The sequence below is a fragment of the Mesorhizobium sp. M0664 genome, from assembly GCF_040320565.1.
Classification (GTDB): Bacteria; Pseudomonadota; Alphaproteobacteria; order Rhizobiales; family Rhizobiaceae; genus Mesorhizobium.
Genome location: NZ_JAMYPW010000012.1, coordinates 1 through 113,533, shown reverse-complemented (window position 1 = coordinate 113,533; position 113,533 = coordinate 1). Strand labels below are relative to the sequence as shown.

The following is a 113,533-nucleotide window of genomic DNA, read 5'->3' as shown; positions in this document are numbered from 1 at the left end:
TGCAAAAGCATCGCCCGCAGCCGCTTCTCCGGCGGGATTGATGGCCGTCCGATCGGCGAATATAGCGCTGCGAACTCACGCTCCAGCCTCGACAGGGCTTCAGTCACGATCGTCCGGATCGCCCGCAATGGGTGATTGCGCCGAACCCGGACCTAAAGGTCCACGTAGCTGAAAAGTTCGCCAGTTCGATCGTCGCCGCCACGCACTCGTCACCTCCGAATCCAGTGAATCATCGCTGCGGTCCGGTGGCGAGGGCCTTTTTCAACAGCCTGCTAGGTCGCGCCGGTCAATGCCAACCGAGTGTTTGTGTACACGGCCGAAGAGCCGGTCGTCGGCACCGATGCCATCCATCGTTGCCGCCTTCGTGCCGCGAGACATTTCGGACGCACTCGGTGAGGCTGAGCCGCTGCTCGACGAGACGCAATTATTAAACGCTGTCGCCCAAGCCAGCGCTGACCAGGCATCCGCCAGCACCGGGAGTTCCGGGCATTTTCCCGGCGGGCTGCTGCATCGATCGGTGTTGGAGTCGTCGCGGCCGGCACCATGCCCCGGCGGCGCAAACGGCGCCTTTGATGTTGCCTCAGCGGCGGCACCCGCTCGGGTGCCGCAGGCCGCTTCGAGATGGGAGGTGTGTTGCTGACCCAGATTCTGAGTAACGCGCCGGTTCGTATGCTGTTGCCCCGACCTCGGCTTCGCTGCGTCGGCAGGGCTGGCAGGCGCTGCCGCCGCAGCGATCCTCGGCAAGAACGTCGATGTCGGCGAGTATTTCTGGACCGAAGTCTCCTCAGGTGTGCGTGGGAGCTGCAGCGTCGCGTTCGTCATGCGCTGGACGGGGCCGGATGACTGTGGCACGATCCAATGAACATAGACAAATTGGATGGATTTTATGGCCGGCGCTGACAGCATTATTGCGATGTATGACAATTACTACGCCGATGGCAAAGTAGATGTTAAGCGCGAAATTTCATCAAAACAATCTGTTAGCCACCTTACTGCAATGGTGGGCGCCGAAACGTTCAACAGGATTTTGGATATAGGGGCCGGTGAAGGGGCCGTCCTGGATAAGCTCAACAAACTTAAGATCGGAAGAACACTTGGCGCGGTTGAGATTTCCAATTCGGGTTTAACGGCGATCAAGGCCAGGAACATCCCCAACCTCGAACATCTCGATGTCTTTGACGGCTATCACATCCCCCACCCAGATGGGTCTTTTGATTTAGGGTTGGCGTTGCATGTCCTGGAGCACGTCGAGCATGAGCGACAATTTCTGGCGGAAGCCGCACGGGTCTGTAAGAAACTGTATGTAGAGGTGCCTTTGGAGCACACACGGCATCTGGATCGAGCTATCCGGATTTCAGAGCAATACGGCCACATCAATTTCTACACCCCATTATTGCTGGAAAACCTGCTTAAGACCTCCGGGCTCAAGGTCGAGCGTCTCATGGTGTTTGCCAACGATCTCGCCTACGAGCAACTTTCGGGCGGGCGAGCAAAAGGGTGGCTCAAGCACAAAATCCGAACGGGATTCTTGAGATTTGCTCCAAATACGGCGGTGCGCAACTTTGCCTATATTGGCGGTGCGCTCTGCTCGGCCGCTAAATAAGGCGCTGACGGATCGGCTTAGCAGGGTTTCCGGCGACGACTGCGAAAGGTGCCACATCCTTGGTTACGACAGCGCCTGCGCCGACGACCGATCCTTCGCCGAGGGTAACACCCTTGAGAATTGTTGCGTTGAATCCGATCCAGACCCTGTTTTCAATCTTCACTGGAGCGATGGGGATCCCTGTCCAATCCTTTTCGCCACGATGCCATTTTTTCACGTCGTCCCCACGCAACCTCCAATCGACGGAATGGGAATTGTGATCGACTACCGTGATACCCCACGACATGATCACGTCGTCGCCAATTTCGATGCGTCCCGCAGAAACCAAATGACTTCTGCCAATGAAACATCGCTTTCCCACGGTGATTTGCGCATCCGGGCGATCGAAGGAGAAAACGCAGTGAATAATGCTTTCTTCCCCGATTACATGATTTCCGCGACGTGCGCTGCGAACCGTCCGGTAGCTGAGCTTGGAGCCGGCGCCGGCCTGCACACCAGCCAAACGCGCGACGAAGTAAGGTGCGAAACGCATGGTCGGCTTGTCCCTTGGGCGACTTCATCCACTTTGATGTTAGCGTTCAATAAACGTTGCAGTTCCGAATAGTCAACGCGAAGGAACTTGCGAACCAGCAAGAGGACCGAAAGCTGACTCCTCACAACCGCCTGCTTCGCTTATCGATCGAAGACTGCCTGCGGCACTTTGTCGGGCCGGTTCGACAGCCAGACGAAATACAACGAGCCCAACTTCATCATCGGCACCCGCCGGTCGGGCTTCCGGCCGCCTAGCAGCGTAATAGGTACCGTCATCGGTCTAAATTCAGTTGTGCAGCGCAGCATGATGTGCAATGCGGCAATAGAACGTGCGGTGCACATCAACCCGCGACAGGAAAAGGACTGCTTACCCTCTCCGAGAGACGGCCGACAGCTCATTCCAGGGACATGGTGCCCTACTGCACCGTTCTCGGTATAAACCGTAATCCATGTGTCGAGAATGGTCCTGGATGTGCGGCCTGAGACATAGGTGACGTTTTGTACCGGACACATGGGTAACACTTTTGGCTTTTGGCCGGAGGTGTTGATGCCGTGGAGAGAGTGTTCGGTGATGGAGGAACGTCTACGTTTCGTTGCCCGCCTTCTCGCGGGAGAAGGCATGAGCGATGTGTGCCGGGATTTCGGGATTTCGCGCAAGACTGGCTACAAGATCTTCAACCGCTATAGGGAGGAAGGGCTGGAGGCGCTTTGCGACCGCTCGCGGCGGCCGGTGAGGTACGCCAACCAGTTGCCCGAGCAGATCGAGCGGCTGATCGTCGAGACCAAGCGCGAGAAGCCGCATTGGGGCGCTCGCAAGATCAGGGAGTTGCTGGTCAGGAAGCTCGCCGGTGATGTGCGTATCCCGGCCAAAAGCACCGTGCATGCCGTGCTCGACCGTCACGGCCTTGTGAGCCAGGCCCGCAAGAGGAACCGGGCGAGCAAGGCCGTGGGCACGCCATTGTCGCAAGCCGCCGCCCCTAACGATCTGTGGTGCACCGACTTCAAGGGGGAGTTCAGGCTCGGCAACGGTAGCTACTGTTACCCCCTGACGGTCACCGACCAGATCTCGCGCTATGTGCTCGCCTGCGAAGCGCTTGAATCGACAAAGGAGACGCCGGTCATCGAGGCCTTCGTGCGGCTGTTCAGGGAGCGCGGCCTGCCCGCCGCCATCCGCTCCGACAACGGGCTCCCTTTCGCTTCGCCTAACGGCCTCTACAATCTCTCGCGCCTGTCGGTGTTCTGGCTCAGGCTCGGCATCGTCATCGAGCGCATCCAGCCGGGCAACCCGCAACAGAACGGCCGCCACGAGCGCATGCATCTGACCTTAAAGAAAGAGACGACCAGGCCGCCCGGCATGAACATTCTCCAGCAGCAGGCGAGGTTCGACGCTTTCATCAGCGAATTCAATGAGGAAAGGCCACACGAGGCGCTCGCCATGCGCACCCCGGCCGAGCTCTACACGCCGTCCTCAAGAGCCTATGACGGCCTGCCGGAACTGGAATACCCCTTCCACGACCGCGACATCCTGGTTACCGCTTGCGGCCGCATCTGCATGCACAGGAAGAAGATCAGCGTCTCGACCGTGCTCGCCGGTCAGAGGCTGGGAATCAAGGAGATCGACGACGGCATTTGGCTCGTCAGCTTCATGCATTACGATCTCGGGTATATCGACTTGGAACAGAGGACCTTGCAGACCATCGACAACCCGTTCGGCACGAGGTTGTCACCCATGTCTTAAGTACAATCTGTTACCCATGTCTCCGGGTTGGACAGAGATTTAACTGGCGGAGAGAGCGGGATTCGAACCCGCGTTACGGTTTCCCGTAAACACACTTTCCAGGCGTGCGCCTTCAACCACTCGGCCACCTCTCCGTCTTTTTAGCATTTTCGACGCGGCCGGTTTCGCCGCGCGGGTTGGGGAGATGCATCTCCTTTGGGATTCCGGTGCCGGAATTCCGGCCGTGGGCGCCGTCAACCAGCGGATACCCTTTCCCCGCACCTGAGCCGTCAAAGCAACAGGCGCGGGGCTCATCTAGTCGATCCGGTGCCGAATGCCAAGACATAACGGCAGTCTATTCGCTTTGCCGGATACGGATGCTCAGCCCATGCCGCTGGGGCACCCGTTGGGAGCCTATCGAAAGGAGCGGCGGAGGTGTGCTTGCCGTCCCCGGCGCGCCACCGGTCCCGGCGAACCGGCGGCCGCAGGTTCAACTTCGCGTGTCGCGATTGCGGATAAAGCACGCAGATCCTATTTAACAGTCCACACGACATTCTGATAAACTCCTGGGGAGGAAGGGTCCGGATGTTCCGCTTTATCTTCCGTCTTGCCGCAATGATCGCGCTTTCGGTTTCGGTCATCATGGCCGTGCTCGATGCGACCCGCTCGGTGGCGGCTTCGGCGCTGGTGATGACTCCGCTCAACACCAGCTGGCTCGCGGTTTCGCCGGATACGCGCAGCGCCTTCGAAAGCTTCGTCCGCGACAAGGTCAACCCGCTGCTGTGGGACGGTGCCATCGCCTGGGTGCTCAGCCAGCCCGGCTTTGCCGTGTTCGCGGTGCTGGCGTTCATTCTTTATGCAATCGGTTACAGGCGGCAGCGCCCCAGCGGGCGGTTCGCCGCAACCTGACATTTCCAGCCTGACCCGGTGATCCCGTACCCGGAAGGCTCAACCAAGAAGAAAAGGAAGCCACACATGTTTCTCAGCGACATGCTGAACAAGAAGCTCAACCTGCCGAAACCCTCCGAGGCGTTGCCCGGCCGCGACCGGCCGATCCCGACGGCATCGAAGCACTTTGTCTCGAACAGGCCGCTCAAGGGTCCTTATCCCGAAGGGATGGAAACGGCGATGTTCGGGCTGGGCTGCTTCTGGGGCGCCGAGCGCCTGTTCTGGCAAGTCGAGGGCGTATGGGTCACGGCGGCCGGCTATGCCGGCGGCGTCACGCCCAACCCGACCTATCAGGAAACCTGCACGGGCCTGACAGGCCATGCCGAAGTCGTGCTTGTCGTCTACGATCCCAAGATCGTGTCCTATGCCGAGCTCTTGAAGCTGTTCTGGGAAAGCCACGACCCGACGCAAGGCATGCGCCAGGGCAATGATGTCGGCACCACCTACCGTTCGGCGATCTATACGTTCAACGACGCGCAGTACCAGGCGGCGCTCGCCTCGCGCGATGCCTACGAGGCTTCGCTGCGCGGTGCCGGACGCGGCAAGATCACCACCGAGATCGCGCCGGCGCCGGAATTCTACTTCGCCGAGGAAGACCACCAGCAATATCTGGCGAAGAACCCTTACGGCTATTGCGGCCTGCAGGGAACCGGCGTCACCTGCGCCATTCCGGCCGCCGTCTCCGCCTGATTTTATGCCCCTGACGCAAGGAATATGCTGTGGCGCCGCGATGCGGCGCCATGCTTTTCCAAAGGGTCAAAATTCCACGTGAATTTTGTTTCGGGCCGTGCCAGATTGACCCGAAGCGGGAGGAAGACACTCCTGCCCGACACCGTATGCCTGCCGGAGAACCGGGCCGGCATGCGGTGCATAATGGACAAATAACCGACAGGGGTGTGGATCACATGAAACGTATCGTTCTCGGCCTCATGGCCGCAGCTGCAATGGTTCTTCCGGCCTTCGCCGCGGACATTCAACCCGCGATCCTCTATGATCTCGGCGGCAAGTTTGACAAGTCGTTCAACGAGGCATCCTTCCACGGCGCTGAAAAGTTCAAGACCGAGACCGGCATCCCCTATGTGGAATTCGAGGTCAGCAACGCCACCCAGCGCGAGCAGGCGCTGCGCCGTTTCGCCGAGGACGGCCGCAACCCGATCGTCATGGCGGGCTTCTCGTGGGCTGACGCGCTTGACAAGATCGCAACCGAGTTCCCCGACACCAAATTCGCCATCATCGACATGGTCGTCGACAAGCCCAATGTCCGCTCCCTGGTCTATAAGGAGCAGGAAGGCTCGTACCTCGTCGGCGTGATGGCGGCGATGGCTTCCAAGACCAAGAAGGTCGGCTTCGTCGGCGGCATGGATATTCCGCTGATCCGCAGGTTCGGCTGCGGCTATGTCGGCGGCGCCAAGGCGGCCGGGGCCACCGACGTCATCCAGAACATGACCGGCGATACGCCGGCAGCCTGGAACGATCCGGCCAAGGGCGGCGAGATCGCCAAGACGCAAATCGACCAGGGCGCCGACGTAATCTACGCAGCGGCGGGCGGCACCGGTGTCGGTGTGCTGCAGGCAGCGGCCGACGCCGGCAAGCTCGGCATCGGCGTTGATTCCAACCAGAACGGCCTGCAGCCCGGCAAGGTGCTGACCTCGATGGTCAAGCGCGTCGACGTTGCCGTCTACAACACCTTCATGGATGCCAAGAACGACAAGTTCACGGCGGGCGTCAACGATCTCGGCCTCAAGGAAGGCGGGGTCGACTACGCCATGGACGACAACAACAAGGCGCTTGTCGACGATGCGATGAAGGCGGCGGTCGAAAAAGCCAAGGCCGACATCATAGCCGGCACCATCAAGGTGCACGACTACATGTCGGACAATGCCTGCCCGTATTGATCGATTGCTGTTATTGATCGACTGGCACTGCTGAAGTGACGAGCCGCCGGGTGAAAGCCCGGCGGTTTTGTCTTGTCGGCCCGCTCACCAGTGCGGCGGCTTGGTCACCGGCACGTCGGGCGCGGCCTGTTCCTCCAGCGCCAGGAAGCGCTCGGCCAGCGCGTCCAGCTTGCGCTGCATGCGCTCGATCACCTTCCACTGCTCGGCGATCTGGCCGGACAGTTCCTCGATGATCTTCTCCTGCTCGGCGGCGCGGATTTCCAGCGTCGTCAGCCGGTCCTCGGGCATGGTCATTTGAAATCCTCGATCAGGCGATTGTGCAGGGTGCGGCCACGTTGGAAATTGACAAGCATGGCGGGATTTGTCGAGAGTGAACCCTGCTCCGGCCAATTGGTAGGGACCCAATTGGCACAGACTGGGCGTCATGCTAGGCGTTTGACCAAGCGGTAAAAAAATAACAGTGGGAACAGGCTGCATGGCGCAAGCCGCAATCGAGCTGATCGGCATCGACAAGAGCTTTGGCGCCGTGCGCGCCAACCGCGACATCAATCTGGAGATTATGCGCGGCACTATCCATGGCATCGTCGGCGAAAACGGCGCCGGCAAGTCGACGCTGATGTCGATCCTCTATGGTTTCTACCAGGCCGATTCCGGCGAGATCCGTGTCGGCGGCCAGCCGGCATCGATCAAGACGCCAAACGATGCGATCGCGCTCGGCATCGGCATGGTGCATCAGCATTTCATGCTGGTCGACAATTTCTCGGTGCTGGAAAACGTCATTCTCGGCGCCGAAAGCGATGCGCTGCTGAAGAAGAGCATTGCCAAGGCGCGTTCCGAGCTGGAGCGGCTCGAGCGCGAATACGGGCTCGAAGTCGATCCCGACGCCATCATCGAGGAGTTGCCGGTCGGCCTGCAGCAACGCGTCGAAATCCTCAAGGCGCTCTATCGCGGCGCCGAGATCCTGATCCTCGACGAGCCGACAGGCGTGCTGACGCCGGCCGAGGCCGACCATCTGTTCCGCATCCTCAGGCAGCTGAAGGAGCAGGGCAAGACGATCGTGCTGATCACCCACAAGCTGCGCGAGATCATGGCGATCACCGACACGGTCTCGGTGATGCGCCAGGGCACCATGGTGGCGACACGCGAAACCAGGAAGACCACGGTCGAGGAGCTGGCCGAGCTGATGGTCGGCCGGCGCGTGCTGCTGCGCGTCGAAAAGGGCGAGGCGAAGGCCGGCGGCGTCAAGCTCGCGGTCAAGAACCTGACGGTCAAGGATTCCCGCGGCGTCACCATGGTCGACGACGTCTCCTTCGACGTCCATGCCGGCGAGATCGTCGGCATTGCCGGCGTCGCCGGCAACGGGCAGTCCGAATTGCTCGAGGCGATTTCCGGCATCAGGCATGCCGTTTCGGGCTCGGTCATGCTCGACGGCAAGCCGATCGACCTCACCGGCGCCGCCGACCCTGGCGAGCTGCGCGAGCGCGGCCTCGCCCATGTGCCGGAGGACCGCCATCATGTCGGGCTCGTGCTGGCCTTCGAGGAAAACGAGAATTCGATCCTCGGCTACCAGGACGACGCGCGCTATCTGAAGGGGCCGTTTCTCGACATCGACGCCATCCGTAACGATGCCAGGGACAAGATCGTCAAATATGACATCCGCCCGGCGGACTGCCGCCTCAAGACCGCCAATTTCTCCGGCGGCAACCAGCAGAAGATCGTGCTGGCGCGGGAAATGGAACAAGATCCCGGCGTGTTGATCGTCGGCCAGCCGACACGCGGCGTCGATGTCGGCGCCATCGAATTCATCCACAAGCGCCTCATCGCCATGCGCGACCAAGGCAAGGCGGTGCTGGTGGTTTCGGTCGAGCTCGACGAGATCCGCTCGCTGTCCGACCGCATCCTGGTGATGTTTGCCGGCCGCATCGTCGGCGAACGCGGCCCCGACGCGACCGAGGGCGAGCTCGGCCTGCTGATGGCCGGCGTCGAGCAGCGCGAGGCGGCGGAATGAGCACTCCCTATGCCAAGCTGCCGGCCTGGGCCGACTACGTGCTGATCCCGCTGATCAACCTGTTCGTCGCCTTCGTCGTTGCCGGCTTCGTCGTCATATTGGTTGGCGAGAACCCACTGCGCGCAGCCGTCGTCCTGGTCGAGGGTGCCTTCGGCCGCGGCCAAGGCATCGCGTTCACGCTTTTCTATGCCACCACCTTCATCTTCAGCGGGCTTTCGGTGGCGGTTGCGGCGCATTGCGGCCTGTTCAACATCGGTGGCGAGGGCCAGGGCTATATCGCCGGTCTCGGCATCGGCATTGTTTGTCTGGCCTTCGACAGCTTCCTGCCTTGGTGGCTGACCTTCCCGATCGCCATTATCGCCGCCGCGGCGATGGGCGCGCTGTGGGCGCTGATCCCGGCCTATCTGCAGGCCAAGCGCGGCTCGCATATCGTCATCACCACCATCATGTTCAACTTCATCGCTGCCAGCGTCATGGTCTATGCGCTGGTGGGGATGCTGAAGCCGCCCGGCTCGATGGCGCCGCAGACGCGCACCTTCCTCGAAGGCGCGCAATTGCCGAAGCTCAACTGGGTCATCGAATTGTTCGGCGCCAAAATCCGTTCGGCGCCATTCAACGTCAGTTCCCTGCTGGCGCTAGCCATGGCCTTTCTGGTGTGGGTGCTGATCTGGCGCACGAAGCTCGGCTACGAGATGCGCACCTATGGCCACAGCCCGAAAGCGGCGCGTTATGCCGGCATTTCGGAGATCCGCATCATCATCATTGCGATGATGATCTCGGGCGCGCTGGCCGGCATGATGGCGCTCAACCCGACGATGGGCGACCAGCACAATGTCGCGCTCGAATTCGTTTCGGGCGCCGGTTTCGTCGGCATCGCGGTGGCACTGATGGGACGCCTGCACCCGGTCGGCATCGTGCTGGCGGCGATCCTGTTCGGCATGCTCTACCAGGGCGGCGCCGAGCTCGCCTTCGAGATGCCGGTGATCAGCCGCGACATGATCGTCATCATCCAGGGCCTCGTGATCCTGTTCGCCGGCGCGCTCGAGCATATGTTCCGGCCCTACGTCCAGGCGTTGTTCGCCTCGCTCAGCCCGAAATCGGTCGGCATGGAAGCGGTCAAGGGGAAGGGCGCCTGAGATGGATTTCTTCAACGCTATCGTGCAGGTCCTGGACTCGACCATCCGCCTGTCTGTGCCCTTGCTGCTCGCCTGTCTCGCCGGCCTCTATTCGGAGCGGGCCGGCGTCTTCGACATCGGGCTCGAGGGCAAGATGCTTGTCGGCGCCTTCGCCGGTGCGGCCGCCGCCTCGGTCTTCCACTCGGCCTATCTCGGCCTCGGCATGGCCATCCTCATCTCGGTTGCCTTCGCGCTGATCCACGGCTTTGCCTCGATCACCCATCGCGGCAACCAGATCGTTTCCGGCGTCGCGATCAATTTCATTGCCGCCGGATCGACGATCATGCTCGGCCAGGCCTGGTTCCAGCAAGGCGGGCGCACGCCGGCGCTGGCCGCCGGCGAGCGCTTCGAGGCAATCATCTGGCCGGGCGCAGAGGCGCTCAGGAGCGTTCCGATTCTCGGGCCGATCTATTCGGAACTCATCTCCGGCCATTCCGTGCTGGTCTATCTCGCCTTCCTGGCCGTGCCGTTCACCTGGTGGGTGCTGTTTCGCACCCGCTTCGGCTTGCGCCTGCGCGCCGTCGGCGAGAACCCGGCCGCGGTCGACACCGCCGGCATATCAGTCGCCTGGCTGCGCTATCGGGCGCTGATCTGCACCGGCGTGCTCACCGGCATTGCCGGAGCCTATCTGTCGATGGTGCAGAATGGCGGCTTCGTGAAGGACATGACCGCCGGCAAGGGCTATATCGCGCTGGCCGCGCTGATCTTCGCTAAATGGAAACCGGTCAACGCCATGTTCGCCTGCCTGCTGTTCGGCTTCCTCGACGCCGCGTCGATCCGCCTGCAAGGCACGCCGCTGCCGCTGATCGGCAAGGTGCCGGTGCAATTCATGCAGGCGCTGCCCTATGTGCTGACCGTCATCCTGCTTGCCGGCTTCATCGGCAAGGCAATCCCGCCGCGCGCCGGCGGCGTGCCTTATGTCAAGGAACGCTGATCTATTATGGCTCATGATCTGTTCGAAGCGGCGAAAGCCGCCATGGCCAAGGCCTATGCGCCCTATTCGAAATTTCCGGTCGGCGCGGCGTTGCGCACCGAGGACGGCCGTGTCTTCACCGGCGCCAATGTCGAGATCGCGTCCTATCCGGAGGGCTGGTGCGCCGAAACCACCGCACTTGCCAACTACATCATGGGCGGCGGCGGCAAAATCACGGAAATCGCCGTGATCGCCGAACGCGTGGCAAAATGCTCGCCCTGCGGCGGCTGCCGGCAGCGGCTGGCGGAATTCTGCCGGCCGGAGACGAAGTTCTATCTCTGCGATGATAGCGGCGTGGTCGAAACCGTGACCATGGGCGAGTTGCTGCCATACGGGTTTGAAGGCGATGTGCTGAAATGAAGGAAGCGCTCGATCACCTCGTCGAAAGGCTGGACGGGCTGGCGCCGACTACCGCCTTGGTGCTGGGGTCAGGGCTTGGCGGGCTTGTCGACCAAGTCGAGGATGCGGTGCGCATCTCCTACGCCGACTTGCCGGGGTTTCCCCGAAGCGGAGTCAGCGGCCATGCCGGCGAGGTGGTGGCGGGGCTCTTTGCCGGCACGCCGGTGCTGATGCTGTCCGGCCGGGCGCATTATTACGAGCACGGCAACGCGGCGGCGATGCGGCCGGCACTCGAGGTGCTCGCCGGCCTCGGCATCTCCAGGCTGATCCTCACCAACGCCGCCGGTTCGGTCGATCCCGGGATGGGCCCGGGCTCGGTGATGCTGATCACCGACCACATCAATTTCTCGGGCTCCAACCCGCTGATCGGCGAACCGAGCGACCGCCGTTTCGTCGGCCTGACCGAAGCCTATGACGCCGGTCTCCGCTCCGCCATCGAGCAGGCGGCGAAGGCCACCGGTACCACGCTGCACAAGGGCGTCTATATGTGGTTCTCCGGCCCATGCTTCGAGACGCCCGCCGAGATCCGCATGGCGCGCGTCATGGGCGCCAACGCGGTCGGCATGTCGACGGTGCCGGAGGTCATTCTCGCCCGCTTCCTTGGGCTGCGCGTCGCCGCCTGTTCGGTCGTGACCAACCTTGCTGCCGGCATGACCGGGGCCGAGCTGTCGCACCAGGAGACCAAGGACATGGCGCCGGTTGGCGGTGCGCGGCTGGCGACCATTCTGCAGCGTGTTTTTCAGGACGGGCTTCCGGAGCACAGGGTCGACGCCTGATGCTTCCCCAGGAAATCATCCGCCGCAAGCGCGACGGCCAGAAGCTCTCGGCTGAGGAGACAGCGTTCTTCATCGAGGGTCTGACCGCCGGCACAGTCACCGACGCGCAGGTCGGCGCCTTTGCCATGGCGGTGTTCTTCAACGGCATGAGCCGCGACGAGGCGGTGGCGCTGACTATGGCGATGCGCGATTCCGGCGATGTGCTCGACTGGTCGGATCTGCCCGGCCCGGTCACCGACAAGCATTCGACCGGCGGCGTCGGCGACAATGTCTCCTTGATGCTGGCGCCGATCGTCGCTGCCTGCGGCGCCTATGTGCCGATGATTTCCGGCAGGGGTCTGGGCCATACCGGCGGCACGCTGGACAAGATGGATGCCATCCCCGGCTATATCAGCCAGCCGGATGTTGCGCGCTTCCGCAAGACGGTGCTCGAAACCGGCTGCGCCATCATCGGCCAGACCGCCGATCTCGCACCCGCCGACGCCAGGCTCTACGCCATCCGCGATGTGACGGGAACGGTCGAATCGGTGCCGCTGATCACTGCTTCGATCCTGTCGAAGAAGCTGGCCGCCGGCCTCAATTCGCTGGTGCTTGACGTCAAGGTCGGCAACGGGGCCTTCATGGAGAAATCGCGCGACGCAACCGCACTGGCCAACAGCCTGGTCGACGTCGCCAATGGCGCCGGCCTTAAGGCCTCGGCGCTGGTCACCGGCATGAACGAGCCCCTGGCGTCCGCCGCCGGCAATGCGGTCGAGGTGCGCAACGCCGTCGATTTTCTCACCGGCCGCTTTCGCGACCGGCGGCTGGAGGACGTGACGCTGGCGCTGGCCGCCGAGATGCTGCAATCGGCAGGCCTGGTGTCGTCCAACCAGGGCGGCCTGCGCCGCGCCGCCGAAACGCTGGCCGGCGGCCGCGCCGCTTCCATCTTCGCGCGCATGGTGGCGGCACTGGGTGGTCCCGTCGACTTTGTCGACAATCCGGAAAAATATCTGCCGAAAGCGGCAACGGAATTCGCGGTCAAGGCGAGCGCGAACGGCTTTGTCACCGGCATCGCGACCCGCGAGATCGGGCTTGCCGTGGTCGGGCTTGGCGGCGGGCGGACGCGGCCCGACGACAGGATCGATCACGCCGTCGGCATCACCAGGCTGTTGCCGGTCGGCGCTGAAGTGCGGGCCGGCGAAGCGCTGGCGCTGGTCCATGCCCGCAATACCGGGGATGCCGAAGCGGCCGCGGCCGCGGTGCTTTCGGCCTATACCATCGGCACTTCCAAACCGGCCACGGAGAAAACCGTCATCCGGCGGATCCTGCCGCGCGGGTAATCACTGAACCAGCAGCAGCTTGCCGTCTTCGACCTGGTATTTGTCGAGCCGCTGCAGAAAGCTCATGCCGATCAGGTTGGTGTGCAGCGCCCTGTCGTCGAGCACGACGGCCTCGACGCCCTCGACGGTGATCTTGCCGATCTGCAGGCGGTCAATCGTCACCACGGCGGCCTTGATCGCACCATTGGCGGTGTTGACCTGATGGCTGAAGTCCGTCGAATTGAGCGAGATGCCGATCCTGCGCGCGGTCGAGGTGTTGATGGCGACGAGCGTCGCACCGGTATCGATCATGCCGTCGACCTGGCGACCGTTCAACTTGAAGACCGACATGAAATGCCCGCGCGCGTCCGCGGTGACGACGACCTTGCGGCCGAGCGGCTGCGGCGTTGCCGGCCTGTCCGGGACGGCGGCGAGATTCAGGTTGGTTTGAGTGTCGGCCGGCCTGGCTCCGATGGCGGATTTCAACAGCCGCTCGATTACCTGTGAATTGGACTGATACACGATCGGCAGCGATGCCGACGTTCCGGCAAACACGCCAAGGATGAGGAGCTTGCGCAGCATGGACCGGCCTTTGTGGTTGCCGATCCTTAGTCCGACATGGTGATTGCCGCTTTAACGAGTGCGGAAACCAGCCGTTTGCGTAAACAATCGGTAAACGGATCTATTTGGTGCCGTACATGCGGTCGCCGGCATCGCCGAGACCCGGCATGATGTAGCCCTTTTCGTTGAGTTGGCGGTCGATGGAAGCGGTGAAGACCGGAACATCGGGATGCGCCTGGGTAAAACGCTCGAGGCCCTCTGGTGCCGCCAGCAGGCAGAGGAAGCGGATGTTGGTGGCACCGCGGCCTTTCAGCTTGTCGATCGCCGCGATCGCCGAATTGGCGGTCGCCAGCATCGGGTCGACGACGATCACCAGTCGGTCGGCGAGGTCGCCCGGCGCCTTGAAGAAATACTCGACCGCTTCCAGCGTCTCATGGTCGCGATAGAGGCCGATATGGGCGACACGCGCCGCCGGCACCAGATCGAGCAGGCCTTCGAGCAAGCCGTTGCCGGCGCGCAGCACCGAGGCGAAGACCAGTTTCTTGCCCTCCAGCGTCGGCGCCTCCATCGTTTCGATCGGCGTCTCGATGGTCGTCGTCGTCAGTTCCAGGTTGCGGGTGACCTCGTAGCCGAGCAGCAGCGAGATCTCGCGCAGCAGCCGCCGGAAGCCGGCCGTCGAGGTTTCCTTCTTGCGCATGATGGTCAGCTTGTGCTGGACAAGCGGATGGTCGACGACGGTGACGCCCTTCATGGTGTTCTCCAACTGCGCAAGTGAATGGTGAATGGTGAATAGTGAATAGTGAACTGGTTTGCGAGTCCTTGGTTGCGCGGAAAAACTCGCGGCTGACGGACCGAAGCGCCGGGTGAACCATTCACCATTCACCTGCCCTTGGCGCCGAGCCTGCCCAGCAGCACCGCCCTGGTCTTCCTGTCGACGAAGGCTGCCTCGATGGCCGTCCTGGTGACGGCGGTGAGCGCCTTGTCGTCCATCGCAAAATGCTCGGCAGCGATGTCGTATTCGCGTTTCAGCGAGGTCCAGAAGTAGGGCGGGTCATCGGAGTTGAGCGTCACCTTGCAGCCCGCTGCCCGCAAGGCGGGGAAGGGATGGTCGGCGAAGCTGTCGAAGATTTTCAGGGCGATGTTGGAGCCAGGGCAGCATTCGAGCACGACGCCTTCGTCGGCGATGCGCCGCACAAGCTCGGGGTTCTCGATGGCGCGCACGCCATGGCCGATGCGAGACGGGCGGATGTGGTCGAGTGCCGCCTCGACGCTCTCCCAGCCCATCAATTCGCCGGCATGGACGGTGATGCCGAGGCCGGCCTCGCGGGCGATCTCGAAGGCCCTAACATAATCTTCCAGGTCGCCTATCCGCTCGTCGCCGGCGACGCCGAAACCGGTGACCAGCGGATGCCCGCAGCGCGCGGCGAAACGCGCCGCCCGCTCGATCGATTCGACACCGAAATTGCGCACGCCGGTGACGATCATGCGGCCTTCGATGCCGGTCTTCGCCTTGGCGCGGGCCATGCCTTCGCCGAGCGCGTCGGTATAGGCCTTCGGCGACAGCCCGGCCTTGCTGGCATGGTCGGGCGAGGTGAAAACCTCGGAATAGATGGCGCCGTCGCGGGCGAGGCTGGTCAGGTAATGATCGGCCAGCCGCGCATAGTCTTCTTCGGTGCGGAACAGGTCCGACGAGAAGTCGTAGGCGGCGAGGAAAGAGGTGAAGTCGCGCCAGACGAAGGAGCCGTCCTGGATGTAGGGCGAGGCATCCTTGCCGTATTTCTCAGCTTGGCGGAGGACGAGTTCAGGCGCCGCTGCCCCTTCGATGTGGCAGTGCAGTTCTGCTTTCAAAGGCATTCAATTATCCCGTCAGGCTTTTTCTTATGACGCAAGTTCCTGTCGGAAAACCGTGTGACACTTTTCCGGAACCTGCTTCGAAGCGCGGCCGAACACCGCGCCTTAAACAATAGCGCCCGCACCATCGATCGGCTATGGTCCCGCCGATTTTATGGCGGATCAAAACGATGTCGGTTGAAAGAACCACTGCTGCGGGCGGCATGGAAACCTCTTATGGTTTCAAGCGGGTAGGGCCAGGCGACAAGCAGTCCCTGGTCAATGATGTTTTCCACAAGGTGGCGAACCGCTACGACCTGATGAACGATCTGATGTCGGCCGGCTTGCATCGATTGTGGAAGGACGCCATGGTCGCCTGGCTCAATCCACCGAAGCGGCCGGGCTGGAGCGTTCTCGACGTTGCCGGCGGCACCGGCGATGTCGCCTTCCGCATCGTCGAGGCGAGCGGCAGGCACGCTCATGCAACGGTTCTCGATATCAACGGCTCGATGCTCGCCGTCGGCCGCGACCGGGCCGAGAAAAAAGGCCTGTCGGCAAATACCGATTTCGTCGAAGCCAATGCCGAGGAACTGCCTTTTGCCGACGCTACTTTCGACGCCTACACCATCGCTTTCGGCATCCGCAACGTGCCGCGCATCGATGTGGCGCTTGCCGAAGCCTATCGCGTGCTGAAGCCTGGCGGGCGCTTTCTCTGCCTTGAATTCTCCGAGGTCGAGATGCCGCTGCTCGACAAGGTCTATAAAGCATGGTCGTTCAACGCCATTCCGCGGATCGGCAAGGTGGTGACCGGCGATGACGAGCCCTATTCCTATCTGGTCGAATCGATCCGCAAGTTTCCCAATCAGCAGAATTTCGCGGCGATGATTTCGCGCGCGGGCTTCGAGCGCGCCTCGTTCCGCAATTATTCCGGCGGCATTGCCGCGCTTCATTCGGGCTGGAAGCTTTGAGGCTGGCCCGCATTTTCCGACCTGCCTTGCGCCAGTTCAGGAAACCGGCAGGGCAAAGCCAGCCATGAGCAGCATCGGCGCTGGTTTCAGGCTCGTGCGGGCCGGCTGGGTGCTTGTGCGCGAGGGCGTCATCGCGGCTTTGCCCGGTGACGAGCTCTTCGGCTTGCCGAAATTCGGCTGGCGCATGGCCCGGCTATTCACCCGCCGTCGGGCGCTTGCCTATGAGCGCGGCGACAGGTTGGCCAAGGCGGTCGTGCGGCTCGGCCCATCCTACGTCAAGCTCGGCCAGTTCCTGGCGACACGGCCGGATGTCGTCGGCAACGATATCGCGCTTGATCTTGCCATGCTGCAGGACAAGATGCAGACCTTTCCCAAGGCCGAGGCCATAGCGGCGATAGAAGCATCGCTCGGACGCAAGGTCGGTGAGCTCTATGCCAGTTTTGGCGAGGCCGTCGCCGCCGCCTCGATCGCCCAGGTCCATACCGCTGAAACCCTGCAGGACGGCGTCGTTAGGCGAGTGGCGGTGAAGGTCATCCGGCCGGGCGTGCGCCGCCGCTTCTTTCGCGATCTCGAAAGCTATTTCCTCGCCGCCCGGCTGCAGGAAAAGTACATCCCGTCGTCGCGCCGGCTGCGGCCGGTCGAGGTGACGGAGACGCTGGCCCAGACTACCAAGATCGAAATGGATTTGAGGCTGGAGGCAGCGGCTTTTTCGGAGCTCGGCGAGAATACCAAGGACGATCCCGGCTTCCGTGTGCCGTCGGTCGACTGGGAGCGCACCGGTCGTGACGTGCTGACCATGGAATGGGTCGACGGCATCAAGATGAACGATATTGCCGGCCTGACCGCCGCCGGCCACGACCTGAAGGCGATTGCCGCCAACCTCGTTCAGTCGTTTCTGCGCCATACGCTGCGTGACGGTTTCTTCCACGCCGACATGCACCCGGGCAACCTGTTTATAGAAGCCGATGGCACCATCGTCGCCGTCGATCTCGGCATTGCCGGCCGGCTCGGCAAAAAGGAGCGCCGCTTCCTCGCCGAAATCCTCTACGGGTTCATCACGCGCGATTACCAGCGCGTCGCCGAGGTGCATTTCGAGGCCGGCTACGTGCCGCGCCAGCACAATGTCGCCGCCTTCGCCCAGGCGATCCGGGCGATCGGCGAACCGATCCACGGCCAGCCTGCCGAGACCATCTCGATGGCCAAGCTGCTGACGCTGCTGTTCGAAGTGACCGACCTCTTCGACATGGCGACGCGGTCCGAGCTGGTGCTGCTGCAGAAGACCATGGTCGTCGTCGAAGGCGTCGCCCGCACCCTCGACCCGGCCTTCAACATGTGGAAGACGTCGGAGCCGGTGGTGAGCGGCTGGATTGCCCGCAACCTCGGCCCGCGCGCCCTGCTGGCCGATGCGCGCGACGGTGCCAACGCGCTGCTGGCGCTGGCCCGCCAGGCACCGGACCTCGCCGCCCGCACCGAGCGGCTGTCGCGTGAGATCGACCTGATGGCCGAACACGGCCTGCGCTTCGACGAAAGGACCGCACGCGCGATCGGCAAGGCCGAGGCGCGCTACACCCGCTCCGGCCGGCTGGCGCTGTGGGTGATCGCATTGACGCTCGTGTATATCGCCGGGCGTATTTTCTAGCGCTTGTTGCAAAGTGATTGCATTGCTATCATTGCACTCAGCAATTCCGGGCAAGGTGCAATCAGATGGCCAGCATCACGATCCGCAACCTTGATGACGAGGTCAAGGACCTGCTGCGCCGACTGGCGGCGGAGAATGGCCGGTCGATGGAAGACCAGGCGCGGGTGATGATCCGCGCAGCGGTCGAAGGTCAGTTCGGTTCGGCCGGTCGCATCGACCAGATCGAGAAAACACTGCGCGAACTGACGAGTTCGCAGAGTCCAGCAGCGCCGGTGGTCGCCGTCTCCAGCCCGCGAGGCATCCTCTCCGGCAAGCGCATCCTGCTGATCATCGGCGGCGGCATCGCCGCCTACAAGGCGCTCGACCTGATCCGCCGGCTGCGCGAGCGCGGCGCGGCAGTGCGGGTGGTGATGACCGCGGCGGCGCAGGAGTTCGTCACTACGCTGTCGGCCGGGGCGCTGTCGGCCGACCATGTTTTCACCGAATTGTTCGACCGGCAGGACGAGCACGACATCGGCCATATCAGGCTGTCGCGCGAGGCCGACCTTTTGGTCGTGGCGCCGGCCACCGCCGACCTGATGGCAAAGCTCGCCAATGGCCATGCCAACGACCTTGCCTCGACCGTGCTCATCGCCACCGACAAGCGAGTTTTGATGGCGCCGGCGATGAACCCGAAAATGTGGGCGCATCCGGCGGCCCGCCGCAACCGCGCGACGCTGAGCAAGGACGGCGTCGCATTCGTCGGCCCGGCGAAGGGCGAGATGGCCGAGAGCAACGAGGTGGGCGAGGGCCGCATGGCCGAGCCGCTGGAGATCGTCGCCGCGATCGAGGCGCTGCTCGACAGCCGGCCAAAGCCGCTGGCGGGCAGGAAGATCATTGTCACCTCCGGGCCGACGCATGAACCGATCGACCCGGTCCGCTACATCGCCAACCGGTCGTCGGGCAAGCAGGGCCACGCCATTGCGGCGGCGCTGGCCAGGCTCGGTGCCGACGTGCGTCTCGTCTCCGGCCCGGTCGGCATTGCCGATCCGGCCGGCGTCGCCACGCTGCACGTCGAAACGGCCGTCGAGATGAAGGACGCCGTCGAGCAGCTGCTGCCGGCCGACGCGGCAGTGTTCGTCGCGGCTGTCGCCGACTGGCGCACTCAAAGTTCGGCCGGGGAAAAGATCAAGAAGGTGGCGGGCGAGGGGCCACCGGCGCTGCAGATGGTGGAAAATCCCGATATTCTCGCCGGTGTCGGGCATCACAAAAAGCGGCCGATGCTGGTGGTCGGTTTCGCCGCGGAGACGCAGGACCTGGTCAGGAATGCCGAGGCCAAGCTTGCAAAAAAGGGTGCCGATCTTATCGTTGCCAATGATGTCTCCCATGAAGATGGTTCCCCGGGCGTGATGGGCGGCGACCGCAACAAGGTGCGGATCGTCTCGAAGGCCGGCGTCGAGGAATGGCCGGAGATGAGCAAGGACGAGGTGGCGACGCGGCTCGCGGCGCTGATCGCCGACCGGATGAAGACGGTCGTTGTCTAGTCAATCTCCCCCACGGAGATTGACAGCTTCGCCGGCTCCGTGTCGGTCGCCCCCGAAATCCGCAAGGCGGCAAGGCATCCCAGGATTCCGAGCGGGATAAACGCCAGGAACAGCCAGGCGGCGACACTTGCCGCGGCCTCACGGTTCAGGCCTTCGGAAAAGCCGCTGGCGTTGGCGACGATGCCGGTCAGTGCCGCACCCACGGCATAACCGATGCGCTGCATGGTCGGCACAGCGGCCGAGGCGATCGTCTGCTCGCCTTCCTTGGCCGATGCCACGATGACACGCGTGACGAACGGCCAGGCGATGCCGAAACCGCCGCCTTGCAGCAAGGCACAAAGCAGGATCAACGGGATAGAGCCGGCCGGCACCGTATAGGCGAAACCGGCGACGCCCGTGGCGATCATCAGCGCCCCGCCGACGATGATCAGCCGCTCGCGTTCCGGCGGCGCATTGGCGACGAGGATCGACAGGATCGACCAGGCGATCGATTCGGCGGCGATGATGTAGCCGGTGGTCAGGATCGGAATGCCGTGCAGGCTGGTCAGAAGCAGCGGACCGTAGACGGTAAAGGAGCAGGTCGCCACCGAGAACGCGGCGACCATGGTCATGCCCGCGCCAACCGGCGAGCGCCATGAGAACAGCCGTGACGGGAACAGGCGCGAGCGCGGCTTCAGTGCGTCGATATAGATAAACAGCGCCAGGCCGACCAGGCCGAGGGTGAGCAGCAGCGACGAGCGCAGCAGGGCAATGTCGACGCCGGCGGTGGCAATCAGCACGACGCTGACGGCGAGGCAGCCAAGTGCCGCAAAGGGAAAGGGCGGCGCCGAGCCGCCCGTCGCCTGCGGCCTTGTTGCTTCCGGTGTGTCGAGCACGATGAAGCTTGCCAGCGCCATCGCCGTGCCGCCGAGGGTAAAGACACCGAAGGCCCAGCGCCAGGACGAGAATTCGGTCATGACCGCGCCGAGCACGGGGCCGCTGAAGGCGGCGACGCCCCAGATCGCCGACATGACGCCGAAAAGCTGCGGCCAGATCGCGCGGGCAAACAGCCGCTCGACCGAGACGAAGGCCAGCGACACCAGCGCGCCGCCACCGAGCCCCTCGATCAGGCGGCCGCAGAGGAACAGCGGCATCGAAGGCGCGGTGGCGCAGACCAGCGCGCCGGCGGCATAGAGCATTGCGGCGACCATCATGTTGGTACGCAGCGCGACATAGCTCACCAGCCGTCCGGCGGCCGCACCGGCAACGATGGCGCCGAGCTCGTAGATCGCCAGCGACCAGCCGACCAGTTGCACGCCGGCGAGTTCGCCGACCATGGCCGGCATGACCGTTGCCACCATGGTTTCGTTGGTGGCGTGCAGCAGGATGCCGAGGCTGATGAAGCAGAAGCGCGCCAGGTCGCCGCTCGCCCACAGCGCGCGCCAGTCGACCCTGTTTGTGCTTGTCTTGGTCATCCGGTCCCCCAGGCTTTCTCAGACGCTGGTCTGAAGTATTGGAGCGTTCTTCACGTCCAAATGAGTACATGCCGCAGTATGGGAGGACTTCTAGAACCTCAACCGTAGTTGAGATCAAGCGGTCTTGATCGCCGTTGACGTGGCGGATTTCAAAATTGTGCGATGGGGGACGATCACGAGGCGTTGAGATTCTGGTCAGACCGAAGACAAGCAATATTGGATCGCCGCAATCTTCGGTGACGGTAACGGCATGAACACAATTGCCATGCCGTGATCTTCGAGCGCCGCAACTTTGAACATCAGGGCGGCCCGTCCTCTGCGGAGTGGGCCTGCCGGAATCTATGAGCCTTCGGCAGCTATTCGCAGGCCGACACCTACGCTCCTCGCCGCTCGGGAGCCATGCTGCGCCGTTATTTGAACGAGTGGATCAGGTCGAGCGAGGTGACGGCGACCGCCAGGTTGACGCCGGTCTGTGCCTGGACACTGAGCGGCTGCAGCGAAAAGGCGCTGTCGAGGCCGCCGACCAGGAGATTGGCGCCGCCACCGGTGACCACGCTGGCCTCGGCGTTCACGCCATAGTAGCTGCCGGCAAGGTCGCCTTCATCGTGGTTGCGGGTCGCCGCCAGAACCGCCCATACCAGCTGGCCCTGATGCGTCCGGCCGACATCGACGCCGAGCTTGGAAATCACCCCGGTATAGACTTCAGAGGGGCCGCCACGATGCGGACGAAAGACACAGGAAACACCCTTGTTGGAAGTGACGAGATAGGCCGTGCCGCCGTCGATGGTGCAGTCGAGCACGCCGAGCTGGAGTTTGCTGGCGCTGGCGGGAGCGGCAACGACGGTCGTGGCGAGAACAGCGGCACAAGCGAGTTTCTTGATCATGGCAGGGTCCTTTCGAAATTGCCTTGTACAAACGGCTGAGCACGCCGAGCGTTCCGCCGAAAACTTGGCGCCAGCAAGGCGAAGCTAAACGCAGGGTTGTCGGAGTGCGGAAACGGAGGCCCGATTAACCGGCCGCTCAGCCAGCACTGGTGCGGGCCAGGCCGTCCTTGGCCGGCTGGTAGGTCGGATTGAGGTGCACGGCCTCGCGGTAGGATTTCGCGGCCCTGACCTTGTCGCCGCGCCGCTCGTAGATCAACGCCTGGTTGGACCAGGCCTCAGCATTCTTGCCGTCGAGCTTGATGGCCATGTTGAAGTCGGCGAAGGCATTGTCCTCGTCGTTCATGGCAAGGTAGGAGAGGCCGCGCCCGTTGTAAGGCTCGGAGGCGTCCGGCGCCAACGAAATGGCGGTCGAGAAATCCTCGATGGCAAAGGCGTGCTGGCCCTGGCTCTGGTAGATCAGGCCGCGATTGTGATAGGCGCGCGCATCGGTCGTGTCGAGCTGGATGGCTTTCTGGAAATCGTTGAAGGCTTCCTGGACCCGGCCCGCCCTGCGGTAGAGATTGCCGCGGCCGATATAGGCGGCGTCATAGTTGGAATTGATCTGGATCGAGCGATTGTAGTCGGCGAGCGCGCTCGCCTGATCGCCGAGGAAGCGCTGGATGAGCGCACGGTTCGAATAGGCCTGGTAAAAATTCGGATTGAGCTGGATGGCAGTGTTGAAGTCCTTCAGCGCCGCCTGGTACTGGCCGCCGCGGCCATAGGCCGAGCCGCGCACATTGTAGGCTTCCGGATCCTGGGGGTTGCGCTGGATCACCGCCGACAGCGAGGAGATGTTCTCGCTCGAGCCTTGCGCCTTGTCGATGTTGTTGAACTCGCCGGTCGGAACGCTCTGGCAGCTGGCAAGCACCATCCCGGAAAGCAGGGCTGCCGTCAGGGCGAGGCCGCGCCACGCGGTTCTGCGCTCTACGGTGATTGCGTCCATATCTGCCCTGTCCTTACTGCGCCGTCTGGTCCGTTCCCCCTCCGAACCGGCATCTCTCCCAACCGGTCCTCTCGGACCGGGTCGAACTCACAACAAAAAGGTGGCGGCGATTCCGCATCGCGCCACCTTGGATATCCTTGGAAAAGGACGAAAAATTGACGTCAGAACCGCGGCGGACGCGGAGCACCGGCACCGGCAGCACCGGCCGCGACCGGACGCGGCGTCATCGGCAGCAGGCCTTCGCGCTGGGCGCGCTTGCGGGCCAGCTTGCGGGCACGACGCACGGCTTCCGCCTTTTCACGGGCGCGCTTCTCGGAGGGCTTTTCGTAATGTCCGCGCATCTTCATTTCGCGGAAGATGCCTTCGCGCTGCATCTTTTTCTTGAGCGCGCGAAGCGCCTGATCAACATTGTTGTCGCGGACGAGTACCTGCACGTGCAATCCTGTCTTTCGGGTTTGAAATCAACAGGCAAGCGGCCATAGCCGCAAGCCTCCGCGGCGCGTTACACCACGAATTGGGGCGGCTGATAGCAGAATCAAGGGGCTCTGTCCACAGCCGATTGAGAGGCGGTGCCGATCCCGAAACGAAAAACCCGCCTCGGGGGCGGGTCCTTGGTGTGAATCAGCACCATATCAAGATTAGTAGCATAGCTGACGGCACAAAGCAAGAACAAAATTCGCCTTGGGCCAGATAGGCGCCGCTACGCCGTGGCCAGGTGGAGCTGCTCGAAACCCTCGAAGAACTCGCCGTAGTCGCAGGTTATTTCCTCGCCGGCGGCGATGTCGCGGGTCGCGGTGGCCCCGCCATATTGCGAAAAGTCGGTGTTCGGCTTGTCGGCGTGGTTCATGAAGCGGCCATTGTCGACCTCATAGACCATGAAGCCCGGCCGGTCCGGACTCGGATAGGCATATCTGTCGAGCAATTCCTTGAGGTGCGGCGGCGCCGTCTCGTATCTTTCCATCGGGATCAGCCGGTCGAAGTCCGGATCGAGCCGCCAGATCTGCGCCCCTTTCCGGATCGGCTCGGCGGCGAACACGCCGACGCCTTCGATTGCGCTTGCAGCGATATAGGTCCTGATCAGCAGCATGTTTCCAACCCGTTTTCGAGGAGAAGACGGAATCGTCAAATCGCCGGGAAAAGCAAGACCGGTTTTTCCGGCATTGCGGCTGGCGGGCCGACATTGCGGCTGGCGGGCCGACGCCAACCGCGAAACGCTTTACGTGCGGGTGATCGAGACACCGCCGTCGGCGAACAGTGCCGTGCCGGTGGTGAAGCTCGATGCATCGGAAGCCAGGTAAAGCGCCGAGCGGGCGATCTCCTCTGGCTCGGCGACGCGCTTCAAGGCATGCAGGTTTTCGACGAACGCCCGCGATTCAGGTGTGTTGAATGTCGCCGAAGGCGTGTCGGTGCCGCCCGGCAGCAGCGCGTTGACTCGAATCCCCTTGGCGCCAAATTCGGCGGCCAGCACCTGCGTCAATCCGATCAGTCCGGCCTTGCTCGCGGCATAGCTGGTCATGCCGGGCATGCCGACCGTGTAGCCGACGAAGGTTGAGGTGAAGATCAACGAGCCGCCGCCGCGTTCGACCATCGCCGGCACCTGGTATTTCGCGCCGAGAAAGGCGCTGGTCAGATTGGTATCGAGCGTCTCGCGCCAGCCCTCCAGCGACAGCTCAGAGACCGGCCCCATCCTGCCGACCGAGCCGGCATTGTTGAAGGCGATGTCGAGCCCGCCGAATTTCTCGACCGCCAGGTCGACCAGGACTTTCGCGTAGGCCTCGTCACGGACATCGCCGGCAAGAGCGATAGCCGTGCCGTCGGCGTCTTCGATTTCGGCAACCAGCGCATCGAGTTCCGCCTGGCGGCGGGCGGCGACGACGAGCCTGGCGCCTTCCTCGGCAAAGAGCTTTGCCGTGGCGCGGCCGATGCCGGAACTGGCGCCAGTGACGATGGCGACCTTGTTGGCGAGTGCGAACATTTTCTGCATCCTTTTTTGGCGCCGGCTCTTGCCGGCAATCGGATGCTTGGTCGCAGATAGAGGCGGTGCGAGCCACCCGATACCTGCGCTGTGGCCGACAGCGCTTCTTGACGTCCGCTGGCCACCAGGCTACGGGTCGTCATCCAAACTTGCGGGTGGACGCGCCACCCATTTGCAATGACCCCCCAAGACATGATGAGCAAGTTGCTGGAGCCCGGCTACGAGGGCGACAGCGAGTTGACGTGGGCTCTTCGTTCGGAATTTGGCAAAGGCTTTCCGATCGAAAACCTCCGGCCGCTGCTGGTCTCCAGCAATGGCCAGACACAAGCTGCAGCGGTGTTCATAGCGGTCGAAATGGGTTCCAGGCTCAGCTACAAGCTAAATTGTGTTGTCGCCGAGATAGCCGATCTGCTCGATAGCAAAGCTTCTCATCTCCGCTTCGACGCAATCGAGGCGCTTCTGGGATGCACCCCGCCGGCCGATGCCGCCATTCTCGGCCGCGTGATGCTGCGGCTGGATGACGAACATGCCGGCGTTCGGTGGAGAGTCGTCCAGTTCATCTGCCTTGCACAGCGCTGGCAGCTAGGGCTTGCGGTGGAAAATGCCGCCGCGCTTCGCCCGGACTCGGCTTTCACGACACTGGTCGACGCCTATGGTCATTATGTCATGCCGAGTTCCAAGGACCTGCCACGGTTACTCGAACATCCGGATGCGGTTTTGCGGCGCTTTGCGGCGGCCGTGGCTATCAGGCCGCGCGAGGTGATCGTCGAGCGCTTCGTGGCCATGGCGGAGCAGTCGGACGATGCGGAAATTCGTCAAATCGCTGCCGATTGCCACAAAGGTTATTTGCGGGCGACCTATGCGATTGGGCCGTCCATCCTGAAGCGTGCTCCGGCTGACCCCTCAAAAGGCGAAGCTCAGAAGAGCGACCAGTGAAAGCACGGCGCAAAACGGCAAGCGCCGTCGCAAACGGTGCAAGGCGACTATTGCCTAAGCAGCCAGCCGAGCCGATCGAGCGAAAATGCGTAGCTGACGGCGATCAGCAGGGCGACGGCAATGCCGGCTGTCGTGTAACCGGCCAGGTGGAATCCGGCAGCGCCGCCGAACAGGATGACGAGCTCGAGCACCAGCCGCACACCGCCCGGCACCGGAATCGGCGCCCGCCCCGACCGGCTCGGATCGTTCGGCACCGCGAAGATTCCCCAGAGCGCGGCGGCAACGAACGGCAATGACATGGCAAGGATCCAGCGCCACATGCCCGCTGAGAGGCTCCAGCCCGCCATGCCGAGGCCGAGCAAAGCGGCGAGCTCCAGCAAGAAGCGCAATGTCAGATTCCACCAGACGTTACCCACCGCCATAATCCTCCGATCGTCAGGCGACGGATAGCGGTGGAAGGCAATTGCATCAACCTGCCGGATGCGGCTTTTTCACCACGGCGCAAAACGGCAAGCGCCGTCGCAAACAGTGCAAGGCTGGCAGCACGGTTTCGCTAGTGATACAAGCTCGCGCGCCGGGGTTCGAGTGGATGCCCGGCCGTCATTTGCGAGGCCTGCGACGTTGAAGAAATACTCGGTATTCGCCATCGCCCGCGAGGCCATGCGCGGTCACAAGGGCTGGGAGGAACAATGGTCCTCGCCGGAGCCGAAGAAGGAATACGACGTCATCATCGTCGGCGCCGGCGGCCACGGCCTGGCCACCGCCTATTATCTCGCCACCGTGCACGGCATCACCAACGTCGCGGTATTGGAAAAAGGCTGGCTGGGCGGCGGCAATACCGGGCGCAACACCACCATCATCCGCTCGAACTATCTCTACGACGAGAGCGCCGGCATCTACGACCATGCGCTGAAGCTGTGGGACGGGCTCAGCCAGGAGCTCAACTACAACGTCATGTATTCGCCGCGCGGCGTCATGATGCTCGCCCATAACATCCACGACATCCAGGTCCTGAAGCGGCACGTCCATGCCAACCGGCTGAACGGCATCGACAATGAATGGCTGACGCCGGAGCAGGCCAAGGAATTCTGCCCGCCGCTCAACATTTCGCGCAATGCGCGCTATCCGGTGATGGGCGCCTCCCTGCAGCGCCGCGGCGGCACGGCGCGGCACGATGCCGTCGCCTGGGGCTATGCGCGCGGCGCCTCGGCGCGCGGCGTCCACATCATCCAGAATTGCGAGGTCACCGGCGTCAAACGGGCGCCGAACGGCGCGGTCACCGGTGTCGAGACGACGCGCGGCTTCATCGGTGCCAGGAAGGTCGGCGTGGTTGCCGCCGGGCACTCATCGGTGATCATGAACATGGCTGGCGTGCGCATGCCGCTGGAAAGCTATCCGCTGCAGGCGCTGGTGTCGGAGCCGGTCAAGCCGGTGGTGCCTTGCGTGGTGATGTCGAACACCGTGCATGCCTATATCTCGCAGTCCGACAAGGGCGAACTGGTCATCGGCGCCGGCACCGACCAATATGTCTCCTATTCGCAGACCGGCGGGCTGCACATTTTGCAGCATACGCTGGACGCCATCTGCGAGATGTTCCCGATCTTCACGCGCATGAAGATGCTGCGCTCATGGGGCGGCATCGTCGATGTGACGCCGGACCGTTCGCCGATCCTGGCCAAGACGCCGGTGCCCGGCCTCTATGTCAATTGCGGCTGGGGCACAGGCGGCTTCAAGGCGACGCCGGGTTCGGGCCATGTCTTTGCCCATACGATCGCCAGGGACGATCCGCACCCGATCAACGCGCCCTTCACCATCGAGCGCTTCCGCACCGGCCGCCTCATCGACGAGGCGGCGGCGGCAGCGGTGGCGCACTGAAGCCGAAATGACTCGCAAGACTCACACCATGCTTTTCGGATTGGCCCTCGTGGGCGTCACGGTGCTCTTCATGCTGTTGGTGGTCAGGGAGATTTTGGTTCGAATAGTCGGGTATGAGGCTAACGGGGTCGATCCGGTCATGTTGGCCATGTTTGTAGTTGTGGGCGTACTTACTTTTTTCTGCGTGTGGGCGTTTGCCATACCGAAAATACTCAAAAACGCGTTTCTGAATATCGGTTCCCCAAGAACCTTCTCTGGACCACGAACGCAAGCTGATGTCGATCGAGCCAAAGTGAATTTGCGCGCGGTAGGATTGCTCGTCGAAGACCGCCCTGCCGAAGAAAATGTTGTGACCAATCGTGGCAGACATGACGGCTCTGCACATGATGGGTCGACCAAATCCAAGAAAGTCGATTGATGCTTCTCATCCGCTGCCCCTATTGCGAGGAAGAGCGTCCGGAGCTCGAATTCCGCAACGCCGGCGAGGCGCATATCGCGCGTTCCCCAAACATCGCCAGCGAGAGCGACGACGATTTTGAAAAGTTCTTCTTCATCCGCTCAAACCCCAAGGGGATCATCTATGAGCGCTGGCGGCACATGCATGGCTGCGCGCGGTTCTTCAACGCCGTGCGCGACACCGTCAGCGACAGGTTCCTGATGACCTACAAGGCCGGCGAGCCGAAGCCCGTAAAGCTGCCGGGAGCCGCCAAATGAGCGCCACGTTCCGCATTGCCGGCGCCGGGCGGCTCAAACAGGCAAAGATAGCTGGCTTCAGCTTCGACGGCCGCCCCTATACCGGCATCGAGGGCGATACGTTGGCCTCGGCGCTGCTTGCAAACGGCGTCCATCTCGTCGGCCGCTCGTTCAAGTACCACCGGCCGCGCGGCTTGCTGTCGGCCGGCGCCGAAGAGCCGAACGCGCTGGTCGAGATCAAGCGCGACGCGGCACGCAAGACGCCGAACGTCCGAGCTACGGTGCAGGAGCTCTATGACGGACTGACCGCACAGTCACAGAACCGCTGGCCATCGCTCGCTTTCGACATCGGTGCGGTCAGCAGCATCGCCTCGCCGATGCTTTCGGCCGGCTTCTACTACAAGACCTTCATGTGGCCGAAGGCCGCGTGGAAAAACCTCTACGAGCCCAAGATCCGCGCCGCTGCCGGTCTCGGCGTCGCTCCTGACCAGCCGGATCCCGACCACTATTCGGCGCGCTTCGCCCATTGCGAGGTGCTGGTGCTTGGCGGCGGTGCCGCGGGCATCGCCGCAGCATTGGCCGCGGCCGAGACCGGCGCGCGCGTTATCCTTGCCGACGAGCAGGCGGAATTCGGCGGCAGCCTGCGCTTCGAGAGCGGCGCGAAGATCGAAGGCCAGGACGGCTTTTCCTGGGCGCAATCGGCTCTCGCCAAGTTGAGCGCGATGGACAATGTCCGCGTGCTGCCGCGTACCACGGCCTTCGGCTATTACGCGCAGAATTTCGTCGGGCTGGTCGAGCGCGTCAGCGACCATCTGCAGAACCCCGGCCGCGACCTGCCGCGCGAGCGGCTGTGGCAGGTTCGCGCTAAACGCGTGGTACTGGCGACCGGCGCCATCGAGCGCCACATGGTGTTTGCCGACAACGACCGGCCGGGCATCATGCTGGCGTCGGCGGCGCGCACCTATCTCAACCATTACGGCGTCGCCGTCGGCAGGAATATCGGCGTCTATACGGCGAACGATTCCGCCTATGCGGCGGCGATCGACCTGAAAAAGGCCGGCATCAACGTGGCGGCGATCGTCGACCTGCGCGACAACCCGACCGGGCCGGCGATCGACGAGGCGAGGGCGCTCGGCATCGAGGTCAATTTCGGCCGCGCGGTGATCCGCGCCGGCGGCAAATTGCGGGTGTCGTCGATGACCGTGCAGCCGAAGAATGGCGGCGGCGAGCGCACCATCCCGGTTGACGCGATTCTGATGTCGGCCGGCTGGACGCCATCGGTGCATCTGTTCTCGCAATCGCGCGGCAAGGTCGCCTTCAATGACGAGACCAAGCGCTTCGTGCCCGGAATTTATGCGCAGGACTGCGTCTCGGTCGGCGCCTGCAACGGTACCGACGGGCTGTCGGCGACGATCGACGAGGCCTATGCAGCGGGCGCCAAGGCGGCCAAGGACGCCGGCAGCAGGCCGGCCAAGGGCTCCAAGCCGAAGGTCGACGCCGGCGAGAGCTGGTCGCGCGGCATGCTGGGTGCAGCACCCGGTGCCGGATCGGATACGACGGTCAAGGCCTTTGTCGACTTCCAGAACGACGTCACCGCCAAGGACATCCGCCAGGCAGTGCATGAGGGCATGCGCTCGATCGAGCACGTCAAGCGCTTCACCACCAATGGCATGGCGACCGACCAGGGCAAGACCTCCAACATGCACGGCCTGGCGATTGCCGCCGAGACGTTGGGCAAGCCGATCCCGCAGGTCGGGCTGACGACGTTCCGCGCGCCCTATACGCCGGTGACATTCGGCTCGATCGTCGGCCACGCGCGGGGTCCCCTGTTCGACCCGACCCGCAAGACGGCGATCCATCCCTGGGCCGAGCGCCAGGGCGCTGTATTCGAGGATGTCGGCCAGTGGAAGCGCGCCTGGTATTTCCCGAAGCCGGGCGAGGACATACATGCCGCCGTCGACCGCGAATGCGTGACGGTGCGCAAGACGGCCGGCCTGTTTGACGCCTCGACGCTGGGCAAGATCGAGGTGGTCGGGCCGGATGCGGCCAAATTCATGGAACTGCTCTACACCAATCCATGGGAGAAGCTCGAGCCCGGCCGCTGCCGGTACGGCATCATGCTGCGCGAGGACGGCTTCATCTATGACGACGGTGTCGTCGGCAGGCTTGCACCCGACCGTTTCCATGTGACGACGACGACGGGCGGCGCGCCGCGGGTCATGAACCATATGGAAGACTATCTCCAGACCGAGTTCCCGCATCTCAACGTCTGGCTGACCTCGATCACCGAGCAGTGGGCGGTGATTGCCGTGCAGGGACCGAAGTCTCGCGACATCATTGCGCCGCTGGTCGAGGGCATCGACATGTCGGATGAGGCGCTGCCGCATATGTCGGTGCGCGAAGGCAGGATCTGCGGCGTGCCGACAAGGCTGTTTCGCATGTCGTTCAGCGGTGAGCGCGGCTTCGAGGTCAACGTGCCGGCCGATTATGGCGAGGCGGTCTGGGAAGCGCTATGGGCCGAGGGCCAGAAGCACGGAGCCTGTGCCTACGGCACCGAGTCGATGCATGTGCTGCGCGCCGAAAAGGGCTACATCATCGTCGGCCAGGATACCGACGGGACGGTGACGCCGAACGATGCCGGGCTCGACTGGGCCGTCGGCAAGAAGAAGACCGATTTCGTCGGCATTCGCGGCATGGCGCGGCCGGACCTGGTCGCCAAGGGCCGCAAGCAGCTTGTCGGCCTGAAGACCAGGGATCCCAAGGTGGTGCTGGAGGAGGGCGCGCAGATCGTCGCGGACCCGAAGCAGGCAATCCCGATGAAGATGATTGGCCATGTCACCTCGAGCTATTGGTCGCAAAATTGCGGCCGCTCGATCGCGCTGGGGCTGGTCGCCGGCGGCCGCGATCGCACGGGCGAGACGCTCTATGTGCCGATGCCGGACGGGATGATCGAGGTGGAGGTCACCGGCATGGTGTTCTTCGACGAGAAGGGGGAGCGCCTCAATGGCTAAAGCCGCTTTGAAAACCGACGCCGCCGGACCCTCAGTCGAACGCCGTCCAGCTCTCGCCGGCCAGTCGCTTTCCGCCGCCGGCGTTACACTTGCCGTGCTGCCGCCGGCCGAGCGCATATCGCTGCGCGCGCCGGAAGCCTCGATTGCGGCACTTTCGAAAGCGCTCGGCGTCGTCCTGCCGCAAAGGCCGAAAACCTCGGCGGCAAAGGCCGGACGCACGGCCTTGTGGCTCGGGCCGGACGAATGGCTGGTCATCGACGAGAGCGGAAAAGATCCGCTCGCCGACTGCGCCAGCATTTCCGTACTGCATTCGGCGGTCGGCATCTCGCACCGCAACGTCGCCATATCGGTTACCGGTCCGGCTGCCGCGGCGACGATCAATGCCGGCTGCCCGCAGGATCTGTCGCTCGACGTCTTTCCGGTCGGGGCGGCGTCGCGTACCATTCTCGGCAAGGTCGAAATCGTGCTGTTGCGCACGGCGGCCGACGCGTTCCGCGTCGAATGCTGGCGTTCCTTTTCCGATTATGTCTTTACTTTTCTGTCGGAGGCGGCGCGCGACGCGGCAGCATAGGCATGTTCGCCGCGCCCGCCCGTTCTGCGACAGCGAGCCGAGGGAGAACGCAAATGCCGCCGAACTCCGCGCCGAAGTCGCCGGTCAAGACGCCGGCCGTGCGCTCTTTCGAAGACGAGCAGCGCACTGGGACGGATATCGAAGAGGAACTCGAGGAAGGCCTCGAGGATACATTCCCGGCCAGCGATCCGGTATCGATCACCGGAACGGCCATTCCCGGCGCACCGGCAAGACCCGGCAAGCCCAAAAGCGTGGTGGGACAGAAGCGCAAGAAGTGATCTGCGCGGGGTGACAAAAAGCAGGGCTGAGGCAGCACGATGGGCGGCCGGTAATTGCTGCCGCCCTTTCGGTTCATCACCGCGTGTTGTCGCCCGTCGGCTCAGAAGCTGCTTGGCACGATCCACGGGTCGATGCCGATGCCGAGCCTCGGGCCCTTGCTGCCGGCCTTGTGGGCCGCGGCGTCCGCCTTTTCAAGCGATCCGGTCGGCGCGCAATCGAGCTTCACATCAGCCTTGGTGTCGATGCAGGCCGCTTCTTGCTTGCCTGTCTGACTGCTGCCGGCAAATGCGGCGCTAGAGAGCGCCAGCAGGGCGGCGAGCGTGAGGATTGCCTTCTTCATCGTCGGTCTCCGGTTCAGCTATTGAATTTCTCGTACTTGTACGGTATTGCGTACAGATACGCCCTGGACTCCCGATGTTCAAGCAGAATCGTACGCGTACGGAGAATTGCCGAACGCTCGGCGCTGTGGCGCGGATCGTTCGGAGAAGATCCTGCAGATCGGGAGGAGCGCCGCTCTTCAGCAGTTGACGGGCGGCGTGAGCGGCGCAATCTCGTGCGCGGCGATGGCTTCGAGCATGATGTCGCCGATCCGTGTGATGAACGTCGTCTGGTCGCCGAACGGGTAGAACGGGGAGGTGATCAGCAGCGAGATGGCGCCGTGGCCGACCGCCCACAGCATGGTGGCGATGGCGCGTGGATCGCCTTTGAGCCTGCCGGCGGCAACGCAGGCTTCGACCCTCTCGATCAGCACTTTCATCGCCGGGTTGCCGCCTTCCATCTCGGCAAAGGTCTTGCCGGTCGGCGGCTTGACTTTTTCGGTCATGAAGACGGTGCGGTACTCGTTGGGATTTTCCAGCCCGAAGGCGGCGTATTCGACAAGCACCGCCTTGAGCGCCTCGATCGGGTCGTCGGCCGTATGATTTGCGATGCGCCTGGCCAGGGTCTCGAAGGCATCCTCGGCCAGCGCGAACAGGATGTCCTGCTTGTCGGCGAAATAGGAATAGACCGACATCGGCGCATAGCCGACGCGCTTGGCGAGCTTGCGGATGGTGAGGCCGTCATAGCCTTCTTCCTGGACAAGCTTGCGCGCGGCGTCGACAAGTTCGGAACGCAGTTCGGCCTTTTGTTTTTCGCGGCGCTCCTGGACGCTTAGCTGCAACTTTCTACTGCCTTATGACTGATGCTGGATGCAGCATATATACGCTGTACGGCGTCGGGCAAGGGCGGTGTGAAGCAGAGGCTTGACCTCACAAAACGATGTAACCAGGCAATAAAGCCGGCAACATCGGACTGTTACAGACAAAGACTAATTCGCGGCTCTGCAAAAATTTCGTTTCGGGAGGCCGTTATGACCGGAACTGAGCTTTCGTCCGGCGTGCCGGACGTGGACCCGCTTTCTCATCGCGCCAGGATGGCGCTCAGGCGCGTCGTCATGGTCGCATGGCTGGCGATCGCGCTCGGCTTCGCCATGGAAGCTCTCATTCTGACCGTCAGATTTGCGGCAGGTGCCTACCCGGCGACGACGCAGGTTCTGATCGAACTGGCGCAAGGCGTGACCTGGTCGTTCTTCGTCTGCGCGGGCGTCAGCCTCGGCACGGCGCTCACCAAGGTGCGAGCCTCGCTCGGTGGCCTGATCGGTGCGATTTCGGCGCCACTGGCGATGGGCATCGCCAAAGGGACGCAAAAGGTTATGGTCAGCGCGCTGGACGCGGCGGCAAAGCCGGCCATCCTGTCGCTCACGACGCTCGGTGTGCTGCGGGCGATCGAATACGGGCTGCTCGGCTGGGCACTGGCGTCGCTGGCATCGAAGGAAGAACCGCGTCCGCTCCATTTCGCGCTGGCAGGCGCCCTGATAGGCGCGGTATTCGGCGGCGGCATCACGGTGCTGACCATCGAGACGGCCGCGGCGAACGACGCTGCTCTCGCAATGCCGCAGGCGATCGCAACCGGCCTCAACGAGATCGTGTTCCCAATCGGTTGTTCACTGGTCGTCTACATTGCGCTGCAGGTCAGCCGCCACATGAAGTACGTCGCGGCCGAAGCCAAATAGATTTGGCACAGATAGATTCGGGCTTCTCAGCCCGACGAGAGTCAGACCGCTTCCGGCTGGCGTTCGATCAGCGTCAGCGTCAGCCAGCGCGCGGTCAGCGCCGGTTTCTTCGAGCCCTCGATCTCGATCGTCACGTCGTGCGCCGTCTGCACCCACCCCGACGGCCTGACCTTGACGTCGGCCAGCACGAAACGGGTGCGGATGCGCGAGCCGGTCTTCACCGGCGCCAGGAAGCGCAGCGAATCGAAGCCATGATTGACGCCCATCTTGCTGTTTTCCAGCGGCGGCATGGTTTCGAAGGTCATCGCCGACAACAGCGAAAGCGACAGGAAGCCATGCGCGATGGTGCCGCCGAACGGTGTTTCGCGGCTGGCGCGTTCCGGATCGCAATGGATGAACTGATGGTCGTCGGTGGCATCGGCGAACTGGTCGATCATGCGCTGGGTGACGACCCGCCATGGCGACACGCCGACTTCCTTGCCGACGTTGGCCAGAAGCACATCGAGACTGATCGGTTCCACGCTGATGTCCTCCATCTTCACCCCCGGCATTTCGTTGCCGGATGGCGTGCGTCTCATTCCTTGAACAATGTCAGCCCGTGTTGCACCGACTGCCCGCCATCGATCGGCAGGATGGCGCCGGTGACATAGCTGCCGGCCCGGCTGCACAAATAGAGCGTTGCGCCGGCAATGTCATCCGGTGCGCCGATGCGGCCGATCGGAACGTGGTTGCCGATGTGTCTTGCCTGGTCCTCGGTGCCGGTGGCGAAGGCCGTCATCCGGCTCTGGAAAGGGCCAGGCGCAAAGGCGTTGACGGTGATGCGGCGGGCGGCGAACTCGATTGCCAGGATGCGCGTCAGGTGGTGAACCGCGGCCTTCGAGGCCGAGTAGGAGTAGGCATCTTCGGCCAACGGCTGCGTGCCCATCACCGATCCGAGGTTGATCACCCGGGCCGGGTCGGCATCGCCGGCGGCCGCCTCGAGCAGAGGCAGCAATTCGCGCGTCAGGTGGAAGACCGCGCTGACGTTGACGCCGAACACCTTGGCCCAGGCATGGTAGGGAAAGCTTTCCAGCGGCGCGCCCCAGGAGATGCCGGCATTGTTGACCAGGATATGCAGCCGCTCGGTCCGCGCCCTGACCTCGGCCACAAGCGCCGCAATGCCGGCCTCGCTGGAGACGTCGCCGGCAAAACCTTCCGCCCGGCCGGATGCGCCAAGTCCGTTCAACTCGCCGGCAACCTTGGCGCAGTCCTCGCCCTTGCGCGAGGCAATCATCACCGAGGCGCCGGCCATGACCAGAGCGGTCGCCGCCATGCGGCCGATGCCGGTCGCGGCGCCGGTGACCAGCGCCGTCTTGCCGGCGACTGAGAACAGCTCGTCCAGATAGCTCATCGAATTCCTCCGCGCAGTTCACCGCGCTTTGGTTCAAGGAAGCGGCTTCACGTCGACAAGGTTAGCCGGACTTCGATCATGCTTGCCATGGGTAAAGTAGCTGGAGTGGGGCACGCTTAGCGGCTGAATGGTTAAGCCCGAAATGCAAGGTGGTCATTCGGCCGTGACATGGGTCGGATGAATGATGCGGCCGTGCCCGTTAGCGAGCACCTTGGTAAGCGGTTCATTTCGCACGTGAACCAGTCGTCATTACTCCTCCGCCCAAGCCGCAGGCGGGTCTTGAGGAGTTGGGAGGTGGCCGAGCAGTGGGGCGGGACTGATATTCGCAGTCGTGGACGGGGACTATGCTGTCGGGGGGGAAGCCATGGGTAAGAAACAACGCACCGTCCTGCTGGCAGCGGTGGTTGCGACTGTCTTTGGCGTCCTTTTGCTGATCCTGATCCTGCAGATGATCAGTTTTCTAGTGGACTAGACCGAAGCGAAAGGCGTGCCTTTCCGGAGGAGCTCTACCGCAGGCTTTCCAGTTCGCGGATGCGTTTGGCGCCGTCGGCTTCGAGCTGCCTTGTGACCGCGCCGATCAGGGCTTCGGCAACGACAAAAAGCGCGGCGGATGAGTCCCAGGCCGAAGGCACGGCGGTGCGCCCGGCGATGACATGGCGGGCGAAGCGGGCGATCGGCGACAGCCACTGGTCGGTAAACAGCACGATCTGCACGCCGCGCTGGTTGGCCGTCTCGGCGAAACGGACCAAGCTGTCCTGGTAGCGCCTGATGTCGAAGATCACCAGCACGTCGCGCTTGCCCATGTCGATCAGTCGGTCGCGCCAGACGCTTTCCTGCCCGCCGAGGTGAAAAACGTTGGGCTGGATGATGGCGAGGTGGGCGGCCATGTAGCGCGCCAGCGGGTCGGTGAAGCGGCCGCCGATCAGGAATGTCTTGCCGCGCCGGTCGGCTAGCTTGGCGACGATGTCGGCAAGCTGTTTGTCCGAGAGATGCCGGAATGTCTCGCGCATGTTGTCGAGCGTCGCCTCCAGCATTGGCGAGACGGCGCTGGCGCCCTGCGATGGCGGATTGAGGGTGCGCGAAGCCGGCGACTGCAATTGCGCCGCCAGTTCGTCTTGCAGCGCCGACTGGAATTCCGGATAGTTCTGGAAGCCGAGCCGGGCGACGAAACGCAGGATCGTCGGCGATGATACGCCGGCCGTAGCCGAGAATTCGGCGACTGTCTTCAGCCCGATCAGCGGATAGCTGGCGATCAGCGCTTGCGCTGCGCGCCGCTCGCCGGCCGGCATGGTGCCGATACGGTCGGAGATCAGTTCGGCAATGCTCGAAACCATGCTTTTTCCCCACCCTGGCCGTGCCGTTAGCGCATTATCGAAATCGCGTTTGACAAAGCCGGCCAAACTGTATGAAATCATCCGCAGGGACGCAATGAGGCAAAATACGTAACATACGATACAGCGCTCCCCGGGGACAGCAGACAATGGAGACAGCACGGCCCGCCAGCCTTGCATCGCCTGAAACCGTAAGGGTGACGAACCCCGGCGGATCAAGCCCTTTCGTGCTGACCTGCGACCACGCCTCCAATTTCCTTCCACCGGAATTCGGAACGCTCGGCCTTGCCGCCGAGGAACTTTCCCGCCACATCGCCTGGGATCCCGGCGCCTTGCCGGTGGCGCGCCGCATGGCCGAGGCGCTCGATGCGACGCTGGTCGAGACCTGCATCTCGCGGCTCGTCATCGACTGCAACCGGCCGCTCGACGCGCCGGACCTGATAGTGACGGTCAGCGCCAGCGAAAAAACCGTGGTCCCGGCCAACCAGGGACTTTCGGCCGACCAGCGGGAGGCGCGCATCGCGCTGGCGTGGCGACCGTTTCACGAGCGGATCGCAACGGTCATCGACGAGCGCCTGGCGGCCGGGCGGGAGACCAGGCTGGTCTCGATCCATTCCTTCACGCCGCTCTACAAAGGCAAAAGCCGGCCCTGGCACATCGGCATCATCCACGACGAGGATCGCCGGCTGGCGGCGCCGCTGATCGCGACACTGAAGCGGCTTGCCGGCGTCAGCGTCGGCGTCAACGAACCCTATTCGCCGGCCGACCGGGTCTATTTCACGCTGGAACGCCATGCGCGCTCGCGCGGGCTGCCCTGCGCAATGATTGAAATCCGCAACGACGAGATCGCCGGCGCGGCCGGGCAGCGGAAATGGGCGGATCTGCTCACCGGTATTTTTCTCAATCTGGAGCCCGAAGCGGCCAAGGACTCCAGACCAAGCGCAGTCGGAAAGTCAGTTCAATCGGCCAGCTAAGAAACCAAAAGGGGACTTTAAAATGGTAGCACCGGGTTACAGCGAAGTTGACAAGAAGGAGGACCTGAAAGTTCTCCACGGAATGGGCTATGCTCAGGAACTGTCGCGAAGCATGAGCCGCTTCTCGAATTTCGCGATCTCGTTCTCGATCATCTGCATCCTCTCAGGCGGCATCAATTCCTTCGCGCAAGCGACGTCGTCCATCGGTGGCGCCGGCGCTGGCATCGGCTGGATCGTCGGGTGCATGGTTTCGGGATTTTTCGCGCTCGCCATGGCCCAGATCGCCTCTGCATTTCCGACCGCCGGCGGCCTCTATCACTGGGCATCCATCCTAGGGAACCGTTTCACTGGCTGGCTCACCGCATGGCTCAATCTGCTCGGCCTGATCACCGTGCTCGGCGCCATCAACATCGGTACTGCTTTCTTCTTCGTCGGCACTTTCGGCGGAGCCTTCGGCATGACTGGCACGCCTGGTGAGATCGTCGGGTTTGTCGCCTTCATCACCGTGTTGCAGGCGCTGCTCAATCATTTCGGCATCAAATTGACGGCTATGTTGACGGACGCCTCCGGCTTCCTGATCCTGGCAACGACAGCCGTGCTGATCGTCGCCTGCCTGATGTTTGCTCCAGCGATCGACATCACGCGGCTGTGGACGTTCACGAACTATTCGGGCGACGCGGGCGGCGGTGTTTTCCCGCAGTCCGATTCCATGACGTATCTCTTCCTGCTCTGCCTGCTGCTGCCGGTTTACACCATCACTGGCTATGACGCGTCGGCGCATACTTCGGAAGAAACGTTGAGGGCGGCGCACTCGGTTCCGCGGGCAATCGTTTCGTCCGTAGTCTGGTCGTCGCTGATCGGCTGGGTGATGCTGTGCGCGATCGTACTGGCGATTCCGGATCTGGCGGCCGGCGCCAAGCAGGGCTGGAGCGTGTTCTTCGCCACGATGGACGCGATCTTGCCGGCGTGGCTGAAGACACTGCTCTATCTGGGCATCCTGATCGCGCAGTTCCTCTGCGGTCTGGCAACGGTCACCTCTGCCTCGCGCATGCTTTTCGCCTTCTCGCGTGACGGCGGCATGCCGGTCGGCTCGGCCTCGCTAGCCAAGGTCAGCCCGACCTGGCGCACGCCGGTCAATGCGATTTGGACGGCTGCTGTGCTCGAGGTAATCTATGTCTTTCTTGCCCAGTTCATCTCGGTCGGCGGCACGAACATCTATACCATCGTCGTCAATTCGACATTGGTGTTCCTGTTTCTGTCCTTCATCATTCCGATCGTGCTCGGCATGATGGCTTTCGGAACGGAAAAATGGCCGAACCCCGGCCCATGGAACCTCGGCGCCGGCCTGTTCAAGCTGTTTTGCATCCTGTCGGTCATCGGCATGGCGATCATCTTCTACATCGCCATCCAGCCGCCGAACGACAAAGTGCTCTATATCACCTTGGGCTTCATTGTGCTGACCGCCGTGCTTTGGTTCGGTTTCGAGAACCGCCGCTTCCAGGGTCCGCCCATCGGCGACCAGATCGCAAAGCGCCAGGCGGCGATCAAGGCAGCCGAGATAGCTGTCGGCGAGGCCGGCGCCTGACGCTCTCTGATGAGCATGGCCGGCATCGTGCCGGCCATGGGTTTCCGTTTCCTTTTCAAAGTGACAAGCCCGAAACGACAAGCGCTGGAGTGCCAAAGGAATGGCCGGAAATTTCTCGTTCGATCAGTTGAAGCAAGCGGTCTCCGGCGGCGAGGTCGACACGGTGCTGGCCTGCATCGTCGACATGCAGGGGCGGCTCGCGGGAAAGCGGTTCCTGGCCCGCTATTTCGTCGATTCCGCGCATGACGAGACGCATGGCTGCAACTATCTCTTGGCCGCAGACATCGATATGGAACCGGTGCCCGGCTACAAGGCGGCGAGCTGGTCGAAGGGTTATGGCGATTTCGTCATGAAGCCGGACCTTGCGACGCTGCGGCGCGTTCCGTGGCTGGAGAAGACGGCGCTGGTGATCTGCGACGTGCTCGACCACCATACCCATGATGACCTGGCGCATTCGCCGCGCGCCATGCTGAAGAAGCAGGTCAAGCGGCTGCAGGATCGCGGCTATATCGGCTATTTCGCTTCCGATCTCGAATTCTATCTGTTCAGCGAAACCTACGATTCCGCCCGCAAGAAGCACTGGCAGGGCCTCGAGACGGCATCGCCCTATATCGGCGACTACCAGATCGGCATCACCACCAAGGAAGAAGGCGTGATGCGCCGGCTGCGCAACGAGATGGAGGCGGCCGGCATCCCGATCGAGAATTCGAAGGGCGAGTGGGGGCCAGGCCAGGAGGAGATCAATGTCCGCTACGCCGAGGCGCTCGACATGGCCGACCGCCACGTCATCCTGAAGAACGGCGCCAAGGAAATCGCCGAGTCCGAAGGCAAGGCGATCTCGTTCATGGCCAAGTACAATTACGGGCTCGCCGGCAATTCCAGCCACATCCATAATTCGCTGTGGAGCGCCGACGGGAAGACGCCGTTGTTCTACGACAAAAATGCCGAGTGGACGCTGTCGACGCTCGGCCAGCAATGGGCGGCCGGGCAGCTCAAATATGCCAAGGAATTCACCTGGTTCCTCGCGCCCTACATCAACTCTTACAAGCGCTTCCAGGCCGGCACCTTTGCGCCGACCAAGATCATGTGGAGCGAGGACAACCGCACCGCCGGTTTCCGTCTTTGCGGCGAGGGCACCAAGGGCATCCGCATGGAATGCCGCATCGGCGGCGCCGATTTGAACCCCTATCTGGCTTTCGCCGCGCTGATCGCGGCCGGGCTTGCCGGCATCGATGAAAAGCTTGAACTGCAGAAGCCCTTCGTCGGTGATGCCTACCAGGCCTCGCAGCTGCCTGAAATTCCAAAGACATTGCGCGACGCCACCGCGACGCTGGCGGAATCGAAAATGCTGAGGCAAGCGCTCGGCGACGATGTGCTGGAACATTACGTCCACACGGCACACTGGGAACAGTTCGAGTACGACCGCCGGATTACGGACTGGGAACTGCACAGGGGGTTCGAGCGGTATTGAATAATCTGGCAACGTTGGCGCCGCTCCTCACCCTCAGCCTCTCCCGTGAAGAACGGGGGAGAGGCGGCCCGGCGCTGAGCTTGTCCCTTCTCCCCGTCAGTATACGGGAAAAGGTGCCGGCAGGCGGATGAGGGGCGGCGCTAACCAACGACATTATTGTAGAATGCGAGGACCCAAGGCATGACCGAAACGGTCAAGATGAAATCCCCCGTCGACGGTTCGATCTATGCCGAACGGCCTCTTGCCACCGACCAGGCGATCGGTGCCGCGGTCGAACGTGCCAAGGCGGCGCAGGAGAAGTGGGCTGAGACGCCGGTCATCGAGCGCGGCAAATACATGCTTGCCATGCTGGAAGCGCTGGTCGCCATGACCGACGAGATCGTGCCGGAGATCGCCTGGCAGATGGGCCGGCCGGTGCGCTATGGCGGCGAGTTCGGCGGCGTCAGGGAACGCGTCAGCTACATGGTCGAGATCGCCGAGGCGGCCCTGAAGCCGGTCATGGCCTCCAATCCGAAGGACGGCTTTCGCCGCTATGTGAAGAAGGTGCCACTCGGCGTCGTCATGGTGATCGCGCCGTGGAACTATCCCTATCTCACCGCCGTCAACACCATCGTGCCGGCGCTGATGGCGGGCAGCGCTGTCATCCTCAAGCATGCGGCACAGACATTGTTGGTCGGCGAGCGGTTTCAGCAGGCGTTTGATAAGGCCGGCCTGCCCAAGGGCCTGTTCCAGAACCTCGTCCTGAACCACGCGCAGACCGAAAGGCTGCTCGGCTCCGGCAAGATCGACCATGTCAACTTCACCGGCTCGGTCGCCGGCGGCCGCGCCATCGAGAAGGCGGCGGCGGGCACCTTCATGACGCTCGGCCTCGAACTCGGCGGCAAGGATCCGGCCTATGTGCTGCCGGACGCAAAGATGGACCATGCCGTTGCCAATCTGGTCGACGGCGCTTTCTACAATTCCGGCCAGTGCTGCTGCGGCATCGAGCGCGTCTATGTGCATGAGACGGTCTACGATGAATTCGTCGAGGGCTTCATTGCCGAGACCAGGAACTACGTCGTCGGCAATCCGCTCGACCAGGCGACCACCATGGGGCCGATGGCGCAGGCGCGCTTCGCCGACCTGATCCGCGAGCAGAAGGCCGAGGCGTTGCGCAAGGGCGCCAAGGCGCACATCGATATGAAGGTGGCCAACGACAGGCAAGGTTCGCCCTATCTGGCGCCGGAAGTGCTGACCCAGGTCGACCACCAGATGAGCGTCATGCGCGAGGAAAGCTTTGGCCCGATCGTCGGCATCATGAAGGTGCGCAACGACGAGGAGGCGATCGCGCTGATGAACGACAGCCCCTATGGGCTGACGGCCTCGATCTGGACGCGCGACATTGAGCATGCGGCGGCGATCGGCGATCGTGTCGAGACCGGCACCGTGTTCATGAACCGCTGCGACTATCTCGACCCGGCGCTGGTCTGGACCGGCGTCAAGGACACCGGCAAGGGCGCGGCACTGTCGGCCATCGGCTACGACAATCTGACCAGGCCGAAATCATACCATCTGCGCGAGGTGATCTAAGGTGGCGATCGACAGGCATGCGATCGCTGTTGAGGGGGAGTAATGGCGGATACACAACAATCGGCGCTGCCAGATGGTGAGGGTCCCGAGGGTATCGGCGGATGGCTTGTCCTGCCGATGCTCGGGTTGATGCTCACGCCGATACTGGGGTTGGTACAACTGCACAATACCGACTATCTCGGCTTCGACTGGCAGGCCTTCAGTTTTTCTCAAGGTGCGCTGCTCGTTGCCGAACTGGTGACAGCAGGCGTTCTAAGCCTTACAGCCCCGGTCCTGTTATTGTTCTTCATGTTCAAGCGCTGGGAGATATTCCCGGGCTGGTACATGATTTGGGCAGTCGCGATGCCGGTATATGCCATCCTCGACCCATGGGCCGCGCATCTGGTTTTTCGCGAGAGCTTTCCAACCTTGGCTGATGCGTTCGACAGCGAAACGATGCGCGGAATTTACCGTTCCGTCTGGGCCGCAGCCATCTGGATTCCGTACATGATGCGGTCAGACCGTGTGGCCAATACCTTTGTGAATTGACGACATCCGAGAGCACGAAAGCAGTCAAGAAGGTCGAAATGACAAAACTCGTTTCCAAATGGAATTACCCGACGACCGTCCGCTTCGGCGCCGGACGCATCAAGGAGCTGCCGGAGGTGCTGGCGGCGACCGGCATCAAGCGGCCGCTGTTCGTCACCGATCCGGGACTGGCCAGGCTGCCGGTGGTGGCCTCGACGCTGAAGATCCTCGACGACGCCACGGTGCCCTATGGCGTATTTTCCGAGGTCAAGCCGAACCCGGTGGATTCCAACCTGACCGCCGGCATTGCCGTGTTCAAGAAGGGCAAGCATGACGGCGTCATTGCCTTTGGCGGCGGCTCGGCGCTCGACCTCGGCAAGCTGATCGCCTTCCAGGCCGGGCAGACACGGCCGGTCTGGGATTTCGAGGACGTCGGCGACTGGTGGACACGCGCCGATGCCGATGCGATCGCGCCGATCATCGCCGTGCCGACCACCGCCGGCACCGGCTCGGAAGTCGGCCGCGCCGGCGTCATCACCAATGAAGCGACCCATACCAAGAAGGTCATCTTCCATCCAAAGCTCTTGCCGGCGATCGTCATTGCCGATCCGGAGCTGTCGGTCGGGATGCCGGGCTTCATCACCGCCGGCACCGGCATGGATGCGCTCGCTCACTGTCTCGAAGCCTATTGCGCGCCGGGCTATCACCCAATGGCCGACGGCATCGCCGTGGAAGGCATAAGGCTGGTCTTCGAAAACCTGCCGAAAGCCTATGCCAACGGCAAGGATCTGGTCGCCCGCGCCAACATGATGAGCGCCGCTGCCATGGGAGCGGCCGCCTTCCAGAAAGGGCTTGGAGCGATTCATTCGCTGTCGCATCCGATCGGCGCGCTCTACGATAGCCACCACGGCATGACCAACGCCGTGTTCATGCCCTACGTGCTGGCCTTCAACCGCGAGGCGATCGAGCCGCGCATCGCCCGGCTTGCCGCCTATTGCGGCATCAAGGGCGGCTTCGACGGTTTTGCCAAGGCGATCATCAAGCTGCGCAAGGAGCTCAAGGTGCCGCATGCGCTGCCCGGCCTGATCAAGGGGCTCGACATGGACAAGAAGCGTAAGGGCCTGATTGCCGACATGGCGGTGGTCGATCCGACCGCCGGCGGCAACCCGGTCAAGCTGACCAAGAAGGCGGCGCTGACGCTGCTCGAAAACGCCATCGCCGGCACCGTCTGAGACAATTTTCGCATCGGAAATCGACTTGAGAAAAGAGGCAAAGGAAAGGGGGAAAGATGAAAGGCAAGATCGAAACTAGTTAGCCGGAAAAAGAATCGCGAAGCGATTGCTACAGCCGGTTAAAAAGAGTTTACTTTTTCATACTGCGGGGCATCGCTTTCACAAAGCTTTCATCTGGCTGTCACACGAAAACGATACCGCATCGCAGGCGTCCAACGGCGTCAGTTCAACGGAGAGAACACATGTTCAAATTCACGGGAAAACTGCTTTCCCTTTCGGCCGTCGCCCTGATGGCGACCTCTGCCATCTCGTCGGCCCAGTCCATGGATGAACTGGTCGCCGCAGCCAAAGCTGAAGGCCAGCTCACCACCATCGCGCTGCCGCATGACTGGTGCGGCTACGGCGCGGTCATCGACGGCTTCAAGGCAAAATATCCGGGGATCACCGTCAACGAGCTCAACCCCGATGCCGGCTCCGGCGACGAGGTCGAGGCGATCAAGGCCAACAAGGACAACAAGGGCCCGCAAGCGCCCGACGTCATCGACGTCGGCCTGAGCTTCGGCCCGACCGCCAAGAAGGATGGCCTGATCCAGGCTTATAAAGTATCAACCTGGGACTCGATCCCGGACAGCGCCAAGGATGCCGAAGGCTTTTGGACCGGCGACTATTACGGCGTGCTTTCGTTTCTGGTGAACAAGGACCTGGTCAAGGAAGCGCCGGCCGACTGGGCCGACTTGCTGAAGCCGGAATTCGCCAATACCGTGGCGCTCGCCGGCGACCCGCGTGCTTCGAACCAGGCCATCCAGGCAGTCTATGCCGCCGGGCTTTCCGGCGGTGCGGCTGCCGGCGAAGCCGCCGGCACGGCTGGTCTCGACTTCTTCAAGAAGCTCAACGCCGCCGGCAATTTCGTGCCGGTCATCGGCAAGCCCGCGACGCTTGCTCAAGGCCAGACGCCAATCCTGGTAACCTGGGATTACAACGCGCTTGCCGGCCGTGATACGCTGAAGGGCAATCCGCCGGTCGACGTCGTCGTGCCGAAGACCGGTGTCGTCGCCGGCGTCTATGTTCAGGCGATCAGCGCCTATGCGCCGCACCCGAATGCTGCCAAGCTGTGGCTGGAATATCTCTATTCCGACGAAGGCCAGGTCGGCTGGCTGAAGGGCTATTGTCACCCGATCCGCTTCAACGACCTCGCCAAGAATGGCAAGCTCCCGGCTGACGTGATGGCCAAGCTGCCGCCGGCCGAGTCCTATGCAGCCGCGGTGTTCCCGACGCTCGACGAGCAGGGCAAGGCCAAGGAAGCCATCACCAAGAACTGGGATGCCGTCGTCGGCGCCAACGTCAAGTAAGACTTGAGATCAGCCGGGCGGCTTAGATGGCCGCCCGGCATACCTCCAGGACGGTAGCCGGCGCATGACCGATATCTCGTTGTCCGATCACGCTGTTGCCGGGAAGACCGCGCCTCCTGCCGACGCCCGCAGCATGCGGCTGCCGACGGAATGGCTTGGCGTTGCGCCTTTCTTCATCTTCGCCATCATGTTCCTGATCCTGCCGACGCTCTATCTGATGCTGGGCGCATTCCGGAACGATGCCGGCGAATTCACTTTCGAAAACATAGCGGCCTTGGCGCAGCCGTCGATCGTTGCCGCCTACTGGATCTCAATCAAGGTCAGCCTCGCCTCGTCGCTGATCGGTGCTTTCGCGGGACTTGCCATTGCCATCGCCATCGTGCGCGGCGGGCTGCCGGAGTGGATACGCTCGGCGACACTGACCTTTTCCGGCGTGGCCTCCAATTTTGCCGGCGTGCCGCTGGCCTTCGCCTTTCTCGCGACGCTCGGCCGGCTCGGGCTCGCCACGGTGCTGCTCAACGTCTTGGTCGGCTTCAACATTTATGCCCATGGTTTCAACATCCTGTCGTTCTGGGGCCTGACGCTGACCTATGTCTATTTCCAGATCCCGCTGATGGTGGTGATCATCGTGCCGGCGATCGATGGGCTGAAGAAGGAATGGGGCGAAGCGGCGGCAACGCTTGGCGCGACCCAGGCGCAGTTCTGGCGCATGGTCGTCATTCCGGTGATCTGGCCAAGTTTCCTCGGCACCGTCATCCTCTTGTTCGCCAACGCCTTCGGTGCCATCGCCACCGCTTACGCTCTGACCGGCTCCTCGCTTAACATCGTCCCTATCCTGCTCTACGCGCAGATCCGCGGTGACGTGCTGCACAATGCCCATCTCGGCTACGCCATCGCCTTTGGCATGATCGTCATCACTGGGCTGGCCAATGTCTTCTACATCTGGTTCCGGACGCGCTCTGAGAGGTGGCTCAAATGAAGTCCGGCAGATTCTGGGCCTGGATCGTCTTCGCGCTGGGCGCGGCCTATTTCTTCATTCCGCTGATCGCGACCGTGGAATTCTCCATGCGCATGCGGCGCGGCGCGTATTCCTTCGATGCCTATCAGGTCGTGCTCGGCGATCCCCGCTTCCAGGCGACCTTCATCTATTCGGTGGTCGCCGCCATCTTCACCATCGTCCTTGGCGTGCTGGTGGTGGTGCCGGCGGCGTACTGGATTCGTCTGCGGCTGCCGCAGATCAGGCCCGTCGTCGAGTTCATCACGCTGCTGCCGCTGGTCATTCCGGCCATCGTTATCGTCTTCGGCTACATCAGAATGTACGGGTCGAACTCACCGCTGCCGTTCCTGGCCAGCGAGACAGGAGCCAATGCCTTGCTGGTCATCGGTTATGCGACACTGGCGCTGCCCTATATGTATCGTGCCGTCGACACCGGGCTTCGCACAATCGACGTACGGACACTGACCGAGGCGGCGCAGATCCTCGGCGCCGGCTGGGGCACGATCATCACTCGGGTCATCCTGCCCAACGTGCTGATCGCGGTGCTGTCGGGCGCCTTCCTGACCTTCGCCATCGTCATCGGCGAATTCACCATGGCCAGCCTGCTCAACCGGCCTGCTTTCGGACCCTATCTGCAGAACGTCGGCGCCAATCGCGCCTATGAGCCGGCGGCGCTTGCCATCATCGCCTTTGCCATTACCTGGGGCTGCATGTCGCTGATCCAGATCCTGTCGCGCTTCGCTCCGCGATCGGCGAACAGCCCGAACTGATCGAAAAGCCGAAAGAAAAAGCCATGGCCGAGCCATTCCTCTCAATCCAGCAGGTGCGAAAATCCTTCGGCGCCGCCATTGTGGTGCAGGATTTCAACCTCGACGTCGAGCCGGGCGAATTCGTCTCCTTCCTTGGCCCGTCGGGCTGCGGCAAGACGACGGTGCTGCGCATGGTCGCCGGTTTCGAGGAGCCATCCGCCGGCAAGATTGTCGTGGCCGGCAAGGACGTCACCCGGCTCAAGCCCAACCAGCGCAACATCGGCATGGTGTTCCAGGCCTATGCGCTGTTTCCGAACCTCACCGTGGCGCAGAATATCGGCTTCGGGCTGAAGGTCGCCGGTATGCCGAAGGCCGATGCCGACAGGCGCGTTGCCGAGATGCTCGACATCATCAAGCTGCCGCAGATGGGCGACCGCTATCCCTACCAACTGTCCGGCGGCCAGCAGCAGCGCATCGCGCTGGCGCGGGCGATTGCGCCCAAGCCGAAACTGCTGCTGCTCGACGAGCCGCTGTCGGCGCTCGATGCCAAGGTGCGCGTGTCGCTGCGCGAGGAAATCCGCTCGATCCAGAAGAAGCTCGGCATCACCACCATCTTCGTCACCCACGACCAGGAAGAGGCGCTGTCGATCTCCGACCGCATCGCCGTCATGTATGGCGGCAAGGCCGAGCAGGTCGGCACGCCGTTCGAGATCTACAACCGGCCGGCAACCAAATTCGTCGCCAATTTCGTCGGCACGCTGAACGTGCTCGAAGGCACGGTCACCGACGCCGCTTCGGGCAAGGTGCGCGTCAACTCGCAAGAGGTCTCGCTCAAGGGCAAGCTCAACGGCTCGAAATCCGGCGACACGCTGTCGCTGGCGTTGCGGCCCGAGGCGATCTCGCTCGGCCGACACCCCGGTCGCGATTCCAGCCTTTGGGGCGAAATCGCCGAGGTGCATTTCCTCGGCTCGGTCATCCGGGTTCGCGTCGGCATCGGCGGCAGCACGGTCTCGCTCGACACGTTCAACAGTCCGGCCACACCGCCGCCGGCCGTCGGCGAAAAGGCCGAGATTTCGTTCTCGTCGGGCGACATGCTGGTGCTGCATTAGGAGAAGAGTGAATAGTGAACAGTGAATAGTAAGAATGCGCTTTACGCGCCGAAATTCCTCTGCACGCAGCCATTCACCATTCACCATTCACCATTCACCATTCACCATTCACCAGCAGCCAAAGCCGTCGTCGTTTTTGCAGTGCCAATCGCCCGGCTTCACCGCTACGATAAGGCATGGCGCTTTTTGAACTCACCCTTGTCCTGCTTCTCATCGCGGTCGCCCTGACCGCGTTGTCGCGGCGTCTGCAGATTCCCTATCCGTCATTGCTGGCGCTGGCCGGCGCCGGCATCGCCTTCCTGCCGTTTGCCCCGACCATCGAGATCGACCCGGGGCTGGCGCTCGCTCTGTTCATCGCGCCGGTTCTGCTCGACGCGGCCTATGACACGTCGCTGCGCGATCTCAACCGCTACAAGGTTTCGCTCATCCTGCTGGCGCTTGGCGCCGTCATCTTCACCACCGTGACGGTCGCGCTGGTCGGCTGGACGATGGCAGGCTTGCCCATCGCCGCCGCCATAGCGCTCGGCGCGATCGTAGCGCCGCCCGATGCGGTGGCGGCGGCGGCCGTGCTCGGACAGTTCAAGGTGCCGCACCGCATCACCGCCATCCTGGAAGGCGAGAGCCTTCTCAACGACGCCACGGCGCTGCTGATCTACAGGATGTCGGTTTCCGCAGCCGCCGGCACCATCCTGTTGAGCAGTGCCGTTCCAATGATCCTGCTGTCGACGGTCGGCAGCCTTGCCGCAGGCTATGTGCTCGGCCGGTTGTCTCTCGCCATACTCGGCCGCATCGACGACCCGGCGAGCGGCACCGTGGTGCAATTCGCCTCAACCTTCGGCGTCTGGATCCTGGCCGACAGGATAGGGCTTTCCGCCATCATCACGATCGTCGTCTACGCCATGACGATCGCACGTACATCGCCGCGCCGCATGCCGGCAAGGAATCGTGTCAGTTCCTACTCGGTCTGGGAGACGGCGGTGTTCGTGCTCAACGTGCTGGCCTTCGTTCTGATGGGCCTGCAAGCGCGGTCCATCGTCGGCCGACTTGCCGAGCAAGGACAAAGCGAGGCGTTCGTCTTTGCCCTGGCTGTGCTGGCCGTCGTCATCGTATCGCGGCTCGTCTGGGTTCTGGGCTGCGGCGCGATCCTCAGAGCGCTGGCACGTCTGGGCGACGAGGACAGGCGGAAGGACGCACCGACATTCCGCGGCGGCGTGCTCATCGGCTGGTGCGGCATGCGCGGCCTGGTGACGCTTGCGGCAGCCTTCGCCTTGCCGGCCGACTTTCCGGGCCGTGATCCGATCGTGCTCGCCGCTTTCACGGTCGTGCTCGGCACATTGGTGCTGCAAGGCGTCAGCCTGAAACCGTTGCTGCTTCTGCTCAATCTCGACCTCGACCGGACGGTCGACCGGGAGGTGGCGCAGGCGCGCGTCGCCATCATGCAGGCGGCGCTGGACGTGCTCAGCGGCAAGACATCGAGCGCGGCCGGGGCGGTGCGAGAGCAATATGCCGCCCAGCGCGCCATCGCCGAAAACCCCGAGGATGCCCAGGCGGCGACCGAGTATGACAGATTGCGTCTCTACGCCATCAAGAGCCAGCGCGATGCGCTGGAGCGTTTGCGCATCGACGGAACGATCGGCGACGAAGCCTACCACCGCCTTGAGGAAGAAATCGACTGGTCGGAACTGGCAGCATCCCCGCCCGGTCGGTTCCAGCCGCTGACCACTTAGCATCTGGCCCAAGCTCCCTCCGCCCGGCTGCACATTGCAAGGCTGTCAGCGAACGGCTACTGCCAGCAGGAAACTGAGCCGGATAAGCAATGAAGCTGGTCAGCTATAACATCCAGTACGGCTTCGGCAGCGATGGCCGCTACGACCTGGCGCGTTGTGCCAAGGTCGTGGCCGGCGCCGACATCATCGCCTTGCAGGAGGTGGAACGGCACTGGTTGCGCAGCAACGAGGACGACCAGCCGGAACTTCTTTCGCAATTTCTGCCCGACTACCATTGGGTCTACGGGCCGGCCTTCGACATGGATGCCAGCCACCGGCGTGAAGGCCGCATCGTCAACCGGCGGCGGCAATTCGGCACCATGGTTCTGTCGAAGCTTCCGATCGTCTGGTCGCGGCTGCATACGCTGCCGCTCAGGCGCACGCTGCGGCCGCTCAACACCCGCAATGCCGCACTCGAATGCATGATCCGCACCCCTGCCGGTCCGGTGCGGGTGCTGTCGTTGCATCTGGCGCATATCGCGGCCGAGGAGCGGCTGGAGCAGATCGACTATTTGCTCGCCGAGCATCGCCGCGCGCCGTCCGAGGGCGGCCCATGGAGCGGCGCCGACGACGAGCCGGCGCGCAACTGGAGCAATGGCGAACAGGAGCCAGAAAACCCCGTAGCGGCGATCTGGTTGGGCGACTTCAACATGGAGCCGGATAGCGCCGAGTACCGGCGCATTGTCGGCAGCGCGCCCTATCATCGCGGTGCCGCCTATCTCGACGGTTTTGTCGATGTCGCCGCCGTCGCAATGGAACCGACAGCGGATTTCCACACCCATGTGAAGACTATCGATGGCAGGCTGGCAAAGCGCCGGCTCGACCATTGCTTCGTCGGCGGCATGTTTGCCGGGCGCGTGCGCTCGGTCAGCGCCGATATCGGCCAAATCGCTTCCGACCATTTTCCGCTCTGGGTCGATATCGACCTGGAGACGCCGATCGTCATCGGGACGGGCGGCGGATGAACCGCCGATGAGCCTGTTTGTCTTTTTCGCGGTGCTCGCCGCCGCTTCCATGCATGCGATCTGGAACGCGCTGGTCAAGGTCCACCTCGACCGTTTCCTGTCGATCACACTGATGACGCTCGGCATGGGTGCCGCTGCGCTGGTGACGTTGCCTTTCGTCGAGGTGCCGAAGCCGGAAGTGTGGCCATACATCCTCGCCTCGGTTGTCTTCCACATGGGCTACAGGACGTTCCTGATCGGCGCCTACAAGGCCGGCGATTTCGCCCAGACCTATCCGCTGGCGCGCGGCACCGCGCCATTGCTGGCCGCTTTGGGGGGCGTTGTGGTGGTTGCCGAGATGCCGGCGCCGCTCGCCATTCTCGGCATCCTCTTGTTGTCGGCGGGCACGCTGGTGCTGTCGTTTCGCGGCGGCGCGCATCTGGAGAAATTGAACCTGCGCGCCGTCGGTTTCGCGTTGGGCACATCGATCTTCATCGCCAGCTACACGCTGTCGGACGGCAGCGGCGCGCGGCTGGCCGCCACCGCGTCGAGTTATGCCGCCTGGCTGTTCGTCTGCGATGCGCTGTGGGCGCTGGTGCTATGCGTCGTCTCTCGCGGCCCACAGGCGCTGCCGGTGCTGGCGCGCGACTGGAAGGCCGGAATCTATACCGGCGTGCTCAGCGGCGGCGCCTACTGGATCGTGATGTGGGCGATGACCAAGGCGCCGATCGCCTCGGTGGCGTCGCTGCGCGAAACATCGATCCTGTTCGCCATGATGATCTCGGTGTTCGCGCTCGGCGAGAAGATGACGGCATGGCGAGGTGCCGCGGTGCTTAGCATCGTTGCCGGCGTCGTTGCGCTGAGAATGGGATAGTCACGCGATCTCCAGATCAAACACCATCAGCCCGTCGGTGCCGCCTTCGAGCGCCGCGACCAGTTTTGCGCCGGCTCGCTGATGCGCTTCATGCTCCAGATAGGCATCGCGTGCCGCAGCGTCGCGAAAGTCGATGGTGAAGCCGTGCGTGAAGCCGCGGGCGAAGGGTTCCGGGCTGGTATTGGCGCTGAATTCGACCTTGCCCATGCCGTCGATCACGGCCCGCAACACTTCGAGATCGGCATGGATTGCCGCGCGCTCGGCGTCGGCGGCATCGTTGCGAAATCTGACGAAGACACAGTGCCTGATCATTCTTTGTCCCTCATGCCGCTCGGTTGGTGGAAAACACCGCCGGCGGCAGCGGCTCGCGGCCAAGGATCAGATCGGCGCCTTTTTCGCCAACCATGATCGTCGGGGCATTGGTGTTGGAGGAGGGGATGCGCGGCATCACCGAGGCGTCGCAGACGCGCAGGCCCTCGATACCGCGCAGCCTGAGATCTGGCGTTACCACGCTCATCGCATCGTGGCCCATGCGGCAGGTGCCGACCGGGTGGTGGTCGGTCTTGGAACTGCGGCAGGCGTAGTCGAACAGCTCGTCGCCGCTCTGCAGGTCGGGTCCCGGCAGTACCTCGCGCAGTACATAGGGCTGCAGCGCCTTCTGCCGCATGATCTCGCGCGCCAGCCTCAGCCCCTTGATCGACATGTCGCGGTCATAGGGATCGGACCAATAGTTCGGATCGATCAGCGGGCGGTCGGCCGGGTCGGCACTGTTCAGCCGCACGGTGCCGCGCGAGCGCGGGCGCAGGAAGGCCGAGTTCAATGTCACGCCCGGATTGTTCAGCTTCTCGACGCCGGCCTCGATGCCGGAGCCGAGGCCGAGATGCAGCTGGATATCGGGAGAGGCGGCGGTCGGATCGGCGTACCAGAAGCCGCCGGTCTCGAACAGGCTGGAGGCTACCGGGCCTTTCTTCAGGAGCAGATACTGCAGGCCGGCCCAAGCCGTCCAGTGCAGCTTGGCGTAGTTGTCGTAGGTGTGATCGCCGGTGCATTCGGCGATGACGAACAGGTCGAGATGATCCTGGAGATTGGAGCCGACGCCGGGCAGATCGTGCACCGGTGTCACGCCGACCGCCTCCAGATGGTCGGCCGGGCCGATGCCCGACTGCAGCAAAAGCTTCGGCGAGCCGATGGCGCCGGACGAGACGATCACCTCGCGCTCGGCGCGCAGGATCGTTGGCTGGCCGCCCGGCCTGTCGACGATCTCGACGCCAACGGCGCGGCCCTTGTCGACGACGATGCGTGTCACCAGAACGCCGGTCCTGACGGTGAGATTCTTTCGCTCGCGGATCGGCCGGAGATAGGCGACAGAGGCGGAGGAGCGCTTCGCGTCCTTCTGCGTCAGCTGATAGTAACCGACGCCCTCCTGGGCTACCCCGTTGAAGTCGGGATTGAAGGGGATGCCCATCTCCTGTCCGGCACGGAAATAGGCCTCGCAGATCGGCAGCGGCGCGATCGGGTTCGACACGCCGAGCGGGCCTTGGTCGCCGTGGAAATCGTTGGCATAACGTTGATTGTTCTCGGCGCGCTTGAAATAGGGCAGTACGTCGCGATAGCCCCAGCCAGCAAGGCCTTCTTCCTTCTCCCAGGCGTCGTAGTCGCGGGCGTTGCCGCGCGTGTAGATCTGGGCGTTGATCGAAGAGCCGCCACCGATCACCTTGGCCTGAGTGTATCGGAAGACGCGGTCTTTCATATGCTTTTGCGGCACTGTCGACCAGCCCCAGGCGGCGATGCCCTTGGTCATCTTGGCAAAACCGGCCGGCATGTGGATCAGCGGATGCCAGTCCTTGCCGCCGGCTTCGAGCAGCAGCACCTGATGCGACGGATCTTCGCTCAACCGGTTGGCGAGTACGCACCCGGCCGGGCCGGCGCCGACGATTATGTAGTCGGTCATGGCGTCACCTGTTCATAGCCTCGGCACCGACAGCGCACCGTCGACATTGATGACCGAGCCGGTCGAAAAGCCGAACTTGCCGCCGGCGAGCGCCGCCACGGCGGCACCGATATCTTCGCTCTCGCCCCAGCGCATCGCCGGCACCAGCCCGCCGTCGATCAGCCCGTCATATTTGGCGGTCACACCGGCGGTCATGTTGGTGCGGATGATGCCCGGGCGCACCTCGAACACGGCGATATTTTCGGCGGCGAGCCGCAGTGCCAGGTTCTTCACCCACATCGAAAGCCCAGCCTTGGAGATGCAGTAATCGGAACGTTCCGGCGAGGCCATGGCGGCGCTGACCGAAGTGATGGTGATGATCGATCTCGCACCATCGCTTGGCAGGCCGAGCATCGCTTTGGCGACGGCCTGGCTGAGGAATACGGTGCCGCGCAGATTGATGCCGAGCACCCGGTCGAAATTTTCCGGCTTGAGCTCGAGCAGATCGCCGCGCAGGACAGTGCCGATGCCGGCATTGTTGACCAGGCAGTCGATGCGGCCGAAGGCGCTTGTCGCGGCATCAATCAGCGCTGCGTGGCCGTCGAGGTCGGCGATGTCGCAGCTGACATAGGCGAATTTCGCGCCGCGCCCGGTGATGTCGGCGGCGAGCCCGTCTGCGGCTTCGTCAGCAAGGTCGGCGACGAGGATGTCGAAGCCTGCGCCGGCCAGCGCCTCGGCACAGGCAAGGCCGATGCCGCGCGCGCCGCCGGTGACGATCGCTGCCGGGCGGCTCATGTTGCAAGCTCCGTCTTGCGGATATGATCGGCGACGCGCAGCGCCTGTGCGGCGATCGACAGCGCCGGATTGACGGCGGCCGAATTCGGCAGGAAGCCAGCATCGACGACGAACAAATTGCTGTGGTCGAAGGAGCGGCAGAACGGATCCAGCGGCGAGGTCGCTGGATCGTTGCCCATCTTCACCGTGCCGCACTGATGTGAGGGCGTGCGCTTGTCAAACGGACGTGACAGGACGATCGGATAGCCGCAGGCGCGGAAATTCTCGCGCATCACCTTGGTCAGTCCGTCGAGCGACTGCATGTTGGAGCGCCGCCACTGCATGACGATGTCCTTGCCGTTGACCATGATGCGGCTGTCGGGATCGGGCAGGTCCTCGCACATCAGATACCAGTCGACGGCGTGGCCGGCCATGAAATCCAGCGCGAATTTGGGCGCGCGCCTGACATTGGCCTTGAGGATGTTGCCGTCGACTTTGCCTAGAAGCTGGACGTTGCCGAGCGGTTTGCCGCCCTTGCCGTCGGACAGATAATAATCGTTCAGCATCAGCGTCTTCTGGTAGACGGACTTGTTCCTGCGGCGCGGATCGATCGCCAGCATGGCGCTCGAATTGTGGTTCATGAAGTTGCGGCCGACCTGGTCGGAACGGTTGGCCAGGCCTTTGCCACCTCCCTTGCCCTTGGAAGAAGGGGAAGGCGAACGCAGCAGGACGGCGGCTGAATTGACCGCGCCGGCCGACAGGATCACCAGCTTCGGCGCGACTTTCTTCAGCGCACCGTTCTGGCGGTAATGGACGGTCTCGATCGTCCTGGCGTCCGGCGATGCCTCGAGATATTCGACATGGGCGCCGGTCTCAAGCCGGATATTCTGATCGGCAAGGGCTGCTGCCAACGGCCCGGATTGCGCGTCGATCTTGCCGGTCCCGGTGTTGGGAAACGCGTCCCACGGCGTGCTGCCATCTTTCAGCCAGGCTTCGATGTCGACGCCGAGCGGCAGCGATGCCGGATGCAGGCCTAGGCTCTTCAACTCGGCGCGCGCACGCGCGATCGGCGGCTCGTCTGGTACCGGCCCGAAAGGGTAGGGCGTAGAGTGGAACGGCTCGGTCGGGTCTTCGCCGAGTGCACCGCGCACGCGAAAAAGCTGCTCGGCCCTGGAATACCAGGGTTCGAATTCCTCATAGGAAAACGGCCAGGCCGGCGAGATGCCGCCATAGTGCTCCATCTCCGAAAAGTCTTCCCTGCGGTAGCGGATCAGCACAGCGCCGTAGAATTTCGAATTGCCGCCGACATAGTAGTAATTGCCCGGGTTGAAAGGCGCTCCGCCGGCCTCGAGCCACATCTCCTTCGGCCGATAATGACCATCGACGAAGATCGCGCGGGTGTCGCGTGTGTGCGGCGTTGCCGGCAGGGCTTCGCCGCGCTCCAGCATCAGGATCGAGGCGCCACTGCCGGCAAGGCCGGAGGCGATCGTGGCGCCGCCTATGCCGGAGCCGATGATGACGATGTCGGGATTTGTCATGGCCGTTAGACGATGCGTTTCTCGGTCGCCGGATCGAAGAACACCGCCTTGGTCAGGTTGAAGGCGAGCGGCGTGACCGTGCCGGGCTGGATTTTGGCATCGGCGCGCAGCCGCGCCACCACCGCCTTGCCGCCGAGATTGGTGACCGCGAACGTATCCGAGCCGGCCGGCTCGATGACCTCGATGTGACAGTCGGCGCGGGCGATGTTCGAGGCGTTGCGTTCGGCACCCTCGGGATCGGTCAGTGCTTCCGGGCGGACGCCGAAGATGATCGGTTTTCCCTGGAATGCCGACAGGCCGGCCGGCGCATTGCCCAGCGGCAGCGAGATCGGCTGGCGCGCCTCGCGCTCCATGACGACGGAGAAGCCGCTGCCGTTGCTGCCGATCGTCGCCGGGATCAGGTTCATCGCCGGCGAGCCCATGAAGTCGGCAACAAACAGGTTGACCGGATTGTTATAGATTTCGGCTGGCGTGCCGAACTGCTGCACCTCGCCGTCGCGCATCACCGCGATCTTGGTGGCCAGCGTCATCGCCTCGATCTGGTCGTGGGTGACGTAGACGATGGTGGTGCCGGTGGTGGCGTGCAGGCGCTTGATCTCGATGCGCATGTCGACACGCAGCTTGGCGTCGAGATTGGACAAAGGCTCGTCGAACAGGAACAGCTTTGGATCGCGCACCAGCGCCCGGCCCATGGCGACGCGCTGGCGCTGGCCGCCGGAGAGCTGGCTTGGCTTGCGCTTCAGCAAATGGCCGATCTGCAGGACCTTCGCCACCTTGTCGATCGCCTTCTGGCGCTCGCCGGCCGGCACGCCGCGCATCTCCATGCCGAAGGCGATATTGCCGGCAACCGTCATGTTCGGATAGAGCGCGTAGCTCTGGAAGACCATGGCGATGTCGCGCTTGGAGGGGTGGAGATCGTTGATCGTGCGTCCGTCGACGCGGATTTCCCCTTCGGTGATGGTTTCCAGGCCGGCAATAGTGTTGAGCAGCGTGGACTTGCCGCAACCGGAAGGCCCGACCAGCACGAGGAAGCCGCCCTTTTCCAGGTCGAGGTCGATGCCTTTCAGGATCTCGACCGCTCCGAAACGCTTCTTCAGCCCGTCAATTTCCAGAAAAGCCATGCGATTATCCTTTGACGGCGCCGGCCATCAGGCCGCGCACGAAATAGCGGCCGGCGAGCACGTATACGAGGAGCGTCGGCAGCGCGGCGATCATCGCCGCCGCCATGTTGACGTTGTATTCGACGACGCCGGTCGAGGTGTTGACGACATTGTTCAGCGCCACCGTCATCGGCATCACGTCGCCTGAGCCGGCATAGGCGGAAGCGAAGAGGAAGTCGTTCCAGATGTTGGTGAACTGGTAGATCACCGTCACCACGATGATCGGCAGCGAGTTGGGCAGCATGATGCGCCGGAAGATCTGGAAGAAGCTGGCGCCGTCGATCTGCGCCGCCTTCACCAGCTCGTTCGGAAACGCTTCGTAATAATTGCGGAAGAACAGGGTGGTGAAGCCGATGCCGTAGACGACGTGAACGAACACCAGGTTCACGGTCGGATTGCCGAAGCCGAAGGTGAGGCCGGTCGCGTTCTGCAGCTTGACGCCGAACCGGCCGAGGCTGCCGAGGATCGTTGCCATCGGCAAGAGGACGGACTGGAACGGAATGAAGCAGGCAAACAGCATCAGCCCGAACACCAGCGTCGCCCCGCGAAAGCGCCACTTCGTCAGCACATAGCCGTTGAGCGCGCCGAGCAGGGTCGAGATGATGACGGCCGGAACCACCATCTTGATCGAGTTCCAGAAATAACCCTTCATGCCGACGCAGGTGAGACCCGAGCAAACCTCGCTCCACGCCCTTATCCAAGGTGCGAAGGTCGGCTCCTGCGGCAGCGCCAGCATGTTGCCGTTCTGGATTTCGTCCATGGTCTTGAACGAGGTCACAAGCATGACGAACAGCGGCATCAGATAGAACAGCGCGAACAGCGCCAGCAGCCCGTAGATGACAATACGGTTGACCGTCCTGGCGCTGATACCGCCAGTGCTCTGGCGAGCAGGAGTGGCCACGGCGCTCATCGCGGCTTCTCCCGAAGCTCGGAATAGAGATAGGGAACGATGATCGCGGTGATGGTCATCAGCATGATCACGGCGCTGGCCGAGCCGACGGCCATCTCGTTGCGCTTGAAGGTGTACTCATACATGAAGTTGGACGGCAGCCAGGCCGAACCGCCCGGCCCGCCGCTGGTCAGCGCGACCACCAGATCGTAGGATTTGATGGCGAGATGCGCGAGGACGATCAAGGCGGACAGGAAGATCGGCCGCAGCAGCGGGATGACGATGCGACGGTAGAGCTGGAAGGTGGTGGCGCCGTCGATCTGCGCCGCCTTCAGGATCTCGCCGTCGATGCCGCGCAGGCCGGCCAGGAACATCGCCATGATGAAGCCCGACGCCTGCCAGACGCCGGCGATGACCACCGTGTAGATGACGAAATCCTTGTTCTTGATCCAGTCGAAATGGAAGCTCGTCCAGCCCCATTGGTGCAGTGTCTGCTCGAGGCCGAGGCCGGGGTCCAGAAACCATTTCCAGGCAACGCCGGTGACGATGAACGACAGTGCCATCGGGTAGAGGTAGATCGGCCGCAGCACACCTTCGCCGCGGATCTTCTGGTCGAGCAGGATCGCCAGGAACAGGCCGAGCGCCAGGCAGATGGAAATGTAGAGGAAGCCGAAAATCCCCATATTGGTGATCGACGTGTACCAGGAGGACGGCGGATCGCTTTCGAAAGTCCAGCGCCATAGCCGCTGATAGGCGCGTGGCCCGGTGATCGCATAGGAGGGAAAGGTCTTGGAATTGGTGAAGGACAGATAGATCGTCCACAGGATGAAGCCGTAGACGAAGACGATTGTGGCGGCGAAGCTCGGCGCCAGCACGAGCTTCGGCAGCGCATTCTGAAGGCGCGAGCGCACCGTGGCGCCCGGACGGGCATCGTGCTCCGGCGTCAGCGTGATACTGGTTTCAGCAACTGTGCTCATCTGTCCATTCCGTATGGCGGGTCCGGAATTCTGCTGTCTCGGGCTCTGCGGCACGAAAGCGTGCCGGTCGGCGCAACCGCAAAACCTCGCCGCAGGGGATCTCCCCGGCTTGCGCCGGGGAGATCATTCACATGGGCGGGTGCCTTACTTGGCGTCTTCGATCGCGCTGACCAGTTGGGTCACGGCCTCGTCCGAGGTCTTGATCTGGCCGTGCACGAATTTCGAGACGACATCCTTGTAGGCGTTGGCAACCGCGGGAGGCGCGCCATAGCCCTGCGCCAGCGAACCGAACAGCGTGCCGCCTTCATTGGCGGCCTTCAGGTCGGCCATGCCCTTCTTGCCGCAAGCGTCGAAATCGGTGTCCGGCACGTCGGTGCGGGCCGGAACAGAGCCCTTGACGACGTTGAAGGCCGACTGGAAGCTCTTCGACAGCGTGGCGGTGGCCAGGGCGATCTGGGCGGCCTTGCGGTCCTCCGGAACGTTGAACATGCCGAACATGTCGGAGTTGTAGACGACGCTGCCGTCGGTGCCCGGGAAGCGGTAGCACAGGAAGTCGGTGCCCGGGACCTTCTTGGCGGCGTTGAATTCGCCCTTGGCCCAGTCACCCATCACCTGCACCAGCGCATCGCCCTTGATGACCATGGCGGTGGCGAGGTTCCAGTCCCGGCCCGAGAAGTTCGGGTCGACATAGGTGACGAGCTTGGCGAGATTGTCGAACGACTTCTTCATCGTGTCGGACTTCAGCGACTCCTCGTCGAGGTCGTTGAAGGCCTTCTTGTAGAACTCAGGCCCGCCGGTCGACAGCACGACTGAGTCGAACATTGTCGCTTCCTGCCAGTTCTGGCCGCCCAGCGCGAGCGGGATGACGCCCGCCGCCTTGGCTTTGTCCAGCAACGCAATGAAGTCGTCGAAGGTCTTGGGCTCGGTGCCGCCGATCTTGTCCATCACCGCCTTGTTGATCCATAGCCAGTTGACCGAGTGGACGTTGACCGGAGCCGCGACCCACTTGCCGTCATAGACGGAGAATTTCTGCAGGGCCGCGGGAACGGACTTGTCCCAGCCTTCCTTTATCGCCGTCTCGGTCAGGTCGCCCATAACGCCGGCTGCGGCGTAATCGAGCACGGTATAGCCAAGCATCTGCGAGGCGGTCGGGTAGTTGCCCGCTGCCACCATCGCCTTCAGCGCGGTCATGGCGGCGTCGCCGCCGCCGCCGGCCACCGGCACGTCCTTCCAGGCAAAGCCTTCCTTGGCCAGATCCTGCTTGAGCACGTTCAGAGCGGCAGCTTCGCCGCCCGACGTCCACCAATGCAGCATCTGGACTTCCTTGACGTCCTCGGCATGGGCCGCGAACGCAACGCCCGATGCGAGAGCCGTCCCGATAAGCAGTTTGCGCAACATGTACTTCCTCCCTTGTTGAACTTACACGACCGGCGGATGCCCGCCGGGTTCTTCCCAACTCAGCCGACCCACCATCCGGTGCGCTGGCCGCGATGAAACTGGATTGTCTTTTCCTCGGTATAATCCTCGACGGCGCGCTTGCCGAGTTCGCGTCCGAGACCGGACTGCTTGTAGCCGCCGAAAGGCAGCTCGGGGTAACCCTCCATGAACGTGTTCACCCAAACGGTTCCCGAACGCACATTCCGCGCCACCGACATGCAGGTATCGATGCTGGCGCTCCACACGCCCGCCGACAGACCATAGGGCGTGTTGTTGGCGATGTGCAACGCCCTTTCAATCGATTCAAAAGTCAGCACCGAGAGCACCGGACCGAACACTTCCTCGCGTGCAATGGCCATGTCTTCGGTGACATCGCGAACGATGGTCGGATCAAGATACTGGCCGGCGCTCGAAGCAAGCTGATTGCCGCCGCTACAGATCCGGCCGCCGCCGTTTTCCGCTGCCGTCACGTAGCCGGTGACCTTGGCCATATGGTCGGCGGAGATCATCGCGCCGACCTTGGTGCGGTCGTCGAGCGGGTCGCCGACAATCACCTTGGCGGTGAGGGCATTGACGGCGCCGAGGAACTCGTCGGCGATCGCCTCATGGACGATCAGCCGGCTGCCGGCATTGCAGCATTCGCCGGCATTGAAAAAGCCGCCGAACACCGCTGCGTCGGCGGCGGCCTCGAGGTCGGCATCGGGAAAGACGATCTGGCCGTTCTTGCCGCCGAGCTCCATCGCGAGTTTCTTCAGCGAGTTGGCGGCAGACGCCATGGTCATCTTGCCGACGCGGGTGGAGCCGGTGAACGACACCATCTCGACCAGCGGATGGCTGACCATCGGTGCGCCGACATCGGCGCCCAACCCGGCAAGGATGTTGACGACGCCATCCGGCAGGCCGGCCTGCATCAGGATCTCGCCGAGCACAAAGGTCGAGGCCGAGGTCATCTCGCTCGGCTTGACCACCGCCGTGCAGCCGGCGGCGAGCGCGAAGGGTAGTTTCTGGCTGACGATAAGGAACGGGAAATTCCACGGCGTGATGATGGAGACGACGCCGATCGGTTCGCGCAACACGACGCCGAGCATGGCATCGCCGAGATTGGCGTAGCTTTCGCCGTGAAGCGTGCGGGCAAGTGCCGCGGCATAACGCCAGATATCGACGGCGCCGCCGATCTCGCCGCGCGCCTGCGCAATCGGCTTGCCGGATTCCAGTGCGTCGAGCCGGGCAATCTCGTCCAGCCGCGCCTCGATCAGGTCAGCAGCCTTGAGCAGGATCGCGGCGCGCTCGGCGGCCTTCATGCGCGGCCACGGGCCGGTCTCGAAGGCCCTGTGCGCGGCCTGTACCGCAGCCTCCACGTCCGCCGCGCCGGCTTGTGCATAGCGCGAGACGGTGAAGCCGTGGCCAGGGCTGCTGCGCTCCAGCGTGCGGCCGTCCTGGGCGTCGACGAACCTGCCGCCGATCAGCAGCCGGTAGTTTTTCGGCGCTGCGGCTGCCTCGGCGGGCATGGCGATGTTGAGAGGTGCGTTCATGTGAGTTTCAGGTTCCTAAGATCTTGAGAAGGCCGGCTTCTGCTTGGCCTTGAAAGCCTCGACGCCGGCCCTGAGATCGTTTGTCTGCGCGATGAAGCTGCTGGCCAGCGCTTCGGTCGCGGCAGCACTCTCCTCGCTTTCCGCAATGGCAATCATCAGCTTGGCGGCCTCGGTTGCCAGTGGCCCGCGCTCGGCGATCTTGCCGGCCCAGGCCTTGGCTTCGGCGAACGCCTTGCCGGTGTCGACCACCCGGTCGACAATCCCCAGAGCAAGAGCCTCGGTCGCCAGAAACACCTCGCCGCCGAGCGCCATCCGCCGCACTGCCTGCGCGCCGAAGCGGCGCACGGCGCGCTGTGTGCCGGACCAGCCGGGAACGACGCCGATCGAGGTTTCGGGGAACCCCAACTTCACCTGCGTTTCCGCCACGCGAAAGTCGCAAGCCGCCGCCAGTTCCAGCCCGCCGCCCAGCGCATGGCCGGCAAGAACGGCGATCGTGGGCTGCCGCAGCCGCGCCAGCCGGTCGAAGACGCGGTGGCCGTAGCGCACCCATTGCACCTGGAAATCGGCAGCGCTCATTTCTGCCCAAGCCTCGACGTCGCCGCCGGCGCAAAAGCCCTTGCCTTCGCCGCAGACCAGCACGACGCGGACGCCGGTTGCTGTCTCGGCCTCGTCGAGTGCCGCTTCCAGCGCCCGCAGCATCGGAATATCGAGCGCGTTGAATTTCTCCGGCCGGCGCAGCGTGACAATGCCGATGGCGCCGTCGGTTTCAAAGGTTACCAGACGCTCAGCCATGTGCGCCTCCAAGCGACGCGCCGCCATTGAGCGACAGGCCGATCGGCCGGTCCCGGTAGAGCGCATCCGGCGTCACTTTCAGGTCGTTGGCGACGGCGAGCGGGATCTCGGCCTGCGCCAGCACATCGCGCTCGAGGTCGATGCCCGGCGCCAACTCGGTCACCATCAGCCCCGCAGGCGTCAGCTTCATCACGCAGCGCTCGGTGACATAGGTGATATCCTGTCCCTGCGCGACGGCACGCTTGCCCGAGAAGGAGATATGCTCGACCTCACCGACGACTTTCTTGACCTTGCCCTCCTGGTCGATGCGGATGCCGCCACCGGCAAGCGACAACTTGGCGCCGGCATTGAAGAAACCGGAAAAGACGATCTTCTTCGCCCGCGCGGTGATGTCGACGAAGCCGCCGGCGCCGGCGGTGACGTGGGGCCGCGCCGAAAGCTTCGAGACATTGACGGAGCCGTGCCGGTCGATCTGCAGGAAGGACAGCAGCGAGGCGTCGAAGCCGCCGGCCTGGAAATAGATGAACTGGTGCGGCGAGGGCATGAAGGCGTCGGCGTTCGACGAGCAGCCGAACTTGAAGTCGAGCAGCGGCACGCCGCCGACCGCACCCTGTTCGATGACCCAGGTGACCTTGCCGTGCTGGCCTTCCTCGAGCAGGATGCGCGGCACATTGGCCGAGATGCCGAAGCCGATATTGACCGCCATGCCGTCGGCAAGCTCCATGGCGACGCGGCGCGCAATGACCTTCTGGACGTTCATCTCGGCGTTGCGAAAGCTCGACAGCGGCCGGAAAATCTCGCCGGAGATGGCCGGATCGTAGGGCGTCAGCGTCGTCTGCAACTGGTCGGGCGCCACCACGATATGGTCGACCAGCACGCCGGGCACGCGCACATCGTGCGGCTTCAGCGTGCCGTTCTCGACGACGCGCTTGACCTGCGCGATGACGATGCCGCCATTGTTGCGGGCGGCCAGCGCCTGTTCGAGGCCGCCGAGATAGGCACCTTCATGCTCATAGGTAAGGTTGCCGCGCTCGTCGGCCGTGGTGGCGCGGATGATCGCGACCTGCGGTACGATCGAGCGGAAATAGAGCCATTCCTCGCCGTCGAACTGCTGCACCGAAACGATCGGCTCGCTGGCGGCAGCATTCATGGCGCAGCCCTGGTGGCGCGGGTCGGCAAAGGTGTCGAGCCCGACCTTGGTCAGCACGCCGGGGCGCTTGGCGGCGGCCTCACGATGCATGTCGAACAGGATACCGGACGGCACGTTGTAGGCGGCAACCGTATTGTTGCCGATCATCTTCCAGATCTGCGGCGGTTCGGAAGATGACGGGCCGGACGGATAGGAACCGCACAAAGTGCGCTTCAACAGGCCGGGCTTGGCTACATGGTCGATGCCCTTGATGCCGTACATGTCACCAGCGGCGATCGGGTGCAGCGTCGTAATGTCCCTGGGATGGCCGTCGGCGTCGAAGCGCTCGCCGATCGCGGCAAGCACCGCATCCGGGCAGCCGAGGCCGCTCGACGACGACACGGAAACGACCACGCCATCCCTAATCAGGCCGGCAGCCTCAGCCGCGGAAACGAGCTTGCTCACGCTGCGCTCCCGAGCTTCGGGTCGATGGCAACGGCCTTGCCGGACCTGGCCGATTGCAATGCCGCTTCGGCTGATGTCAGCGACCAGACGCCGTCCTCGCCGGTGGCGGACGGCTGGCCCTCGCCGCGGATCGCCGCGTGGAATTGGCGCAGCGAACGGGCATAGAGGTCTTCGCGGTCGAAGCTCAATTCCTCCTCACCCTGTGCCGTGCGAAGCAACACAGAGCCGAGCGGCTTCTGCGTCATCACGTCCTTGGCGATCAGCGAGCCTTCGCTGCCATGCACCTCGAAGCCGCTGCCGGCGAATTTGGTGGTAAAGCCCTCGTGCGACTGGGCGATGACGCCCGATGCGAAGCGCCAGAGGCACATGGCGCCGTCTTCCAGCCCGCCGGCGGCCATGCCGGCCGATTGCGTGAATGCCGAGATCTCGACCGGATCGTCGCCGAGCACGAAGCGCAGCGTGTCGGCATCGTGGACGGTGATGTCGAGCACCACGCCGCCGCCGGCGTCCGGCCTGGTGATGCGCCAGCCCTGCAGGTTTTCCGGCAGATAGACGGAGTGGAAGACGCGCGCGGCGATCGGCCTGCCGATGCGGCCGCCAGCGATCGCTTCGCGCATCGCCCGATGCGAGCCGGCATTGCGCAGATGGTGATTGGTGCCGAGCACGACGCCGGCGGCCCTGGCCGCCGCGACCATCTTGCGCGCGTCGGCGCTGGTCAGCGCCAGTGGTTTTTCGCAAAGCACATGCTTTCCCGCCTCGATGGCGGCGAGTGCCTGTTCGAGATGCAATTCGTTGGTGGTCGAGATGTAGACGGCGTCGATGTCGGAGCCGAGCAATTCATCAATCGTCGCGACCGCCGCCGGAATGCGGTTTTCCAGAGCATAGGCGGTAGCCCGCTCCGGGCTGGAGCTCATCACTGCGGCGATCTCGCCGTCCGGCTGCGCGCGGATGGCGCCGATCATGAACTGTCTTGCGATCGTGCTGGCGCCGATCAGCCCCCAACTGACGGTCATGCCGCGTCTCCCATTCCTGCGCAGCCATGCTCCTTGCGATCGGGGCCGCAGCTTTCCCTGACCACGAGGTTGACGGCGCCGATATGATCCTCGGCGCGCGTGGTGCGCGATTGGATCATCTTCAGCACGACATGGGCGGCGCGCTCGCCGAGGCCGGCGGTGTTCACCGCGACGCTGGTCAGCGCCGGCATATAGTGCTCGGCCTCGGGGACGTCGTCGAAGCCGACGACGGCAAAGTCCGCGCCGGGTTCCAGGCCGCGCTTGCGCAGCGCCAGCAAGACGCCGAAGGCGACCGCATCGTTGAAGCAAAGGGCCGCGGTCGGCGGCGCGGCCATGGCAAGTGCGGTTTCCAGGCAGGCAATACCGCCCTTGCGGCTGGTTTCGCCCTCGAAGACCAGTCTGTCGGCCGGATCGATGCCGAGCGCTTCACAGGCCTCGCGAAAGCCCCCCAGGCGTTCGTGATAGACGACAAGGTCGGACGAGCCGCCGAAGAAGGCCAGCCGGCTGTGGCCCTTGCCGATCAGATGGGCGGTGGCAAGATAAGCGCCGCGATGATTGTCGGGCGTGATCACCGGGATACGGCTTTCGGGGAGGCGGCGCATGACGAAGACGACCGGAACGCCTGCGGTCTCAAGGCGGCGGAACGCGCCAGGCGTGGTGCCGCGCGCCGGCGACACGACGAGCCCGGCGACACCCTGCTCCATCAGCGATTTCAGAACCTCTTCCTGGCGCACCGGGTTTTCGGCCGTATTGGCGATGAAAGGCACGACGCCGGCCGACTGGAAGACGCGCTCCATGCCGACCGCGAGCTCGGCGAAAAACGGATTGGTGAGATCGTTGATGACCATGCCGATGACGTTGGAATGGGCCTTGCGCAGATTGGCGGCGCCGCGGTTGTAGACATAGCCGACGTCCTCGATCGCCTTGCGCACCTTGAGCGCGGTTTCGGGCCGGATCAGCCCGCTGCCTTGCAGCACCAGCGATACCGTCGATTTGGACACGCCCGCCTCACGGGCGATGTCGAGTATCGTTGCCTTGGCCCGGCTGGCCATCCAGATCTGTCCTCCCGGTGGTTTCTTGTGCGATTTTATTGGAACGATCTAATCCATGCGGCGCATTTAAGTCAATCGCGTTTGTGCGAAGCCGGGAAAAAATGCGGCTCGGCGGCGCAATCCTCCAGCAAGCAGGGCTTTCGGCTACTGCGATGCAGCAATTTTCGCTGCACGAGGCAGGCGGCAAAATATTCTTGATTTGTTGGAACGTTCCATTTAATAGGCGTTGGTAAGGGAGAGAGCCATGGACATCACCTTGCCCGGGGAAGGCGCCGGCCGTGTCCGCTACCGGCTTGTCGGCCAGCCGGTGCAGCCTGTGGCCGGCGCTCGCTTCTCGCGCATCGCCTACGCCGCCGCCCATGTAGTTGCCGATCCCCTCGCCATGACCGATCCGTGGTCGAGGCCCGCGGTCGACTGGGACAAGACGATGGCGTTTCGCCGTCACCTCTGGCGGCTTGGCTTCCGTGTCGCCGAAGCGATGGACACCTCTCAGCGCGGCATGGGTTTCGACTGGGCGAATGCCAAGGAATTGATCCGCCGCTCGATCGCCGAGGCGCGCAGCGTCGAAGGCGCCGATCTTGCGTCGGGCGCCGGCACCGACCATCTGGCGCCGGGGGGCGCCAGCAGGCTAGACGATGTCATCGCGGCCTATGAAGAACAGCTCGGCTTCATCGAAGGGCTTGGCGGCAAGGCGATCATGATGGCCAGCCGGGCGCTGGCGGCGGTCGCCAAAGGCCCCGACGACTATATCGGCGTCTACGACCGCATCCTGTCCCAGGCCTCCGGCAAGGTCATCCTGCACTGGCTGGGCGACATGTTCGACCCGGCGCTGAAAGGCTACTGGGGCAGCAGCGACCTCGAAACTGCGCTGGAGACGGTGGTCGCGATCATCGAATGCCATGCCGGCAAGGTCGAAGGCATAAAGATATCGCTGCTCGATGCCGGCAAGGAGATTGCGCTCAGGGATCGGCTGCCCGAGGGCGTGCTGATGTTCACCGGCGACGATTTCAATTACCCCGAGCTGATCGCCGGCGACGGCGACAGACATTCGCACGCGCTGCTCGGCATTTTCGATGCCATCGCGCCGGTCGCCAATGCGGCGCTGGCAAAGCTGGCCGACGGCGACCGCGCGGGCTACGACGCGCTGATGGCCCCGACAGTGCCGCTGTCGCGCAAGATCTTCGAGGCGCCGACCGAATACTACAAGGCCGGCATCGTCTTCATGGCATGGCTGAACGGCCATCAGGAGCATTTTTCGATGGTCGGCGGCATGCAATCGGCGCGCGGCGTCCGTCACTATGCCGATGTCTTTCGCCTTGCCGACCAGGCAGGGTTGCTGGCCGACCCCGGGCTTGCCATTGCCAGAATGACAAGCCTGTGCGCGGTAGCGGGCGTCTGATCGCGAGCGCTACAGCGTCCGATCCAAAGGTTGCTTCGGGTGGCTTTGCGATTTGCCTTGTCTGGGCAAATCTGTATGCGGTATGCGTCCGGCAACAGAGAAGCCGATCCGGCGCTCCGCCGGCCAACTGGCATAGCTGCCGTTCTGCATTGGGGTAAGCTGATGACCTTCGACCTTCAGGGTAAGCGCGTTTTCGTGGCCGGACATCGCGGCATGGTCGGCTCGGCCATCCTGCGCCGATTGGCCGACGAGGATTGCGAGGTCCTGACCGCCTCGCGCGCCGAGATCGATCTTCTCGACCAGGCCGGCGTGCGGCGCTGGATGGCCGACCGCAAGCCGGATGCAGTGGTGATGGCGGCGGCCAAGGTTGGCGGTATCCTGGCCAACAACAGGCTTCCGGTCGATTTTCTGCAGGACAATCTCGTCATGCAGAACAATGTCATCGACAGCGCCTTCCGCAACGAGGTGCAGAAGCTGCTGTTTCTCGGTTCATCCTGCATCTATCCCAAATTCGCGGCGCAGCCGATCTCCGAGGACGCCTTGCTGACCGGGCCGCTCGAACCCACTAACGAATGGTATGCGATCGCCAAGATCGCCGGGCTGAAACTGTGCCAGGCCTATCGGCGCCAGTACGGCGTCGACTACATCTCGGCGATGCCGACCAATCTCTACGGTCCGGGCGACAATTTCGACCTCAATTCCAGCCATGTCGTGCCCGCTCTGATGCGCAAGGCGCACGAGGCCAGACGCGCCGGCCGCAAGAGCCTGGAGGTGTGGGGATCAGGCACGCCGATGCGCGAATTCCTGCATGTCGACGACGCCGCCGACGCGCTGGTCTGGTTGCTGAAGAATTATTCGGGCGACAGCCACATCAATGTCGGCTCGGGGGAAGACATCACCATTGCCGATCTTGCCCGCACCATCGTGTCGGTCGCCGGCGCCGATGCCGCAATAACATTCGATGCGACGAAGCCGGACGGCACGCCGCGCAAGCTGATGGACGTGTCGCGTCTGTTCGCCACCGGCTGGCGCCCGCGTTACTCGCTGCGCAGCGGGTTGGAACAGACCTATGCCTGGTTTCTGGAGCACGTCGAGACCGGCGATCTGCGCCTCGGTGCGGCCTGAGGCCGGTATTGGCCGGGAACATCAGTCGACGAAAAATACCGACGGCCAATTGAGGGATTATTTGGATGGTGGGCGTGACAGGGATTGAACCTGTGACCCCTGCAATGTCAATGCAGTGCTCTCCCGCTGAGCTACACGCCCATCCGAAGCCGCGCATACACCATTTTTGGTTCGGCACGTCAATAGCGGGAAAAGGGAAAGAACGCCTGGCTTGCGGCGTCGGTCAAGACGCGACAAAAAGCGCGTCAGGCGGCCTGCAGCATCTTTTCGACCTCGTTGACGAGGTCGCGCAGGTGGAACGGCTTCGATAGCACCTTGGCGTCTTTCGGCGCCTTGGAATCAGGGTTCAGCGCGACGGCGGCGAAGCCGGTGATGAACATCACCTTGAGGTCGGGATCGATCTCCGTGGCGCGTCGGGCGAGCTCGATGCCATCCATCTCGGGCATGACGATGTCGGTCAAAAGCAGCGAAAAAGGTTCCTCGCGCAGCCGCTCATAGGCGCTGGCGCCATTGTCGAAATCGCTGACCTGATAACCGGCGCGCTCCAGCGCCTTGACGAGGAACCGGCGCATGTCGTCGTCGTCTTCCGCCAGCAGAATGCGTGCCATGTTGTCCCGTCCGAATCACCCAACCGACAATGCCGTGCGGCAAGCCCGTTAACCATGCTGTATATGAGGAGGTGACGGTAAACATCAAGTGAACGTTGGCCGCACAATCCTGATTTGGCTGGCGCTTCGGCGGCTGGACATGCGGGCGGCGAGGTGGCACTTTCCCATCATGATGCATTGGTATTCCCGGGTTCGTCCAAATTGAAAACGGCAGCCGAGGATTTTTCGGTCGTTCCACCCTTCGAAATCCGATCGGGCGCCGAACAGCGCGTTCCCTTCCTCTTCAACTCGCCGCATAGCGGCCGCTACTATCCGGACCGGTTCATGGCTATGGCCAAGCTGGACCGCAACGCCATCCGCCGCTCCGAGGACTGCTATGTCGAGGAATTGTTCGGCGGCGCCGTCGCGCTCGGAGCGCCGATGCTGGCGGCAAACTTCCCGCGCGCCTATCTCGACGTCAATCGGGAGCCGTGGGAACTCGACCCGCGCATGTTCGCCGAACCGGTGCCGTCATTCTGCAACATCCGCTCGGCGCGGGTGGCCGGCGGGCTCGGCACCGTGCCCAAGCTGGTCGGCGAGGGGCTCGACATCTATTCCGGCCGCTTGCCGCTGGCGGAAGCCGTGGCGCGCATCGAAGCGGTCTACAAGCCCTATCACGAGACGCTGAAACGGCTTTTGACCAGAACCCATGCGCGCTTCGGCTACGCCGTGCTGATTGACTGCCACTCGATGCCGGCAAGCATAAGGGTCGGCGACAGCGGATTGCGGCCGGATTTCATCGTCGGCGACCGTTTCGGCATCTCGGCCGCGGCGGCGTTGACCGAGACGGCGATCGGCCTGCTCACCGGCATGGGCTACAGCGTCGCCCACAACAAGCCCTATGCCGGAGGCTTCATTACCGAGCACTATGGCCGCCCCGTGCGCCATCTGCATGCGCTGCAGATCGAGGTCAATCGCGGGCTCTACATGAATGAGCGGACGTTCCAGAGATCGGCTGGTTTCGACGCACTGGCCGACGATCTGGCGCGGTTTTCGGCCGAACTGATGGCGATGCCCGATCACAATTTCATGGATCTGCCGCTGGCCGCCGAATAGCCGCGGAATCGCGGTACCGCCGCTCATGCGGCAGCGTAAAAAAAGACCGCATCGTTTGCACGACACGGTCGAAGTCTAGGGAGGAAACGCCCAAGGAGGGCATGGACAGGAACCCCTGTCCGAGAACAAACGTATTGTGCGCTGCACAAATGTCAAGGCGCGTTCCGGCTTTTTTAATTCACTGTGAAGTGGAAACTGCATTTCCATGACGGCGGCGTTGCATTCGAGCAACAGTTGGCACCATGCGAAAGGCTCCGAACGCCCTTGTTTCGGCATAAATCCGTAGGCAAACGGGTATCTCCAAACATGCTGGAGCGGGAGAATCAGTTGGACATCAACATCGAGTTCATGCGGCGCATTGCGCGTGCCGCCGCAGCCGAGACCTTGCCGCGCTTCCGCAACCAGGGCGCGGTCACCAACAAGGAGCGCGGCAGCTTCGACCCGGTCACCGAGGCCGACCGCGAGGCCGAGCGCGCCATCCGGGCGCTGATATCAGCGCAATACCCCGATCACGGCATTCTCGGCGAGGAACATGGCAGCGAAAACATCTCCAGCCGGCATGTCTGGGTGATCGATCCGATCGATGGAACGCGCGCCTTCATTTCCGGCCTGCCGGTATGGGGCACGCTGGTCGGGCTGACGGTCGACGGCGATGCCGTCGCCGGCATGATGTCGCAGCCCTTCACCGGCGAGTTGTTCTACGCCAATGCCTCCGGCTCGCATTATGAAGGTCCCGGTGGCTCCCGAAAACTCGCTACGCGCAAGACGACGAATCTCGCCGAGGCGACGCTGTTCACCACCACGCCGGCGCTGTTCAAGGGAGACGCGCGCCTGCGCTACGACCTGTTCGAGCAACAGGTCCAGCTCGCCCGTTACGGCACCGACTGCTATGCCTTCGCGATGGTGGCGGCGGGCAGCGTCGATATCGTTGCCGATCCCGGATTGAAACCGTACGACATCGTCGCGCTGATCCCGATCATCGAGAAGGCAGGCGGCGTTGTCACCACCTTCGAAGGCGGGCCGGCGGAAAACGGCGGCGACATCCTGGCGGCGGCGACACCGGAGCTGCACGCAGCCGCGATGGCGGCGCTGCGCGGCTGAGCATCCGGTGCACCCACGCGTCTGTTTTGCGCAAATCCGACGGAAACCGCGGTACGGTCCTAAAGCAAAGCGCGTCGCGTTTGAGTGAACTCATGTGACGCGCTTGTTTTATGCATGTTATCGCAAAACCGCTGCGCGACATGCATTAGCTGTCGGCAGGCCAAGCGTCCGAGAGACGCAGGCCCCACAAAATGAGCACGAAAGAGATGAGGCCGGTCGGCGCGGACGAATACGCCACACCTTTGATCACAGCTTCCTGAAAGGCACTTCCGTGGAAGGCTCCGGCCGCCAACGGCATAGTCTCGTTGCCGGCCGCCCAGGCGCTGGCGATCACGTAGGCGGCCAGGATCGCCAAAGCCGAATAGATCAGCAGCCAGAAAGCAATCCGCGACGTCGCCGCGCCGAGATTGAGCCTAGACCATGTGAGGCCTAGAGCCAGCAAGAGAACGCCCTCCAGGGCGCTGAGCGTGTGCGCGGACAGTCCGAGCCGCGGTGCGGCGAGATACGGTATTGCAAACCCTTCGAATGACGAAAACAGCAGCAGCGCGACGCCAATCTGCAGTAGCCGATGCCCCTGACGTGACAGCGTATTCGATGCGTTCATGGTCGTTTTTCTCCCGGCGAATGGCCTCCATTCTCTTTGGCAGCAACCTAGCGCTCGATGCCTTAACGGGAATAAGGGGCTGCGCCGGACAAGCGACCCGTGCGGGCTTTGTTGGCGGGCGCCGGCGAAGCGGTCAAACAGCGTCGCCGGTTCCGGGGATGAAGGCATCGAATGCCGCAAACAACTGCTCGCGATAGAGGTCGGCTTCCTGGAGGATCTCATGGCGGGCGCCGTCGATCATCACTAGCGAGCCGACGCGCAGACGTCTCGCATAGGCTTCGACTGCCCTGGTCGAGACGACCTGGTCGGCGCCGGCGGCGATCATCAGCAAGGGCACCTGGATCTTGGCCATGAAATCCGGGTCGCTGACGATCAAGGATGCCTCGGTGGCCGCCTTCAGCCAGCGGATCGTCGGTCCGCCGAGCGCCAGCTGCGGATAGGTTTCGTAGATCAGCGTGTTGCGCCGATAGCGTTCCGGGTCGCTGGTCAGCTTGTTTATGGCGAAGGGCACCGATTCCTTGGGCCGCGGCCCCCATGCGGCATAGAGCCGGCCAAGGCCGAGAAGGCAGAACAGCGAACAGAGGCGGCGGACGGTTTTTACTGAAACCGGCAGGTCCGGCACGGTGAAGAACGGTGCGATCAGCACCATGCGGCGCACGCGGTTCGCCATCGAGGGCGCGGCGAGCAGCGCAATCACCGCGCCGGCCGAGTGGGCCAGTATGTAGTAGGGTCCTCGGCAATCGGGCAGCACGATCTCCTCGAAGAACTGCTCCAGATCGCCGGTGTAGTCGAAGAAGCTCCGGACGAAGCCGCGCTGTCGGTCGCCGATCAGCCGGTCGGAAGCGCCCTGTCCGCGCCAGTCGAGGGTTGCCACGCCAAAGCCCCGGTCGGCAAGGTTGCGAATGGTCTCGAAATACTTCTCGATGCACTCGTTGCGGCCGGTCAGGACGACGACGGTGCCCTTCATTGGGCGGGCAACCGCGGCAAACAGCCCATAGCGGATCTTCTTGCCGTCGCGCGTGGTGAAGAAGCCGCCGGCCGCGTTTTCCGGCAGCGGATTGCCCGGACTTTCCTGGAAGAGAGGGGGCTGGTGGAGAAGATCGGTCATGCGGTTTTTGGTTGGTGTCGGTGCCGGCGTGGGCGCAAGTCAGGCATAAACGCCCATGCGCCAAAAGCAAAGGAATTTGGGACGCCGGGGAGCTCGACCGCCAGGCAGCGAACAAAGTAAGGCCGGAAGCAGCCTTGGCGTGCTTCCGGCCTCTGTCGACCGGGAGGAAGGGACGTTACACCCGGTTCGGCCTCGTCGTGTCGCCTTTTTCGCGACCTGTTCGTTATCTCGAGAACAGTTTTAATGCCGCCTGGCTGAACGCTCGCCGAAGCCACGGTTCATCTGCCGTTCATCGGCATCGGGACGTGGGCCGGGACCGGTCCCGTTCGGACGCGGGAAAATCTTGAAATGCCGTCGCCGGCTTCCCAAATTTGTCATGCGGTCGCCAATGTCGGGGCCGCTGGCCCATCCGGAACGCCGTCACGGGTTTCGCACCGGCCATACGCAACCTTGTTGCTCAACAGGAGAACACACCATGCGTCACGTTGATTTTTCCCCGCTCTACCGTTCGACCGTCGGTTTTGACCGGTTGTTCACCATGCTCGATTCGCTTGCGCAGCCGGAAGGGCAGACGTATCCGCCTTACAACATCGAGCGCACGGGCGAGGATGCCTATCGCATCTCGATGGCTGTGGCCGGCTTCTCGGAAGATGAGATTTCGATCGAAGCTCACCGCAATGTGCTGACCGTCAAGGGTGAGCGCAAGGAGGAAGGCAATGGCGAAGGCTCCGAACTGCTCTATCGCGGTATCGCCAGCCGAGCCTTCGAGCGCCGCTTCCAGCTTGCCGATCACGTCGAGGTTGTCGGCGCCGCGCTGAAGAACGGCCTGCTCTTCGTCGACCTCAAGCGCAACATCCCCGAAGAGCTGAAGCCGCGCAAGATCGCGATCACCTCGGCTCCGGCCAAGGCCAAGCAGATCGAGGCCAAGACTGCGGCCTAAGCCAGGCAGCTAAACTCCGGGACGCCAACTCCCCGGGAAGAAAGGGCGGTGCAGCAATGCGCCGCTCTTTTTGCTGGTGGGCAAGGCTTGCTATCCGGCGAGCAGGTAGCCGAAACGGTCGACCTCGTCGGGCGTGGTCGCGAAGCTGGTGACAAAGCGATAGAGCGCTTCGTCTTCGCCGATGTAGCCGTCGTAGCCGAGCGGCCTGTGCCAGTCGTGGAAGGCCGCCCCTGCCGCTTGCATTCTTTCGGCCTCGGCCTTTTTCATGACCGCGAAGACCTCGTTCGCCTGCGGCAGCCAGGCCAGCCGGGCGGAAGGGGAATCTTCTATCGCCGCGGCAAGCCGTGCCGCCATCGCATTGGCGTGCCGTGCTGTGTCGAGCCACAGCCCACCCCTGAAATAAGCATCGAATTGCGCGGCGATGAAGCGCGATTTCGAGAACAGCTGGGCCGCGCGCTTACGCAAAAAGGCCAATTCCTTGGCTCGCTCGAGGTCGAACAGCACGATCGCCTCGGCGCACCAACAGCCATTCTTGGTGCCGCCGAAGGAGAGGATGTCAACGCCATGCTTCCAGGTCATTTCGGCCGGCGTCGTTTCCAGCGCGACGAGCGCATTGGCAAAGCGGGCCCCATCCATGTGCAGCGGCAGTCCATGCTGCTTTGCGATCGCCGAAATCCTGGCGATTTCGTTCAGCGTGTAGACGGTGCCGACTTCGGTCGACTGGGTGATCGAAACGGCAACCGGCCGCCCGGAATGGACGTTTTCGGGTGCGAAACGGTCCACCGCCCGTTCCAGATTGCCGGCATCGATCCTGCCGAGTGCGCCTTCGACTGTACAAAGCCGCGAACCGCCGGTGAAATATTCCGGTGCACCGCATTCGTCCTCGATGATGTGCGATTCGCGATGGCAGAAGGAAATGCCGCCTGGCTTGTTATAGGTAGTCAGCGACAGCGAATTGGCAGCGGTGCCGGTGGCGACGAAAAACACCGCGACCTCGCATTCGAAGATCTCATTGAAGCGCTGGTAAACGGTCTTGTCGAGGGCACCGTCGCCATAGGCGGTGGAGAAGCCGTCGGCATGGGCCGACAGGCCGGCAGCGATACGGGGATGGGCGCCTGCCCAATTGTCGGAAGCGAAAATCATGCGTCTGCCTATGCTGGGGAAATCGGTGCGAGCTTGGCCGCTTTCGCATGCCGGTCGCAAGGGGCAGATACCGAAAATCCGCTAAAGCCAGTGAAACGCATGAGCGTAGATGCAGCGACGGAAGGTTACGCTGACACGGCGTTCCGCGCAATTTTCTGTCGCGAAAGCTTCAAGAAATTTGTGAATCGGTCTTGTGTGCATCCAAAATTTCTGTCATAAAAATTTAGGACAGTAGTGCTGTCTTATTTTGTCGCACAAAACTGGCCGCATTGGCATATGATTGCGCCTCTGCGGCCATTGCCGCGAGCGACAGCTAGACAGTCTGGCTCCGGCCTGTACGAATACCATATGCGAACCATGCGGAAAGCCGCACGGTCGGCAAGAATTTCGCAAGACGTGCCGCAGATTGAAAGGGGAGCCACGCGCTTCCCGACGGAAACCAGCGCCCGAAGGGGACGGAACGGAGGACAGGACGATGACGGACATGACGCCATCTGCGACGAAGGCCGCGCAGACGACAGCGGCAGCCGTCAAAAATCCGTCCCTGACCAATATTCGGCGAACCAGCACCGGCTATGCTGCGCACGGCCTCTATGATCCGCGCAACGAGCATGATGCCTGCGGCGTCGGCTTCATCGTCAACATGAAGGGCGTGAAGTCGCACCAGATCGTCGAGGACGGCCTTGCCGTGCTCGAAAACCTGACGCATCGCGGCGCGGTCGGCGCCGATCCGCTGATGGGTGACGGCGCCGGCGTGCTGGTGCAGCTGCCGGACCGCTTCTTCCGCGAGGAGATGGCCAAGCAAGGGGTCGAACTGCCGAAGCCCGGCCACTACGCCGTCGGCCACGTGTTCATGCCGCGCGACCCGGAGCTGCAGGCGCATATCGAAGGCATCATCGCCGAGGTGGCGCAGCTCGAGGGCCAGCCGCTGCTCGGCTTTCGCGACGTGCCGGTCGACAATTCGTCGCTGTCGAAGGCGCCCGACATAGCCGCTTCCGAGCCGGTGCACCGGCAGGTGTTCCTGGGCCGCGGCGCCGAGATCGAGAACGACGACGATTACGAGCGGCGGCTCTACATCCTGCGCAAGGTCATTTCCGGCCGTATCCACGAAGAGACCAAAGGCGTCGACAACGGCTTCTATGTCGTCTCGATGTCGTCGCGGACCATCGTCTACAAGGGCATGTTCCTGGCCTATCAGGTCGGCGCCTACTACAAGGATCTCACCGACCCGCGTTTCGAGACGGCGCTGATCCTGGTTCACCAGCGCTTCTCGACCAACACGTTCCCGTCGTGGAAGCTGGCGCATCCCTACCGCATGGTCGCCCACAATGGCGAGATCAACACCCTGCGCGGCAACGTCAACTGGATGGCGGCGCGGCAGGCTTCGGTCGATTCCGAACTGTTCGGCAACGACATCTCGAAGCTGTGGCCGATCTCCTATGAAGGGCAGTCCGACACCGCCTGCTTCGACAATGCGCTCGAATTCCTGACGCAGGGCGGCTATTCGCTCGCCCACGCCATGATGATGCTGATCCCGGAAGCCTGGGCCGGCAACAAGCTGATGGGTCAGGACCGCAAGGCCTTCTACGAGTATCACGCAGCGCTGATGGAGCCGTGGGACGGGCCAGCGGCGGTTGCCTTCACCGACGGCCGCCAGATCGGTGCCACGCTCGACCGCAACGGGCTGCGGCCGGCGCGCTACATCGTCACCGATGACGACCGCGTCATCATGGCTTCGGAAGCCGGCGTGCTGCCAGTGCCGGAGGAAAGGATCGTCAAGAAGTGGCGGCTGCAGCCCGGCCGCATGCTGCTGATCGACCTGGACAAGGGCCGCATCGTTTCCGACGAGGAAATCAAGTCGGAGATCGCGACCAGGCATCCCTACAAGAGCTGGCTCGCCAACACACAGCTCATCCTCGAGGATCTGAACCCGGTCGAGCCGCGCGCCCTGCGCAGGGATGTCTCACTGCTCGACCGCCAGCAGGCGTTTGGCTACACCCAGGAGGACACCAAGCTGTTGATGTCGCCGATGGCGACCACCGGCCAGGAAGCCGTCGGGTCGATGGGTACCGACACGCCGATTTCGGCAATGTCGGACAGATCGAAGCTGCTCTACACCTATTTCAAGCAGAATTTCGCACAGGTCACCAATCCGCCGATCGACCCGATCCGCGAGGAGCTGGTGATGAGCCTGGTGTCCTTCATCGGGCCGCGGCCCAACATCTTCGATCTTGTCGGCAATTCGCGCCGCAAGCGGCTCGAAGTGCGCCAACCGATCCTGACGAACGGCGATCTGGAGAAGCTGCGCTCCGTCGGCCACACCGAAGACCGTTTCGACACCAAGACGATCGACATCACTTACGGTTCGAATGAAGGCGCGGCCGGCATGCAGGGCGCCATCGACCGGCTGTGCGAGCGCGCCGAGGCGGCGGTCGCAGGCGGCTACAACATCATCATCCTTTCGGACCGTCAGCTCGGGCCGGATCGCATTGCCATTCCGGCGCTGCTGGCAACGGCGGCCGTGCACCATCATTTGATCCGCAAGGGATTGCGCACCTCGGTTGGGCTCGTCGTGGAATCCGGCGAGCCGCGCGAGGTGCATCATTTCTGCTGTCTCGCCGGCTACGGCGCCGAGGCGATCAATCCCTATCTCGCTTTCGACACGCTGCTCGACATGCACAAGCGTGGCGAATTGCCAGCGGAGGTCGATGCCTACGAGGTCGTCTCCCGCTACATCAAGTCGATCGGCAAGGGCATCCTCAAGGTGATGTCCAAGATGGGCATCTCGACCTACCAGTCCTATTGCGGCGCGCAGATCTTCGACGCCATCGGGCTCAAGTCGGATTTCGTGCAGAAGTACTTCACCGGCACGGCGACGCTGATCGAAGGCGTCGGGCTGGACGAGATCGCCGCCGAAACGGTCAGCCGCCACACCGACGGCTTCGGCAACGACCCGGTGCTGCGCAACAGCCTCGAGGTCGGCGGCGAATACATGTTCCGCATGCGCGGCGAGGCCCATATCTGGTCGCCCGACGCAGTGGCGACCTTGCAGCACGCCGTGCGCCAAGGCTCGTGGGAGACGTTCAAGGACTATTCCGCCCAGATCGACAGCGAGACGGCGCAGGCGCAGACCATTCGCGGCCTGTTCAAGATCAAGCTTGCGCAAGAGACCGGGCGCAAGAAGGTCAAGCTCGACGAGGTGATGCCGGCGGCCGATATCGTCAAGCGCTTCTCGACCGGGGCGATGTCCTTCGGCTCGATCTCAAGGGAAGCGCACACGACGCTGGCGCGCGCCATGAACGCCATCGGCGGCAAGTCGAACACCGGCGAGGGCGGCGAAGAGGCCGATCGCTATCTGCCACTGCCGGGCGGCGGCAAGAACCCCGAACGCTCGGCGATCAAGCAGGTCGCCTCGGGACGCTTTGGCGTCACGGCGGAGTATCTTGTCAATTCCGACATGATGCAGATCAAGGTCGCGCAAGGGGCGAAGCCAGGCGAGGGCGGCCAGCTGCCGGGTCACAAGGTCGATGCGACCATAGCAAAGGTCAGGCACTCGACGCCGGGCGTCGGCCTGATCTCGCCGCCGCCGCATCACGACATCTATTCGATCGAGGATCTGGCGCAGCTCATCTACGACCTGAAGAACGTCAATCCGGCGGCCGACGTATCGGTCAAGCTGGTCTCGGAAGTCGGCGTCGGCACGGTTGCGGCCGGCGTCGCCAAGGCGCGTGCCGACCACATCACCATATCAGGCTATGACGGCGGCACCGGTGCCTCGCCGCTGACCTCGCTCAAGCATGCCGGCAGCCCGTGGGAGATGGGCCTTGCCGAGACGCACCAGACGCTGGTGCTCAACGGCCTCAGGTCGCGCGTCGCGCTGCAGGTCGATGGCGGCCTGCGCACCGGGCGTGACGTCATTATCGGCGCACTGCTCGGCGCCGACGAGTTCGGCTTTTCGACCGCGCCGTTGATCGCGGCCGGCTGCATCATGATGCGCAAGTGCCATCTCAACACCTGCCCCGTCGGCGTCGCGACACAGGACCCGGTGCTGCGCAAGCGCTTCAAGGGCACGCCCGAGCACGTCATCAACTTCTTCTTCTATGTGGCGGAAGAGGTGCGGGCGCTGCTTGCCGAGATGGGCTACACCCATCTCGACCAGATCATCGGCGACACCGACCTTCTGGAAAAGCGCGAGCTGATCCAGCACTGGAAGGCACGCGGGCTCGACTTCAGCAAGATGTTCTACAAGCCCGATGCGCCGCACGAGGCGGTGCACTGGACCGAGCGGCAGAAGCATCCGATCGACGACGTGCTCGACCGCAAGCTGATCGACCTCGCAAAGCCGGCGCTCGAAGCCAGGCAGCCGGTCAGTATCGAACTGCCGATCCGCAACGTCGACCGTTCGACCGGCGCCATGCTGTCGGGCGAGGTGGCAAAGCGCTTCAAGCACAAGGGCCTGCGCGAGGACACGATCTCGGTCAAGCTCACCGGCACGGCCGGCCAGTCCTTTGGCGCCTTCCTGGCGCGCGGTGTCTCGTTCGAACTGGTGGGCGCCGCCAACGACTATGTCGGCAAGGGCCTGTCGGGTGGCCGCATCGTCATCCGCCCGCCGGAGAACACGAAAATCGTTGCTGCCGAGTCCATTATTGTCGGCAATACCGTGCTCTACGGCGCAACCGAGGGCGAGGCCTATTTCTGCGGCGTTGCCGGCGAGCGTTTTGCCGTGCGCAATTCGGGTGTCGCCGCCGTCGTTGAAGGCGTCGGCGACCATGGTTGCGAATACATGACTGGCGGTATCGTCGTCGTCATCGGCCAGACCGGCCGCAACTTCGCCGCCGGCATGTCGGGCGGCGTCGCCTATGTGCTCGACGAGGCGGGTGATTTCGCCGAACGCTGCAACATGGCGATGGTCGAGCTGGAGCCGGTTCCGGAAGAGGACGACCTGATGGAAAAGCTGCTCCACCATGGCGGCGATCTCGACCATAAGGGCCGTGTCGACGTATCCGGCGATATGACCAGCCATGACGAGGAGCGGCTCTACCAGCTGATCTCCAACCACGTCCACTACACCGGCTCGGTACGAGGTCGCGAAATCCTCGACGACTGGGCGACTTTCCGGCCGAAATTCCGGAAGATCATGCCGGTCGAATACCGCCGCGCGCTGATCGAGATGGAGCGGATGCGCATGAACGTGGCGGCGGAATAGATTTGGAAATTGCCGGGAGGCCATGCGTCCCGGCAACCATCTTCATCAACAATCCTGACCTCGGACTGAAGGTTGCCACAGCTGCCTTATGAGGTTAACGGGTGCGTCGCCAGGCGTGCCTTCCGGACAGCAGGGACTGGACTATGGGCAAGGTAACAGGGTTTCTCGAGATCGACCGGCAGGTGCACAAGTACCAGCCGGCTTCCGACCGCATCCGGCATTTCCGCGAGTTCACGCTGCCGATGTCGGACAAGGAGGTCGAGAAACAGGCCGCGCGGTGCATGGATTGCGGCATTCCTTATTGCCATGGACCGACCGGCTGCCCGATCCACAACCAGATCCCGGACTGGAACGACCTCGTCTACAATGGCGACTGGGAAAACGCGATCCGCAACCTGCATTCGACCAACAATTTTCCGGAATTTACCGGCCGCATCTGCCCCGCACCTTGCGAGGAAGCCTGCACGCTGAACCTCGAGGATATTCCGGTCGCCATCAAGACCATCGAGCAGGCCATTGCCGACAAAGCCTATGAAACCGGCCATATCCGGCCCTATCCGCCGGAACGGAAGACCGGCAAGCGCGTCGCGATCATCGGCTCGGGGCCGGCAGGCATGGCGGCTGCCCAGCAACTCGGCCGCGCAGGCCATGACGTTCACGTCTATGAGCGCGAGAGCCGGCCGGGCGGGCTGATGCGCTACGGCATCCCCGATTTCAAGATCGAGAAGCATTATATCGACCGGCGCATCGAGCAGATGCAGGGCGAAGGTGTCAGCTTCCATTGTGGCGTCAATGTGGGCGTCGACAAGCCGGTCGCCGAACTGCTCGCCGAATATGACGCCGTGCTCTATTGCGGCGGCTCCGAAACGCCGCGTCCGGCCAACATCCCGGGCGACGATCTCGACGGCGTGCACGACGCCATGCCGTATCTGGTGCAGCAGAACAAGCGTATCGGCGGCGAGCCGATCCAGTCGGTGGCATGGCCGTCGCGCCCGATCGTCGCCGGCGGCCAGCACGTCGTCGTCGTCGGCGGCGGCGACACTGCCTCAGACTGCGTCGGCACCGCCTTCCGCCAGGGCGCGGTGCGCGTCACCCAGCTCGACATCCGGCCGCAGCCGCCGGAAAAGGAGGACAAGCTGTCGGTCTGGCCCTACTGGGCGACCAAGATGCGCACGTCGTCGTCGCAGGCCGAAGGCGCCGAGCGCGAATTCCAGGTGGCGACGCTTGAATTCATCGGCGAAGACGGCCAGCTGACCGGGGTCAAATGCTGCGAGGTCGACGAAAAGCGCAAGCCGATCGCGGGCACGGAATTCGTCATCCGCGCCGATCTCGCGTTCATCGCCATCGGCTTTGCCGGGCCAGCCGCTCGCGGGCCGATCTCGGAACTCGACGGGCAGATGAAGATCGTCATCGACAGCCGCCGTTCGAAGAATGTCGAGGCCAATGACCGGGACTACAGGACCAGCGTCGAAAGGCTCTATGCGGCGGGCGACGTGCGGCGCGGCCAGTCGCTGGTCGTCTGGGCGATCCGCGAGGGTCGCCAGGCGGCGCGCGCCATCGACGAGGCGCTGATGGGATCGAGCGTGCTGCCGCGCTGAGCCCGTTCCGAAGAGGTTCTGTTTACTGGCGGATCGCCGTCGTCGTATCGGATGCGGCCGCCGTCGCAGGCTGTGTCTTGGGCGGCCAGGAGAAATCGTCGGCGCGGCCCGGTGAGGCGTCGGGCGCCTTGCCCTCGACGATCAGCCTTTCGCCCGGCAAATTCTTGTCAGCTTTTGCCGGCGGGGCGGCGCCGAGAAGTTCCGAGCCGCCGTCCAGCGCCGGATCGCTGAGCAGCATCGGCACGGTGCGATCGACAGCTATCGGTGCCGCGGCAGGTGCCGGCGCCTCGACGGGAGCGCCGGCCGGGGCAGAAGCCGTCACCACGCTTCCTGGCGCGGCCAGCCCCAGGATCTTCATCAGCGGCTTTTCGGTATAGAAGGCGAGCTTGCGCTTGCCGGCCTTCGACATGTTGATGCCGTCGTCGGAGCGCAGGCGCACCGATTGGCCGTTGATGTCCGGTCCGCTGGTGATGAAGGCGCCGTTCTCGTCGACGAACCCGTCCCAGACGTCGACGAATTCGCCGCCGTGGCTTTCGGCGGACGAGCGGAAGATGTCGTTGAAGGCCAGCATGTCGGAGGTCATTTTCGAGACCCGGAAGGCCGGCATGCCGACCCACAGATACGGCACCTTGGTTGCGGCGATGGCCTTGCCGAACGCATCGGTCCGGCGCTCGTATTCCTTGGTCCAGTTTTCGGATCGCGGCTGCTCGCGTACATCGCCGACGCGCATCTGCTGCCGGTCGTTGGATCCGAGCATGACGACGACGGCTGCCGGTTTTTCGGCAGCGATCAGCGACTTGACCTGTTCTGGCCAGTTGTAGACATCGTCACGCACGAAGCCCGACGATCCGTTGGCACGGACGACGATCCTGACGCCGGTGTTTTCAGCAAACGCGGCGTCGAGCCCCTCAGCCAGCCCAGACGCCATGAAATCGCCGACCACCAGAACGACGCGTGCACCCGGCGCCTTCTCGGCCACTGGGGTTGTCGGCTCGGCCGGCGGCGGCCGGCTAACTGACCGGGGCTTTCTCAGCTTGGGCCTGGGCTTTGTTCTCTGGAATTCTCGCTGGTATTCGGGCGGCGGCTGCTCAAACCGCTCGCTTCTGCGCGGAAACAACAGGTCGCGCAGCGACCAGCCACGACTTTCCGGCTCCTGCGCCATGGCCGCGGTATGAAAGGCACTGGCGCCGCCGACCGCCAGAACGGCGATCGCCAGAACGAGGATCGGCACGCGACGAACGATTAACCGGATGCGCGCAGCCGAAACCAATCACCCTCTCCATCCCGCAACCGGCTCTAGTTCTGCCTGAGCCATTTCAGCACTTCCTTGCTCGGATACCCGTCCTGGGTCAAGCCAGCCTTTGCCTGGAAGGCCATGATGGCGGTTTTCGATCCGTCACCGATCTTGCCGTCGAACTTGCCGTCGTAATAGCCGTGCTCGGAAAGTCGCTTCTGAAGCTCCTGCCTTTCCTCGAAGGAGAGCTTGGTAAACGGTCGCTTCCAGTCCTGCACAAGCCCGCCATAGCCGGCAATTTCGTCGGCAAGAAGGCCCACGGCGAGCGCATATTTGTCGGCATTGTTGTAACGCTTGATGACCGAGAAATTCTTGATCATCAGGAAAGCCGGCCCGCCGCTGCCGCCGGGCAGCTTCAACGTCGCCTTGTCCGCACCGTTCTTGAACGGCTTGCCGTTGGCACGGCTGACCCCCAGCGCCTGCCATTGCGACAGCGACTTTGAGCCTCCGGGCAGCTTCTTGCCGTCCGGAAGGCTGACCTCATAACCCCAGGTCTTGCCTGCCTGCCAGCCGTTCTTCCTCAGCAAATTGGCGGCTGTCGCCAGTGCGTCGGGAATCGAATTCCAGATGTCGCGCTTGCCGTTGCCGTCCATATCGACCGCATAGGACTGGTAGCTGGTGGGGATGAACTGGGTATGGCCCATCGCGCCGGCCCATGAGCCGCTGAGATGGCTTTCGTCGATGTCGCCGGTCTGCAGGATCTTCAGCGCCGCGATCAGCTGGGTGCGGGCAAATTTCGCTCGCTTCGGATCGGCATAACCAAGCGTCGCCAGCGAGCGCACGACATTGCGCATGATATCATCGCGCTTGAGAGTTTCGCCGTAGTTCGATTCCATAGACCAGATGGCCAGCAGGATGTAGCGGTCGACGCCGTATCTTGCCTCGATCCTGTCCAGCCAAGGCTTCCATTTCCTTGCCATCTGCTGGCCGACGGCGACCGACTGGTCATGGACGCGGTTGTCGAAATAATCCCAGGCGGGTGCGGTGAATTCGGGTTGAGTACGGGCCTTTTCCAGTACCACCGGGTCAGCATCGTTGATGCCCTTGAATGCCTGGTCGTAGACGGAGCCGGAAACGCCGCTCGCCACGGCGGTAGCACGGAAGCTGGCGACCCATTGGCGGAAGCCGGCATCGGCAAAAGCCGGCCCGCTGGGCATGAGCAAAGCAAGCGAGAGGCTGGCGGCCGTCAGGACGCTGGTGAAGCGCCTTGCGGCGTTGCGAACGGACATCTTTTCCTCCTTCTTCATCTCAGGAAGACTATTCATCGCCGAACCCGGTTAGCATTTGGTTTACCATAGGTGCCGTGCGGGGTGAAAAGATGCGTCAATGCTTTACCAGCTGAGATTTATGACCCGCCGTTCAGTAATCCTCGATTTCGGCATGAAAATGTCTCGAATCGGGATTGCCGAACAGGCATGCAAATGGATAATTGGCACATGAAGAGAGTTCGCAAGGCAGTGTTCCCGGTTGCCGGTCTCGGCACGCGCTTTCTCCCTGCTACCAAGGCCATTCCCAAGGAAATGCTGACGGTCGTCGACAGGCCGGTCATCCAGTATGTGGTCGATGAGGCGCGCGATGCCGGGATCGAGCATTTCATCTTCGTGACCGGCCGCAACAAGGCGGTCATCGAGGATCACTTCGATGTCCAGTTCGAGCTCTACGACACGCTTGCGCAGCGCGGCAAGGACGACCAGCTCGCCCGCCTGCAGCGGCTGCAACCGGCGCCGGGGCAGACCAGCTTCACCCGCCAGCAGGTACCGCTCGGCCTTGGCCACGCCGTCTGGTGCGCGCGCGAGCTCGTCGGCGACGAGCCCTTTGCGCTGCTATTGCCCGACATGATCATGCAGTCGGAAAAAAGCTGCATGAAGGACATGGTCGAGCTTTACGCCGAGACCGGCAACAACATCGTCGCCGTGCAGGAATGCGATCCGGCCGAGGCGCACAAATACGGCATTGTCGGCCGCGGCGAGGACGCGCATCACGGTTTCCGCATCACCGGCATGGTGGAAAAGCCGAAGACCGGCACGGAGCCGTCGAACCTCTACATCAACGGGCGCTATATCCTGCAGCCGGAGATATTCAAGATACTCGAAGGTCAGGAAAAAGGCGCCGGCAACGAGATCCAGCTCACCGATGCAATGCTGAAGCTGCAGAAGCAACAGCCCTTCTACGGCTACCACTACCGCGGGCGGACGTTCGACTGCGGCTCGCCCGAAGGCTTCGTCGAGGCCAACGTTGCCTTCGCACTGTGGCGCAGAGACATGAATGCGAGCATGGCCGGTGTCATTCGCACGCTTCTCGACGAACTCGCGCCGTCAGAACGCCGCGGCATAGCCTTGTAGTTTCAACACCGGTTGCCGCGCTGATCGGCCAAAGCGCGCCGCGTTCGACCGGCCTCATGCGACGCGCTTTAGGTTCTTGTTTTAGGCAAGTCGTTATCGCAAAACCGCTGCACACTTTTGCGCGACATGCATTTAGCGCTGCAACTTCAAGCCGACGAAGATACTGTTGGCCGTGTAGTCGCGCCCAATCAGGTTGCTGGTCAGTTTTTCAGTCCTGGCGCGGGTGGTGAGCCCGGTGTAGCGGTTCAGCCACCACGTCAGCCCAGCCTCGGCGCTCAGCGTCAAATCATGATCGTCGGAGCCGGTATAGTCGCGCCATTCGAGGCCGAGAGCGGCATTTCCGGTCAGGTTGGCGCGGATCTGCCGCTCGCCGGTGAGGCTGCCGGAATAGAGCATGTCGCCGCTTTCGCCCGCATTCGTCGTGTTCTCGGCGGTCGTCTGTGCGGTGAGCCCGATCGTGGTGCCGCGTTCCGGCGACCATTTGAGATCGGCATTGACCGTCGCGCCCGAAATAGCCGGCAGGGCATCGTCGTCGATAGCTTCGCGCAGCCAGCCGACCGAGAACTCGCCGGTAAGCTTCTCGCGGAGATCGAGCTCGACGCCGGCCCGTGCGCCAAGCCTGGTCGAGGAGCGCTGGAAGCCGTTTGGATCGACGCGCAAATCATAAGCGCGCCGGCCGATCTCGATTTCGGTGAACGGGGTGATGGCAGGCGAGATCTCGTAACCGGTACGCAAAATGGCCGTGTAGAGCGTCGAGTCGCGGCCCTTCTGCGACAGCGATCCGCCCGACGAAAGCTTGGCGTCGCCAAAGATGTCGTGCTCGATCGCGCCGGTCAGCGCGAAGCGCATCTTGCCGGCATCCTTCTCGACGGCGAGACTGCCGTTCACGGTCTGGCGCACCGGCTGGCCAACGGCGCCGACGACCGCGTCCGGCGCCGAGGCCGATTCGGGCACGGCCTCATAGCCCAGCTTGGCGATGGCGCGCAGATCATTGTCGAGATCGATGTTGAGTGTGCCGTCGACGCGGCCTTGCGCCTCGTGAATGTCATAGCCGGACAAGGTTTCGCGGAAGATGCCATAGCCCTCAACCGTCGCCGAATTCTCCCTCCAGTCGGAGACGGCGTTGAAGCGCAGTGTCGTTTCCGACAGCAAGGCCGGCTTGCCGAGGCTGCTCGAATCGGCGTTTGTCGAAGACGTCAGGCCTTGCTCGAGCGTCGGCCGGATTACGAAAGAGCCGAGCTTGATGCCGGTGGCGGCGAACGGGTCGTCCTCGTTCTTTTTGTTCTGGCCTTCGATGGCTTCGGTGCGCTCGGCACCGGGGTCGAGCCTGAGCCTCTCGGCGGAATCGATGGTGACGGCACGGCGGTTGACCGTATCCTGCTCGTCTATAGCGGCGGTATCGGTGTCATCGGTCGCCGCCGCGGCTGCAGTCGCGGCTCTCTTGCGCTTCTGGCTGTCAGCGGTCTCGTCTTCGGCGTTGGCCGCATTGGCGGCGCGTGGCGTCGCGCTTGGCCGCCGTCGGGGTGGCGGAGCAGGGTTGTCGGGAAATGGGTCGCCGCTGGCCGCTGGTTGATCGAAAGTGCCGCCGGTTGTGGCCGCCTCGCCCGTGCCGTCGTCAGGCAACGCCCCTTGGCTGGCCGGGCGATAGGTAGGCAGCGGCGTATTGTCGTTGGCGGTTGCAGCAGCCTGCGCGGCTTGGGTTCCGGCTATGCTCGATTGCCTGATCTTGTACTGCTGTTCGTCCAGGATTGTCGATTCCGAAACCTCGCCGCGCAGCTCGGTTTCCTGGGCGCAAAGCAGTGCCGGCCGCGACAACGCAAAGACACTGGTTGCCAGCAGCAAAGCGCAGACCGCCTTGCCCTTTCGTCCCATTTTGTTTTGAGGCTGAAACCCGGACATCGGCACCACTGCTTGCGCGGCGCACGCGCGCCATACTTACGAAACCGTAAATGGGGATGGTTAACGGAGCGTTGAGGCATGGCCCATCAGGAGGTTCGGCACGGCAATTCCGTTGGACAGGCGCGCGCCGAAGCGCTAATCGCATCGTCCATGAACGTGAAATCCCCAGACAGGAAGCGGCATGACGGGCAGGCCGCGATTGCCTCGGCGCTGAGAACCGTGGCGACGGAGCAGGCCGGCGTCGCGGCACTGGCAGACGCTCTCGAAAACGGGCTGGCCGAGCCGTTCGCACGAGCCGTCGGCATGGTGTCGCAGATCGATGGCCGCGTCATCGTCACCGGGGTTGGCAAAAGCGGCCATATCGGCTCGAAGATCGCCGCAACGCTCGCCTCGACCGGCACGCCGGCCTTTTTCGTCCACCCTGCCGAAGCCAATCACGGCGACCTTGGCATGATCGCCAGAAACGACGCCATAATCGCGCTTTCGTGGTCGGGCGAAAGCCTTGAGCTCAAGGGCATCATCGCCTATTCGAGGCGCTTCTCGATCCCGCTGGTCGCGGTCACCGCGGGTGAAAAATCGGCTCTGGCGCGCGCGGCCGACGTTGTGCTTCTGCTGCCGCGAGCACCGGAAGCCTGCCCGCACGGGCTTGCGCCGACGACCTCGACACTATTGCAAATGGTGATGGGCGATGCGCTGGCCATCGCGCTGCTCGAGGCACGCGGCTTCACCCCGGACCATTTCCGCACGTTCCATCCCGGCGGCCAGCTCGGAGCCAACCTGACGCAGATCCGCGAGATCATGCATGTCGGCGACAGGCTGCCGCTGGTGTCGTCAGGTACCGGCATGCGCGAGGCAATCCTCGAATTGTCGCGCAAGGGGTTTGGCTGCGTGGCCGTGACTGCCGCGGACGGCAAGCTGATCGGCATCATCACCGATGGCGACATCAGGCGCCATATCGGCAGCGATCTCCTGGCAATGAGCGTCGATCAGGTGATGACCAGAGAGCCGAAAATGGCTTCGCCCGACACGCTTGTTGCGACGGCGCTGCAGACAATCAACGACTCGGCTATCACCAGCCTGATGGTGGTCGAAGGCAGGCAGCCGATCGGGCTCGTCCATCTGCACGACCTGCTGCGCATCGGTGCTGCCTAGCGGGTTCCTAGACCGCCTCGACCGTCAGTTCCAGGTCGGTATCAGCGGCGCCCGTCACGCGCACTTGCGTGCCGGCCGGCAGGTCAGGGCCGGAGACGCGCCACAACGTGTCGCCCAGCTTTATGCGGCCGCGCCCGTCCTTGATCGGCTCGGCAAGGGTCGCCGTCCGGCCGACCATCTGTGCGCCGCGACGGTTGAGCAGGGGCTGGTCGGTTTCATCATGGCGCCCGCCCACCAGCCGCTTTCCGACATAGGCCGAGACCAGCGACAGCGCGAGGAAGGCGAGGACCTGGATCTGCCAGGTCCAGAAACCGGCATCCCAGACGAGCAGTGAGACGACGCCGATCAACAGCGCGGCAATGCCGATCCACAGCATGAAAATGCCCGGCGCGATGACCTCCATTACCAGCAGGACGAAGCCGAGGACCATCCAGCTCCACGGGCCGAGTTCAGAAACAATGCGGCCGAGCATGGCTGTGGCCTCAGGTTTCGCTCGGACGAACGACCGGCGGGCGGGCGGCCTGTCGTGCGGCACCGGCGGTGCCTTCGCTTCGGAAAACTTCCTTGGCGATTTCGCCAATACCGCCGAGCGTGCCGATCAGCGATGAGGCCTCCATCGGCATCAGCACGAGCTTGCTGTTTGTCGCTGAGCCGATCCTGGTCAGCGCTTCGGTGTATTTCAGCGCGACGAAGTAGTTGAGCGCCTGCACGTCGCCTTTGGAAATCGCCTCCGACACCACCTGCGTGGCGCGTGCTTCAGCCTCGGCCGAGCGCTCGCGCGCCTCGGCATCGCGGAAGGCGGCTTCCTTGCGGCCTTCGGCCTCCAGGATCTGCGATTGCTTGAGGCCTTCGGCGGCGAGGATCTGCGCGCGCTTATTGCGCTCGGCCATCATCTGTCGGCCCATCGATTCGACGAGATTGGCCGGCGGGTTGATGTCCTTGATCTCGACACGAGTGATCTTGATGCCCCAGGGATGCGCCGCCTCGTCAACGACGCGCAGCAGGCGCTCGTTGATGGCGTCGCGGTTCGACAAAAGTTCGTCGAGGTCCATCGAGCCCATCACGGTGCGGATGTTGGTCATCGTGAGATTGAGAATCGCATTCTGCAGGCCGGAGACCTGGTAGGCGGCCTGCGCCGCGTTGAGCACCTGATAGAAGGCGATGCCATCGACTGCAACGGTGGCATTGTCGCGGGTGATGATCTCCTGCGTCGGTACGTCGAGCACCTGCTCCATCATGTTCATCTTGGCGCCGACACGGTCGACGAAAGGCACGATCAGGTTGAGGCCCGGGTTCAATGTCTTGGTGTAACGGCCAAAACGTTCGACGGTATAATTATAGCCTTGCGGAATTGTTCGGATGCCCTTGATAAGCACCAGCACGACAAGGGCGACAAGAACAAGAAGCGCGATATCAAAACCACTGAAACCCATTTGGCTCTCCCCTCAAAGGCCGGCCATGTTGGATATTCCACGCGACCGATTCCACCAAACACTTAAGTGTGTTTCAGCAATGTTACAATCAGGTGATCACGGATTGCGGGTGCATAGACGGGTGATCTGTTCAGGCCCAGCCGGACAGCTCGCGCCGCACCATCGCCTCGATCACCGCCATGCCCTCGGCACTGTCGTTGAGGCAAGGGATGTGTGCGAACTTTTCGCCGCCGGCATGATGGAAGGTCTCGGACGCTTCCCTGCCGATCTCGTCCAGCGTCTCGATGCAGTCGACGGAAAATCCTGGATTGACGATGGCGACCGATTTCACGCCTTCGCGCCCTAGTCTTTCGACCGTCTTGTCGGTGTAGGGCTGCAGCCACTCCTGCGCGCCGAAGCGCGACTGGAAGGTGGTAATCAGCTTGTTTTCATCCCAGCCGAGCTTTTCGCGCAGCAGTCGGGTCGTCTCGAGGCAATGGGCCTGGTAGGGGTCGCCCTTGTCGGAATAGGGTTTCGGAATGCCGTGATAGGAAGCAATGACAATTTCCGGTTCGAATCCGAGGCTCGCCAGATGCTTTTCGACCGAACGGGCGAGCGCCTCGATATAGGCCGGCTCGTTGTAATAGGGTGGCACGCTGCGAATGGCCGGGGCGCGGCGCATCTTCATCAGCGCGCGAAACAGCTGGTCGTTGGCAGTCGCAGTCGTCGTCGCCGAATATTGCGGATAGAGCGGGAAAGACAGGATGCGGTCGCAGCCTTGCTCGACCAGTCTCTCGGCCACGCTCTCGGTCGAAGGGTTGCCGTAGCGCATCGCCCAGTCGACGACGACATTGGGTAGCTCGCCGAGCGCGAGCCCGAGCTTCTCGGCCTGGGCGCGGGTGTAGGTTCGCAGCGGCGACTCGTTGCGCTCCCGGTTCCATATCCTGGCATAGTTGGCCCCTGATTTCTTCGGCCGGGTGGTGAGGACCACGCCGTAGAGGATCGGATACCAGATCGCCTTGTTGAGCTCGATGACGCGCGGATCGGACAGGAACTCCCGGAGGTAGCGCCACATCGGCTTGAAGCCGGTGCCGTCCGGGGTGCCGAGATTGATCAGCATGACACCGACCTTGCCGGTCCTGACCAGAGGGCGCCCTGCCGACGGCGAGGCGGCAGTCTTCTCGGCGTTGATTTCAGCAGGGTTGGCAAGCGTCATGAGGTTCTCCAACACCGCGAACCAACGGTGCCGCGGCGAAAGTAGCGATGCCGCGCCGGTTTTCAAATGCTGCGTCTGGGCGCACCTTATCCCAGAAATGCAACACCCGCCCGGTCTGCCGGGCGGGTGCATTGCGTTCCTGCGGCCGGATTACTTTGAGGCCGCCGGGATCGTCAAGGTTGCGCCGACCGGAAGGCGGCGTGGCTCGTAGGCTTTGTTGGCATCGGAGACTATTTTCCATTTGGTGCCGTCGCCATAAGCCTTCACCGCGAGATCCCAATAGGTATCGCCGGCGACGATTACATGGCTGCTTTCGGCCGGTGCCGGCTCAGCCGGAGCAGGGGTCGCCGGAGCCGGTGTGGCTGGAGCCGCAGGTGCCGCCGGCTGGGCCGGCTCGGCGGGTGCGGGTGCCGGCGCTGTTTCAGCCGGGACGGCCGGCGGCGTCTTGGAAATGTCGCCGGAGCCGGCCGGCATTTCGGGCATTGCCGGCTCAACGGGCTTTGCCGGCGCAGCCTCAGCAGGTTTTGGCAGTTCGGCAGGGTTGGCAGGTTCTGCGGCCGGGGCCACGGTCGCGGCGATCTCGGTGATGCGGCCGTCGAGCTTCGGCGTATAGGGCCGGTGCGCGCCTAGGTAGTCGGCGACGACCTGTTCCAGCCCCGGGCCGTAATCATAGGCGTTCTTGGCCTTCTCGGCGAACACCTTGTAGCCGTCGCCGCCCTGGCGGACATAGTTGTTGGTGGCGACCAGGTAATCCTTCTCCGGCTTAATCGGCGTCCAGGCGCCGCCTTCCATGACCTCGACCGATTTGACGCGTCCGTTAGGCGGCGCTGATTTGTCGAACGCATATTTCAGGCCGGCAACCTGCGGGAAGCGCCCGGCGCCGTCCTCGACCTGGCTGAGGCCGCTTTCGAGGCCGGCAACCAAATCCTTGCCGGAGATCTGGAAGGTCGCCAGCGTGTTCTGAAACGGCAGGACGGTGAGAACCTCGCCCATGGTGACGGTGCCCTGGTCGATGGAGGCGCGCAAGCCGCCGCCATTCGAGATGACGATCTCGACACCTTGGCCCTTGACCCGGTCGAGGACGGCGTCGGAGACCAGATTGCCCATCTCGCATTCGCGGGCGCGGCAGTTTTCGCGACTGCCGTCGATCGCCTTGGTGGTCTCGGCGACTTCCTTGTTCTTCAAGGCCTCGATCGGCGCGCCGAGTTCCTTGATGCGGGCAAGCACGGCGGGGTCGGGCGTGATCGATTTGTCGAGATGGATGGGATCGCCGCTTGCCTCCTTGACGACGCCGTTGTCGTGGAACACGACCTTGAACTCGCCGAGATATTTCGAATAGGACGCCGCCTGGACGACCGGCACTTTGTAACCGTCCGGATTGTCGACCATCGTCGGATATGGGCCTTCCGCCTTAGGGTCGGTGTTGGACAGCAGCGAATGGCTGTGGCCGCCGACCACCACGTCGATCCCGGAGATCTTGGCGATCACGTCGCGCTCGCGCTTGTAGCCGATATGGGTGACCGCGATGATCTTGTTGACGCCCTCTCGCTTCAGTTTCTCGACCTCAGCGGTGATCGACTTGACGTCGTCTTCGATGGCAATGTTCGGGCCAGGGGTGGCAAGCTCCGGCGTGTCGTTGGTGACCGCGCCGACGATGCCGATCTTCTGGCCGCCGACCTCGACCACGATCGACGGCTTGACGCGGTCGCCGAGCTTGGATTGCGCATTGGCCTTCACATTGGCGCCGAGCATCGGAAACTGGATCATGTCGAGAAACGGCGCCAGCGCCGACTCGCCATCGTCGAACTCATGGTTGCCGAGAGCCTCGGCATCGAATTTCATCTGGTTGAGGAATTCGCCTTCGGTCTTGCCTTTGTAGGTCGTGTAGAAGAGCGAGCCCTGGAAATTGTCGCCGGCGCTGAGCAGCAGCACGTTCTGGCCTTCCAGCTTCTTGCGCTCCTGCGCGATCGCGGTGACCAGGCGGGCGGCGCCGCCGACGCATTCGCCCTTGGTCTCCTCCTCGGCCGAGCAGGTCGATTCGTACTTGTTGTTGCTCTCGATGCGGCTATGCCAGTCGTTGATGTGCAGGATGTTGAGCGTATAGTCGGCAAAGGATACCCCTGCCGACAGGCCAAGCGCCGATGCCGACAGCGCGGCGATGGCAGCAATCTTCTTCATTCTCGTCTCCCGGATAACTTGACCAGAGGCGTTTAACGCTCTTGTTTGACTGGGTTGGGCTATGTTCACATCGCGTTTCAGTCGATGCAAGCGGAAATCGGCATCAGCTTTGCCGGCGTAAGAAGACGGCGGCTTGAAGCCGCCGTCTTGTGCAAAGTCAATTCGGAATCGAATTTCAGGTGCGCCTGGTCAGCACAAAATTCTGCCCGCTCGCGCTGGTGCAATTGAGCTGGCTGGTGGAGACCATCAGGCAGTTGAAGCTGATTGGCGTCTGGCGGATCAGCGAAGTGCCATGGATCTCGACCGAGGTGCCGCCGGTCATGGTGTAGCTGCCATCGGCAAGCTTCTGGCCGGTGTCGGTTGCGACGGTCGCGAAGCTGCCGCCCTTGAAGGTGGACAAGCCCGTGCCCTGCGCGTCGATCCAGGAGCCTTCAACCCCCTTGGCCGTGATCACCGGCGGCTCGCCTGGGCCGGTTGTCGTGCAGGCCGCCAACGCGACCGTAGCGGCCGCGGCAATGCCAGCCGAAAGCAGTCTTTGCGCAATCGTCATCTTCAAGATCCTCTCCTCTCGCATCGGCCCGAAAATCGATCCGATTTTCGGAAAGCACGATGCGCACATTCAAAGTGCTAGAGCGTACTTTGTGCGTCCAAATGGACGCACGTGGCTCTAGGCCGCCCCTCTTCAATCGCCCGATTTCCGGGCGATTGCAAGCTGGCCGAGTGTCGAGGCAACGCTGCTATCGAACGAGGATGTTGCGGAATTGCCACGGGTCTTTGGTATCGAGATCCTCGGGAAACAGACCAGGCCGATTGTCGAGCGGTGTCCAGTCGGTATAATAGCTCCTGACCGGCCCGAGATAGGGGCCCTGCACGTCGAGGCAGCGCTTGTAATCCATCTCGTCGGCCTCGACGATGCCGGCCTCGGGATTTTCCAGCGCCCAGACCATGCCGGCCAGCACCGCCGACGTGACCTGCATGCCGGTGGCGTTCTGATAGGGCGCCAGCTTGCGCGCCTCGGCCAGCGACAGCTGCGAGCCGTACCAGTAGGCGTTCTTGGCGTGGCCGTAGAGCAGCACGCCGAGTTCGTCGACGCCATCGACCAGTTCATTTTCGTCGAGCACGTGATGCACGGGCTGAGCCTTGCCGGCGACACCGAACATCTCGTGCAGCGACAGCACTGCGTCGTTGCAGGGATGATAGGCGTAATGGCAGGTCGGCCGGTATTGCACCTTGCCCTTCTTGCCGCGCAGCGTGAAAAAATCGGCAATCGAGATCGCTTCGTTGTGTGTCACCAGGAAACCGTATTGCGGGCCGGGCGTCGGACACCACGTGCGCACGCGTGTATTGGCGCCGGGCTGCTCCAGATAGATCGCGGCCTTCGAACCGTTCTTGTGGCTTTTGGCGTTCTTCGGCATCCACGCCTCATGCGTGCCCCAGCCGAGCTCGGCCGGCTGCAGCCCTTCCGAAATGAAGCCTTCGACCGACCAGGTGTTCCAGAACACGTTCATCGGCTTGGGCTTCTTGGTGCGCTGGGTGTCGCGCTCGGCGATATGGATGCCCTTGACGCCGGCCTTCTTCATCAGCCTGGCCCAGCCTTCGCGATCGTGCTGCGCGGGTTCCGAGAAATCGAGCCCAAGATCTGTGGCGAGATTGACCAGTGCCTGCTTGACGAACCACGAGACCATGCCCGGATTGGCGCCGCAGCACGAGATCGCCGTGGTGCCGCCCGGGTTCTTCGCGATTTCAGTACGTACGGTCTCGCGCAGCGCATAGTTGGTGCGTGAGGCGTTGTCGGCCTTCTCGTCGAAATAAAAGCCGAGCCAGGGTTCGACCACCGTGTCGATATAGAGGACGCCAAGCTTGCGGCAGAGCTTCATCAGCTCAAGCGAGGAAGTGTCGACCGACAGGTTGACGCAAAAGCCCTGGCCGCCGCCATTGGTCAAAAGTGGTGTCAGCAGCTTCTTGTAGTTCTTTTTGGTCACCGCATCCTGCATGAAAGTGATGCCGCGCTCGTCGAGCAATTTACGGTCGGTGTCGCGCGGGTCGATGACCGTCATGCGCGACTTGTCGAATTTGAAATGGCGCTCGATCAGCGGCAGCGTTCCCCGTCCGATCGAGCCGAAGCCGATCATCACTACAGGGCCGGTGATCTCACCGTAAACGGGCCAGTTTTCATTCGCCATTTATCGATTACTCCCTCAAAAAACGCTTCGGAACAGCGGCTTGGCCGCGGCGCGACAAACCATAGATCATTGTCACAATAAAGCGAAAAGCGGACGGCCGGCCTCACGCCGCGCCATCCCGGCTACGGCTCGACTAGTCTTGCGAATGCAGGCTTGAAGAGGTCACGTGCCTCGGAGACCGGCAGTTCCAGCAGATCGTCGGCGCAGGCCTGGATGGCATGCGGCAGGGTCTGGAGCCCGAAAACCAGAACCTGCTTGTCGCCCTCACGCCAGAGGCTGACCGCTAGATATTCGCCGATGAGATCGTCAATGCCGCATTCGGCTTCGTGATCGATATCGGTCTGATCGATCGGTTTCTTGCGCCGCTGCTTGACGAAGGAGGCCAGGGAAGGACCGGGCTTGCCATCCACCGTATCCGAGAAAATGTCCTGAAGGCCAAGCAGGACGCCGCGCCGCACATCCATGATGTAGGCGTCCGAATAGTTGGTCGGATGCGCTCCGCCGCAGAAGATGCTGCCGGACTCCCGCCAGCTCATCAGCCGCGGAGTCAGCGACGTCACTTCGAATGTGCTGTCCTCATAGCCGCCGAGCGTGCCGCCGTTCATACCGTCAATTGGCCCGCCTTCGTTGAAACCGGCATATTGCGCCGCCACGCAGCCCAGTGCGCCGATGTTTGCGCGCCAGTGCCTCTCTTGCAGCAGAGCATTCGCGGCCTCGATCGGAACGTCGCCGGACAGTTCGACAATGCGCGGCGTGGCAAACCTGGTGCGGGGGTCGACGACATAGCGGTAGGTTGCGTCCGGCCAACCAGTCGTCTTGCCGTTATCGAGCTGAGTGTCCATCCGCAGATAGTCATAAGGGGACGTTTCCATAGTGAGCGGCGTGTCATTGGCGAAGAACTTCATGAAGCTGAAATCGTAGAGATCGAGCGGGGTGCTGGGCTCGTTCCCGGTCACTTGCCGACTTGCGACCCGTTCCAATCTGAGCGGCAGCGCCTTCTTTCCGTTCCAGCTGCCTTCAAGGGTCTTGCCGTTACTGGATGAGGCCAGGCGCCACACGGCGGCAATCGGCGCGGCCTTTCCGTCATCGCAATTGTCGGTGCCGCATGCCTCCTCCTCGGCCAGTTCGAACTTGCTGCCCCTTTGAGACCGGGCCTGCAGCGGGATGTCAACGCCCTTCGAGCGGTAGAAATAGCGGCCGGCCAGCGGGCCGCCGGGCGCCACGGGGTCGCCGGTGAATTCGACGACGATATCGGCCTTTCCAAGCTTGCCGGCATAAGTCACCGGCTCCGCCTCGGCTGCTGTCGACAGTACCAGGATCGCGGCCATTAACGTGACCGGCCTGCTAAGATGCTGGATCATTGTTCCCCCCAGCGATCATTTTCAGTGTTCCCACCAGCCGGTCACGGTCGGCGGTCATCCCCTTGTAGTCGAGTTGTGCCTCGTCCAGCGCCAGAAGTTGTTCGGCCAAGGACGCCGCGAGCGCCGCGCGGTCGGGGTGGCGTTCCAGCACGGCGAGCGGGTCGAGATGGATGCGGATGGTGAAGAGTACGTCGCCCGAAACGGGGAGCTTTCTCAGCGTCTGCCGCTCGACGCGGATAAAGGCATGGGCGTCGATGTCGCCATCCGGGAATCTCGACGGGCGACTGCTGGCGCGGTCGATGCGTTCGAGGTTGGAGAGCGGATGGTAGAGCGCGTCGCCCGCCTGGATCGACCAGTTGTAGCGCTCGACGGCTTGGCCCTGGAGGCCGTCGAACATGCGGTTGATGAGATCGGCCGGGCGTGTGCCCGGGCCGAAACCCGGTACCGGCGCGTGGATCTGCTGCAGCGGCTTGCCGAATTTTTCGATCAGCGACCATGACGACGGGAAGCAGAGCGAGCCGGCCGCCAGACGCCAGCCGCTCTCGTCGCGACGCATCAGGATCAAATCCTCCTGGACGAGCAACGAGGCCGCGACAAGCGGCGCATCGCTGAAAGAAGCTGAGGTGCCTGAGCCCTCGAGATTGTCGATGCCGCCGATCACCTCGATCGCATTGTCGGTACGCCTGTGGGTCTCAGGAAAGTTCGCCGCCAGATGCGCACCGAGCAGATCGAGCACTTCGCGCTGAGCGTCGCGCGTTGTTTGCTCCTCGACAAAAACCTTGCCGGGAATTTCCGCATAAAGCCGGCGTTTCTCGGCAAGATAGGGCACCAGATATTCGTCGACCTCGATCCAGCTATCGAGATTGAGCGGCTTCAGCCCGATGGTGAACAGTTTCGACGAGCCGTCATAGGGTGTGTGGGTCGGCGGGCGGAAGCTCATGCCTCTTTGTAGGCTTCCAGTGCGGCGGCGGCCATTCTCGCCGTGAATTCGGTGATTTCGTAATCGGCGGCACCTGCCTTGGCGAAGGGATCGTCCGCCAGTCTGGCTTCGAGCACTTCGCGTGGACCACGCGCGATGATGATGCCGCCGGTCCTTGGCCGCTTTGGCCCGGAGGCGACAAAGATACCTTGCGCATAGCAGGCCTTCAGCCACTCGACATGCGCTTGCTGCAGGCGGTCGATCTCGGTCAGCGGCACCTTGTAGTTCAGCGAAACCACGAACATTGTTGTCTCCAGATGCTTCAGCCCAGCCGCGCCGGGATCAATCCGCGCAGCGAGTTGCCGACGAACAGCGCCTTGGCCGATTTCAGTTCGTTCCACGTGTAGACCGCTTCACCGGCGCGGCCTTGATCCAGCAGTTCGCCGCGCAGGACGCCAGGCAGCAGGCCGCAATCGAGCCGCGGCGTGGCCAGCACGCCGTCGCCGAAATCGGCAAAGACATTAGTGATCGTGCCCTCGCAGATTTCGCCGCGCTCATTGGCGAGCAGCACCTCGTCGGCGCGCCCGGCGAGATATTCGGCGCGCGCGCGCGTATAGGTTTGTCGGCGGCTGGTCTTGTGGCGCAGCAGCATATCGCTCGAATCAAGCCGCACGCGCGCCAGCTGCAGGGTCCAGACCTTGTCTGCGGCGAGCGGCTCGTAGGGCTGCACCGACACCGCCATTTCGCCCTTGCGCGACAGGACGAGGCGGGTGCGCAACGCGATCTGTTGGTGGCCGACCGCATTCATCAGCGCTTCGCCGACCCTTGTCGGATCGCAGGCGAAACCGAGTTCGCTTGCCGAGCCGTAAAGCCGCGCGAGATGGCGGTCGAAACGGAGGAAACCCGAGCCGGGTTCCCAGCGCATTGTTTCGATCAGTTCGAAATCGGCAGTGTTCCCGTCGCGAAACGGGCTTTCAGCAGACACTCCTGGTACTCCTCTTCGGCTGTCGAATCGAAGACGACGCCACCGCCGACATTGTAGACCGCCTCGCCATTGGCAAAGAGCGAGATGGTGCGGATCGCCACCGAAAAGCGCATCCGGCCGCCGGGCGCGATCCAGCCTATGGCGCCGCAATAGACATCGCGCGGGCCACTTTCCAGCTCGCGCAGGATCTCCATGGCGCGGATCTTCGGTGCGCCGGTAATCGAGCCGCAGGGGAACAGCGCGGCGAAAATCTGATGGATGGCGAGGCCGGGCAAGAGTTTCGCCCGCACGCGGCTCACCATCTGGTGGACGGTCGGGTAGCTCTCGATGCGGAAAAGCTCCGGCACATCGAGCGTGCCAACCTCGCTGATCAGTGAGATGTCGTTGCGCAGGAGATCGACGATCATCCGGTTCTCGGCCTGGTTCTTCTCGTCGTTGCGCAAGAACGCTTTCAGGCGATCGTCCTCGGCTTTTGTTGCGCCGCGCGGCGCGGTGCCCTTCATCGGATGCGTCTCGATCATGCCTTCCGCGTCCACCTCGAAGAACAGTTCGGGCGAACGCGACAAGACGATCGGATCGCCGAGCGCGACCAGCGCCCCATACTTCACCGGCTGGCGTTCGGTCAGCGCGTTGAAGGCGACCAGCGGGTCGCCCGACCACTGCGCATGGACCGGAAAGGTCAGATTGCCCTGGTAGCAGTCGCCCTTGCGGATGTGGTCATGCAGCCTGGCAAAGCGTTTGGCGTAGTCGTCCGAAGACCAGGCTGCCTTGGCGTCGAAGATTGGGCCGTTGCTGGCCGGCGGATCGCCTGGCGCGACCGTCTGCTCGACCGGCGCATCGAACACGCCGAGGCAAAAAAGCGGGGCGCGGCGGCCGGCCGGCAGCAGCGGAACGAGCTTGGGTTCGAGCAGGTAACCGGCCTCGTAGGAGAAATAACCGGCCAGCCATTTGCCGCCGTCATGTGCAGCCTGCGCGGCTTCCAGCGCCGGTAAAAAATCCGCCTCGCCATGCGCTGCGATTATCTCGGCCGGCCGGTCGAAAACGAGCTGCCGCGCGGTCTCGTCGTTCCTGAAAATTGCAAAGGGCAGGGGCAGGGACATAAGGCTCGGATGCTGCGGTCACCAGCGATCGATCTATATGGGGGCTCGACCGTGCGCAATCGAGGGAACGGCGTCTCAAGACGCAAAGGCGCGGCGGGCAAAAACAAAAGCGGCGCCCGAGAGCGCCGCCTTGTTCCCGATGCCGCCTTGCGATGGATCAGGTGTTGCTGGCTTCTCCCGCGGTCGGGAAGCGGCGCGCAAATTCCTTTTCGTCGCCGGCGGCAAGCAGTTTCGCCTGCTCGATCCAGCGTTCACGTTCGATGCGGCCGTCGAAATTCAACGTCGTCTCGATCCGCTTGACATCGTCGGGTGTCCAGGCGGCGATCTGGGCATAGGTCGTGACCCCAAGCCCTTTGAGCAGCCGCTCGTTGGTCGGGCCGATGCCGATCAGGCGACGCAGGTCGTTGGCTTTGCCTGGGGCAATAGCTGTTGCCTTGCCGGTCGCGGCTTTCTTTGCCGCCGGCGCGGCCTTGCTTGCCGCCGGCGCAGCCTTGCTTGCCGTCGGCGCGACGCTCGCTTTCGATGCAGGCGGTTTCGGCGTTGCCGTTTTCGCGGCACTTGCGCGTGGCGCGGTCGCGGCCTTCGCCGTTGCAGATTTCTTCGGCGCCGGTTTGGCTGGTGCGGATGTCGAAATCAGGGTTGACGGCGCCTGCATCGCCGCCTTGGTCGCACCGGCATTGGCGGCTGGCGCCTTGGCTGTTGCCGCCTTCGCGGTTGGCGCCTGGGTGGTTTTCGCCTCGCCCAGCCGGCGTTCGAGATCGGCGCGGGCGCGGCCGCATGCATCCAACTCACCGGTCAGACGGTCGCTATCGGCCCGCAATCTGTCGCGTTCGCTGCGCGTGCGGTCTAGATCGCCGCGCAAACTGTCGAGTTCGCCACGCAGGCGTCCCCAAATGAACCAGCCAACCAACACACCTACCAGGAACGCCAGGAGCATGTAGAAAAAAGTGCCCATTGTCTTTCTCTCTCCAGTCCGATCCGTCCGCCCTGGCCTGTAGAGCCATGACCTCGGCGAAGGACCATTCGATGGTGGTTCCGCAATTTGCAGAACAGCCGGCTTCGATCGAGCTGTCGGCGACCGGTTTGCCCCTGGCCAACAACCGTTGTCGCATCCGCCGACACGCCATGGCCGGTCGGGATTTTCCGACCGGATCCATTCGTGCCCGGCTGAGCTTGAGGGCGGACGCTATCATACAGCTTACGGGAATCTAACGGAAAACTTCCATGGAAAGTTATTTAAGAACAAATAACCAAGACAAGAATAGACCATCGCCAATATGCGTTGCTGCTAAACTGTTCTGGAAAACCCGGTCATCCGGTGTTGCGCATCGCCCAGTGTTGCGCATCACTTGTCCAGTGTTTCCAGCTCGTCGATCAGTCCGCTGATCACGCCAAGCCCGATCTGCCAGAAGGCAGGGTCGGCCGCGTCGAGGCCGAACGGCGCTAGAAGCTCGGAATGATGCTTGGTGCCGCCGGCGCGCAGCATGGCAAAATATTTCTCCTGAAAGCCGCGCTCGGCGTTCTGGTAGACCGCGTAGAGCGAGTTCACCAGGCAATCGCCGAATGCGTAGGCATAGACGTAGAAAGGCGAGTGGATGAAGTGCGGGATATAGGTCCAGAAAACCTCGTACCCTTCGCGCAGCTTGATCGCCGGCCCGAGGCTTTCCGCCTGCACTTCCAACCAGAACTGGCCGAGCTTGTCGGAGGTCAGTTCGCCGCTCCTGCGCTCGGCATGCACCTTGCGCTCGAACTCGTAGAAGGCGATCTGGCGCACGACCGTGTTGATCATGTCCTCGACCTTCTGGGCGAGCATGGCCTTGCGTTCGCGCTTGTCGGTGGTCTGCTCGAGCAGCGAGCGGAAGGTCAGCATTTCGCCAAACACCGATGCGGTTTCGGCCAGCGTCAGCGGCGTCGATGCCATCAGGGCGCCCTGGCCGCCGGCCAGCACCTGGTGCACGCCGTGGCCGAGTTCGTGCGCCAGCGTCATCACATCGCGCGGCTTGCCCATGTAGTTGAGCAGCACATAGGGATGCGCCGAAGGCACGGTCGGATGGGCGAAGGCGCCAGGCGACTTGCCGGGTCTCACCGGTGCATCGATCCAGTTGCGGTCGAAGAAAGTTCTGGCGATCTCCGCCATGTCGGGCGAAAAGCGCTGGTAGGCGGAAAGCACGGTGTTCTTGGCCTCGTCCCAGCCGATGACCGCCTGTGGGGTCTCGGGCAATGGCGCATTGCGGTCCCAGTGGTTCATCACCTCCATGCCGAGCCAGCGCGCCTTCATCGCGTAATAGCGATGCGACAGGCGTGGATAGGCGTCGCGAACCGCGGCGGCGAGCGCATCCACCACGCTGCGTTCGACGCGATTGGCGAGATGGCGGGAATCGGCAATGTCCTCGAAGCCGCGCCAGCGGTCGGAGATCTCCTTGTCCTTGGCCAGCGTGTTGGTGACCAGCGTAAAGACGCGCAAATTCTTGCGGAAGGTCGTGGCCAGCGCCTCGGACGCCCGGCGGCGCACCTCGCTGTCTGCGTCCTGCAGGCGATTGAGCGCCGGCTCCAGCGTCAGCTCCTCGCCGTCGACGTCGAAGCGCAAATCGGTCATCGTCTCGTCGAACAGGCGGTTCCAGGCCCCGCGCCCGGTGATCGATTTTTCATGGAAGAGCTGCTCTATGCGGTCTTCGAGCTGATAGGGCTTATCCTTGCGCAGATCGAGCACCCAGGGCCGGTAATGGGCGAAGGCCGTATCGGCGGCGAGTGCGGTTTCGATCGCACCATCGTCGATGAGATTCAGCTCGAGCGCGAAAAACAGCAGGTGCGCGCTGGCATCGGTCATCTTTTCCTGGATGTCGCCATAGAGCTTGGCGCGCTGCGGATCCGACGTGTTGCCGGCATAGACAAGCCCGGCATAGGAGACGATGCGGCCGATCAGCTCCTCCAGCACTTCATAGACCTGAAGCGCCTCGCCAAGCCTGCCGGCGCCGCCACGCCCGGCCTCGGCGGCGAGCGTGCCTTTCCAACGGCTCTCGAAGGCGATGGCATCGGCGGCGGCCTTGGCGATGTCGCGCTTCAACTCGGGCGCCTCCATGCCCGAATAGAGATCGGCCAGATTCCATTCCGGCAGGTCGCCAAGCTCCGCCACGCCCTGACCGGGCGCCGCCGCCAGCTTTCGAGCAAAAACCATGCGCATTGCCGATCCTTCCAGACACAAAAATTCGAGGAAACGAGAAGCCGGTCAAATCCTAAGGAATTCATTCACCGGGTTTTTTGAAAGCTTATTTAGAACCCTGTGCCAAGATGATCCATAGGGCGCATTCTCGGGCGGGCACGGTCGGATCAGTCATGGCAGCTTCCATACTCATAGTCGATGACGATCCCGTGCAGCGCAGGCTGCTCGAGGCGGCGGTGACGAAATTCGGCCACACCGCGATCGTCGCCGATGGCGGCGAGGCCGGTCTCGATCTCGTCGACGGACCCAATGCGCGCGACGTGTCGGTGATCATCCTCGACCTGATGATGCCGGGCCTCGATGGCATCGGCGTGCTGAAGGCGATGCGCGAGCGTGGCATCCACATTCCCGTCATCGTGCAGACCGCGCAGGGCGGCATCGAAACCGTCGTTTCGGCAATGCGTCACGGTGCCTTCGACTTCGTCGTCAAGCCGGCCTCTCCCGACAGGCTGCAGGCGTCGATCGGCAACGCCCTCAAGGTCGAAGCGCTCGAAGGCGAAGTGAAGCGCTCGTCACGGCAGCGCGGCGGCCATCTGACGTTCAAGGACATGATCACCCACAGTCCGGCGATGGATCGGGTGATCCGGCTCGGCAGCAAGGCGGCGGCGTCCAACATTCCGATCCTGATCGAAGGTGAATCCGGCGTCGGCAAGGAACTGGTGGCGCGCGCCATCCAGGGCAGCGGCGACCGCCGCTCGAAACCCTTCGTCACCGTCAATTGCGGCGCCATCCCCGACAATCTGGTCGAATCGATCCTGTTCGGGCACGAGAAGGGCTCGTTCACCGGCGCCACCGAAAAACATACCGGCAAGTTCGTCGAAGCGCACACCGGCACGCTGTTCCTTGACGAGATCGGCGACCTGCCGCTCGACGTGCAGGTCAAGCTGTTGCGCGCCGTACAGGACGGCGAGGTCGATCGGGTTGGCGGGCGCTCGACCGTCAGGGTCGACATCAGGCTGATCTCGGCAACCCATCGCAACCTGCTGCAGCAGGTCAAGGACGGAAAGTTCCGCGAGGACCTGTTCTACCGGCTGAACGTCTATCCGATCTTCGTGCCGCCATTACGCGACCGTCGCGGCGACATCCCCTATCTGGTCGAGCACTTCATGGAGAAGGTGGCGCCCGCCGATCCGCGCCACCGCCTGCGGGGCATCTCGGCTGCGGCGCTTGCCATGCTGCAGGCCTATGACTGGCCGGGCAACATAAGGCAGCTCGAAAATGCCGTCTTCCGGGCTTCGGTGCTTGCCGACGGCGACATGCTGACTGAAGAAGAGTTCCCGCAGATCCGGGCGCAGGTCGAGGGCACGGTCAATCTCGATGCGGGTATCGCCTTGCCCAATTCAGTGGGGCCAGCTTCAGGGTGGCCAGCTTCTGGAGTGGCTTCGGGCAGCCAGCCGCGTGATAACGTCCCGGCCGCCGTCGGCGTCGCCGCGGCCGAGCCCGATGCACCGGCCAGGCCTCGTTTCGGCACGCTGCGGGCGCTCGACGAGCGCGGCAATGTGCGTGCGCTGGCCGACGTCGAACTCGAAATGATCAAGCTCGCCATCGATCACTATAACGGCCAGATGAGCGAAGTCGCCCGCCGCCTCGGCATCGGCCGGTCGACGCTCTACCGCAAGCTCAAGGAATACGGCATCGACCCGGAAACCGGCCGCGTCGAACGGCTCGCTTCCTGAGTCACAGGGCCAAGCCGGTTCTCATCCGGGCATCATCCCACGCAACTGCGCCTCGAAATGATGTGTTCGCCACAGTGTTCACGTATTAAGGCGGACGGTAACAGATCGTGTTTCGAGCTGGCGCCAAAACATGATCTAAACCAGCGGTTTACCAAGATATCCTGCGCAATATTTTTGGCGGGATATCGCCACCGTGTTACCGCATTTCGGCTTCAATAAGCGATGATTAACCATTAGGATCGATATTCGGATGCACACACCACGCATCCGTTTGGTCAAATCCGGGGACAAAACGGCAGCCTGCAAGGCCTTTTGATTTGAACAGAATCGAACGACACGAAAACGGGCGGCATTATCACATGAGCGTCTGGCCGAGATGGCTGGCAGCGGTGATTGTTGCCGTCGGGTTCCTTGCAGCGGCGGCAACCGGCGCCAGCGCCGAGACACGTTCGCTGAAGCTCTATCATCTCCACACGCATGAAAAGGCGGAGATCGTCTACAAGCGCAACGGCCGCTACGACCAGGCGGGCTTGCGAAAGATCAACATCATCCTGCGCGACTGGCGTCGCAACGAGCCGACCAAGATGGATCCGCGCCTGCTGGACCTGGTCTGGGAGGCCTATCGGGAGAGCGGCGCCACCGACTACATACAGGTCGTCTGCGGCTATCGTTCGCCGGCCACGAATTCGATGCTGCGCAGCCGCAGCAGGGGCGTCGCCGAAAAAAGCCAGCACATGCTCGGCAGGGCGATGGATTTCTATATTCCCGGCGTGCCGCTGAAGAAGCTGCGCGACGTCGGCCTCAGGATGCAGGGCGGCGGCGTCGGCTACTATCCCAGCTCCGGCTCGCCCTTCGTGCATATGGATGTCGGCAATGTACGCCACTGGCCCGGCATCAGCCGCCAGGAACTGGCGCGCGTGTTCCCCAACGGCAAGACGCTGCATGTGCCGAGCGACGGCAAGCCGCTGCCTGGCTATCAACAGGCGCTCGCCTCCTACAAAGCCCGCAAGGGGGCCGGCGCGCCGGCCATCGAACTCGCCAGCGCAAGCGGCGGTGCCAAAAAATCCCGTGGGTTCTTGGCAGCCCTCTTCGGCGGTGGCGACGACGAGGCGGACGACAGCGCCGACGTGGCGATGGCCGAGCCGGCGCCAAAGCCCCGTAACGTGAAGCCGGCGCCGTCCGCCAAGAGCAGCAACCTGCCTGGCATTGCCATCGTCGCGCCTCAGGATGCCAAGCGCGCTCAGATTCCGGAAGTCGCCGATGCTCCGGCGCCTGCGCCTGAACCGGAGAACGACACGCCGGAGACGATCATCGCGGCATTGCCTGCCCGCAGCATCCCGCTGCCGGATTTTGCTCCGCGCCCGAAGACGGACGTCGGCGGCCAGCCGCCTGAGAACGTTCCGTTCGGCGTGGCGGATGCGGCTGGATCGACTGAACAGGCGGTGGCGACCGCGCAAGCGCCGGCAAGTGTGGCGCCGGCAAATGTTCCGTTCGGCATAGCAGACCCGTCTGCTGCGGCCGGCCCGGTGCAGGTCGCTGCAAACAACATTCCCGTGCCGAGCTGGCGGCCCGATCATTCGCTGCCGGCCGATCTTTCGCCTGCTAGTCTTGCGCCGCAGGACAAGCAAGTGTTGCTGGCGCTGGCGAGTGCGGCCGAGCGGAGCAACACCGCCACCGACGCATTCTCGGTGTTGCCGTCGGCGCGGCCCGACAGTTCCCAGCCCGACGAGGTCAAGGCCGTTCTGGAAAGGGTCAGCGCGACCGACGAATACAAGGTCGCGTCGCTTTCCGAGCAAGCATCGGTGTTCGAGGAACCGGCGAGCGACGACGGGGCATCGAGCGACGGGGCATCGCCGCGCGAGGCCATCGTTGCCCGCCCGGCCGGCTCCGATCCGGCCGCCGTCATCGGTGCAGGCGTGAAGACCACACGCAAGGAACCCAGGGCCACCGCCCGCGACCTGAAGCCCGGCCCCAAGCCGGTGGTGGTCGCCGCCGCGCCGCAGGCCGCCCGGTGGGCGCTGCACAGCGGTGAGTATGTCGCAACTGTTTCAGATGCGACAACGGCGCCGCGCTACGCCTACGACTTCGTCCGTACGGCACCGAGCGAGGTCTATACGATAGGCTTCCAGCCGGGCAACGAGATGGCCGACGCAAACCGGTTCACCGGCAAAGCCGTCAAGTTCATGTCGGTTGCCCGCTTCAAGACCGAGTAGGCCGCGCTGGGCACCTCGCGCGGCCTCCACCGCCGGCACTGGCTTCCTTCATCCAGGGATGCTAACCACTGGTCGGCATTCTCCCGCTTCGTCTAATGGTAGGACAGCGCCCTTTGAAGGCGTGAATCGTGGTTCGAGCCCATGAGCGGGAACCAGCCCGGCGAACCAGATCGGCGGCGGCTTTTGATGCAGAAGATGCTAGCGCCCGAGCTTGCTTGCCGCGCGCGCCAAGGCTTCGATCTCGTCCCATTTGCCGGCCTTGACCAGATCGTCCGGCGCCACCCAGGAACCGCCGACGCAGATGACGTTGGGCAGGCTGAGGTAGTCCGCGGCATTCTTGCCGGTGATACCGCCGGTCGGGCAGAATTTCACGTCGGCAAGCGGCGAGGCGAAAGCCTTGAGCGAAGCGATGCCGCCCGACTGTTCGGCCGGGAAGAATTTCAGAAAGCGCAGGCCGGCTTCGCGGGCGGCCATGACCTCTCCCGGCGTGATGGCGCCGGGCAGCAACGGCACGTCGCTGTCCTTGGCTGCCGCGAGAAGCTCGCGGGTGATGCCGGGGCTGACGATGAACTTCGAACCGGCGGCCGCCGCCTCGCCGAACTGGCGGGCGTCCAGGATGGTGCCGGCGCCGACGACGGCGTCTTCAACCTCGCCCGCCACCCGGCGGATCGCCTCCAGCGCGTCGGCGGTGCGCAGCGTGATCTCGATCGCCGGCAGGCCGCCGCGGGCCAGCGCCCGGGCCAGCGGCACCGCGTCGGCGGGATTGGCGATCTTCAGCACCGGTATGACCGGCTGGCCGTTGAGGAGCGACAGGAGCTTTTCGGTCGTGCTGGGCATTCGTCGTCTCTCCTCTGTTGATCAAGTCGACCGGTTAGCAGAAGGAGGTTTTTCTGTCCACGAAACGCGGCGTGTCGCGATGTCACGCGTGGTGTTCGAAACCTTCCGCGATCAGACCGCTCCCGGCTCTGCCTTGATCCGGCTGTCGTGAGCGTCTAGTGGCTTGGTGATGACACTTCCCAGCCAAGCCTTCCGCGTTGCCGCGCTTTACCGCTTCGCCCGGCTCGACACCTTCGAGGCGCTGCGCGCGCCGCTCGCCGCCTTCTGCTACGCACGCGGCATCAAAGGCACGCTGCTGTTGGCGCGTGAGGGCATCAACGCCACGGTCGCCGGCAGTGAAACGGCAATCGCCGCGCTCATCGATCATCTCGAATCCATCGACGGTCTCGCCGGCCTCGAGATCAAATACAGCAGCGCCGCAACGATGCCGTTCCACCGCATGAAGGTGCGGTTGAAGCGCGAGATCGTCACCATGGGCGTGGAGAATATCGATCCGGCGGCAGGTGCAGGCACCTATGTCGCGCCGGCCGACTGGAATGCACTGATCTCGGATACGGGCACCATCGTCATCGACACGCGCAATGCCTACGAGGTGTCGCTCGGCACCTTCAAGGGCGCTGTCGATCCCGCCACCAACAGCTTCCGCGAATTCCCGGCCTGGGTCGAGCAGCATCGGCACGAGCTCGACGGGCGCAAGGTCGCCATGTTCTGCACCGGCGGCATTCGCTGCGAGAAAGCGACAGCCTATGTGAAGTCGCTCGGTTTGGAGGATGTGTTCCACCTCAAGGGCGGCATTCTGAAATATCTCGAGGACGTGCCCGCCGAACAGAGCCTCTGGCAAGGCGAATGCTTCGTCTTCGACGAGCGCGTTTCGGTATCGCACGGGCTGGTCGAAGGCGAGGCCGAACTCTGCCGCGCCTGCCGGCATCCGCTAGCCGCGGAAGACCGGCTGTCGCCGCAATATGCCACCGGCGTTTCATGCCCGCATTGCTTCGATGCCCGCTCGGACGAAGATCGCGCCCGCTACGCCGAGCGCCAGCGCCAGGTCGAGCTGGCGCAAGCGCGCGGCGACCGCCACATCGGAAGTTAGCTTCACGTTAAGCAACTTTACGTTAAGCAACAGAGAAACGATCGATGACCCACAGCCATGTCCCGTCGTTCTGCCGGCGCGCGACCTCGGTGGTGATGGTGCCGTCAGGAAGCCGGGTCGAGGTCAGCGCCAGGTCGCCATTGACGACAGCCGGGCGCTGATCTCCGGACTGAAATTTTCGGCCGGTTGCGGTGATCTCCGCGAACAGCCCCCGGATGGCTTCGCGGCCGAACGTCAGCTGTCCGCCACCGCTGTCGATGACGGCATGCTGCTCGAAAAGCGCGGCCATGCCGTCAATGTCTCCGACCCATTGCCGTGAAATCAACAGGCGCTCCAGTTCCTGGGGGTCGCGTGCCGGCTGGCGGTCTGTCTCATCGGTCATGCCAGGCTCCTCTCAAGCGACATGCCGCGACATTAGTCGAAGTCGGGGGCGGTTTCGACACGTCCGATGTCCAGAGCGTCGCGCGTTTTTTGACGCGGATGGAGGCTGCAGCATTATAATTTCCGCGTGAAATCCCAGCAGATGTCGGTGCGAAGTCATGCGTGGCAGCGGGCAAAAGGATGCGCCGCGTCATTGTAATGTCAAACTGCGGGACCTAGGTCTTCGACGTGCAAACCTGCCCGCGCACCTTCGGCCGGGCCAATTCTGGAGGCATTGATGTTCGATCCCAAGAAGCTCCTCGACGATCTGCTCGGCTCGCAAGTTCCCGGCACCGGATCGACTGTCCGCGACAAGGCGGGGCAGGCGGTGCAGATGGCCAAGGACAATCCGCTTGCCGCCGGCGCGCTGGCCGCGGTGCTGCTCGGAACCGGCCCAGGCCGCCAGGTCACCGGTGCGGCGGTGAAGCTTGGTGGGTTGGCTGCGATCGGCGGCCTCGCCTACAAGGCCTACCAGAACTACAAGAACGGCAACGCGCCGGCCGAGACGCAAGCTGCAGGCGAACCGGAATTGCTGCCGCCGCCGGCCGATACCGCCTTCCATCCGTCGCAAGCGCCGCAGGGCGAAGACGAATTCACGCTGACGCTGGTCAGGGCGATGATCTCGGCGGCGAAGGCCGACGGTCACGTCGATGACGAAGAGCGGCAGAAGATCGCCGGCAAGCTCAGCCTCGCCGGCGTCGGCGCCGAAGCGGAGAAATTCCTGATGTCGGAACTGGAGGCGCCGCTCGATCTGGATGTGCTGATCGCCGGGGCCAAGACCGATGCGCAAAAGCTGGAACTCTACACCGCCTCGCGTCTTGCCATCGATCCGGACACGCGGGCCGAACGCGGCTATCTCGACCTGCTTGCCGGCCGTCTCGGCCTGCCGGATGCGCTGGTCGACCATGTCGAGGCGACGGTGACGGCGGCGAAGGTGCCGGCAGCGGGCAGCACGGCCAAGCCGGTCGCAGGCTCGCGCTGGTAGCTCGAAGAGGAAGCCTCGGAGCTCGGCGCCGTTGGCGTTAGCTTCTCGTTAATCCGGTGAGCGCATGATTTCAGTCAGTCGGATCGGTTTTCCTCCTCCCATGCCCGGTTCGGATCAGGGGCGGTCGCCAACGGCCGCCCTTTTTTGTGAGCACAGGCTTTGGGCCGGCTTGCCATGGTTCCCGTCATTTGCGATGCCTCATCCCTTTCAGGGAGTACAGCCATGACCGACTATAAAACCGCCATCGTCACCGGCGCCGGCACGGGCATCGGCAAAAGCGTCGCCACGGCGCTGCTCAAGGCCGGCTGGAATACGGTCTTCTGCGGTCGCCGCAAGCCGGTGCTGGAGGATGCGATCGCCGCGGCCGGGCCGACGCAGGCCAAGGCATTGGCCTTCGCCTGCGACATCAGCAAGGCCGATCAGGTCGACGATCTGTTCGAGACGGTGGCTGCGGCTTTCGGGCGCGTCGACCTGCTCTTCAACAATGCCGGCACGAGCTACAAATCGACATTGATCGACGACATCCCGGTCGACGTGTGGAACGACATCGTCGGGGTCAATCTCACCGGCTCGTTCCTGTGTGCTCGCGCCGCGTTCGGCGCCATGCGCAGGCAGCAGCCGATGGGCGGCCGCATCATCAACAACGGCTCGGTATCGGCCTATGCGCCACGGCCGGGCTCGGTGCCCTATACGGCGACCAAGCACGCCATCACCGGGCTGACCAGGACGCTGGCGCTGGACGGCAGGCCCTTCGACATTGCTTGCGGCCAGATCGACATCGGCAACGCGCTGACCGACATGGCGCAGGCGATGACGGTCGGCGTGCCGCAAGCCAACGGCACCATTGCCGCCGAAGCGGTGATGGATGTCGAGCGCGTCGCCGATGCCGTCCTCCATATGGCCAGCCTGCCGCTCGACGCGAACGTGCTGTTCATGACCGTGATGGCGACGAAGATGCCGTTTGTCGGGCGAGGGTAGGCAACCGGTCCAGGTTGTATACATGTCGTTGTCCCAAAACCGCTGCGCACTTTGGGCGACATGCACTAGACTAGGCCGTAAACTCATAAATGCGGAATGACCGGGATAGGTGGAAAGCGGGCTTGGGATTTGTGGAAAGCGGTCATGGCACATGTCATGCTTGAATTGCAGTCATAGAGAATGGTTCATGCATGAATTGGGAACAGATAGCATCGGATTTCGCTTGGGACGGCTCCTGGCGAGACATCTACGTTCTGAACACGTCTGAGGCAGATTGGCAGGTCGTCTGGGACATCCTCCTCGAATGGACCCCGCCTGCTAGTTTCAGTGTCTCCGGCAAGATCGAGTCGATGCCATTGGGCGTCGAAGCGGCCCTGGAAAGCGAAACAGGCAGCTTACTGTCTTTTTACGTCGGGCCAATCCAGCTTGCATGTCACTTCTTCAGCGCTGTCGAAATTGAGTTCGACTTCGATCCAAGGCAAGTCAGCGGAAAAACCGAGGTTGAGAAGCTTGACCGCTTTATGCGATTGCTCGGTGACGCTACTGGGAAGCAGATAATTCTTACGCAGGAAAATGATCAAGAGGCTATCATCGCCCGCTACTCTCCCGATCTTGAGAGTGTGGTCTGGACGGCACTTTCATAGCCAAATGTCTGCCTCCGCAGCGGACTTGATCAAAGATTTGCCTGAAGGTGCGATGCTGCTCGCCGACAAGGGCTACGATGCCAACGCATTGCGCACTGCCATCACCGACCAGAACACTTGGGCCAATATCCCGCCCAAAGCCTATCGCAAGGCCCCGATCTGCTTCAGCCCTTCCTATACAAAGCCCGTAACCTGATCGAGCGCTTCTTCAACAAAGCCAAACAGTTCCGTCGCATCGCGACGCGCTACGACAAGCTGGCTGAGAACTTTCTTGCCGCCCTAAAACTGGTCGCAATCCGCATCTGGCCACGTAGCTATGAGTCTACGTCCTAGCACTACTTTGGCAGATTAATCCTCGGTTAACGATGATCGGCCATCTTTGGCGCTCCAACAGGGGTGCGAAGGATGGCAGA

102 protein-coding genes, 3 tRNA genes and 2 pseudogenes (1 of these 107 cut by a window edge) are annotated in these 113,533 nt (G+C 63.1%); 52 read left to right on the top strand and 55 right to left on the bottom strand.

Annotation, left to right across the window (positions count from 1 at the left end):
- A pseudogene (locus NKI39_RS14705) lies at positions 1-206 on the bottom strand (IS5 family transposase); it reaches 897 nt to the left of the window's first position.
- A 680-nt stretch (positions 207-886) separates the two neighbouring features.
- Here NKI39_RS14705 and NKI39_RS14700 point away from each other — a divergent pair.
- Positions 887-1,603, top strand: a complete 717-nt coding sequence (locus NKI39_RS14700) for a class I SAM-dependent methyltransferase (RefSeq protein ID WP_352832526.1) — start codon at positions 887-889, stop codon at positions 1,601-1,603.
- On the opposite strand, the gene NKI39_RS14695 is transcribed toward NKI39_RS14700, so the two are convergent.
- Positions 1,596-2,135, bottom strand: a complete 540-nt coding sequence (locus NKI39_RS14695; RefSeq protein ID WP_352832524.1) for an acyltransferase — start codon at positions 2,133-2,135, stop codon at positions 1,596-1,598. The two genes, NKI39_RS14700 and NKI39_RS14695, sit on opposite strands and share 8 nt — an antisense overlap.
- A 546-nt stretch (positions 2,136-2,681) precedes the next feature.
- Here NKI39_RS14695 and NKI39_RS14690 point away from each other — a divergent pair.
- The gene (locus tag NKI39_RS14690) at positions 2,682-3,872 is read left to right on the top strand and encodes a helix-turn-helix domain-containing protein (protein ID WP_352832522.1); all 1,191 of its coding nucleotides are present in this window, start codon (positions 2,682-2,684) and stop codon (positions 3,870-3,872) included.
- A 44-nt stretch (positions 3,873-3,916) separates the two neighbouring features.
- Here NKI39_RS14690 and NKI39_RS14685 read toward each other — a convergent pair.
- Positions 3,917-4,006 (bottom strand) — tRNA-Ser (locus tag NKI39_RS14685).
- Between the two features lie 430 nt (positions 4,007-4,436).
- Between NKI39_RS14685 and NKI39_RS14680 the strand changes: the two genes are divergently transcribed.
- The 3 genes from NKI39_RS14680 (at position 4,437) to NKI39_RS14670 (ending at position 6,694) form a co-directional block, all read left to right on the top strand.
- Entirely contained in the window at positions 4,437-4,760 is a 324-nt protein-coding gene (locus tag NKI39_RS14680) for a hypothetical protein (RefSeq protein ID WP_352469464.1), read from the top strand.
- Positions 4,761-4,826: 66 nt separating this feature from the next.
- Positions 4,827-5,489: a peptide-methionine (S)-S-oxide reductase MsrA gene (gene msrA / locus NKI39_RS14675; protein WP_352469465.1), complete on the top strand. Its 663-nt coding sequence runs from the start codon at positions 4,827-4,829 to the stop codon at positions 5,487-5,489.
- Positions 5,490-5,704: 215 nt separating this feature from the next.
- Complete coding sequence (locus NKI39_RS14670; RefSeq protein ID WP_352469466.1) at positions 5,705-6,694, top strand: BMP family lipoprotein; 990 nt, start codon at positions 5,705-5,707, stop codon at positions 6,692-6,694.
- Positions 6,695-6,778: 84 nt separating this feature from the next.
- On the opposite strand, the gene NKI39_RS14665 is transcribed toward NKI39_RS14670, so the two are convergent.
- A complete protein-coding gene (locus NKI39_RS14665) occupies positions 6,779-6,988 on the bottom strand; it encodes a SlyX family protein (RefSeq protein WP_352469468.1) in 210 nt (69 codons plus the stop codon).
- 181 nt (positions 6,989-7,169) lie between these two features.
- Between NKI39_RS14665 and NKI39_RS14660 the strand changes: the two genes are divergently transcribed.
- From NKI39_RS14660 to deoA, 6 genes are read left to right on the top strand one after another with little or no spacing between them, the layout of a single operon-like run.
- The gene (locus NKI39_RS14660) at positions 7,170-8,702 is read left to right on the top strand and encodes an ABC transporter ATP-binding protein (RefSeq protein WP_352469469.1); all 1,533 of its coding nucleotides are present in this window, start codon (positions 7,170-7,172) and stop codon (positions 8,700-8,702) included.
- A complete protein-coding gene (locus NKI39_RS14655; RefSeq protein ID WP_352469470.1) occupies positions 8,699-9,838 on the top strand; it encodes an ABC transporter permease in 1,140 nt (379 codons plus the stop codon). The genes NKI39_RS14660 and NKI39_RS14655 overlap by 4 nt, the downstream gene beginning before the upstream one ends.
- Position 9,839: 1 nt before the next feature.
- A complete protein-coding gene (locus tag NKI39_RS14650; RefSeq protein WP_352469471.1) occupies positions 9,840-10,811 on the top strand; it encodes an ABC transporter permease in 972 nt (323 codons plus the stop codon).
- A 6-nt stretch (positions 10,812-10,817) separates the two neighbouring features.
- Positions 10,818-11,210, top strand: coding sequence for a cytidine deaminase (gene cdd / locus NKI39_RS14645; RefSeq protein WP_352488680.1), 393 nt, complete (start codon positions 10,818-10,820; stop codon positions 11,208-11,210).
- Positions 11,207-12,025, top strand: coding sequence for a purine-nucleoside phosphorylase (locus NKI39_RS14640; RefSeq protein WP_352448279.1), 819 nt, complete (start codon positions 11,207-11,209; stop codon positions 12,023-12,025). The genes cdd and NKI39_RS14640 overlap by 4 nt, the downstream gene beginning before the upstream one ends.
- Positions 12,025-13,344 (top strand): thymidine phosphorylase, encoded by a 1,320-nt coding sequence (gene deoA / locus NKI39_RS14635; protein WP_352818252.1) that lies wholly within the window; start codon positions 12,025-12,027, stop codon positions 13,342-13,344. The genes NKI39_RS14640 and deoA overlap by 1 nt, the downstream gene beginning before the upstream one ends.
- On the opposite strand, the gene NKI39_RS14630 is transcribed toward deoA, so the two are convergent.
- The 3 genes from NKI39_RS14630 to NKI39_RS14620 form a co-directional block, all read right to left on the bottom strand.
- On the bottom strand, positions 13,345-13,905 hold the full coding sequence (locus NKI39_RS14630; RefSeq protein WP_352818250.1) for a TIGR02281 family clan AA aspartic protease: 561 nt from the start codon (positions 13,903-13,905) through the stop codon (positions 13,345-13,347).
- A 100-nt stretch (positions 13,906-14,005) separates the two neighbouring features.
- Positions 14,006-14,635, bottom strand: a complete 630-nt coding sequence (gene upp, locus NKI39_RS14625) for a uracil phosphoribosyltransferase (RefSeq protein ID WP_023675320.1) — start codon at positions 14,633-14,635, stop codon at positions 14,006-14,008.
- A 128-nt stretch (positions 14,636-14,763) separates the two neighbouring features.
- Positions 14,764-15,738 carry an adenosine deaminase gene (locus NKI39_RS14620; RefSeq protein ID WP_352612969.1) on the bottom strand — a complete coding sequence of 325 codons (975 nt, stop codon included), beginning with the start codon at positions 15,736-15,738 and terminating at the stop codon, positions 14,764-14,766.
- Positions 15,739-15,905: 167 nt separating this feature from the next.
- Between NKI39_RS14620 and ubiE the strand changes: the two genes are divergently transcribed.
- The 3 genes from ubiE (at position 15,906) to coaBC (ending at position 19,844) form a co-directional block, all read left to right on the top strand.
- Positions 15,906-16,682, top strand: a complete 777-nt coding sequence (ubiE, locus tag NKI39_RS14615) for a bifunctional demethylmenaquinone methyltransferase/2-methoxy-6-polyprenyl-1,4-benzoquinol methylase UbiE (protein WP_352818247.1) — start codon at positions 15,906-15,908, stop codon at positions 16,680-16,682.
- A 64-nt stretch (positions 16,683-16,746) separates the two neighbouring features.
- The gene (gene ubiB, locus NKI39_RS14610; RefSeq protein ID WP_352832516.1) at positions 16,747-18,321 is read left to right on the top strand and encodes a 2-polyprenylphenol 6-hydroxylase; all 1,575 of its coding nucleotides are present in this window, start codon (positions 16,747-16,749) and stop codon (positions 18,319-18,321) included.
- 65 nt (positions 18,322-18,386) lie between these two features.
- The gene (coaBC, locus tag NKI39_RS14605; RefSeq protein ID WP_352832513.1) at positions 18,387-19,844 is read left to right on the top strand and encodes a bifunctional phosphopantothenoylcysteine decarboxylase/phosphopantothenate--cysteine ligase CoaBC; all 1,458 of its coding nucleotides are present in this window, start codon (positions 18,387-18,389) and stop codon (positions 19,842-19,844) included.
- Here coaBC and NKI39_RS14600 read toward each other — a convergent pair.
- From NKI39_RS14600 to NKI39_RS14575, 6 genes are all read right to left on the bottom strand, one after another.
- On the bottom strand, positions 19,841-21,298 hold the full coding sequence (locus tag NKI39_RS14600; RefSeq protein ID WP_352832510.1) for an MFS transporter: 1,458 nt from the start codon (positions 21,296-21,298) through the stop codon (positions 19,841-19,843). The genes coaBC and NKI39_RS14600 overlap by 4 nt on opposite strands.
- A gap of 410 nt (positions 21,299-21,708) precedes the next feature.
- Positions 21,709-22,182, bottom strand: coding sequence for a DUF992 domain-containing protein (locus NKI39_RS14595; protein WP_352469481.1), 474 nt, complete (start codon positions 22,180-22,182; stop codon positions 21,709-21,711).
- A 136-nt stretch (positions 22,183-22,318) separates the two neighbouring features.
- Positions 22,319-23,164, bottom strand: coding sequence for a tetratricopeptide repeat protein (locus NKI39_RS14590; RefSeq protein WP_352832508.1), 846 nt, complete (start codon positions 23,162-23,164; stop codon positions 22,319-22,321).
- 161 nt (positions 23,165-23,325) lie between these two features.
- A complete protein-coding gene (gene rpsU / locus NKI39_RS14585; RefSeq protein ID WP_023675331.1) occupies positions 23,326-23,598 on the bottom strand; it encodes a 30S ribosomal protein S21 in 273 nt (90 codons plus the stop codon).
- A gap of 266 nt (positions 23,599-23,864) precedes the next feature.
- Positions 23,865-24,251 carry an SET domain-containing protein gene (locus tag NKI39_RS14580; RefSeq protein ID WP_352454023.1) on the bottom strand — a complete coding sequence of 129 codons (387 nt, stop codon included), beginning with the start codon at positions 24,249-24,251 and terminating at the stop codon, positions 23,865-23,867.
- Between the two features lie 129 nt (positions 24,252-24,380).
- Positions 24,381-25,139, bottom strand: a complete 759-nt coding sequence (locus NKI39_RS14575) for an SDR family oxidoreductase (RefSeq protein WP_352832506.1) — start codon at positions 25,137-25,139, stop codon at positions 24,381-24,383.
- A gap of 195 nt (positions 25,140-25,334) precedes the next feature.
- On the opposite strand from NKI39_RS14575, the gene NKI39_RS14570 reads away from it, so the two are divergent.
- Positions 25,335-26,075, top strand: a complete 741-nt coding sequence (locus tag NKI39_RS14570) for a hypothetical protein (protein WP_352832503.1) — start codon at positions 25,335-25,337, stop codon at positions 26,073-26,075.
- A 47-nt stretch (positions 26,076-26,122) separates the two neighbouring features.
- Here the strand turns inward: NKI39_RS14570 and NKI39_RS14565 are convergent, their stop codons facing one another.
- Entirely contained in the window at positions 26,123-26,497 is a 375-nt protein-coding gene (locus tag NKI39_RS14565) for a YrdB family protein (RefSeq protein ID WP_352832500.1), read from the bottom strand.
- Between the two features lie 199 nt (positions 26,498-26,696).
- On the opposite strand from NKI39_RS14565, the gene NKI39_RS14560 reads away from it, so the two are divergent.
- The 6 genes from NKI39_RS14560 to NKI39_RS14535 are packed head-to-tail and all read left to right on the top strand — an operon-like array spanning position 26,697 to position 32,503.
- Positions 26,697-27,950, top strand: a complete 1,254-nt coding sequence (locus tag NKI39_RS14560) for a sarcosine oxidase subunit beta (protein WP_352469485.1) — start codon at positions 26,697-26,699, stop codon at positions 27,948-27,950.
- Positions 27,951-27,957: 7 nt separating this feature from the next.
- Positions 27,958-28,368 (top strand): hypothetical protein, encoded by a 411-nt coding sequence (locus tag NKI39_RS14555; protein WP_352469486.1) that lies wholly within the window; start codon positions 27,958-27,960, stop codon positions 28,366-28,368.
- A complete protein-coding gene (locus tag NKI39_RS14550; RefSeq protein ID WP_023675338.1) occupies positions 28,368-28,664 on the top strand; it encodes a sarcosine oxidase subunit delta in 297 nt (98 codons plus the stop codon). Before NKI39_RS14555 ends, NKI39_RS14550 begins: the two co-directional genes overlap by 1 nt.
- Complete coding sequence (locus tag NKI39_RS14545) at positions 28,661-31,654, top strand: sarcosine oxidase subunit alpha (protein WP_352832498.1); 2,994 nt, start codon at positions 28,661-28,663, stop codon at positions 31,652-31,654. Before NKI39_RS14550 ends, NKI39_RS14545 begins: the two co-directional genes overlap by 4 nt.
- Positions 31,647-32,225 (top strand): sarcosine oxidase subunit gamma, encoded by a 579-nt coding sequence (locus NKI39_RS14540; RefSeq protein WP_352539384.1) that lies wholly within the window; start codon positions 31,647-31,649, stop codon positions 32,223-32,225. The genes NKI39_RS14545 and NKI39_RS14540 overlap by 8 nt, the downstream gene beginning before the upstream one ends.
- A gap of 53 nt (positions 32,226-32,278) precedes the next feature.
- Complete coding sequence (locus NKI39_RS14535) at positions 32,279-32,503, top strand: hypothetical protein (RefSeq protein ID WP_023675341.1); 225 nt, start codon at positions 32,279-32,281, stop codon at positions 32,501-32,503.
- 101 nt (positions 32,504-32,604) lie between these two features.
- On the opposite strand, the gene NKI39_RS14530 is transcribed toward NKI39_RS14535, so the two are convergent.
- Together NKI39_RS14530 and NKI39_RS14525 are read right to left on the bottom strand one after the other, a co-directional pair.
- Positions 32,605-32,844 carry a DUF680 domain-containing protein gene (locus NKI39_RS14530; protein ID WP_352469490.1) on the bottom strand — a complete coding sequence of 80 codons (240 nt, stop codon included), beginning with the start codon at positions 32,842-32,844 and terminating at the stop codon, positions 32,605-32,607.
- A gap of 177 nt (positions 32,845-33,021) precedes the next feature.
- A complete protein-coding gene (locus tag NKI39_RS14525) occupies positions 33,022-33,663 on the bottom strand; it encodes a TetR/AcrR family transcriptional regulator (protein WP_352832495.1) in 642 nt (213 codons plus the stop codon).
- Between the two features lie 189 nt (positions 33,664-33,852).
- On the opposite strand from NKI39_RS14525, the gene NKI39_RS14520 reads away from it, so the two are divergent.
- Entirely contained in the window at positions 33,853-34,554 is a 702-nt protein-coding gene (locus tag NKI39_RS14520; protein WP_352469493.1) for a hypothetical protein, read from the top strand.
- A 41-nt stretch (positions 34,555-34,595) separates the two neighbouring features.
- Here the strand turns inward: NKI39_RS14520 and NKI39_RS14515 are convergent, their stop codons facing one another.
- The 3 genes from NKI39_RS14515 to NKI39_RS14505 form a co-directional block, all read right to left on the bottom strand.
- A complete protein-coding gene (locus NKI39_RS14515) occupies positions 34,596-35,090 on the bottom strand; it encodes a MaoC family dehydratase (protein ID WP_031211357.1) in 495 nt (164 codons plus the stop codon).
- Between the two features lie 38 nt (positions 35,091-35,128).
- The gene (locus NKI39_RS14510) at positions 35,129-35,944 is read right to left on the bottom strand and encodes an SDR family oxidoreductase (protein ID WP_352832493.1); all 816 of its coding nucleotides are present in this window, start codon (positions 35,942-35,944) and stop codon (positions 35,129-35,131) included.
- A gap of 506 nt (positions 35,945-36,450) precedes the next feature.
- Positions 36,451-37,278: a MurR/RpiR family transcriptional regulator gene (locus tag NKI39_RS14505; protein ID WP_352832490.1), complete on the bottom strand. Its 828-nt coding sequence runs from the start codon at positions 37,276-37,278 to the stop codon at positions 36,451-36,453.
- Between the two features lie 146 nt (positions 37,279-37,424).
- On the opposite strand from NKI39_RS14505, the gene NKI39_RS14500 reads away from it, so the two are divergent.
- From NKI39_RS14500 to NKI39_RS14440, 13 genes are all read left to right on the top strand, one after another.
- Positions 37,425-38,249 (top strand): N-formylglutamate amidohydrolase, encoded by an 825-nt coding sequence (locus NKI39_RS14500; protein WP_352818212.1) that lies wholly within the window; start codon positions 37,425-37,427, stop codon positions 38,247-38,249.
- 22 nt (positions 38,250-38,271) lie between these two features.
- Positions 38,272-39,834, top strand: a complete 1,563-nt coding sequence (locus tag NKI39_RS14495; RefSeq protein ID WP_352612946.1) for an amino acid permease — start codon at positions 38,272-38,274, stop codon at positions 39,832-39,834.
- A gap of 100 nt (positions 39,835-39,934) precedes the next feature.
- On the top strand, positions 39,935-41,305 hold the full coding sequence (locus NKI39_RS14490) for a glutamine synthetase family protein (protein ID WP_352832487.1): 1,371 nt from the start codon (positions 39,935-39,937) through the stop codon (positions 41,303-41,305).
- Positions 41,306-41,485: 180 nt separating this feature from the next.
- Complete coding sequence (locus NKI39_RS14485; protein ID WP_352612942.1) at positions 41,486-42,874, top strand: aldehyde dehydrogenase family protein; 1,389 nt, start codon at positions 41,486-41,488, stop codon at positions 42,872-42,874.
- A gap of 42 nt (positions 42,875-42,916) precedes the next feature.
- Positions 42,917-43,402, top strand: coding sequence for a DUF2569 domain-containing protein (locus tag NKI39_RS14480; RefSeq protein WP_352767095.1), 486 nt, complete (start codon positions 42,917-42,919; stop codon positions 43,400-43,402).
- Positions 43,403-43,440: 38 nt separating this feature from the next.
- On the top strand, positions 43,441-44,613 hold the full coding sequence (locus tag NKI39_RS14475; protein ID WP_352612939.1) for an iron-containing alcohol dehydrogenase: 1,173 nt from the start codon (positions 43,441-43,443) through the stop codon (positions 44,611-44,613).
- A 242-nt stretch (positions 44,614-44,855) separates the two neighbouring features.
- Positions 44,856-45,962 carry an ABC transporter substrate-binding protein gene (locus NKI39_RS14470; RefSeq protein ID WP_352539376.1) on the top strand — a complete coding sequence of 369 codons (1,107 nt, stop codon included), beginning with the start codon at positions 44,856-44,858 and terminating at the stop codon, positions 45,960-45,962.
- 64 nt (positions 45,963-46,026) lie between these two features.
- Positions 46,027-46,941, top strand: coding sequence for an ABC transporter permease (locus tag NKI39_RS14465; protein WP_352832485.1), 915 nt, complete (start codon positions 46,027-46,029; stop codon positions 46,939-46,941).
- Positions 46,938-47,729, top strand: coding sequence for an ABC transporter permease (locus NKI39_RS14460; RefSeq protein WP_352539375.1), 792 nt, complete (start codon positions 46,938-46,940; stop codon positions 47,727-47,729). The genes NKI39_RS14465 and NKI39_RS14460 overlap by 4 nt, the downstream gene beginning before the upstream one ends.
- A 23-nt stretch (positions 47,730-47,752) precedes the next feature.
- A complete protein-coding gene (locus NKI39_RS14455) occupies positions 47,753-48,817 on the top strand; it encodes an ABC transporter ATP-binding protein (protein ID WP_352612935.1) in 1,065 nt (354 codons plus the stop codon).
- Positions 48,818-48,993: 176 nt separating this feature from the next.
- Positions 48,994-50,544, top strand: coding sequence for a cation:proton antiporter (locus NKI39_RS14450; RefSeq protein WP_352539373.1), 1,551 nt, complete (start codon positions 48,994-48,996; stop codon positions 50,542-50,544).
- 89 nt (positions 50,545-50,633) lie between these two features.
- A complete protein-coding gene (locus NKI39_RS14445; protein ID WP_352612932.1) occupies positions 50,634-51,548 on the top strand; it encodes an endonuclease/exonuclease/phosphatase family protein in 915 nt (304 codons plus the stop codon).
- A gap of 7 nt (positions 51,549-51,555) precedes the next feature.
- Positions 51,556-52,401, top strand: a complete 846-nt coding sequence (locus NKI39_RS14440) for an EamA family transporter (protein WP_352539371.1) — start codon at positions 51,556-51,558, stop codon at positions 52,399-52,401.
- On the opposite strand, the gene NKI39_RS14435 is transcribed toward NKI39_RS14440, so the two are convergent.
- The 13 genes from NKI39_RS14435 to NKI39_RS14375 form a co-directional block, all read right to left on the bottom strand.
- Positions 52,402-52,713 carry a Dabb family protein gene (locus NKI39_RS14435; RefSeq protein ID WP_352612930.1) on the bottom strand — a complete coding sequence of 104 codons (312 nt, stop codon included), beginning with the start codon at positions 52,711-52,713 and terminating at the stop codon, positions 52,402-52,404.
- A gap of 10 nt (positions 52,714-52,723) precedes the next feature.
- Positions 52,724-54,352 carry a GMC family oxidoreductase gene (locus NKI39_RS14430; protein WP_352832482.1) on the bottom strand — a complete coding sequence of 543 codons (1,629 nt, stop codon included), beginning with the start codon at positions 54,350-54,352 and terminating at the stop codon, positions 52,724-52,726.
- Positions 54,353-54,364: 12 nt separating this feature from the next.
- Positions 54,365-55,126 carry a 3-ketoacyl-ACP reductase gene (locus NKI39_RS14425; protein WP_352612926.1) on the bottom strand — a complete coding sequence of 254 codons (762 nt, stop codon included), beginning with the start codon at positions 55,124-55,126 and terminating at the stop codon, positions 54,365-54,367.
- Positions 55,123-56,643 carry a GMC oxidoreductase gene (locus NKI39_RS14420; protein WP_352832480.1) on the bottom strand — a complete coding sequence of 507 codons (1,521 nt, stop codon included), beginning with the start codon at positions 56,641-56,643 and terminating at the stop codon, positions 55,123-55,125. Before NKI39_RS14420 ends, NKI39_RS14425 begins: the two co-directional genes overlap by 4 nt.
- A gap of 5 nt (positions 56,644-56,648) precedes the next feature.
- Positions 56,649-57,764, bottom strand: coding sequence for an ABC transporter ATP-binding protein (locus tag NKI39_RS14415; RefSeq protein WP_023675366.1), 1,116 nt, complete (start codon positions 57,762-57,764; stop codon positions 56,649-56,651).
- Between the two features lie 4 nt (positions 57,765-57,768).
- A complete protein-coding gene (locus NKI39_RS14410; RefSeq protein WP_023675367.1) occupies positions 57,769-58,713 on the bottom strand; it encodes a carbohydrate ABC transporter permease in 945 nt (314 codons plus the stop codon).
- Complete coding sequence (locus NKI39_RS14405) at positions 58,710-59,669, bottom strand: carbohydrate ABC transporter permease (RefSeq protein WP_352469510.1); 960 nt, start codon at positions 59,667-59,669, stop codon at positions 58,710-58,712. Before NKI39_RS14405 ends, NKI39_RS14410 begins: the two co-directional genes overlap by 4 nt.
- Before the next feature lie 144 nt (positions 59,670-59,813).
- Positions 59,814-61,067: an ABC transporter substrate-binding protein gene (locus NKI39_RS14400; protein ID WP_031194023.1), complete on the bottom strand. Its 1,254-nt coding sequence runs from the start codon at positions 61,065-61,067 to the stop codon at positions 59,814-59,816.
- A gap of 59 nt (positions 61,068-61,126) precedes the next feature.
- Entirely contained in the window at positions 61,127-62,638 is a 1,512-nt protein-coding gene (locus NKI39_RS14395) for an aldehyde dehydrogenase family protein (RefSeq protein WP_352832477.1), read from the bottom strand.
- A 15-nt stretch (positions 62,639-62,653) separates the two neighbouring features.
- Complete coding sequence (locus tag NKI39_RS14390; RefSeq protein WP_352832474.1) at positions 62,654-63,430, bottom strand: enoyl-CoA hydratase/isomerase family protein; 777 nt, start codon at positions 63,428-63,430, stop codon at positions 62,654-62,656.
- Positions 63,423-65,024 (bottom strand): acyl CoA:acetate/3-ketoacid CoA transferase, encoded by a 1,602-nt coding sequence (locus tag NKI39_RS14385; protein ID WP_352832471.1) that lies wholly within the window; start codon positions 65,022-65,024, stop codon positions 63,423-63,425. Before NKI39_RS14385 ends, NKI39_RS14390 begins: the two co-directional genes overlap by 8 nt.
- Positions 65,021-66,037, bottom strand: coding sequence for a Gfo/Idh/MocA family protein (locus NKI39_RS14380; protein ID WP_352832469.1), 1,017 nt, complete (start codon positions 66,035-66,037; stop codon positions 65,021-65,023). The genes NKI39_RS14385 and NKI39_RS14380 overlap by 4 nt, the downstream gene beginning before the upstream one ends.
- Entirely contained in the window at positions 66,034-67,089 is a 1,056-nt protein-coding gene (locus tag NKI39_RS14375) for a LacI family DNA-binding transcriptional regulator (RefSeq protein ID WP_352832466.1), read from the bottom strand. Before NKI39_RS14375 ends, NKI39_RS14380 begins: the two co-directional genes overlap by 4 nt.
- Before the next feature lie 244 nt (positions 67,090-67,333).
- On the opposite strand from NKI39_RS14375, the gene NKI39_RS14370 reads away from it, so the two are divergent.
- Entirely contained in the window at positions 67,334-68,488 is a 1,155-nt protein-coding gene (locus tag NKI39_RS14370) for a dihydrodipicolinate synthase family protein (protein WP_352832464.1), read from the top strand.
- Between the two features lie 162 nt (positions 68,489-68,650).
- Complete coding sequence (fcl, locus tag NKI39_RS14365; RefSeq protein ID WP_352814368.1) at positions 68,651-69,613, top strand: GDP-L-fucose synthase; 963 nt, start codon at positions 68,651-68,653, stop codon at positions 69,611-69,613.
- A gap of 66 nt (positions 69,614-69,679) precedes the next feature.
- On the opposite strand, the gene NKI39_RS14360 is transcribed toward fcl, so the two are convergent.
- Positions 69,680-69,754: transfer RNA gene (locus NKI39_RS14360), tRNA-Val, on the bottom strand.
- Positions 69,755-69,858: 104 nt separating this feature from the next.
- The gene (gene cpdR, locus NKI39_RS14355) at positions 69,859-70,221 is read right to left on the bottom strand and encodes a cell cycle two-component system response regulator CpdR (RefSeq protein WP_006199474.1); all 363 of its coding nucleotides are present in this window, start codon (positions 70,219-70,221) and stop codon (positions 69,859-69,861) included.
- Between the two features lie 153 nt (positions 70,222-70,374).
- Here cpdR and NKI39_RS14350 point away from each other — a divergent pair, with 153 nt between their 5' ends.
- Positions 70,375-71,316, top strand: coding sequence for an N-formylglutamate amidohydrolase (locus tag NKI39_RS14350; protein ID WP_352539364.1), 942 nt, complete (start codon positions 70,375-70,377; stop codon positions 71,314-71,316).
- 327 nt (positions 71,317-71,643) lie between these two features.
- Positions 71,644-72,417, top strand: coding sequence for a histidinol-phosphatase (gene hisN / locus NKI39_RS14345; protein WP_352448234.1), 774 nt, complete (start codon positions 71,644-71,646; stop codon positions 72,415-72,417).
- Between the two features lie 145 nt (positions 72,418-72,562).
- Here the strand turns inward: hisN and NKI39_RS14340 are convergent, their stop codons facing one another.
- Both NKI39_RS14340 and NKI39_RS14335 read right to left on the bottom strand, forming a co-directional pair.
- On the bottom strand, positions 72,563-73,021 hold the full coding sequence (locus tag NKI39_RS14340) for a styrene oxide isomerase (RefSeq protein ID WP_352469520.1): 459 nt from the start codon (positions 73,019-73,021) through the stop codon (positions 72,563-72,565).
- Between the two features lie 133 nt (positions 73,022-73,154).
- Complete coding sequence (locus NKI39_RS14335; protein WP_352818154.1) at positions 73,155-74,129, bottom strand: alpha/beta fold hydrolase; 975 nt, start codon at positions 74,127-74,129, stop codon at positions 73,155-73,157.
- 475 nt (positions 74,130-74,604) lie between these two features.
- Here NKI39_RS14335 and NKI39_RS14330 point away from each other — a divergent pair, with 475 nt between their 5' ends.
- On the top strand, positions 74,605-75,069 hold the full coding sequence (locus NKI39_RS14330; RefSeq protein ID WP_023675381.1) for an Hsp20 family protein: 465 nt from the start codon (positions 74,605-74,607) through the stop codon (positions 75,067-75,069).
- Positions 75,070-75,159: 90 nt separating this feature from the next.
- Here the strand turns inward: NKI39_RS14330 and NKI39_RS14325 are convergent, their stop codons facing one another.
- On the bottom strand, positions 75,160-76,212 hold the full coding sequence (locus NKI39_RS14325) for a threonine aldolase family protein (protein ID WP_352501928.1): 1,053 nt from the start codon (positions 76,210-76,212) through the stop codon (positions 75,160-75,162).
- Between the two features lie 475 nt (positions 76,213-76,687).
- Between NKI39_RS14325 and gltB the strand changes: the two genes are divergently transcribed.
- Entirely contained in the window at positions 76,688-81,418 is a 4,731-nt protein-coding gene (gene gltB / locus NKI39_RS14320) for a glutamate synthase large subunit (protein WP_352832460.1), read from the top strand.
- Positions 81,419-81,561: 143 nt separating this feature from the next.
- Positions 81,562-83,016, top strand: a complete 1,455-nt coding sequence (locus tag NKI39_RS14315; protein WP_352818148.1) for a glutamate synthase subunit beta — start codon at positions 81,562-81,564, stop codon at positions 83,014-83,016.
- 22 nt (positions 83,017-83,038) lie between these two features.
- On the opposite strand, the gene NKI39_RS14310 is transcribed toward NKI39_RS14315, so the two are convergent.
- Both NKI39_RS14310 and NKI39_RS14305 read right to left on the bottom strand, forming a co-directional pair.
- On the bottom strand, positions 83,039-84,286 hold the full coding sequence (locus NKI39_RS14310) for an SGNH/GDSL hydrolase family protein (RefSeq protein WP_352818145.1): 1,248 nt from the start codon (positions 84,284-84,286) through the stop codon (positions 83,039-83,041).
- Positions 84,287-84,312: 26 nt separating this feature from the next.
- Complete coding sequence (locus tag NKI39_RS14305) at positions 84,313-85,539, bottom strand: lytic murein transglycosylase (protein WP_352564889.1); 1,227 nt, start codon at positions 85,537-85,539, stop codon at positions 84,313-84,315.
- Between the two features lie 207 nt (positions 85,540-85,746).
- Between NKI39_RS14305 and galU the strand changes: the two genes are divergently transcribed.
- Positions 85,747-86,652: a UTP--glucose-1-phosphate uridylyltransferase GalU gene (gene galU / locus NKI39_RS14300; RefSeq protein WP_352469528.1), complete on the top strand. Its 906-nt coding sequence runs from the start codon at positions 85,747-85,749 to the stop codon at positions 86,650-86,652.
- A 132-nt stretch (positions 86,653-86,784) separates the two neighbouring features.
- Here galU and NKI39_RS14295 read toward each other — a convergent pair whose 3' ends face one another.
- Entirely contained in the window at positions 86,785-88,524 is a 1,740-nt protein-coding gene (locus NKI39_RS14295) for an outer membrane beta-barrel protein (protein ID WP_502896416.1), read from the bottom strand.
- A gap of 177 nt (positions 88,525-88,701) precedes the next feature.
- Here NKI39_RS14295 and NKI39_RS14290 point away from each other — a divergent pair, with 177 nt between their 5' ends.
- Positions 88,702-89,703, top strand: coding sequence for a KpsF/GutQ family sugar-phosphate isomerase (locus NKI39_RS14290; protein WP_352832537.1), 1,002 nt, complete (start codon positions 88,702-88,704; stop codon positions 89,701-89,703).
- 7 nt (positions 89,704-89,710) lie between these two features.
- On the opposite strand, the gene NKI39_RS14285 is transcribed toward NKI39_RS14290, so the two are convergent.
- The 13 genes from NKI39_RS14285 to NKI39_RS14225 form a co-directional block, all read right to left on the bottom strand.
- Complete coding sequence (locus tag NKI39_RS14285; protein ID WP_352539358.1) at positions 89,711-90,175, bottom strand: NfeD family protein; 465 nt, start codon at positions 90,173-90,175, stop codon at positions 89,711-89,713.
- Between the two features lie 10 nt (positions 90,176-90,185).
- Complete coding sequence (locus tag NKI39_RS14280) at positions 90,186-91,136, bottom strand: SPFH domain-containing protein (RefSeq protein WP_352539357.1); 951 nt, start codon at positions 91,134-91,136, stop codon at positions 90,186-90,188.
- 130 nt (positions 91,137-91,266) lie between these two features.
- A complete protein-coding gene (hemH, locus tag NKI39_RS14275; RefSeq protein WP_352832456.1) occupies positions 91,267-92,331 on the bottom strand; it encodes a ferrochelatase in 1,065 nt (354 codons plus the stop codon).
- A 150-nt stretch (positions 92,332-92,481) separates the two neighbouring features.
- Positions 92,482-94,509, bottom strand: a complete 2,028-nt coding sequence (locus NKI39_RS14270) for a 5'-nucleotidase C-terminal domain-containing protein (protein WP_352832453.1) — start codon at positions 94,507-94,509, stop codon at positions 92,482-92,484.
- A gap of 175 nt (positions 94,510-94,684) precedes the next feature.
- Positions 94,685-95,059 (bottom strand): outer membrane lipoprotein Omp10, encoded by a 375-nt coding sequence (gene omp10, locus NKI39_RS14265; protein WP_023720183.1) that lies wholly within the window; start codon positions 95,057-95,059, stop codon positions 94,685-94,687.
- 187 nt (positions 95,060-95,246) lie between these two features.
- Entirely contained in the window at positions 95,247-96,692 is a 1,446-nt protein-coding gene (locus tag NKI39_RS14260) for a homospermidine synthase (RefSeq protein ID WP_352448220.1), read from the bottom strand.
- A 122-nt stretch (positions 96,693-96,814) separates the two neighbouring features.
- Positions 96,815-98,053, bottom strand: a complete 1,239-nt coding sequence (locus NKI39_RS14255; RefSeq protein WP_352832451.1) for a hypothetical protein — start codon at positions 98,051-98,053, stop codon at positions 96,815-96,817.
- The gene (locus tag NKI39_RS14250) at positions 98,037-98,993 is read right to left on the bottom strand and encodes a heme-dependent oxidative N-demethylase family protein (protein ID WP_352832449.1); all 957 of its coding nucleotides are present in this window, start codon (positions 98,991-98,993) and stop codon (positions 98,037-98,039) included. Before NKI39_RS14250 ends, NKI39_RS14255 begins: the two co-directional genes overlap by 17 nt.
- Positions 98,990-99,277 (bottom strand): YciI family protein, encoded by a 288-nt coding sequence (locus NKI39_RS14245; RefSeq protein ID WP_352469536.1) that lies wholly within the window; start codon positions 99,275-99,277, stop codon positions 98,990-98,992. The genes NKI39_RS14250 and NKI39_RS14245 overlap by 4 nt, the downstream gene beginning before the upstream one ends.
- Positions 99,278-99,294: 17 nt before the next feature.
- A complete protein-coding gene (locus NKI39_RS14240; RefSeq protein WP_352469537.1) occupies positions 99,295-99,957 on the bottom strand; it encodes an aminotransferase class IV family protein in 663 nt (220 codons plus the stop codon).
- A complete protein-coding gene (locus NKI39_RS14235) occupies positions 99,906-101,057 on the bottom strand; it encodes an aminodeoxychorismate synthase component I (protein WP_352539351.1) in 1,152 nt (383 codons plus the stop codon). Before NKI39_RS14235 ends, NKI39_RS14240 begins: the two co-directional genes overlap by 52 nt.
- A gap of 157 nt (positions 101,058-101,214) precedes the next feature.
- Positions 101,215-102,012 (bottom strand): helix-hairpin-helix domain-containing protein, encoded by a 798-nt coding sequence (locus NKI39_RS14230; RefSeq protein ID WP_352832446.1) that lies wholly within the window; start codon positions 102,010-102,012, stop codon positions 101,215-101,217.
- A 390-nt stretch (positions 102,013-102,402) separates the two neighbouring features.
- A complete protein-coding gene (locus NKI39_RS14225) occupies positions 102,403-104,238 on the bottom strand; it encodes a M3 family oligoendopeptidase (RefSeq protein WP_352832444.1) in 1,836 nt (611 codons plus the stop codon).
- 152 nt (positions 104,239-104,390) lie between these two features.
- Between NKI39_RS14225 and NKI39_RS14220 the strand changes: the two genes are divergently transcribed.
- The 3 genes from NKI39_RS14220 to NKI39_RS14210 all read left to right on the top strand — a co-directional run bounded on the left by NKI39_RS14220 (position 104,391) and on the right by NKI39_RS14210 (position 108,321).
- Entirely contained in the window at positions 104,391-105,953 is a 1,563-nt protein-coding gene (locus NKI39_RS14220) for a sigma-54-dependent transcriptional regulator (protein ID WP_352832442.1), read from the top strand.
- A gap of 359 nt (positions 105,954-106,312) precedes the next feature.
- Positions 106,313-108,166 (top strand): peptidoglycan L,D-endopeptidase MepK, encoded by a 1,854-nt coding sequence (gene mepK / locus NKI39_RS14215; RefSeq protein WP_352832439.1) that lies wholly within the window; start codon positions 106,313-106,315, stop codon positions 108,164-108,166.
- A gap of 81 nt (positions 108,167-108,247) precedes the next feature.
- Positions 108,248-108,321, top strand: a tRNA-Gln gene (locus NKI39_RS14210).
- 43 nt (positions 108,322-108,364) lie between these two features.
- On the opposite strand, the gene NKI39_RS14205 is transcribed toward NKI39_RS14210, so the two are convergent.
- Positions 108,365-109,003, bottom strand: coding sequence for a 2-dehydro-3-deoxy-phosphogluconate aldolase (locus NKI39_RS14205; RefSeq protein ID WP_352469543.1), 639 nt, complete (start codon positions 109,001-109,003; stop codon positions 108,365-108,367).
- A 169-nt stretch (positions 109,004-109,172) separates the two neighbouring features.
- On the opposite strand from NKI39_RS14205, the gene trhO reads away from it, so the two are divergent.
- Entirely contained in the window at positions 109,173-110,093 is a 921-nt protein-coding gene (gene trhO, locus NKI39_RS14200) for an oxygen-dependent tRNA uridine(34) hydroxylase TrhO (RefSeq protein WP_502898571.1), read from the top strand.
- Between the two features lie 22 nt (positions 110,094-110,115).
- On the opposite strand, the gene NKI39_RS14195 is transcribed toward trhO, so the two are convergent.
- Positions 110,116-110,475 carry a YybH family protein gene (locus NKI39_RS14195; protein ID WP_352539344.1) on the bottom strand — a complete coding sequence of 120 codons (360 nt, stop codon included), beginning with the start codon at positions 110,473-110,475 and terminating at the stop codon, positions 110,116-110,118.
- A 276-nt stretch (positions 110,476-110,751) separates the two neighbouring features.
- Here NKI39_RS14195 and NKI39_RS14190 point away from each other — a divergent pair, with 276 nt between their 5' ends.
- From NKI39_RS14190 to NKI39_RS14175, 4 genes and pseudogenes are all read left to right on the top strand, one after another.
- Positions 110,752-111,498, top strand: a complete 747-nt coding sequence (locus NKI39_RS14190) for a tellurite resistance TerB family protein (protein WP_352488764.1) — start codon at positions 110,752-110,754, stop codon at positions 111,496-111,498.
- A gap of 222 nt (positions 111,499-111,720) precedes the next feature.
- On the top strand, positions 111,721-112,476 hold the full coding sequence (locus NKI39_RS14185) for an SDR family oxidoreductase (RefSeq protein WP_352469547.1): 756 nt from the start codon (positions 111,721-111,723) through the stop codon (positions 112,474-112,476).
- 191 nt (positions 112,477-112,667) lie between these two features.
- A complete protein-coding gene (locus NKI39_RS14180) occupies positions 112,668-113,120 on the top strand; it encodes a hypothetical protein (protein WP_352448203.1) in 453 nt (150 codons plus the stop codon).
- A gap of 25 nt (positions 113,121-113,145) precedes the next feature.
- Positions 113,146-113,453 (top strand): annotated as a pseudogene (locus NKI39_RS14175) (transposase); the annotation flags it as partial.
- Positions 113,454-113,533 lie beyond the last annotated feature (80 nt).

Bases quoted from the DNA above. Each gene is read 5' to 3' on its own strand.
- NKI39_RS14245 (WP_352469536.1), bottom strand. From the start codon at position 99,277: ATGTTCGTGGTTTCGCTGAACTACAAGGTGCCGCTGACCGAGATCGAC.
- msrA (WP_352469465.1), top strand. From the start codon at position 4,827: ATGTTTCTCAGCGACATGCTGAACAAGAAGCTCAACCTGCCGAAACCC.
- NKI39_RS14260 (WP_352448220.1), bottom strand. From the start codon at position 96,692: ATGGCGAATGAAAACTGGCCCGTTTACGGTGAGATCACCGGCCCTGTA.
- NKI39_RS14650 (WP_352469471.1), top strand. From the start codon at position 9,840: ATGGATTTCTTCAACGCTATCGTGCAGGTCCTGGACTCGACCATCCGC.
- NKI39_RS14670 (WP_352469466.1), top strand. From the start codon at position 5,705: ATGAAACGTATCGTTCTCGGCCTCATGGCCGCAGCTGCAATGGTTCTT.
- NKI39_RS14180 (WP_352448203.1), top strand. From the start codon at position 112,668: ATGAATTGGGAACAGATAGCATCGGATTTCGCTTGGGACGGCTCCTGG.
- NKI39_RS14595 (WP_352469481.1), bottom strand. From the start codon at position 22,182: ATGATCAAGAAACTCGCTTGTGCCGCTGTTCTCGCCACGACCGTCGTT.
- NKI39_RS14660 (WP_352469469.1), top strand. From the start codon at position 7,170: ATGGCGCAAGCCGCAATCGAGCTGATCGGCATCGACAAGAGCTTTGGC.
- NKI39_RS14535 (WP_023675341.1), top strand. From the start codon at position 32,279: ATGCCGCCGAACTCCGCGCCGAAGTCGCCGGTCAAGACGCCGGCCGTG.
- NKI39_RS14575 (WP_352832506.1), bottom strand. From the start codon at position 25,139: ATGTTCGCACTCGCCAACAAGGTCGCCATCGTCACTGGCGCCAGTTCC.
- NKI39_RS14425 (WP_352612926.1), bottom strand. From the start codon at position 55,126: ATGAGCCGCCCGGCAGCGATCGTCACCGGCGGCGCGCGCGGCATCGGC.
- NKI39_RS14690 (WP_352832522.1), top strand. From the start codon at position 2,682: ATGCCGTGGAGAGAGTGTTCGGTGATGGAGGAACGTCTACGTTTCGTT.
- hemH (WP_352832456.1), bottom strand. From the start codon at position 92,331: ATGACGCTTGCCAACCCTGCTGAAATCAACGCCGAGAAGACTGCCGCC.
- NKI39_RS14420 (WP_352832480.1), bottom strand. From the start codon at position 56,643: ATGACAAATCCCGACATCGTCATCATCGGCTCCGGCATAGGCGGCGCC.
- NKI39_RS14630 (WP_352818250.1), bottom strand. From the start codon at position 13,905: ATGCTGCGCAAGCTCCTCATCCTTGGCGTGTTTGCCGGAACGTCGGCA.
- deoA (WP_352818252.1), top strand. From the start codon at position 12,025: ATGCTTCCCCAGGAAATCATCCGCCGCAAGCGCGACGGCCAGAAGCTC.
- NKI39_RS14250 (WP_352832449.1), bottom strand. From the start codon at position 98,993: ATGAGCTTCCGCCCGCCGACCCACACACCCTATGACGGCTCGTCGAAA.
- NKI39_RS14205 (WP_352469543.1), bottom strand. From the start codon at position 109,003: ATGCCCAGCACGACCGAAAAGCTCCTGTCGCTCCTCAACGGCCAGCCG.
- NKI39_RS14445 (WP_352612932.1), top strand. From the start codon at position 50,634: ATGAAGCTGGTCAGCTATAACATCCAGTACGGCTTCGGCAGCGATGGC.
- NKI39_RS14325 (WP_352501928.1), bottom strand. From the start codon at position 76,212: ATGATTTTCGCTTCCGACAATTGGGCAGGCGCCCATCCCCGTATCGCT.
- NKI39_RS14375 (WP_352832466.1), bottom strand. From the start codon at position 67,089: ATGGCCAGCCGGGCCAAGGCAACGATACTCGACATCGCCCGTGAGGCG.
- cpdR (WP_006199474.1), bottom strand. From the start codon at position 70,221: ATGGCACGCATTCTGCTGGCGGAAGACGACGACGACATGCGCCGGTTC.
- NKI39_RS14480 (WP_352767095.1), top strand. From the start codon at position 42,917: ATGGCGGATACACAACAATCGGCGCTGCCAGATGGTGAGGGTCCCGAG.
- NKI39_RS14700 (WP_352832526.1), top strand. From the start codon at position 887: ATGGCCGGCGCTGACAGCATTATTGCGATGTATGACAATTACTACGCC.
- NKI39_RS14270 (WP_352832453.1), bottom strand. From the start codon at position 94,509: ATGAAGAAGATTGCTGCCATCGCCGCGCTGTCGGCATCGGCGCTTGGC.
- NKI39_RS14390 (WP_352832474.1), bottom strand. From the start codon at position 63,430: ATGGCTGAGCGTCTGGTAACCTTTGAAACCGACGGCGCCATCGGCATT.
- NKI39_RS14185 (WP_352469547.1), top strand. From the start codon at position 111,721: ATGACCGACTATAAAACCGCCATCGTCACCGGCGCCGGCACGGGCATC.
- NKI39_RS14580 (WP_352454023.1), bottom strand. From the start codon at position 24,251: ATGCTGCTGATCAGGACCTATATCGCTGCAAGCGCAATCGAAGGCGTC.
- NKI39_RS14680 (WP_352469464.1), top strand. From the start codon at position 4,437: ATGTTCCGCTTTATCTTCCGTCTTGCCGCAATGATCGCGCTTTCGGTT.
- NKI39_RS14340 (WP_352469520.1), bottom strand. From the start codon at position 73,021: ATGAACGCATCGAATACGCTGTCACGTCAGGGGCATCGGCTACTGCAG.
- NKI39_RS14380 (WP_352832469.1), bottom strand. From the start codon at position 66,037: ATGACCGTCAGTTGGGGGCTGATCGGCGCCAGCACGATCGCAAGACAG.
- NKI39_RS14400 (WP_031194023.1), bottom strand. From the start codon at position 61,067: ATGTTGCGCAAACTGCTTATCGGGACGGCTCTCGCATCGGGCGTTGCG.
- NKI39_RS14665 (WP_352469468.1), bottom strand. From the start codon at position 6,988: ATGACCATGCCCGAGGACCGGCTGACGACGCTGGAAATCCGCGCCGCC.
- NKI39_RS14225 (WP_352832444.1), bottom strand. From the start codon at position 104,238: ATGCGCATGGTTTTTGCTCGAAAGCTGGCGGCGGCGCCCGGTCAGGGC.
- fcl (WP_352814368.1), top strand. From the start codon at position 68,651: ATGACCTTCGACCTTCAGGGTAAGCGCGTTTTCGTGGCCGGACATCGC.
- NKI39_RS14255 (WP_352832451.1), bottom strand. From the start codon at position 98,053: ATGATCCAGCATCTTAGCAGGCCGGTCACGTTAATGGCCGCGATCCTG.
- NKI39_RS14305 (WP_352564889.1), bottom strand. From the start codon at position 85,539: ATGTCCGTTCGCAACGCCGCAAGGCGCTTCACCAGCGTCCTGACGGCC.
- NKI39_RS14515 (WP_031211357.1), bottom strand. From the start codon at position 35,090: ATGGAGGACATCAGCGTGGAACCGATCAGTCTCGATGTGCTTCTGGCC.
- NKI39_RS14295 (WP_502896416.1), bottom strand. From the start codon at position 88,524: ATGGGACGAAAGGGCAAGGCGGTCTGCGCTTTGCTGCTGGCAACCAGT.
- NKI39_RS14490 (WP_352832487.1), top strand. From the start codon at position 39,935: ATGGCCGGAAATTTCTCGTTCGATCAGTTGAAGCAAGCGGTCTCCGGC.
- NKI39_RS14555 (WP_352469486.1), top strand. From the start codon at position 27,958: ATGACTCGCAAGACTCACACCATGCTTTTCGGATTGGCCCTCGTGGGC.
- NKI39_RS14395 (WP_352832477.1), bottom strand. From the start codon at position 62,638: ATGAACGCACCTCTCAACATCGCCATGCCCGCCGAGGCAGCCGCAGCG.
- coaBC (WP_352832513.1), top strand. From the start codon at position 18,387: ATGGCCAGCATCACGATCCGCAACCTTGATGACGAGGTCAAGGACCTG.
- NKI39_RS14430 (WP_352832482.1), bottom strand. From the start codon at position 54,352: ATGACCGACTACATAATCGTCGGCGCCGGCCCGGCCGGGTGCGTACTC.
- gltB (WP_352832460.1), top strand. From the start codon at position 76,688: ATGACGGACATGACGCCATCTGCGACGAAGGCCGCGCAGACGACAGCG.
- NKI39_RS14470 (WP_352539376.1), top strand. From the start codon at position 44,856: ATGTTCAAATTCACGGGAAAACTGCTTTCCCTTTCGGCCGTCGCCCTG.
- NKI39_RS14235 (WP_352539351.1), bottom strand. From the start codon at position 101,057: ATGTCCCTGCCCCTGCCCTTTGCAATTTTCAGGAACGACGAGACCGCG.
- omp10 (WP_023720183.1), bottom strand. From the start codon at position 95,059: ATGACGATTGCGCAAAGACTGCTTTCGGCTGGCATTGCCGCGGCCGCT.
- NKI39_RS14465 (WP_352832485.1), top strand. From the start codon at position 46,027: ATGACCGATATCTCGTTGTCCGATCACGCTGTTGCCGGGAAGACCGCG.
- NKI39_RS14640 (WP_352448279.1), top strand. From the start codon at position 11,207: ATGAAGGAAGCGCTCGATCACCTCGTCGAAAGGCTGGACGGGCTGGCG.
- NKI39_RS14190 (WP_352488764.1), top strand. From the start codon at position 110,752: ATGTTCGATCCCAAGAAGCTCCTCGACGATCTGCTCGGCTCGCAAGTT.
- NKI39_RS14415 (WP_023675366.1), bottom strand. From the start codon at position 57,764: ATGGCTTTTCTGGAAATTGACGGGCTGAAGAAGCGTTTCGGAGCGGTC.
- NKI39_RS14530 (WP_352469490.1), bottom strand. From the start codon at position 32,844: ATGAAGAAGGCAATCCTCACGCTCGCCGCCCTGCTGGCGCTCTCTAGC.
- NKI39_RS14410 (WP_023675367.1), bottom strand. From the start codon at position 58,713: ATGAGCGCCGTGGCCACTCCTGCTCGCCAGAGCACTGGCGGTATCAGC.
- NKI39_RS14315 (WP_352818148.1), top strand. From the start codon at position 81,562: ATGGGCAAGGTAACAGGGTTTCTCGAGATCGACCGGCAGGTGCACAAG.
- NKI39_RS14550 (WP_023675338.1), top strand. From the start codon at position 28,368: ATGCTTCTCATCCGCTGCCCCTATTGCGAGGAAGAGCGTCCGGAGCTC.
- trhO (WP_502898571.1), top strand. From the start codon at position 109,173: ATGACACTTCCCAGCCAAGCCTTCCGCGTTGCCGCGCTTTACCGCTTC.
- NKI39_RS14230 (WP_352832446.1), bottom strand. From the start codon at position 102,012: ATGGGCACTTTTTTCTACATGCTCCTGGCGTTCCTGGTAGGTGTGTTG.
- NKI39_RS14495 (WP_352612946.1), top strand. From the start codon at position 38,272: ATGGTAGCACCGGGTTACAGCGAAGTTGACAAGAAGGAGGACCTGAAA.
- NKI39_RS14695 (WP_352832524.1), bottom strand. From the start codon at position 2,135: ATGCGTTTCGCACCTTACTTCGTCGCGCGTTTGGCTGGTGTGCAGGCC.
- NKI39_RS14565 (WP_352832500.1), bottom strand. From the start codon at position 26,497: ATGGCGGTGGGTAACGTCTGGTGGAATCTGACATTGCGCTTCTTGCTG.
- NKI39_RS14600 (WP_352832510.1), bottom strand. From the start codon at position 21,298: ATGACCAAGACAAGCACAAACAGGGTCGACTGGCGCGCGCTGTGGGCG.
- NKI39_RS14290 (WP_352832537.1), top strand. From the start codon at position 88,702: ATGAACGTGAAATCCCCAGACAGGAAGCGGCATGACGGGCAGGCCGCG.
- NKI39_RS14455 (WP_352612935.1), top strand. From the start codon at position 47,753: ATGGCCGAGCCATTCCTCTCAATCCAGCAGGTGCGAAAATCCTTCGGC.
- NKI39_RS14520 (WP_352469493.1), top strand. From the start codon at position 33,853: ATGACCGGAACTGAGCTTTCGTCCGGCGTGCCGGACGTGGACCCGCTT.
- NKI39_RS14510 (WP_352832493.1), bottom strand. From the start codon at position 35,944: ATGAGCTATCTGGACGAGCTGTTCTCAGTCGCCGGCAAGACGGCGCTG.
- galU (WP_352469528.1), top strand. From the start codon at position 85,747: ATGAAGAGAGTTCGCAAGGCAGTGTTCCCGGTTGCCGGTCTCGGCACG.
- NKI39_RS14475 (WP_352612939.1), top strand. From the start codon at position 43,441: ATGACAAAACTCGTTTCCAAATGGAATTACCCGACGACCGTCCGCTTC.
- NKI39_RS14460 (WP_352539375.1), top strand. From the start codon at position 46,938: ATGAAGTCCGGCAGATTCTGGGCCTGGATCGTCTTCGCGCTGGGCGCG.
- NKI39_RS14505 (WP_352832490.1), bottom strand. From the start codon at position 37,278: ATGGTTTCGAGCATTGCCGAACTGATCTCCGACCGTATCGGCACCATG.
- mepK (WP_352832439.1), top strand. From the start codon at position 106,313: ATGAGCGTCTGGCCGAGATGGCTGGCAGCGGTGATTGTTGCCGTCGGG.
- NKI39_RS14500 (WP_352818212.1), top strand. From the start codon at position 37,425: ATGGAGACAGCACGGCCCGCCAGCCTTGCATCGCCTGAAACCGTAAGG.
- NKI39_RS14335 (WP_352818154.1), bottom strand. From the start codon at position 74,129: ATGACCGATCTTCTCCACCAGCCCCCTCTCTTCCAGGAAAGTCCGGGC.
- NKI39_RS14195 (WP_352539344.1), bottom strand. From the start codon at position 110,475: ATGACCGATGAGACAGACCGCCAGCCGGCACGCGACCCCCAGGAACTG.
- cdd (WP_352488680.1), top strand. From the start codon at position 10,818: ATGGCTCATGATCTGTTCGAAGCGGCGAAAGCCGCCATGGCCAAGGCC.
- NKI39_RS14620 (WP_352612969.1), bottom strand. From the start codon at position 15,738: ATGCCTTTGAAAGCAGAACTGCACTGCCACATCGAAGGGGCAGCGGCG.
- NKI39_RS14330 (WP_023675381.1), top strand. From the start codon at position 74,605: ATGCGTCACGTTGATTTTTCCCCGCTCTACCGTTCGACCGTCGGTTTT.
- NKI39_RS14435 (WP_352612930.1), bottom strand. From the start codon at position 52,713: ATGATCAGGCACTGTGTCTTCGTCAGATTTCGCAACGATGCCGCCGAC.
- NKI39_RS14540 (WP_352539384.1), top strand. From the start codon at position 31,647: ATGGCTAAAGCCGCTTTGAAAACCGACGCCGCCGGACCCTCAGTCGAA.
- ubiB (WP_352832516.1), top strand. From the start codon at position 16,747: ATGAGCAGCATCGGCGCTGGTTTCAGGCTCGTGCGGGCCGGCTGGGTG.
- NKI39_RS14280 (WP_352539357.1), bottom strand. From the start codon at position 91,136: ATGGGTTTCAGTGGTTTTGATATCGCGCTTCTTGTTCTTGTCGCCCTT.
- NKI39_RS14440 (WP_352539371.1), top strand. From the start codon at position 51,556: ATGAGCCTGTTTGTCTTTTTCGCGGTGCTCGCCGCCGCTTCCATGCAT.
- NKI39_RS14450 (WP_352539373.1), top strand. From the start codon at position 48,994: ATGGCGCTTTTTGAACTCACCCTTGTCCTGCTTCTCATCGCGGTCGCC.
- NKI39_RS14405 (WP_352469510.1), bottom strand. From the start codon at position 59,669: ATGAGCACAGTTGCTGAAACCAGTATCACGCTGACGCCGGAGCACGAT.
- upp (WP_023675320.1), bottom strand. From the start codon at position 14,635: ATGAAGGGCGTCACCGTCGTCGACCATCCGCTTGTCCAGCACAAGCTG.
- NKI39_RS14285 (WP_352539358.1), bottom strand. From the start codon at position 90,175: ATGCTCGGCCGCATTGTTTCTGAACTCGGCCCGTGGAGCTGGATGGTC.
- NKI39_RS14590 (WP_352832508.1), bottom strand. From the start codon at position 23,164: ATGGACGCAATCACCGTAGAGCGCAGAACCGCGTGGCGCGGCCTCGCC.
- NKI39_RS14220 (WP_352832442.1), top strand. From the start codon at position 104,391: ATGGCAGCTTCCATACTCATAGTCGATGACGATCCCGTGCAGCGCAGG.
- NKI39_RS14570 (WP_352832503.1), top strand. From the start codon at position 25,335: ATGAGCAAGTTGCTGGAGCCCGGCTACGAGGGCGACAGCGAGTTGACG.
- NKI39_RS14655 (WP_352469470.1), top strand. From the start codon at position 8,699: ATGAGCACTCCCTATGCCAAGCTGCCGGCCTGGGCCGACTACGTGCTG.
- ubiE (WP_352818247.1), top strand. From the start codon at position 15,906: ATGTCGGTTGAAAGAACCACTGCTGCGGGCGGCATGGAAACCTCTTAT.
- NKI39_RS14370 (WP_352832464.1), top strand. From the start codon at position 67,334: ATGGACATCACCTTGCCCGGGGAAGGCGCCGGCCGTGTCCGCTACCGG.
- NKI39_RS14545 (WP_352832498.1), top strand. From the start codon at position 28,661: ATGAGCGCCACGTTCCGCATTGCCGGCGCCGGGCGGCTCAAACAGGCA.
- NKI39_RS14485 (WP_352612942.1), top strand. From the start codon at position 41,486: ATGACCGAAACGGTCAAGATGAAATCCCCCGTCGACGGTTCGATCTAT.